This is a genomic window from Nonomuraea sp. NPDC049141 (assembly GCF_040648415.1).
Classification (GTDB): Bacteria; Actinomycetota; Actinomycetes; order Streptosporangiales; family Streptosporangiaceae; genus Nonomuraea.
This window is the reverse complement of sequence record NZ_JBEZDR010000004.1, coordinates 55,062-167,652: the sequence shown is the minus strand read 5'-3', so window position 1 is coordinate 167,652 and position 112,591 is coordinate 55,062. Positions and strand designations below refer to the sequence as shown.

Sequence of the window (112,591 nt, the reverse complement as noted above, 5' to 3'; positions counted from 1 at the left end):
GTCGACACGTCGCACCGCCAGGCCACCGAGTGCGCCGCCGACCAGCCGTGCGAGGTGCCGTAGCGGCCCCGGTTGTACAGGCCCAGCGTGTAGTCGTAGTGCGGGTCGATGTCGCGGTGACCGTCGTACAGCAGGCCCTGGGACCAGCGGCGGTGGCCTTCGCTGGAGTTGAGCGCGTACTCGGCCGTCCCGCGCAGGAACACCACGCCCGACACCGTGCTGTGCCCGTTGGAGACGAAGGCGTGCCGCGACTTGTAGGCGTAGCAGTCACGGAAGAGCACCTGCTGCGAGTACACGTAGGTGTTGAAGTTGTAGCGCCTGCTGCCGGTGACGATGCTGACCGGGTCGATGGCGCGGCAGTTCTCGACGGTGGCGCGCGTGGTCTCCTGCGTGGCCACCCCGGACTGGGTGAAGTGCAGCATCGTGCAGTCGCGCACCCACGAGTCCTCGGTACGCAGCAGCACGATCGCGTTGTAGGCGTGGTCCTCGTCCTGCTCGGGATCGCCGTGGTACTCGATGTCCACGCGCAACCGCTCCACGCCTGCCTGGGTGACGAGTCCGGCCCGGTCCCACTTGTAGACCGACGACTGGGACAGCGCCCGGTTCAGGTGGTTGTACACGGGCACGTCGATCTTCAGCCTGTTGCCGGAGATCTCGCGGATGTAGCGGTTGTAGATGATCGGGTGCTCGCCCACCTGCCACGCCGGGCCCACGTCGTGGCCGCCGTAGTCGATGGCCTTGAGCCACTCCTCCGAGCACGGGTGGTGGATCACGATGTTGTCGCCGGGCCGCAGCGACCCGGCGTTCGCCACCTCGAACTCGCGCGCGCCCACCTGCACGAAGTCCGTGGTGATGTCGGTACGGGTGCCCGGCACCTCCCCCTTCCAGCCGCCCGCCGCGGTGCCGCCGACCACGATGACGTCGCGGTCCTTGGGGTTGTTGCCGGTGGCCTTGATGATCGTGTTGCCCGCCGGGTCCTCGCCGTCACCGACGCCCCGCAGGACCATGCCGTCGGCGCGTACGTACAGGGTGCCGGCGACCGGGTAGAGGCCGGGCAGCAGGAGCAGCGCGCCGCGCCGCTCGCGGGGCAGCGCCGCGATCTCGTCGAGGGCGGCCTGGACGTGCGCGGTGTTGTCGCCCTCGACCGGCCGGATGGCCTTGACCACCCGCGCGTACGGGATCGGCCGCTCGCCGTTGCGGTATCCGGCATGGCTGAAGTCGGGGATGCGGTTGCCTTCGGCATCCTGCGCGTAGGCCAGCCGCCCGCGTCTGTCGTACGAGACGAGCTTGGACTGCCAGAGCGTGGTGGCGCTCGCGGGCGTGGCACCGGCGGCCGCGGCGATCGCCAGCGTGCCTCCGGCCACGAGTAATCCGCGTCTGCTGAGATCGTGTGCCATGGCCTCTCCTCAGGGGGTACGGCCCGCACCCGAGCAGGGCGCGGGCCGTTCGTACGGGCTCAGCTGATGACGATCTTGTCGAGCTCGGGACCCCTGGCCGTGAGGCTGAAGAACCGGATCGTGTTGACCCCGGCCACCAGGTCCACCGGAACGGTCGTGGTCGTCACCGTGTCCTTGGTCCCGGTCATCGGCACCTGGATCGAGTCGGCCCCGTTGACGCTGACCGCGAACGTCTGCGCGCCGTCCACCAGCGCGTGCACGGTCATCCGCCGGGTGCCGGTGGTCTCCGACAGCACGCCCTTGACCACGGCGTAGTCGTAGACGTTGCCGCCGATGAGGATCACCTTCCGGCCGCCCGAGCAGACCGCGCAGTAGGCGGGCTCGGCCGCGCCCTCCCAGACGTTGCCCACCCGCTCGGCCTCATAGGCACCCGGGCTCCGGTCCGGCGCCGGCAGCTTGACCGGCGGCGTCGCCGGGCCGAGCTGCCACGCCTTGAGGTCCTTGACCAGCAGGTACGTCTCCTGCAGCCCGGCGCTCTTGATGCTGCGGTAGATGCCCCACTTGGGGCGGTTGTACTGCTCCTGGGTCCACCACAGGTCGATGTGCTCGATCTTCTGGTCGGCGATCGTCCGGCTGCCGTCCGCCAGCGTCCAGCGCATGTAGCCGTCGTCGCTCGACTTGAACTCCAGCGTGGTGGTGACCCACTTGTTCTGGATCGGCTCCAGGTCGGCGGTGGCGAAGTCGTGCGAGGCGTTGTCCGGGAGCGTCCAGTAGCGGGCCGCGATCTTCTGGACTCCCCCGATGACCGGCAGCGAGATCTGCGCGATCGGGGTGCCGACGTCGGAGTTCTTCAACTGCCAGATATGGGTGAAGGAGGTGGTCGCGTCGAGGGTGTCCGGGATGTACATGCGGTAGCTGATCCGCCAGGTCTCGTCCTTGCGGATCTCCAGCGGGGCGCCGTCGTGGTCGCGCATGCCGCGTACCTCGTTGCGCATGCGGTCCGAGCCGTCGCGGTCCTCCAGGTGGGCGGTGAACTTCCAGGCGTCCCTGTCCGTGGAGACGTGCGGCTGGCCCTCGGGGTGGGAGCCGCGCCGGTCGTCCTCCAGCGCCTCGAACGCCTTGACACCGTCCTTCCTGACGCTCGGATCCCATCGGAGCTCCCAGCGCGGCCGACCCGACGGGGACGGGGTAGGCGCGGCGGTGGCGGGGGTGGCGGTCGCGATCAGCGCGAGTGTGGCGAGCGCGCCCGCCAGTCGAGTGAGCTTCACGGGCCCTCCGCCGCGTCGGTCTCGGCCGCGGCGGCCGTCTGCTGCTCGGCTCGCAGGTTCCTGATCAGCAGGTACGTGTTCTGCAGACCGGAGCTGTTGATGCTGCGGTAGATGCCCCACTTGGGCCGGAGGTAGTCGGTGTCGGCGCGCCAGAGATCGGTGTTGTCGAGGCGTTTGTCGACCAGCGTCGTCGAACCGTCCTTGAGCGTCCAGCGCAGGTAACCGGTGTCCGAGGCCTTGAACTCGAAGGTGGTGTCGAGCCACTTGCCCTGGATCGGGGTCAGGTTCGTGTTGCCGACCTCGTGCGTCTGCTCGTCCTCGTCCCAGTAGCGGACATTGATCTTCGGCGTGCCGCCCGAGATGGGCAGCGACATCGTGTAGAGGGGCGCGCCGGAGCCGGGCACCTTCATCTGCGCGATGTGGGTGAAGGAGCTGGTCGCGTCGAGCGAGGCCGGGATGTACAGCTGGTAGGAGATGCGCCAGACCTGGTTCTTGAGGATCTTGATGTACGCGCTGCCGCTCGTACGCATGCCCTTGACCTCGTTGCGCTGCCGGTCGTCGCCGTCGCGGTCCTGGGTGTGCATGTCGAAGCGGTAGGCGTCGCCGGAGACGTAGATGTGGGTGACGCCGGAGTGGGAGTCGGAGCGGTCGTCCTCGATGCCCTCGAAGGCCTGCGCGACCGTCTGATTGGCCGGGCTCGGGTTCCAGCGCTGTGTCCAGACGGCCGCCGTGGCCGAGGCGGGCGAGGTGGGTAACGCGATGAGGGTGAGGGCGGCGAGGGTGCCGCTCAGGCGCTTGATCATGAGGTCTGTCTCCTCAGATGGAGGGTGAACCCGCCGTTGGGGGATACGGCGAGGTCGAGCTTGCCCCCGGCGGAGATGGTCGCCGTCTCGGCGAGGATGCCGTCATCGGGGGCGTCCCGGTAGATCTCGGCCGCCCACTCCCCCGCGTCCAGGAAGTCGAGCGGCACGGTGAGCGTGCGGGCCTCGCCCGACACGCCCGCACCGACGTACCATTCGTCGCCGCTCCTCCTGGCCAGCAGGATGTGGTCGGCGGGGTCGCCGGAGAGCAGCCGCGTGTCGTCCCATGCGGTGGGGACGCCGGAGAGCAGCCGCAACGCCTCGGGCCTGGCCCGGTAGGACTCGATGCTGTCGGCGAAGTGCTGGACGCCCGATTCGAAGATCACCGACAGCGCGAGCTCGAATCCGGCGGAGATGGTGCGGACCGCGGTGAACGTGCACGGGGTGAAGTCCATCGGGCCCTGCACGTTGCGGGTGAACGCGAGCGACAGGTAGTGCGCGGGCGGATAGAGCGGCAGCTTGCCGGGCTTCGGCTTGATCCACTCGGCGCCCTTGACCGCCTCCGCGGTCATGAACTGCGGCCAGGTCCGCTCGGTGCCGCGCGGGATCGTGCCGCCGTGGAAGACGACCATGAGCTTCAGCCGGGCGGTGGCGGCCAGGATGGAGTCGAACCAGCGCATCCGGTCCTGGCCGTCGGACTCGGTGAAGTCGATCTTGACGCCGACGGCGCCCCATTCCTTCCAGAGCGCGAGCTTCTCGCGGTGTTCCAGCTCGGTGTCGACGTGCTGCCAGTGCGACCAGAGCCAGACGCCGACGTTCCTGGCCGCGGCGTAGGCGATCAGCTCGGGCATCCACTCCTTGTTCCATCCGGCGTCGGCCAGCACGTACGGCCAGCCGTGCTCGGCGGCGAAGTCGACCCAGCGCTTCTGCGCCTCCAGGTCACGTGTGGACGGCCCGTCGGACCACCACGACCAGGCCGCGGCGCCGGGCCGGATCCATGAGGTGTCGGCCACCGCCGAAGGCGCGGCCAGGCTGGTCACCAGGTCGCTGGCCACGATCGTGTCCAGCTCGCCGATGATCATCGTGCGCCACGGCGTGACGAGCGGGCTGGCCGCCGTCACGTACGGGTCGGGCAGGTCGAGCCGGAAGGCGTGGCCGTCGAAGCGGAGCCGGGTTCCGGCGTAGCCGCTGTCCAGGTTCGACTCGGTGACGAACAGCCAGGTCTCGCCGATCTGGAAGAGCGACGGGTAGCCGTACAGGATGGGCTCGGCGTCGGCGACCTGACCGTGCCGGTGGATCTCCTCGTAGTCGCAGCGCCCGTTCTCGTACGGCAGGAGCACCGCCCGAGCCTCCCCCGGCACCACATACTCCGAAATTTCGTCAATTACGGTCACTGGGCCGGTCCACGGAACCACGTACCGATATGCCACGCCGTGGCCGCCGATCCGCACCTCCAGGTCGAGCCGGTGCGCGCCCTTGGTGAACGACAGCGTCCACTCCCTGGCCGTGTACCGGTGCTCGCGCCGCTTGCCGGTCACCGTGTCATAGGTCTCCGTCACCTGCCTGGACGACAGCCCGTCGAAGGCCAGGCCCGTGCTCAGGTCCTCGTGCGCGGCCCGCAGGCCCAGCCTGGAGGGCCGCACCACCACGCGACCGCCGCGCCGCACCTCCAGGGTCGGCTCGCCGTCGGCCGAGAGCGCGACCGCGACTTCCAGGTCTTCATCACTGAGCGTCCACTTCGGCACAGGGCCCTCCAGAACAGAGATAGGAGGACTCATCGGCAACCCGCTCGGGTGCGCCGGCTCGGACGAGCGGCGCGCGCCGGCCCCGCTGAGCTCCTCACAACGTGCCTGAGCCTAGGTTGCAAGCGCTTGCAATTCAATTCTTGACGAAGTTAATTACCAGGTCTACGGTACGGCCATGCCTCACGCATCGGATGCCGACGGATCAACACATCGGATCTCTCCTGCCCGGCTGGCCGAGTTCAGGGAGCAACGCTTCGGCTTGTTCATCCACTGGGGCCTGTACGCGCTCGCCGCTCGCCACGAGTGGGTCAAGCAGCGCGAGGGGCTCACGGACGAGCAGTACCAGCCCTACTTCGAGCACTTCGATCCCGATCTGTTCGACCCGGACGCCTGGGCCGAGGCCGCCGCCGGAGCGGGGATGCGGTACATGGTGCTCACGACCAAGCACCACGACGGCTTCTGCCTGTGGGACTCCGCGCTCACCGACTACTCGGTGGCGGGCACGCCGCACGGCAAGGACCTGGTCGGCCCGATAGTCGAGGCCTTCCGCGGCCGAGGGCTCGGCGTGGGTTTCTACCACTCGCTGCTCGATTGGCATCACCCTGACTTTCCCATTGACGGACTGCATCCCGCATGGCGTGAAGGTCTGACCAATAATGACCGAGACATCACGAAATATCAGGCCTATCTGCATGGGCAGGTCGAGGAGCTGCTGACGCGCTACGGCCGCATCGACACCATGTGGTTTGACTTCTCCTACACCAACCGGCGGCGCAACGGGAAGCTCACACCGGGCGCGAAGGGCGCGGCCGACTGGCGCTCGGAAGAACTGGCCGCGCTGGTCAGGAGGCTCCAACCGGACATCATGATCAACAATCGGCTGGAGATCCCCGGCGACTTCACCACTCCGGAGCAGTTCCAGCCCGCCGCGGCCCCCGCCGAGGTGTGGGAGGCGTGCCAGACGCTCAACGGAAGCTGGGGCTACGACCGCGACAACCTGGACTACAAGTCGGTCGACCTGCTCGTGCGCATGCTGGTCGACAGCGTCTCCAAGAACGGCAACCTGCTGCTCAACGTCGGCCCCGACGGGCGCGGCGCGTTCGACCCCCGGGCACTGGAGACGCTGCGGGGCATCGGGGACTGGATGCGGCTGCACGGCCGCTCCATCTACGGCGCGGGCCCGAGCACCTTCGAGGCGCCGCCGGACTGCCGTTACACGCAGCGTGGCGACCGGCTCTACGTGCACCTGCTCGCCTGGCCGTACCGGCATCTGCACCTGCCGGGGCTGGCGGGCAAGGTCCGCTACGCGCAGCTGCTCAACGACGCCTCGGAGATCCGCAGGCTGGTCCCCGACCCGGCCGTCGACAGCGGCAACTCCCAACTGGGGACGCTGCCGCCTGAGACCCTCACCCTCCAACTCCCGGTCCAGCGCCCGGACGTGGCCGTGCCGGTGATCGAGCTCTTCCTGTGAAAGGCCCACCCCCATGGAGATGAACCGTCGGCAGATGCTGGCCCTCGCGGTGGCGGCGGCGACCGCGCCCATACTGTCCGCCTGCGGCGACAACCGTCAGGCGAAGCAGGCGGCGGCCCCGGTCAAGTCGGGCGCCCAAGTGATCGACCCGAACCGACCGGCCAGCGATGACTGGCCCTTCGAGGAGGCCGAGCAGCTCAACAACTCGCTGACCTGGCCGAAGACGGACGTGCCCGACCCGGCGTCCAAGGTCGTGATCACGCTGGCGTTCACCACGGACGCCGTCACCGAGGTACGCAACGCGCAGTTCGACTTCTTCTTCAAAAAGCGCCACCCGAACATCGAGATCAAGCGCGAGTCGGCGCCGTTCGACCAGTTCCTCACCAAGTACATGGCGCAGGCCGCCGGCGGCTCGCTGCCCGACGTGCTCTACAACCACTACTCCTGGACGCAGAACCTCATCGCCAACAAGGTCCTGCAACCGCTGGACGACTACATCGCCAAGACGCCCGAGTTCGACATGAAGGACATCCCGCAGCGCGGGCTCGGCTACTTCAAGCGGGACGGCGCGCTGTACGGGCTGCCCACCGACATGGCGCCCAAGCTGCTCTTCTACAACAAGGACCTGTTCGACAAGGCCGGGCTGGACTACCCGGACGAGAGCTGGACGTGGGACAAGCTCTTCGAGACGGCCAAGAAGCTGACCAGCGGGTCGGGGGCGGAGAAGATCTACGGCGTCTCGCCGATGCCCAAGCCGGCGCCGGACCTGAGCTCGGTGTACCTGATGCCGTTCGGCGGGCGCTTCCTGGACGCGGCCGAGTCCAAGGTGATGATCACCGATCCGAAGGCCAGGGACGTCATGGCTCGCTGGATGGACCTGCTGCTCAAGGACAAGGCGGTGCCCAGCCTGGCCGAGCTGCAGCTGCTGGAGAAGGTCGATCCGTTCAAGTCCGGGCACGCGGCCCTGTTCCTCAACGGCGCGTGGGTCATGCTGGAGCTGTCCAAGCAGAAGGCGTTCAAGTGGGGCGCCACGCAGATGCCCAAGGGGCCGGAGGGCCGCACCACGCCGGCCGTCGGCAGCGCGCTGGTGATGGCGGCCTCGGCGCAGAACAAGGACGCCGCCTGGATCTACATGCACGAGTACCTGTCGGCCTCCGGCTACAAGTTCCGCCGGATCGCCGCGCCGGCCCGCCAGTCCGCGTGGGAGGACAACGCCAAGGCGCTCGGCATCCCGGCGGAGGAGGCGGAGCTGGTCAAGAAGATCATGGCCGACTACGCCTCGGACGACGGCGTGCTGCGGCTGCCGGCCAACAAGAAGGTCGTGGACACCGCCATACCGATCTGGGAGCGGGCGCAGCTCGGCAAGATCGGCGTGGACGACGCGTTGAAGGAGATGGCCGGCAAGGTCACGCCGGTCCTCAGCGAGAACAAGATCGCATGACCGCGGTGAGCGCCCGCGGCACTCTGGCCCGCAGGGAGGCGCGGCGCTTCTACCTGTTCACCTCTCCGTGGACGATCGGGTTCGTGCTCTTCAGCGTGGGCCCGATCCTGGCCGCGATCGTGCTCAGCTTCATGAAGTGGAACCTGCTCCAGTCGCCGACCTGGGTGGGCCTGGCCAACTACGAGCGCATGGTCAACGACCCCGAGTTCTGGGAGTCGATCGGGAACACCGTGGAGTACGGCCTGGGCGCGGTGACGCTCGGTGTGACGTTCACTTTCCTGCTGGCGCTGCTGCTCAACCAGCCGCTGCGCTTCCAGGGCCTGTTCCGTACCGTGATGTACCTGCCCTCGGTGGTGTCGGGCCTGGCCACCGCGCTGCTGTGGCTGAACATCCTGCACCCCGACTACGGCCTGATCAACAAGGTGCTGGCCTCGATCGGCATCCAGGGCCCCGGGTGGCTGGCCTCGCAGGAGTGGGCCATCCCCGGGCTCGTGCTGATGAGCGTGTGGGGCGCGGGCAACACGATCGTCATCTACCTGGCCGGCCTGCAGGGCATCCCGAAGACGCTCTACGAGGCGGCCGAGATCGACGGCGCCGGGTGGTGGCGCCGGTTCTGGAGCGTCACGGTGCCGATGATGTCGCCGGTCATCTTCTTCAACGTGGTGACCGGGTTCATCGCCGCGCTGCAGAGCTACGTGCTCATCCTCGTCATGACCGAGGGCGGCCCCGGCAACGCCACGATGGTGCTGGGCCTCTACATCTACCGGCACGCCTTCGTCTACTTCGACATGGGGTACGCGGCGACGCTGTCGTGGGCGATGTTCGTGCTGGTCATCGCCGTGACCGCGATCCAGTTCAGCCTGGCCAGGCGCTGGGTGCACTACGAGTTCAAGTGAGGTACGCCGATGCTCGTCGAGACCGCGGCCAGGCCCGCGCGCACCAGGCCGGGGCCGCCCCTGACCGTGGAGCAGGCCGATCGGATCAGGCGGATCCGGCGCACCGGCGCCTATGTCCTGCTCGCCGTCAGCTCGGCGGTGTTCCTGCTGCCGTTCCTGTGGATGCTGACGACCTCGCTGAAGTCCGACGCGGACAACCTGGCCTTCCCGCCGCAGTGGCTGCCTGACTCCTTCCACTTCGAGAACTACGTCAAGGGCTGGTCGGGCTCGTTGCCGTTCACGAGGTTCCTGGTGAACACCATCGTGATCACCGGGCTGTCCATGGCCGGCAACCTCCTCTCGTGCGTGCTGCCCGCCTACGCCTTCGCCAGGATGCGGGCACCGGCGGCCACCATCATGTTCGGCGCGCTGATGGCGACCATGATGATCCCCCGTGAGATCACCCTGGTGCCGAAGTTCATCATGTTCTCCAAGCTCGGCTGGGTGGACACCTATCTGCCGCTGATCGTGCCGGAGTTCTTCGGCGTGGCGCTCTACATCTTCCTGCTGCGGCAGTTCTTCACCACGATCCCGCAGGAGCTCATCGACGCCGCCCGCATCGACGGCGCCTCGGAGCTGCGCATCCTGTGGAGCGTCATGCTGCCGCTGGCCAGACCGGCGATCGCGGCGATCTGCCTGTTCTCCTTCGTCGGGAACTGGAACCAGTATCTGGAGAACTCCATCTACCTCCGGTCGGTGGACAAGATCACCCTCGCGCAGGGGCTGGGCATGTTCAGCGGCCAGTACGTCACCCAGTACAACCAGATGATGGCCGTCTCGATCATCTCTATGATGCCCATACTCATCGTCTTTTTCCTGGCACAGAAAACGTTCATCCGGGGCGTCACGCTCACCGGAATCGCTGGAAGGTAAGTTTTGAATTACGAACGTCAGCCGTACAGAAGGTGTGGCCGCAGCGGCCTGCAGCTCCCCGCGGTCTCGCTGGGCCTGTGGCACAACTTCGGCGGCGGAAAACCGCTCGACAGCCAGCGCGCGATCCTGCACAAGGCGCTCGACCTCGGCATCACCCACTTCGACATCGCCGACAGGTACGGCCCGCCGCTCGGGGCCGCCGAGTCGACGTTCGGCACGATCTTCCGCCAGGACCTGCGCGGGCACCGTGACGAGATCGTCGTCACCACCAAGGGCAGCAACCCCATGTGGGACGGCCCCTACGGCAAGGGCAACTCGCGCAAGCACCTGCTCGCCACGCTCGACCGCTCGCTGGACCGGCTCGGCCTCGACTTCGTGGACATCTTCTACCTGCACCGCGACGACGACGCCACGCCGCTGGAAGAGCAGGTGAGCACCCTCGACCACATGGTGCGCACCGGCCGCGTCCTCTATGTCGGGGTCTCCAACTTCTCCCCCGAACGTACGGCGGAGGCCGCCCGGCTGCTGCGCGACCTCGGCACCCCGCTGGTGGTGCACCAGCCGGTGTATTCGATGATCAAGCGGGGCATCGAGGAGTCGCTGCTGGGCGTGCTGGAGCGCGAGGGCATGGGCTGCGTCGTGTACTCGCCGCTGGCCCAGGGCCTGCTGACCGACCGCTACCTGAACGGCATCCCGGCCGACTCGCGGGCGGCCGAGGGCCGTTTCCTCACCGCCGACCGGGTCACGCCCGAGGTGCTGACGTTCGTCCGCGCGCTGGGCGAGCTCGCCTCGGCCCGCGGGCAGTCGGTGGCCCAGCTGGCGCTGGCGTGGGCGCTGCGGGACCCGCGCATCACGTCGGTACTGGTGGGCGCGTCGAGCCCCGAGCAGCTCGCGGCGAACGTCGCGGCCGTCGACCGGCTCGACTTCACCACTGACGAACTGGCCCAGATCGACCGGGCCATCAAGGAGGCGGGTGTCGATGCGTAGCAGCACACGGTGACTCCCTCACTCGCCCTCCCCCGGGTGGGCCTGGGCGGCGGACCCCTGGGGAACTACCTCCAGCCCATCTCCGACGCCCAGGCCCAGGCCGTGATCGACACGGCCTGGGCGGCCGGCATCCGCTACTTCGACACCGCCCCCTTCTACGGCCTCGGCCTGGCGGAGCGGCGCCTGGGCCGGGCGCTGCGCTCCCGCCCCCGGTCCGAATACCTCCTGTCCACCAAGGTCGGCCGGCTGGTCAAGCCCGGCTCCAACGGGTCGCGTGAGGCGAGCATCTTCGCGGTCCCCGACGATCACCATGTCGAGTGGGACTTCACCCGCGACGGCGTCCTGCGCAGCGTCGCGGACTCCCTGGACCGCCTCGGCCTGGACCGGATCGACATCCTGCTCATCCACGACCCCGACCGCCACTGGCCGCAGGCGCTGGACGAGGCCTACCCCGCCCTGGCGGACCTGCGCGCCCAGGGCGTGGTGCGGGCGATCGGCGTCGGCATGAACCAGTCGCGGATGCTCGTCGACTTCGTCAAGCACGCCGACCCCGACCTCCTGCTCGCCGCCAACCAGTGCACGCTGCTGCGCCGGTCGGCGTTCGAGGAGCTGTTACCCCTGTGCCAGGAGCGGGCCATCCCCGTCGTCGCGGCCAGCCTCCTGCACCGCGGTCAACTGACCGGCCCGCCCCCGGACGACGCCGCACCGGAGGTCCAGCGGATCGCCGCGGCGTGCCAGGAGCACGACGTCCCGCTGACGGCCGCGGCCCTGCGGTTCCCCCTCCAGCACCCGGCGGTCCACTCCATCCTGGTGGGCGCCCACGAACCAGCCCAGATCACCACCAACCTCGCCGCCCTGGACCACCCCATCCCCGACGCCCTCTGGCCGGCCCTCAGCCTCGATACACGAGCAGGTAGCGCCAGAACAGGAGACGGCGGATCACGGCTCCGGGCAGCAGCGTCGCCGCCTCCGCCTTGATCTCCGGCAAGGTCATCACCGCCTTGGCGACCACCATCTCTTCCTCTTTCGCACCAGTCCTCGACAGCAGGCGCGCGACCGCGTTCACCGGCACCGCGCACAAGCTCGTCGCGTAGTCCGCCGGCGTGCTCTCCCGATAGCAGCCGAGGATCGCCAGCACCCCACCGGGGGCGAGCGATCCACGCAACAGGCTCACCGTCTCGAACGGCACGTGGTGGATGCTCGCCAGACACGAGACGAAGTCGTACCGGCCGCTCGGCAGTTCGGCCAACGCGATGTCGGCCTGCTCGTACCGTACGGAACCCGGGATCGAGCGGGCCACCTCGATGGCTTCCAGGGACGAATCGATCGCGTCGACCTCGAGCCCCCGCCCGGCCAGGCGCCGAGCGAACCGGCCGGACCCACAACCCACATCCAGGGCGGTGCCTGCCCCTTCCGGAATCTGCTTGAGCAGAAGCGGATGATAGTGATCATTGTGATTGAACGCCATGACACGCGAAGCTATCGCCCAGGTCCGCCCGGCCGCAGCGTGATCCTGATCGCGGCGTACCGTTCCACCTGGGCGCGGCTGTACAGGAGCGGGAAGTACTCGCCCGACCTCCAGCGTTCCGCCAGATCCCGGTAGTGCGGGCTCCGCGGATCGCCGGACTGGCCGGGAGCGTTGACCGCGCGGGAGTTGTCCCACTGGCCGACGTCGAGCACCATCTTGAACGACGCTCCGGACGACTGCCGGTACGTGGCCGGGTCGTAGGTGGAGGCGTCCACCGTGTACGCCGAGCCGCCCCGGGGGAAGGGTCCCACGTTCGCGCCGACAGGGCCGGCGAACTCGGTGTACTGCAGCGCGCCCCACTTCCACACCCGCGGGTCGGCACCGAGCCGCCCGGCGACTTCGCGGTAGGCGGCGGCCAGTGTCGTGGCCAGCAGTTCGTCCCGCGTGGCCGTCCCTCCGGACCCGAACCAGCGTTCCGGGTTCTCCAGCGCGTCGACCAGCAGGCGGGCATCGGTGACCGGGATGAAGTCCGCCACCGTCGGCGGCAGCACCGCTCGGCGGAAGGCCGGCACGAGATGGCGCGAGAACCACGGCTCGAACAGGGCCGCCGCCGGCGAGTCCGCCTCCGCCGCCCCGTCGTAGGACCGGAGCAGCTCCAGCGCCCGCGTGGTGTCCGGATCCGTGCTGGTCAGGCCGGCGAGCACGCGTACGATCCGCTGGGCGGGCTTGGACACCTTGTCGGACTGCAGGCGGATCGAGTCCGCGACCGAACTGCGCGGGGTTGACGCGAGCACCTCGTCGATCCGCTGTTTGCGGTAGGGAGGATCCCACTCGAACCCCACCTGCACGGGATGATTCGCGGGCAGGTCGAACTCGTTCGCCGAGGTGACGAGTCCCCGGCGCGGATTGTAGGAGCGGGGCAGGCGGGCGCCGTCGTAGAAGCCGTCCCATTCGTAGCGGCCGTCGCCCGGGACGGGCAACAGGCCGTCGTAGCCGGTGCGCTTGGGAGTGAGGCCGCCAGGCACCCAACCAACATTGCCCGATTTATCGGCATAAACCTGGTTCTCCGGCGGCCCGCCCCAGGTGCTCATAGCCGTGGCGAACTCCGTGAAGTCGCGGGCGCCCATGTACGTCAGGCTGCCGAAGTACGGCGACGTGCCGGGCTCCAGCCAGGTGGTGCGCAGGGCGTACGCGAGGTTGCGCTGCCGGTCGATCTTGAGCAAGGGCCCGTGCCTGGTGAAGGGCAGCTCCACCTCGACCGGCGCGCTGCCCGCGACCGGCACCTGCTCGGTGGTCGTCTTGAAGCGCTCCCAGCCGTCGCCGTACCGGTACCTGCCCGGGTCGTCGGGGTCGAGCTGGTAGACGTAGAGGTCTTCCTGGTCGGTGCCGAAGATGGTCAGGCCGAACGCGACGGTGCCGTTGTGCCCGATCGATATCCCCGGAAGCGCGGGTTCACCGGCCCCGATGACATCGAGTCCGGGCGCCGACAGATGGGCCAGGTAGCGCAGAGAGGGCGCGGTCAGCGACCGGTGCGGGTCGCTGGCCAGGATGGGCCGGCCCGTGGCGGACCGGCCCGGCGAGATGGCCCAGGCGTTGCTGCCTTCGGCGCCCGCGGGGTCGGCGGGGGCCAGGCGTAACGCGCCGTTCTCGACGACCACGCCCCGGGTGGCCAGGTCGTACGTCCGCAACACGTCTACGGGCACGTCGCAGGGGTCGAGTCCCTTGGGCAGGGCGACGGTCCGTTCGGGTTCCAGCTGCCACAGGGATCCGGCGGCCTTGATTCCTCCCGCGCAGACAAGGAGCGATCGGAGGACCTCGCTGAAGACGTTCTTGGAGATGCCGTGGCTTCTGATCCGCACCACATCCTCCGGCCGCCAGAGCGCGGGCGCGTACCCGAGCTGCCGGAACTCGGGCGGCATGCTCTCCGGATTCGCCGCGAGCAACCGCACGTAGGCGTTGATGCCGTCGGTGAACCGGGTCGCGGCCTGTTTCGCTCCGGGGCCGTAGCTCGACCATTCCCGGTCCATGTCTCCGCGATAGAGGAACATCCTCGTCGCTTTGTCCTGCTCCACGTAGGCGGGGCCGAATACCGCCGACAGTTCGCCCAGGCCGCGGCGCCGCCAGAGGTCGATCTGGAACAGCCGGTCCCTGGCGGCGTTGAATCCCTGGGCGAGGAAGAGGTCGTCGGTGTTCCGCGCGTAGATGTGCGGCACACCCCACTGGTCCACCAGCAGCTCAACCGGCTGCCTGAGCCCCGGGACGTACTGCTCCGTGGCCTGCCGTGACTGCGCCGAGACAGACGGCGCCGTCAGGCTCACCATCAGTCCGGCGACCAGCGCCACCCCGGCACGCAGGCGTCTCCGCATGGCACAGCACCTCTCGTTCCCCTCGTCGACTTCCATGACAGGACGCCTGCGGTGATTTCGGCCAGCGAATTCGGGATATTCAGGGGGCGCGGAGGGGTCGGTTAGGGGGCTAAGCGCACGTCTTCTGCTCGACGTCACACAGCTTGACCGCGGGGAAACGCGAAGACGGCCCATTGAGCAGCGGCTGCGGCTTCCCGCGCAGGTGCTGGTCGAAGAACGCCGCCACGTACGTGCGGGTGATCTCCATGGAACGGGCAGGGGGCAGGGTGGTGTTCCGGTAGATGCCGATCTGTTCGCCCAGCACGGCGATGTCGGTGAACGAGACGTGCTCCGCCCCCGCCACCACGAGCCAGCGCTTCCACCCCGTCAGGTTCGGCCAGGCCTTGTCCCACGTGACGTCTCCGCCCGGGCTGTGTTTCGCCTGCGTGCCGAGGAAGAGGAACGGCCGCGACAACCCGCTCTCCGGAACGGGGACGAACGCGGTGCCGTCGATGTCGATCCCGGCGCGTACCCTCGAGTCCTTGAGCATGGCCCCCACAGCGCTCGCGCCGCCCGCCGAGTGACCGGCCATCGCGATCCTGGCCGGGTCGATCAGCTCGGCGCTCTTCCATTTGGAGTGTGCACGCGTCAGTTCGTCCAGCACAAAGGAGACGTCTGCCGCTCTGGTCGCCCCCACCTTGTCCCAGAATGTCTGGTCCTTCTTCTTGACCTCGCATGCCACACAGGTGGTGATCCGTCCGCCGGGGAAACTCGTCTCGGTCTCGTACGTGTGGCCGATGGAGACCACCGCGTACCCTCTGCTCGCCAGGTCCTCGGCCAGTGCGGTGAGCGAGCTCCGGGGCTCGGTGAAGCCGGTGGAGAGCACCACCAGCGGCAGGCTGCGCCTTTGACCTGCGGGTTTCGCGTCGGTGATCGCGTTGGTCCGCGTCTTGCTGAGCAGGTCGAGCGGGAGATCGGTTATTTCCCCGTCTTTCATGAGAAGTTCTGATTCTTTGGCCGTCATGTACGGGGCCGTCTTCCCACCGCGGGACTTCGCCGGGTACCACAGGGAGACCATGAGCTCCCTCGCCTTCACGCTGGGAACCCAGGGGTCGGCGCGGGAGGTGTCCTTGAGGTACAGGGACGTGGTGCCGACCGGCTGGGAGCCGGTCGGTTTGGGGAGGTACGGCGCGCCGTTTCGGAGGGACGCCAGACCGGCGGCGGCGGGCCTGGCGGAGTCGGGCCTGGCGGAGGTGGACGACGGCGTGCGCGAGGGGCTGGCGGACCGGTCCGGCCCGGCTGCCGACGCGGGGGCGCAGGAGGTGGCGGCCACGAAGGCGAGCAGCGCCGCGACGGCGGTGGCGCCCCGGTGCGTTGTTCTCCGCGCGATCACATGACCCATGAACTGTCGTCCTTCCTGATCGGAGCGGCCGCCTCGATGGAGTCTCCACGGAGTCTCGACGGGCGGCCGATGGCAGCAAGCAAGCTATGCGCGCGGGAGATTCGCCCGCGTCGGCTGTCCTGTTGATATCGGCCCCTTCTTGAGGACGACCGCCGGCCGTGTCATCCCTGCGATGTACTCCTGGGGGACGCCGGGCCCGGTCACCGAGGCTGACGCGGGACGTACCGTGCAGTCGGGACAATGCATCAGTGACAGTGAGCGAACGACGTGGATGGTGGCAGGTTGGGCTGGATGCGCTGCGCCCTGAGCGGGAACCCGCCCGGCCCTCGCGCCGGTCCCTCCTCGCCGACCTGCTGCTCGCGATCGTCCTGACGGTGGTCGCGGTGGCCGCGACGGCGAGCACGACAGACGGTGGTCCCGGCCGCGTCGACGTGCGGCAACACCCCTTGATGGAGCCCTTGCGACTGCGGCCCGCTCCTCAGCCACGAAGCAGCGAGGTCCGGCCTGACAGGCTGGTACGGCCGGTCAATCCCTCCGCCGACGACTCGGAAGGTTCGGGCCCGTTTCCGCTCCTGGTGGTCCTGACCGCGTTGCCGCTGGCGGTACGGCGGCTGTATCCGCTGACCACCTTCTGGGTGGTGCTGGTCGCGGCGTTGGCCACCTCCGACGACGCGACCTGGATCACCGTGCTGACGTTCGCCATCGCCGCCTATGGCGCCGTGGCCCACAGCCGTCACCGGGCGCTGGCGATGGGCGGCCTCGTCCTCGCGACCGTCCTGGCCGGCGCGGCCTTCCAGGACTCCGTACCACCGTTGCCGAGCTGGCTGGGGCCGTTGGTGGTGGTGCTGAGCGCTGGAGTCGCCGCGAGTTCCGGCCGGTTCTGGAGGCAGCGGCTCGACGCCGGCCGTCACCGGTTCGCCGCACTCCAGCAGGCTCAGGAAGAGGCCATGCGCAAGGCCGTCGAGGTGGAGCGCGCCCGGATCGCCGCCGAACTCCACGACGTCGTCACCCACAATGTGAACGTGATGGTGATCCAGGCCGGAGCGGCGCGCAAGGTGATGGACACGGCCCCGGCCCAGTCGAAGCAGGCCATGCTGGCGGTCGAAGCCGGCGGCCGGGCCGCCATGGCCGAACTACGCCACGTCATGGGCCTGCTCGCCGGTCCGGAAAGCGCGCGGGCGGGCGCGGACGGACTCGAACCCCAACCAGGGCTCGACCAGCTTGACTCCTTGATCAAACGGGTTCGCGCAGCCGGAGTTCCGGTCAGCGTCGAGGTCGCTCCACCGCCCGGCCCGCTGCCGCCGGGGGTGGATTTGGCCGCGTACCGCGTCGTACAGGAGGCCTTGACCAACACGATCAAGCACGCGGCCGGCGCGACGGCGTCCGTCACGATCGGCCACAGCGGCGACTGGCTGGAGATCGAGGTCACCGACACCGGCGGCGGGCAGGCGATCGAACTCGCCGACACCGGCGGCCAGCAGACGATCGGGGTCACCGACAGCGGCGGTCGGCAGATGACGCGCGCCGGAGACGGCCAGGGCAGGGGCCTGATCGGGCTACGCGAGCGGCTCGCGCTCTACGGCGGCACCCTGCGGGCGGGACCGAGGAGCGGCGGCGGCTACCAGATCAAGGCGAGGGTTCCATGGACGTGAGCAGGCCACTGCGCGTGGTCATCGCCGACGACCAGGCGCTGGTACGCAGCGGCTTCGGGATGATCCTCGCCGCCGACGGCATCGAGGTGGCGGCCGAGGCGGCCAACGGCGCCGAAGCCGTCGCCGCCGTCCGGCGCACCCGGCCCGACGTCGTGCTCATGGACATCCGGATGCCGGAGATGGACGGCCTCGAAGCCACCCGGCAGATCATGGCAGGCGCCACGGACGAGACCCGCGTCCTCATCCTGACCACCTACGACCTCGATCACTACGTCTACGCCGCGCTCACCATGGGGGCCAGTGCGTTCCTGCTCAAGGACGTCACGCCCGAGCACCTGGTAGCCGCGGTACGCCTGGTCCGCGCGGGCGACGCCCTGCTCGCCCCGACGATCACCCGCCGCCTGGTCGAACGGTTCGCCCGCCGCGACGAGGCCAGGGCGGCCGTCCACCGCGACCTGTCGGAGCTGACGCCCCGGGAACTGGAGGTGCTGCGCCTGCTCGCCACCGGACTGAGCAACGCCGAACTCGCCGAACGACTGAGCCTCAGCCAGACGACGGTGAAGACCCACGTCGCTCGCATCCTGTCCAAGCTCGGCCTCAGGGACCGGGTTCAGGCGGTCGTGCTCGCGTACGAGACCGGGTTGATCACCCCGGGCTCGGAACGCCCCTCAACTCCTCAAGCATGACGGACGAATCGAACTGCCCACCCCGCACACCATCCAGGAAAGCGTCCCATTCCGGGATCGTGAACACCTGCGGCTCACGATCCCGATTCTTGGTGTCACGAACGAGAACGACGAACTCCTCGCCGGCCTTGTTGGTGACTCCTGCGTCGCGGCCACGCACGACGGCGACCTCTACGCAGTCGCCGCCGTTGTTACCGCTCCGAGTGCTCTTGCGCCAGATTGCGGCGTTTAGGTCCACGATGGGCTTTCCCTCACTGCAGTCCTCACGCTAACCCTGCCCGCACTGCGTGGAGCACGGCGATCGTCTCACCAGGACCGAGCGCGCGGACGCGAAGATCATCGAGCATTAGGCGATATCGCTCCACTTCGTGCGTCTTCTGCAGGTAGATACCCCCGATCTGCTGCTCTAGATACACTTTGTCGGGATCTTCGGGCGTCGGAAACTTCAAGAGGTTGAACGAGCCGTGCATGGCACTGTGCTCGCCACTCGTGAACGGAAGGACCTGCAGGGTCACGTTGCGGAGTTGCGCGACCTTGATCAGGTGCTCGACCTGTTCACGCATGACATTGGGCCCACCTACCGTGCGGCGGATAACAGCCTCATTCAGCACAAGCCAGACATTGAGCGGGTTCTTCTCGGTGAGTCGGGCTTGGCGGTTCACTCGAACCTGGACCTGGCTGTCGACCTCGACGTCGGAGTCGGGCTCGGGCGCAGTGGACATGATCGATCGCGCGTAGCCTTCGGTCTGCGGATTCCGGGAACGAGTTCCGACTGGTAGCCGAAGACATGCGAGGCAGATGCCTCCAGCACCACATAGACCTGGAACCACTCCGGGATGGCTCCCGAATATTGATGCCACCAGTCCGGCTCGCCCGCGAGGCGACCAAGCTCGGCGATCACCTCCGCCTGCTTCTCCTCAGTCTCATAAAGCTTGAGAAGGCGTTTGACGTCGCGCTGCAAGACGCGGCTTTTGTCGTTCTCGATCCGATATAGCTTGCTTTCCGCCCAGCCCATCTCCTCGGCGACGGCCTCTTGACTCATGCCCGCATTGTCACGCTGAGCCCGAAGCTCCCTGGCCAGATGCGTGCTGGCAACGGTGGGGATGTGAGCGGGCAGTTCCTGGGCGAGATCGTGTTGCCGGGGGTGGAGCGTTCGGTGTCGCTTGCCCTTCGGTGTGTCGCAGAGATCCTGACGGCCGCCGGGCACATGGACACCGACGATGTGCGGCTGGTGATCAGCGAGCTCGTCAGGTGCGAGAAGCCGAGGTCGGTGACTGCGGCGGGCGCGGGTTGTGGTTGGTCGAGGCGTTCGCGGCCCGGTGGGGCGTACGGGATGAGGGCTCGGGCCGGCAGGTGGTGTGGGTGGAGATACCCGCGAAGGACGGCGTCCAGGGAATTCGTCAATCGCGGGCGCCTCGCCGCACAGGCTGACCCCTCTGATCACGCCGTCGAGGTACGGCCCGCGTTCTCGCCGGGCAGATCCGCCAGCCGGTCGCGCAGCAGCGCGTGCCTGAACTGGTAAAACGGGCCGAACCGGCGCAGTACCCCGCGGTCGTGGGCGTCGTCGAGAAACTTCATGAGCCGTAGCGGCAGCCCGTGACGGTACAGCCACAGTCTGGTCTGAGCGAAGCGACCCGCCGCGCTGCCGAACCAGCCGGTGAGCCCGAGGGCGAGCCCCATAGTGGCCGCGCCCGCCGCGCCGCCGATCTCGGGAAACGACCGCATGATGGCCCAGCCCACCACCGCGCTCAACCCGCCGGCTTCCACGGCGTGGACAAAGGCGGCCCGCCGGTCGTCACGCAGCGCCCTGCGCGGCGTTACCACGTCGATCGCGGCGCCGCCGTTGAGGCTGAGTGTGTTGGTGACCGGACCGCCCAGGGCCACGCACACACCCAGGACCAGCGCGGTCCCTAGGTCGGCCAGCGCCCAGAACAGCAGCGTCACGGGCACGGCGAACACGATCGTGCTCATGCACTGCGCGACCGTGGGCCGCTGGAGCCCGAGGCGACGCGGCTCACCGTCGGCCAACGCCCGTTCAGTGCCGAATATCAGCCCACCCGCCACCAGCCCGACGGCGCCGCACGCCAGGCCGTACCAGAGGCTGCCGGTGATCGGCGTGACCGCCGCGGTGATCGAGGCGGCGATAACGAGCTTGTCGATGGCGGTCAAGCCCGGCACGATGCGGTAGAGCCGCCACCAGGCCAGGTCGTTGCTCTGGCGCCCGGCCAGGTAACCGGCCAGCCAGCGCAGTGTGCGCTCGGCGCTGACCGGATCCCAATGATGGCCGCGCCGCACCCCTGAAGCACGCCCGTGGCTGCGATAGGCGGCGGTGAGGTAACTGTCCAGAAGGTGGTTCTCGATCTCGGCTGGACTGGAGAAGCCAAGCAACCTGGCTGGGTCAGGTGGCGGAGCATCGCGGCTGGTCGTCCTGGGCGGGTTGTAGTACTCGCGGGCCAGAGACACCATGATCGGCGTACACAGTGCCTCAGTCAGCGGGGTGTGCCGACTGGACAGCAGCGTGTCTGTGACTCGGTCCCAGCGTGCCGGGTCGCCCGTGGTCTGGGTCAGGTATTCGGCCGCCACGGCTGGGTCCACGTCGGCCATCTCCACGACGGCGCAGCCGTGCAGGCGTACGGCGCCTGCCTGCGCCGAGGTCATGGCCCGGTAGTCGGCGCTCCGGCAGGTGACCACGTACGGCTGGCCGGGCCCGAGCCTGTTCACCCGGTCGACCGCCACACCTATGGCTGCGGCGGGGATCTCGTCGAGGCCGTCCAGCACGAGCACCAGCAGCCCCGCGTCGAGTAGCGCTTTGGCCCTGCTCGGCCCACCATCGGCGACGGGGGCGCGCAGGCCCGCGTAGGTGAGCTCAAGCCGGCGGACGGCCCAGTCGGCGCAGTCAAGGGCCTCAGGATCCCACGAGGCCACCGACAGCAGCACCGGCAGCGGCCCGCCCGGCCGCCTGCGGGTCAGCAGACTCTGCACGAGATGAACGGCCAGCACGGTCTTGCCCGACCCGCCCCTGCCTAAGATCACCAGCTTGCCGGTGGGCACCCGGGAGAAGACGCGCGCGATGTCACCCGCGTCGCCGGCCAGGTCGGCGAAGCCTCTGCCCCAGTGGCGCGAGGAGGCCTCAGCCGCCGCCTTCACCAGGCCGGTCCACGAGCCGCTCAGTTCGGCAACCGGGTGGTAGGACGGATGCAGCGGCTCGCCGACCGACCAGTGCTCGGCCTCCAGCCGCCACTGGGCGCGCACGATACCGGCCAGCGCGTCGGCCACCTGGGCGAGTGTGAGTGGGGAACCGGCCTTGGCCACGCGGTAGGAGCGCACGGTGTACAGAGCCGAGACCACGGCCGCCACGAAGGTGACGACGAATACCACGGCGTTCATGGGCTTGTCCCACGCGGTGCCGAGCACCCCGAGGACGACGGACGCGGCTACGAGAGCCGCTGTGACGAGGATCCCCAGAAGCCCGCGCCCTGACATGCGTCCATGGTGACAGCCCTGGTCGCACCGTGGGAGCGAGTCAAAGTAACAAGCGGAGTGGCAACCGAGTTCCGCGGGTCACGCCGAAAGGTCCGCGAACTCCGGGACGAGAATCTCCCGAAGCGCACGGACCCATCACCGGCGAGGCTAGCGTCGCACGTGCACCGGTACGCCCTTGCCGAGCAGGCCGGGCAGCTCGACCGCCACGTTCATCGGCATCCGCACGCACCCGTGAGACGCCGGGTACAGCGGCACCGACAGCGCGCCGTGGAACGCGATGCCGCCGTTGAAGAAGATCGGGTTGTACAGCTGGCCCAGGTACGACCGGTGCCAGCCCTTCGCGCGCCACGTGGTCTTGAAGTCGCCTGTGGGCGTGCTGGCCGAGCCGCAGAAGCGCTGCTTCTTGCCCTGCCACGTCGCCGTCTCGCAGTAGGGGACGCCGCTGCCGGAGGAGATGTGGGTGATCAGCTTCACCTGGCCGCCGACGTACAGGACCATGATCTGCTTGGTTAGGTTGACCTCGGCGCGGGTCGGCTGGCCGTTCTTTACCAGGATCTTGGGGGTCCTGGGGTTCTCCAGCGCGGTCCACGTGCGCTTGGCGATCGTGCTGGTCGGCCTGATGCCGTTGACCTTCTGGAACGCCCACACGGCCGTCAGCGTCGAACCGCCGTAGCGACCGTCGGCCTTGCCCGGGCGGTAACCGAGCCCCTTGAGCCGGTTCTGCAGCCACATGACCGCTTCGCCCTTGGCACCCAGCTTGAGCTGCTTCTTCGGCGCGGCGACGGCACTTGGTCCCGCCGTGGCGGCCGCCACTGGAGGCGTCGCACTGGGTGTTGCCGCAGCGGGCGTGGCCGCGGTGGGTGTTGTCGTGATGGACGTGATGGCGGGCGCGGCGGCCAGCCGCACCTGGGTCGCGGACGTGCCGCACCCCGTCAGGAGTACCGCACCAGTCGTCAAGAGAGCAGCCACGCCGGGCAGCCGTCGGTCCCCCACCCCGTACCACCTCTCATACCATGAACATTCGAATCAAAGGACCCTACACCACCACCATGTCCAGGTAATGCAATGGTCAATCTGTTTAGAGTGTGCCCATGTCTGAGAAGTTGCCGGCTAACGCCGTTCTGGTGGAAACCGCCCTCCGCGCGCTGGACGCCAAGGGAGAAATCATCGTCTTGCCGGAAAAGGCGCCCACTGCGGCCACCGCCGCCGCGCAGGTCGGCTGCGAGGTCGGCGCCATCGCCAACAGCCTCATCTTCGACGCCGACGGCGCGCCGCTCCTCGTGCTGACCAGCGGTGCGCACCGCGTCGACGTCGAGTTGATCGCCCGTACGGCGGGGGTCCAGAAGGTACGGCGGGCGACACCGGAGTTCGTCAGGGCCGCGACGGGCCAGCCGATCGGCGGCGTCGCGCCCGTGGGGCATCCTGCCCCGGTGCGGACCCTCGTGGACAACTGGCTGGACAAGCACGAGGTCGTGTGGGCGGCGGGCGGGCACCCGCTCACTGTCTTTCCCACCACATTCGATGAGCTGGTGCGTATCACCGGTGGTACCCCCGTCGACGTCGAGTAGTGTGCGACGCGTGATCGAGTTTCGCGGGGCGGGCCAGGCGGAGTTCACCGAACGTCTGGACACGGTGATCGACATCTATACCGCCGCCATGCGCCCGCCCACGGACCAGATCACCGGCCGCAAGGCCATCATGCGAAATCACGGCACATATCCCTACTTCCAGTGCTACTTCGCTGAATTGCGCGGGGGCCCGGAGACTCCGGACTTGGCCGAGGTTCCGACGCTGAGTGAGCGCAGGCGGTGGTTCACGGCCTCGATGCCGGGCGCCTCACCGAGCAGCCTGATCGCCACGGAGCCGAACACCACGCGGGGCGCCGCTGGAACGCGACACCCCGGCGGCGCGTCCAGCCCGAAGATCGTCGGCTTCGCCTACGGCTTCCGGGGCGCCCCGGGTCAGTGGTGGCACGACGTCGTGTTCCGCGCGCTGGAGAGCCGTGCGGGCAGGGAGGCCGCCGAAGCCTGGCTGGGCAACGCCTTCGAACTGGCCGAGATCCACATGCACCCCGACTACCAGGGCAAGGGCATCGGCCGGGCCATGATCACCACCCTGTGCGCGGGCCGCCCCGAGCGTTCGGCGGTCCTGTCCACGCACGACCGCCCCACCATGGCCCGCCACCTGTACGCCAGCATGGGCTTCACCGACCTGCTGAGCCCGTTCCTCTTCCCTGGCGGTTACGAGCAGTACGCGATCTTGGGCAGACGCCTCCCGCTGACCTGATCGGCCCGCGTGGCATGCGCGCCAGGCCGACCGTCCAAGAACAGCGGAACGTACCAGCGCGGCTCCCCTCCCGTCCGCGACACGATCGCCATAATTGAGCTGATCAGGCTGGTCAGGCGGGATACTCGTGGCCATCGTCCGGGTCATCCCGAGCACCTCCCCCTTCACCGACACCCGTGACACGCCACTCGGCGAGCATGCCGCCGCCCGGGCGTCCGGCAGGAGGAACACATGCGTCTCGTCGCACAGATCGGACTGGCCGCCACCCTCATGGTGAGCCCAGGCGCCCCGGCCGAGCAGGTCACCACGCTTGCCGCTACATCGGGAGATACGAAAGGCGGCAAGAACCACATTCCCAAGGCGCTGAAGAAGGTCCCGTGGCTCCGTATCCTCCCTTGGAACCCGCGCCAGGCCAGCCATGTCCGGATATTCGTGCACTGCCCCAAGAAGGCCAATCACGCGATCATCGGCTCCACCGCGTTCCAGTTGAAGGGGTCGAGACGTATCTACCGGGAGGTGGGGATGGGATTCTCCGACCGGGGCCTGGGGCACCGCGGCGTGTCCATCTCCTACTACGCCCTGCCGGGGTGGCACAAGGCGCTCCTGAAGTGCGTCAAGGTCACGATGAACAAGAAGACCCGCATCAGCCGGACCCGGGTGCTCGGCCGGGACGCCATCCCCCTCTACGTGCGCAGGTTCAGCATCTGGCAGTACTTCAACTAGGCCGGAGCGTTCACGTTCAGGCAACCGACAGCGGTCTGCATGCGGACGTAAGCCCGCTGTAAGCACGTTACAGGCGACCTGCGCATCAATGGTGACGCAAGCCTTCAACGGGCCCGCACGGTTCACGCCATCACATAGGAGATCCCGATGAACCGCACCATCCGCAGCCTGCTCGGAGTCACCGCCACCGCCGGCCTCCTCGCCCTGGGCGTCCCGGCCCTCAGCGCCGCCGCGAACGCGTCGACCACATCCACCGCGGGCATCACCAGCGCGACCTTCAAGGGTCTCCGGCAGGCCCAGCCCTTCCTGTTCACTTACACCTTCAACGGCCATCTCAAGGTCGCCGGCGGCAATTTCACCGTCAACCGCCGGGTCTACCTGGCCGTCAAGTTCACCACCGGCCGGGTGGCGTTCGCCAGGTGGGAGATCGCCCGGCCGCACCCCATCACCCCCGGCGGGGCCATCTATGTGGAGACGACGATCGCCGCTCCCTGCTCCGGGTTCAAGAACGGCTACGCCCGCGCGTACGACGAGGCCACCAAGACGTGGTCTCCTCAGCTTCCGGTGGAGATCTGCCAGCGGATCGACTGAGCCCTAGTACGACGGTTGGCGGGACGCCGTCGGCGGCCCGCCGCTGCCTGGCAGCTGAACCACCGCCGACCAGGCTTGCCCCTCCCCGAAACGCCATCCCGCGACCACCGGATAGGGAAGAGCGTCGGCATCGGACCCGAAATAGAACGCGCCGTCGGCACGGGCGGTGTCCTCGTCTCGGCACAGGTGCCGCAGATGCTCGCTCAGCCCAGGATGGGCGATGGAGGACAGCGGGCCGTCCCAGCGGGGATCCACCCCGTACGCCGGCTCCAGCGGGAAGAGGTGGCCGGGGCCGCGCAGGGTGCCGGTGGCGGCCCGCATCGCGTCCATCACTGAGCCGTCGGTGTGCGCGCGGAACATGACCGTCATGTAGGCCTGTTTCAGGTCCGCCGGTTTCATGCCGCGCTCGACGAGGATCCGCCCCAGCTCCGCACCCGGTAGCCCGTCCTCCAGGCCGTCGATGCCGTGCCCGGAGTCCTCGCCATAGAAGAGCGAGCGGCCCAGGTCGATGGTCCAGTGAGGCGCGATCAGGTCCCAACCCTCCAGCAGCTTGCCCAGAACCGGAATGGTGGGAAACGGCGCCCGGACGAGCTCTCCCCGGGCCAGCGGGCCGATGTCGAACCCCTTCTTGAACAGCTCGAACGATAGATCGTCGCAGCAGTAGTAGACGCCGTAGGAGGCGCTCGGGTCGTGCTCGTCCACCGGCTTGCCGAGCAGGACAGCGAAGGCGCGGGCCAGGATGTCGTCCCAGGCATCCCGGGGTGTGGCGGTCATCACGGCTCCGATCGACGCGTCAAGGTGGGCGCCACTCTAGACGCCGGCCCCGACATCCCCGCCGCGTCCGGCATGTACGTAGACGGCCAACGACACGCACGTCACGGCGGCAAGCCGGGGAACCCCGTAACCGTTCCCCTGGACAGGCCCCAGCCCCGGTCGGCGGTTGGGGCCCACCGGGCTCAGCCGTACAGAAAACTGCTTTTCATGTGAACGAGCATCACGCGGACAGCGCCTCCACCACGGACAGCCGCTCGAACACCTCGCGCGTCGCGCTCGACCGGTTGAAGGTGATGAAGTGGATGCCCGGCGCGCCCTCATTGAGCAGCCGCTGGCAGAGCTCCACCCCGTGGTCGATCCCCAGCCGCCGCACGGCCGCCGGGTCGTCGGCCACCTCCTCGAAGCGGGCCGCCAGCTCCGCCGGGAACGGCGCCCCCGACAGCTGCTCCGACCTGGCGATCGTGCTCATCTGCGTGACCGGCATGATGCAGGGGATGATCGGCGTGTCGCAGCCCTGCGCCGCCACCCGGTCGCGCAGCCGCAGATAGTCGTCCGCCTGGAAGAACATCTGGGTGATCGCGTAGTCGGCCCCCGCCCGGCACTTGCGGACGAAGAAGTCGGTGTCGGACTCGATCGACGGCGAGCGCGGGTGTTTGTACGGGAACGCCGCCACGCCCACGCAGAAGTCGCCCACCTGCCGGATCAGCCGCACGAGCTCCTCGGCGTAGAGGACGCCCTCGGGATGCTGGACCCACTCCCCCGTCGGGTCGCCCGGAGGGTCGCCCCGTACGGCGAGGATGTTGCGCACGCCCGCGTCCGCGAAGCGGCCGATCAGGTGGCGCAGCTCGCGGATCGAGTGGTTGACGGCGGTGAAATGCGCCACAGGAGTGAGTGTGGTGTCGTGGGCCAGCCGTTCGACGATGTCCACCGTGCGGTCACGGCTGGAGCCGCCCGCGCCGTACGTCACGGACACGAACGTCGGCCGCAGCGACTCCAGCTCCCTGATCGCCCGCCACAGCTGCCGCTCCCCCTCGTCGGTCTTCGGCGGGAAGAACTCGAAGGAGAACGACCGTGCACCGGAGGCGAGAAGCTCGCGGACGGTGGGGACACGATCGGGCAGGATGGAGGGTCGACCAAGCGCCATGTGGACCAGGCTACCGCCACATGCCCCGTCCCTGGAGATCCGCCGCCACTGCCTGGCCACTAGTCTCAGTGCTATGACCACTGACGCCGCGAGCCTGGACGCCCTGCGTACCGAGGTGGACGCCGCGCTGCGGAAGTTCGTCGAACGGCAGCTGCCCGCTCCCGGCGACACCGAACTCGAACCGCTCCGCGCGGCCGCCGACGACCTGTTGTCCGGCGGCAAGCGGCTGCGCCCGGCCTTCTGCTACTGGGGCTGGCGTGGCGCGGGCGGCACCGACGTGCCCGAGATCTTCACCGCCGCCGCGTCCCTGGAGCTCCTCCAGGCCAGCGCCCTGGTGCACGACGACGTGATGGACAAGAGCGACCTGCGCAGGGGCATGCCGTCCGCGCACCGCCGCTTCCAGGCCATCCACGAGAAGTCGGCCTGGCACGGCTCGGCGGAGCAGTTCGGCGAGGGCGCGGCGATCCTGCTGGGCAACCTGCTGCTGATCTGGTCCGGCGAGATGTGGCGCAGCAGCGGCCTGCCGCCCGAGTCACTCGCGGCGGCGCAGCCGGTGCACGACCACATGCGTACCGAGCTGATGTGCGGCCAATACCTCGACCTGCTGGAGCAGGCGCACGGCGAGAACACCTTCGAGTCCGCCCTGCGCGTCGCCCTCTACAAGAGCGGCAAATACTCCGTCGAACAACCGCTCCGCCTCGGCCTGGTGCTCGCCGCCGGCGGGCTGGCGCCGTGGATGGACGAGCTCTGCATGGAGTACGGCCGGCGCGTGGGCATCGCGTTCCAGCTGCGCGACGACATCCTGGGCGTGTTCGGAGATCCGGCGCAGACCGGCAAACCGGCGGGCGACGACCTGCGCGAGGGCAAGCGGACGATGCTGGTCGCCAGGACGCTGGCCGCGGCCTCGCCCGGCGACGCCGAGACCGTGCGAGCCCTGCTCGGCGACCCTGGGCTCGACGAGCACGGGGTGAGCGTGCTGCGGGGCATCATCGAGGGCACGGGGGCGCTGCGGGCGTGTGAGGACATGATCGGCGACTACCTCGCCGAGGCACTGACGTTCCTCGGCAAGGCGCCCATCACGCCGGAGGCCCGCGCGGCCCTGTCGAGCCTGGCGGTGGCCGCCACCTCACGCACCACCTGAACCCGGCGACCGCACGCACGACGCACCGTCCAACGCACCACACGGCACGCACGACGCACCGTACGCACGACGTATCGCAGGGGCCAGGCGCCGCGCCCGTCAGCCGGCCAGGCGCTTGGCGAACTCCGCTGCCGCGGCGCCCGGATCGTCGGCGTCCGTGATGGCGCGTACCACCACGACCCGTTCGACCCCGTACGACCTGACCTGGTCGAGATTGGCAAGGTCGATCCCGCCGATCCCGAACCACGGCCGCCCGCCACCCAGCGACGCCGCGTGCCGGAGCAGCGACGGCCCCGGCGCGTGGCGGCCCGGCTTGGTCGGCGTGGGCCAGACAGGACCGCAGCAGAAGTAGTCGACGCCCTCCTCCACGGCCGCGGCGGACGCCTCGGCGGTGGAGTGGGTGGACCGTCCGATGAAGACGTCGTCGCCGAGTATCTCTCGCGCGACCTTCACCGGAAGATCGTCCTGCCCCAGGTGGAGCACGTCGGGCCGGGCGGCGTAGGCGATGTCGGCCCGGTCGTTGACCGCCAGCAGCCTGCCGTGCCGGTCGCAGGCGTCGCGGAAGACCTCGAGGAGCGCGAGCTCTTCGCGCGCCTCAAGCCCCTTCTCCCGCAGCTGGACGATGTCCACGCCGGCGGCCAGCACCGCGTCGAGGAAGTCCGCCAGATCACCGCGTTCGCGGCGGCCGTCTGTGCAGAGGTAGAGGCGGGCGTCAGAAAGCGAGGGCTTGGGCACGCCGCTTGACCTCGGTATGACGACCGGCCCTGATGGCGTCGACAGGCGAGCCAGGTAGGGAGTCGTCGGGGGTGAAGAGCCACCGGAGCGACTCGACATCGTCGTAACCGGAGTCCCGCAGCACCGAGAGGGTGCCAGGCAGGCCCTTCATCACGTCCTTTCCGTCAAGGAACACCGCGGGCACTTGTGGCCCGCCACCACCCCGGCGTACACCCAGCAGCTTGCGGTCCTTGAGGAGTTGCTTGGCCCGCCCCAGTGAGAGGTCGAGGCGCGCGGCCACTTCGGGGAGAGTGAGCCACTCGGCGACGAGTTGGTCGGTCTCCCGGTCGATCTGCGCAACAGAAAGCGTCACGAAACCACAACTACCACATGCCGTGCTTGCTCAAACAACACAATCCCGTAGGGAGACGTCGGGATCTACCAGGCGTTCGGCGTCGACGCGGTGGCCGCCTTCGATGATTCTGCGGCCCTGTACGAGATCCCGTGGCCGATCCACGGCGAGTACCGCGGCCAGGGTGTCGTCCGAATTGAGCCAGCAGGCCGACCATTTGCCTTCGAGCTCGCCCCGATAGAGGAGGCGGTCTCCGGCCGGGTGGTGGCCCGCGTACTGGACCATGTGGCCGAATTGCTCGGACCAGAAATAGGGCACCGGGTCGTACACCGAATCCCCGCCCAGCAGCGAGACGGCGGCCACCTCGGGTGAGTTGAGCGCGGCGTCCCAGTGCTCGACCCTGAGCCGGGTCTCGAAACGGCGCGACCACCAGGCGGCGCAGTCGCCCACCGCCACGACGTTCGGCAGGGAGGTGCGCATGTGCTCGTCGGTGACGACGCCGTTGTCCAGGTCGATGCCGGAGCCCGCCAGCCAGCCGACGGTCGGGCGCACCCCGACGCCGGTGACGACGACGTGCGCCTCGATGAAGCGGCCGTCGGCCAGCGTGACGCCGCCCTCGTCCACGGAGCCGACCAGGGTGTCGAGCCGCAGGTCGATGTCCTCGTACCAGCCCTGGGTGCGGGCACCGATCTCGGGCCCGACCGCCTGGGCGAGCGGGGTGGGGCCGGCCTCGATCACGGTCACCGCGCAGCCGGCCCGGCGGGCGGCGGTGGCGACCTCGGCGCCGATCCAGCCGGCGCCGATGATCACCACGCGGGCGCCCTTGACGAGCCGGGCGCGCAGTTCCAGAGCGTCGTCCAGGGTGCGCAGCACGTGCTGCTGGCCGTCGCCGGGCAGCGTGATCGGCTCGGCTCCGGTGGCGATGACCAGACCGTCATAGCCGAGCTCGCCCTCGGAGGTCTCGACGACGCCAGGCCGCAGCGATTTGGCCGAGACGCCCGGCCAGAAGTCCACCTCCAGCACCGCGAGGTCGGCGTCGACGAAGCTGGAGTCACTGCTGCCGGACAGCACCGCCTTCGACAGGGGCGGGCGATCGTAGGGCCGGTGCCGTTCCTGCCCGATGAGGGTGATCCTGCCGTCGAACCCTCTCGCGCGGAGCGCCTCGACACTACGTACGCCCGCCAGTCCGGCGCCTGCCACCACGACATGATTCACGTTCAAGACCATAACGGGGGCCGTGCCGGATCGTCGCGCCGAGGCCGTAGGCTGGGGGCGTAAGACGCGCGGGAGTCCGGCCGTTTACCGGGCTGAGAGGAAGGCTGCACCGGGCCTTCGACCGCAAGACACCTGATCCGGATCATGCCGGCGAAGGGAGCGGATGTGGACATCGTCGTAGGCGGCGGGATCGTCGGGCTGTCCATCGCCTGGCGCCTGGCCCGCTCCGGACGGCCGGTCACCGTGGTCGACCCGGCTCCGGCCTCGGGGGCCTCGCACGCGGCGGCAGGCATGCTGGCCCCGGTGAGTGAGGTCACCTACACAGAGGAACCACTGCTCCGGCTGGGCCTCGCCAGCCTGCGCCGCTGGCCGTCCTTCGCCTCCGAACTCGCCGCCGACGCCGGCCTTGAGGCTGGTACGGGCTTTGGCGCTGGTACGGGGCTTGAGGCTGACGGAAGTGAGCCCAGCGGGCCTGGGGCGTCTGACGAGGCTATGAGGGGGCTCAGCGACGCGGCGCGGGCCGGGCTGGACTTCCGGGTCGATGGGACGCTCGCTGTGGCGTTCGGGACCGACGATCTGGCGGCGCTCGGGGAACTGGCCGCGTTCATGGAGAAGTTGGGGCTACCGGTCGAACGGCTGACCGGGCGCGAGTGCCGCCGGCTGGAGCCCATGCTGGCGCCCTCCGTCCGTGGCGGGCTGCTGGCCCGGGGTGACGCGTGGGTGGACCCGCGCCGCGTCACCACCGCGCTCCTGGCCGCCCTCGATCGCCTGGGCGTCCCGCTCGTACGGGCTCGCGTGAGCGAACTGCTCCGCGACGGCGACAAGGTCGTAGGTGTACGCCTCACACCCGCGGACCCGTCGCCCGCCCCGGACAGGCCGCTCACCCTGGACCGGTCGCCGGCCCCGGACGGGCCACCCGCTCAGGACCCGGCACGACGCACGCCTCATGCCCACCAGCTCTCGGGCGAGGACCCCGTGCGGCCTGCGCCTCCGGTCGGCGAGGACGCCATACCCGCGAGCGACCCCACCCAGGCGAACGTGCCCGACGAGATCCGGGGCGAGCGGGTCGTTCTGGCGGCCGGGGCGTGGAGTGCCGGGTTGGTCGATGTTCCGGTGCGACCGGTCAAGGGGCAGATCATGCGGCTGCGCTCCCCCCAGCCGCTGCTCGGCAGATGCGTGCGCGGGACGGTGCACGGGGCCTCCGTCTATCTGGTGCCGAGGGGTGATGGCGAGTTGGTGGTCGGGGCGACGCAGGAGGAGCTGGGGTTCGACACGAGAGTGACGGCGGGCGGGCTGTACGAGCTGCTGCGGGACGCCCGCGAGCTGGTGCCGGGCGTCACCGAGTTGGAGGTGGCCGACGTGGAGGCGGGGTTGCGGCCGGGCACGCCGGACAACGTTCCGCTCATCGGGCCCAGCGGCACACCGGGGCTGGTGCTGGCCACCGGGCATCACCGGGGCGGGGTGCTGCTGGCCCCGCTCACGGCGGCCATTGTGCTGGGCGAGGAGGGCGAGATGGCGGAGCTGTGCTCGCCATTGAGGTATCGGGATATTTCATGAATGTGACCATCAACGGGGCCGCGCATGAGGTGCCCGACGGCACCACTGTGGCGCAGGCCGTACTCACGCTGACGGCGGCCACGACCGGCGTGGCCGTGGCCGTGAACGACGAGGTGGTGACGCGGAGCGCCTGGGAGACGACGGCGCTCGGCGACCGCGACCGCGTGGAGGTTCTGACGGCGGTGCAAGGTGGATGATCTGCTGATCGCCGGGGAGAAGTTCTCCTCCCGGCTCATCATGGGCACCGGCGGCGCGCCGTCGCTGGAGGTGCTCGACCACGCGCTGGTCGCGTCCGGCACCGAGCTGACGACCGTCGCCATGCGGCGGCTCGACCCCGGTGCGCCCGGCTCGGTGCTCGACGTACTGCGCGAGCGCGGCATCAAGGTCCTCCCCAACACCGCCGGCTGCTTCACCGCCGGCGACGCCGTGCTGACCGCCCGGCTGGCCAGGGAGGCGCTCGGCACGAACTGGGTCAAGCTCGAAGTCATCGCCGACGAGCGGACGCTGCTGCCGGATCCGATCGAGACGTTCGACGCGGCGGAACGGCTGGTGGCCGACGGGTTCGTGGTGCTGCCGTACATCGGGGACGACCCGGCGCTGGCGCGCCGCCTGGAGCTGGCCGGGTGTGCGGCGGTGATGCCGCTCGGCGCGCCGATCGGCTCGGGCCTCGGCATCCGCAACCCGCACAACATCGAGCTCATCGTGGAGGCGGCCTCGGTGCCGGTGATCCTCGACGCGGGCATCGGTACGGCCAGCGACGCCGCCCTGGCCATGGAGCTGGGCTGCGACGCCGTACTCCTGGCCACGGCCGTCACCAGGGCACAGCGGCCGGAACTGATGGCGACGGCCATGAGAGCGGCGGTCCAGGCGGGCCGGCTCGCCCGCCAGGCGGGCCGCATCCCCCGCCGCCGCTACGCGGAGGCCTCCTCCCCGACGGGCCCGTAGCCCCGGTCCGCGCCCTTCCGCGCGGCCTGCACCCGCACCTTGGCGCGGCCGCCGACGGGCGCGGCACCAGACCGGCACTCGACGGTGTCCGGCCGGGCCACGGTCTTCCGTCCGGATGGGGTGGTGCTCGAGCGCCCAGCAGCGCCCGCGCACAGCACGCCTGCGGACCCCCGGCCAGCAGACCCCAGTCCAGCAGGCCCCGGGCCGGCAGACAGCAGGCCTGCAGATCCCCCAGACCCCAACCCCCCGCAGCCCGATACCCTCGTGGGAGTGGCGGGACGTCGGTGGCTTATGTCCGATTAAGCGGAAAATGGGGGCATTCCAACGAGCACGGCTCGGCATCGGTTTCGGATGGTCAGGCCTTGCCAGTGGCAAAACGCCCGTAAACTCAGCGGGGTGGACACGACGACTGCGGACCCCCTGGTCGGCCGGCTGCTCGATGGGCGCTATCGCATCGAGTCCCGGATCGCGCGGGGCGGTATGGCGACCGTCTACCTGGCGCTAGACGTCCGGCTTGACCGCACGGTCGCGCTGAAGGTCATGCATCGCTCGCTCGCCGAGGACCCGGCGTTCGTGCGGCGATTCATCGGCGAGGCCAAGTCTGTGGCCAGCCTCTCCCACCCCAACGTGGTGCACGTCTTCGACCAGGGCACCGACACCGACGTGGTCTATCTGTCGATGGAGTACGTCCCTGGCAAGACGCTCCGCGACACCCTGCGCGACCGGGGCAGGCTGCCCGCCCGCGAAGCGCTGGAGATCATGATACCGGTGCTCGCGGCATTGGGCGCGGCCCATCAGGCCGGGATGGTGCACCGCGACGTCAAGCCCGAGAACGTGCTGCTCACCGACGACGGCCGGGTCAAGGTGGTGGACTTCGGCCTGGCGCGGGCGATCGAGGCCACCAACCAGACCCGTACCGGCGTGATGATCGGCACGATCGGCTACATGTCGCCCGAGCAGGTCATGACGGGCGGCGCCGACGTGCGGAGCGACGTCTACGCGGCGGGCATCATGCTGTTCGAGCTGGTGACCGGCCAGCAGCCCTACGACGGCGAGACGCCGATGTCGGTGGCCTACCGGCACGTCCATGACACCGTGCCGCCGCCGTCGTCGGTGGTGCCGGAGGTGCCGCCGCTGATCGACACGCTGGTGACGCACGCCACGGCGCGCTCTCCCGACGACCGTCCCGCCGACGCGACCGCGATGCTGGTGGCGGCCGTGGACGCGCACCGCATGCTGCCCCGTATGACGACGCCGCCGGCGCACACGCGGACGTCCCAGGCGCACTCGATGCCGTACTCTGCGCCGGGTTCCAGACCCGGCACCGCGCCGCTCCAGATGCCGCAGGCGGCGCCGAACCACACGTTGATCCAGCCGCGCGAGGAGGTGCCCGCGCGGCGCGCCGGTTTCCGGCCCAACTGGTTCCTGGTCGTGCTCGCCGTCGTCATGGTGGTGGCGGTGGCGTTGACGGGCTGGTACTTCTCGCAGGCCACGTACGTACCGGTGCCCGACCTGGTCGGCACGGACCTGGCGGTCGCCCAGAAGGCCGCCACCACCAGTGGCTTCAAGGTGAAGACGGCCGCTGGCGAGAACGACGAGAAGATCGCCGAGGGCCTCGTCCTCCGCACCGACCCGGGACGGAACGTCGAGCTCAAGCGCGGCTCGGTCCTCACGCTAGTGCCCTCGCTGGGGCCGAAGCGGGTGCTGGTGCCCAACGTCGAGGGCATGTCCGAGCCCGAGGCCCGCACCGCGGTCGCCAAGGCCGGGCTCGACGTCAATCGCGTCAGCCGGCTGGCCAATCAGGGGGTCGAGCGCGGCAAGGTGATCCGCACCTCCCCCGAGGTGGGCGAGAAGGTCAAGGAAGGCTCGAAGGTCAACATCTACGTCAGCGCGGGGCTGGTGATGCCCGACGTCTCCGGCATGCCCAAGGACGAGGCGGCCAACTACCTCACCACCCAGGGCTTCGGGGTGCAGGTCAACGAGGTTGATGACGACGCCGAGCCGTGCACGGTGATCGCGCAGGCGCCGAAGGCCAAGTCCGAGGTCGACAAGGGCGCACAGGCCATGATCACGGTGGCCCGGTGCCAGACCGACTTCTGGGAATGGTTCAAGGGCGACAACGAGGCGCGTGACGACCAGGAGTTCCAGCTCGTCCCGTCGGTGGTGGGGAAGAACACCAACGACGCCCGCAACGAGTTACAGGGGCTCGGCTTCAAGGTGCAGGTCCGCAAGCTCACGAAGGATGGAGTCGTCCGGTTCCAGCGCCCGGCGGGCAACAGCGAGCGCCCGCCCGGCGCGACGGTCGTCCTCTGGCAGTGACCTCGGCGGCCGGTCAGGCGAGGTTGCCGTGGAGCCGGACCCTCGCCAGCCCGCCGTCGGGGTAGATGTCGACGCGCACCCGTGTGACCGGCTCGTCGCCCTCCAGCCGGAACCGGTGCGGGGTGTCGGGCTGCAACCGCGTCCTGGCCAGCAGCCCGACCTCACGGTCACCGTCGTACCCGGTCAGTGACACCCACCCGGGCGCGTTGAACAGCAGGTTCGTGGTGTCGATCTCGGCGAGCCGGATGACGCCCCGGGCGGCGAGCCGGATGACCAGCCACTCGTTCCCCTCCTCGCGCCGCCGCGCGGTCTCCCAGCCCTCCGCCTGGTGGCGGGCCAGCCCGGGGGCGAGGACGTTGTCGGGGGCCGAGTAGAACTCGTTGGAGCAGGCGATGACGCGGCCCCCGTTCGCCAGGGCGGCCAGGTCGAGGCTGAGCCCGTCGTACAGGGACAGATCCGGCCGGACCTCACCGTGCACGCGCAGCCGCGCGATGCCGCCGTCGGGGTACATGTTCAGCCGGACGTGCGTATAACGGGATTCGTCGGTCACCTCGAAAGGGTGCTCGGTGTCGCCTTTGAGGTCGTTTCTCGGCACGATCTCCACCCACGGGGCGTCGGCGAGCTCGGCGGGCGACGGGTAGCCGTCCACGGCCACGGCCTCGACCGACGCGTGGGGCGGGTAGTTGCCCTTGAACCAGGCCGTGTCGATCACCACGCCGCGCACGACACCCGGCAGGCCGAGCCGGACGATCGCCCAGTCGTGACCGGGCTCGCGACGGCGGCGGGTCTCCCAGCCGTCGTAGACCTGGCCCTTGTTGCCGAACGTCTCCGCCTGGAAGCCGGGCCGTCCCGGCCGGATCAGGCTCTCCTTCTCGGCGAACGACTCGTCGCTGGCGGCGACGACCGACCCGCCGAGGGTACGGAGCGCGAGGTCGGGCAGCGCGGTGAAGCGGGGCATCTACTGCTCTCCCAACAGGAAGGCTCCGTGCGGTACGCCGTCGGCGGGCCGGCCGCGGAGCCAGGTGGTGAGGACGGCGCCCTTGAGGAGGTGGCCGTGGTACGGGGTCACCGGGTTCTTGTGGTGCAGCCGGGCCGCGTCGACCGCGTTGACCCCGGTGGGATCAAAAGCCACCAGATCGGCATCATTGCCCACCTTTATCGCGCCTTTTCGGGAAATATGGGCCATTGCCGCTGGTTGGGTGGACATCCAGCGCACCACGTCCGCCAGCCCGTGCCCCCGACGCGACGCCTCCGTCCACACGGCCGGCAGGCCGAGCTGGAGCGAGGCGATGCCGCCCCAGGCCGCCGCGAACGAGGGCACCTTGAGATCCGCCGGAGAGGGCGAGTGGTCGGAGACCACGCAGCTCAGCACGCCGCTCGCCAGCCCGTCCCAGAGCCGGTCACGATTGGCGGCGGAGCGGATCGGCGGGCAGCACTTGTAGGCGGTGTCGCCCTCGGGCACCTGTTCGGCGGCCAGCGTCAGGTAGTGGGGACAGGTCTCGGCCGTGACGCGCACCCCTTCGGCCTGGGCGGCCGCCAGCGGCTCCAGGCAGTCGGCGCTGGAGACGTGCAGGATGTGCACCCTGGCGCCGGTCTCCCTGGCCAGCCGGATCACCTGCTCGACCGCGCTGCGCTCGGCAGCGCCCGGCCGGGAGTCCACGAACTCCCGGTAGGTCGGACCCGTCGGCTCGGCGAGCAGCGCCGGGTCTTCGGCGTGCACGACCATGAGGCCGTCGAACCCGGCGAGCTCCGTGAGCGCCGACCGTACCTCCGAGGGACTCAACGGCGGGAACTCCTCCACGCCCGACGGCGACAGGAAGCACTTGAAGCCGTGGACACCACGGTCGTGCAGCGGGCGCAGGTCCTTGAGGTTGCCCGGGATCGCCCCGCCCCAGAAGCCGACGTCCACGTGGCACTGCCCGGCGGCGGCGCGCAGCTTGGCGTCGAGCGCGTCCACCGTGACGGTGGGCGGGAGCGAGTTGAGCGGCATGTCCACGATCGTGGTGACCCCGCCCGCCGCGGCCGCCCTGGTCGCCGAGGCGAACCCCTCCCAGTGGGTGCGGCCCGGTTCGTTGACGTGCACGTGGGTGTCGACCAGGCCGGGCAGCAGCGCGAGATCGCGCAGGTCGATGTCCTCGGCCGCCCCGAGCGCGTCGCCGTACGCGCCGATCGCGACGATCCGGCCGTCGCGAACGGCCACCGAAGCGGCCCGCTCTCCGTCGGGGGTGACGGTCCTGCGCGATCGGACCACGAGGTCGTAGCCGGTCATGTTCGCCCCTTCCTGGTCAAAGCCCCTGGCCCACAGCGGTCACAGGCGGTCGGCGGCGAGCTTGGCGGCCAGGCGTTCGAGGAGCGCGCCGGCGTCGGCCATGCAGCGGACCGGGTCGGGTTCCAGGTCGGTGAGCGCGTAGGCGGCCTCGATGCCCGCCGCCTGGAGCTCGGCGTCGGACAGGGTACGGCGGCCACAGACGGCGACCACGGGCACCCCCGCCCGGGCGGCCGCCTGGGCGACGCCGATGGGGGCCTTGCCCCGCAGCGACTGCTCGTCCAGCGAGCCCTCACCGGTGACCACCAGACGGGCACCCTTGACGTGCTCCCCGAACCCGAGCAGGTCGAGGAGGTAGTCGATGCCCGGCTGAACCTCCGCGTGCAAGAACGCCAGCGCGGCGAACCCCACGCCGCCCGCGGCCCCCGCGCCGGGCGCCCCGGCGACGCCCATCGGGCGGGGCACGTCGTCGTGCTCGACGGCGCCCGCGAGCCCGTGCGTCCGCGTGGCAACGGCGGCGAGGCGGGAGAGCGCGCGCTCCAGGACCGGCACGTCCTCCAGCGTCGCCCCCTTCTGGGGACCGTAGACGGCCGCGGCGCCGTGCGGGCCGAGGAGCGGGTTGTCGACGTCGCTGGCCACCACCACCTCGACGCCCGACATATCCGTGAAACTGGTGATGTCGATGCGGTCGAGCCTGCTCAGGGCCGCTCCGCCGTACTCCAGCTCGTCGCCCTGAGCGTCGAGGAAGCGGGCACCGAGCGCCTGCGCCATGCCCGCGCCCCCGTCGGTGCAGGCGCTGCCGCCCAGGCCCAGGACGACGCGCTTGGCGCCCTGGCGGATCGCGTCGGCGACGAGTTCGCCGGTGCCGTAGCTCGTGGCGGTGAGCGGTTCGTGGCCGCCGGGGAGGCGGCGCAGCCCGGACGCCTCGGCGAGCTCGACGACGGCCGTGTCCCCACGCCGCGCGTACGAGGCCTGGACCGGCTCGCCGGTCGGCCCGGTGACCTGGCGGGAGACCCGGGTGAAGCCGCAGGCCACGACGGCGTCCACGGTGCCGTCGCCCCCGTCGGCGACGGGCAGCTCGACCGTCGGGACGCCGAGCCCCGCCGACACGTGGGCCGCCACCTCGGCGGCGGTCAGCGACCCCTTGAACTTGTCAGGGGCAACGAGCACATGCTCAACCACTACGAACTCCCAAACGGTGACGAACGGCGAACGGTCCCGCATCCGTGGAGACGGGACGATTCATCATCACATCCCGGTAGGCGGCGACTCGAACTGGCGTCCGGCGCGATCGTCCGAGGTCGTCACGAGTGGACCTCCTTGGCCGCGGTGATGCCGCGTTCCTCGGCCAGCCGGGTCAGGCGGCGGTGTGCCTCCGCGCCCGCGCGGCCGGTGGCGTCGTGGGCGACGGTCCGGAGCTCGTCGTCCTCGACGACCGTCTCGCCGCCGACCAGCAGGCGGGCCAGCGGCGGTTGGCGGGTGGCGAAGACCAGGCGGCAGACCGGGTCGGTCACGGCCGCGGCGAACGGTTCGTCCACCCGCCACAGCGCGATGTCGGCGAGTTTGCCTGCTTCGAGCGTGCCCAGTTCGTCCTGGCGGCCGAGGTTGCGCGCCCCGCCGAGTGTGGCCAGTTCGAGCGCCTGCCTGGCCGTCAGCGCGCCGGGGCCGTGCACGGCCCGCTGGAACAGCAGGGCCTGCCGCATTTCGCCGGACAGCGTGGTCAGCTCGGAGGAGGCGCTGCCGTCGACGCCGAGGCCGACGTTCGCGCCGCGGCGCAGCATCTCCGACACCCTGGCGATTCCGGCGCCGAGCCGCCCGTTGGACGAGGGGCAGTGCGCGGAGCCGGTGCCGGTGGCGGCGAACTTGCCGATGTCCGCGTCACTGAGGTGCACCGCGTGCGCGAACCACACGTCGGGGCCGAGCCAGCCGAGCTTCTCCATGTACTCGACGGGCCGCATGCCGAACTGCTCGCGGCAGTGTTCCTCCTCGTCCAGGGTCTCGGCCAGGTGGGTGTGCAGGCGCACTCCCCGGTCCCTGGCGAGGGCGGCGGCCTCGGTCATCAGCTCGCCGCTGACCGAGAACGGCGAGCAGGGCGCCACCGCGATCCGCAGCTTCGAGGAGAACGACGGGTCGTGGTAGGCGTCGACGGCCTCGGCGGTGGCGGCGAGGATCTCGTCGAGCCGCTCGACGACGACGTCCGGGGGCAGGCCGCCCTGCGACTCGCCCCGGTCCATGGAGCCGCGTGCCGGGTGGAAGCGGATGCCCAGCTCGCGCGCCGCCTCGATCTCGGCGGCGAACAGGTCGCCGCGGCCCTTCGGGAAGACGTAGTGGTGATCGCTTGAGGTGGTGCAGCCGGACAGGGCCAGGTGGCCGAGTCCCGCGCTCGCGGCGCCCCTGACGACCTCGGCGTCCATGGCGGCCCACACCGGGTAGAGGGCCGTCAGCCACTCGAACAGCGTCGCGTCCTGGGCCAGGCCCTGCGAGGCCCACTGGTAGAGGTGGTGGTGGGTGTTCACCAGGCCGGGGGTGGCCAGGCAGCCGGTGCCGTCGATCCGGGTGGCCGCCGGGGTGGCGGGCGCCTCGGCCATCGGGCCGAGGCCGGCGATCCGATCACCCTCAATCCGGATATATCCGGATTGGATCTCGGGCCCTGCGACGGGCGCGATGTAGACGTTGTCGATCTGCACCGACCTGGTCTGCGCGGGACCGGTCTGCCCGGGGGTGGGCTGCGTCGGCGGCGTCACCTGGTCGCCGCCTTTCGCTCGGCCGCGAGCCGTACCGCGTCCAAGATCTTCTCGTAGCCGGTGCAGCGGCACAGGTTGCCCGCGAGGGCCTCGCGGATCTCCGCGTCGGACGGCCGGTCGACGCGTTCCAGCAGGTCGTGGGTCTGCACGATCAGGCCGGGCGTGCAGAAGCCGCACTGCACGGCGCCGCTCTCGACGAACGCCTCCTGCACCGGGTCGAGCCGGTCGCCGTCGGCCAGGCCCTCGACGGTACGCACCTGGCGGCCCTCGGCCTGACCGGCGGCGACCAGGCAGGCGCAGACCGGCGTGCCGTCGAGGTAGACCGTGCATGATCCGCATTCGCCCTGCTCGCAGGCGTTCTTGGAGCCGGGCAGGCCGACCCGCTCGCGCAGCACGTACAGGAGGCTCTCGCCCTCCCACACGTCGTCGGCGCACTCCTCGCGGCCGTTGACGGTGAAGGTGACGCGCATCAGGCGGCCCTCTTTCCTCGGTAGTCGTTCCAGGCCCAGGTCAGCGTGCGGCGGGCCATCACGGCGATCGCGTGCCTGCGGTAGTCGGCGGTGCCGCGCACGTCGTCGATCGGCGAGGCGGCCTGGGCGCACAGCTCGCCGAACCGCGCCAGCACGGCGGGGTCGAGCCTGGCGCTCCAGTCGAGTTCGCGGCGCAGGAACTCCTCGGCCGCGAGCGCCCGGCGCGGCGTGGGCGCGGCCGAACCGAGGCCGGTGCCGACCCGGCCCTCGCCGGGATGCAGCGCGACCGCGAACGAGCACACCGCGATGACCATGGCGTTGCGGGTGCCGACCTTGGAGAAGTACTGGGGGCCAGCGGCGGGTTCGAGGTGGACGGCTCTGATCAGCTCGTCCGGCTCCAGCGCGGACCGCTTGACGCCCAGATAGAACTCGTGCGCGGGGATCATCCTGACCCCGCGGTCGCGCGACTCCACCTCGATCACCGCTCCGGCGGCGAGCAGCGGCGGGTGGCTGTCGCCCGCCGGCGAGGCCGCGCCGAGGTTCCCGCCGACCGAGCCGCGGTTGCGGATCTGCGGCGAGCCGACCGTCCGCGACGCCTGCGCCAGGCCCGGCAGCGGGCCGCCAAGCTCCTCGATGATCGTGGTGTACGGCACGGCGGCCCCCACCCGGTAGCGGCCGTCCTCCAGGGACCAGGTCCGCAGCTCGGCCACCCGGGTCAGGTCCAGCAACGCCACCGGCCGGCGCACGTCGAAGTTGATCTCCACCATCACGTCGGTGCCGCCCTGGATGGGCACCGCCTCGGGCTGGTCCGCCTTGGCGGCCAGCGCCTCGTCCCATGTCGTGGGGCGCAAGAAATCCATCGCTCTACTCCCAGGCGAATGCGGCGTCGGGGGCGTCCTCGCGGAGTACGCCGCCCTCGATCAGGCCATAGGGGCGGTCGGCCGCGAAGTAGACCTCGTTGTCGTTGTCCAGGCCGAACGGCGACAGGTCCACCAGGAAGTGGTGCTTGTTCGGCATCGCGAACCTGATCTCGCAGACCTCGCCACGGGTGTCCAGTACCCGTTTTCCCATCGCGTACAGCGTCTGCTGCAGCGACAGGCTGTGCGTGTCGGCGAACGCTTCGAGCAGGCAGCGCCGTACCTCCTCGTAGGACTTGCCGTACGCGGACCCTTCGGCGCCGTGGCGCCAGCGGGCGGCGACGGCGGTGGCGAGGACGCGGTCGGTGGTCGGCGGGAGCGTGGTGTACTCGTCCTGGATGTAGCCGTGGAACTCCGAGCCCGTCGAGTTGAGCACGACCAGGTCCTTCAGGCCGGAGACCACGGTGGTGCGGCCGTCCCGGTCGTGGTGGACGACGCAGGTGCGCACCTCGCCGCCTTTGCGGGCGAAGGAGTGCGGCCGGTCGCCGGAGATCCGCTCCCAGGCGTACTCCTCGATCTCCACCCTGGCGTGGTGGATCGGCGGCTGCGACGCGACGAAGTGCCGGGCCAGCAGCAGCGCGAAGTCCTCGATCTGGTCGACGCCGTGCTTCTTGGCGAAGGCGTAGACGGTGTTCTTCTGCGAGTCGGTCGGCAGGACGGTGGCGTTGTCGCCGGTCAGGTGGACGGCCTCCATGTCGCCGGAGAGCGAGGAGCTGACGTTGACGTCCTTGAGGTGGTGAACGCCGCCCTCCCGGACGACGCGGACGAGCCTGGTCTCCGCCTTGCCGTAGCGGTTGGGACCCAGGATGACGTCGGGCACGTTTAGCTCCCTCGGTAGGTGGAGTACGCGAACGGGCTGAGCAGCAGCGGCACGTGATAGTGCGCGGCCGGGTCCGTCACGGTGAAGGTGATGACGACCTCGGGGTAGAAGGTGTCGGCCAGGTAGGCGCCGGTGTCGAAGACCACTCGGTTGACGCCGGGTGGGGGGTTCCAGCCCTTGATCCGGCCGTCGGCGTCGGTACGGCCGTCGGCCACGACCTCGCCCTCGTGCTCCAGCCGTACGGCGACTCCTTCGGCGGGGCGGCCGGTGACGGCGTTCAGGACATGCGTCGAGAAGCTCATCAGGACCCCTCCAGCAGCTTGACCAGCCGCAACTTGGTGATCTTGGCCAGTTCGTCGCGGACGGTCTCGCGTTCGGTCTCCTCGTCGTGGAGGAGGCGTTCGCGCAGCCTGGCGAGCATCTCGACGCCCGTCAGGCCGGTGGCGCAGATCAGGTAGACGTGGCCGAAACGGTCCTCGTACGCCCGGTTGCCCTCGGCCAGCTCGGCGCGCGTGTCGTCCGCCACCCCCGACTGCTCCTGCCTGGACCAGGCACTGGCGGCGCGCTCCCCGATCCTGGGGTGCGCGCTGAGTGCTTCGAGGACGTCGGGCCAGGCCAGGCCGCGCACGGCCGCGTCGGCGGCGGCGGCGAGCTGATCCGGGTCGCGGTAGGGGCGCTGGGCCGCGACGGACCCGGCGAAGGCGCGGGAGGCGCAGCAGGCGAGCAGCTCCGCCGCGACGTCGTCCCGGGCGTTGAACTCGGCCAGGCCGGTGAGCGTCTTGGGCATATCAGCAGTACACACATCCGCGTGCTGCCCGGTCCATCCGCAAGAACTCTGAACCGGTCCAGCGATTGGCTATGACTTTTCGTGTCATGCTCCAACTCCGGCCCGGCCCGGCCTGCTGCGCACCCCGCCTAAACTGATAGGCATCATGACCCCAACCTCTCTCATCGGCGGACACGTCTCCGTCACCGGCGGCCTGGCGACGGGCGGTCTGGCGTACATGGCCGAGATCGGCGCCGAGATGATCCAGGTGTTCGTCACCAACCCGCGCGCCTGGGCGCTCGCGGCGGGCAAGCCCGACCAGGACGCCGCGCTGGCGGAGTCGGGTGTCGACACCTTCGTTCACGTCCCTTACCTGGCCAACTTCGGCTCGCCCAACCCCGAGACGCTGGCCGGTTCCGTGGCGCTGGTCCGCTACACGCTGCGACGCGGCGTCGAGATCGGCGCCAAGGGGGTCGTGGTGCACACGGGCTCGGCGGTGACGCAGCCGCGCGACGACGCGCTGCGCCAGTTGCGCGAGCACCTGCTGCCGCTGCTCGACGAGATCCCCGACGGCGGCCCCGACCTGCTGCTGGAGCCGATGGCGGGCCAGGGGGCCATGCTCTGCGCCACGGTGCAGGATCTGGAGCCCTACCTGGAGACACTCGACTGGCACCCGCGGGCCGGCATCTGCCTCGACACGTGCCACGCGTTCTCGGCCGGGCACGACCTGGTCGCGGAGGGCGGGGTGAAGGAGACGTTCGACGCGCTGCACGAGATCGCGCCGGGGCGGCTGAAGCTGATCCACGCCAACGACTCCAAGGACGCGTGCGGCTCGAAGAAGGACCGCCACGAGAACATCGGCGCCGGGCAGATCGGCGCCCAGCCGTTCGCCGACCTCATGCGCCACCCGGCCGTGGCGGGCGTCCCGATCTGCATCGAGACCCCGGGCAAAGCTGACAAGCACCGCGAGGACATCGCAACCCTCAAAAAACTCCGCGACGGTTGACAACCGCCCTCTGCGGCTTTCCTGCACGTGTCGGGACGCCCGCTCTCGCGATCCGGCCGCCCCCGTTAGCCGGATCGCGGTCCTTCCGCGGCCACAGCGGGCGTCCCACACGTGCTCGGCAGGCGGGCCCTGCCCCCCGGTAGAGGGCCCGACAGCCGTGGTGACCAGAGAGGTCACCGTGGATCCGGCGCATCAGTCCAAAGCAGTGAGCCTTGCGGCTCGTCCCCCCGATGCGCCGGGTGGCTTCCGATGCGCAAACACTACGGTCGCGATCTTGCGGGCGAACCCCAGTTTACGGACAGCTCGTCGAACGGTATGTAGTCATCGCCATACGGAGCGTGGCGCTACGATGAACGGCCGATCCGACACGACGAGCGGTCGATTCCGGAGCCCCCGCGAACTCGGGCACGCGGGCAGTCCGGACCGCCACAGAGACATTCAACCCGGTTGACCAGGGAACTCGCGCCCAGCACGAAGAAACACCCCGCGCCGCGAACGGCGCGGGGGGCCGTTCACACTCCCCGCGTTCACGCCCACCCCCGTCCGTCTGCCCGCCCGGAAAGACGGGCGGGAAGACGGACGGCGGGACGGTCAGGAGATGGCGCCGCGGTGCTGGCGGACCAGCTGCTCGCGCACCTGGCGGCTGTGCCGCCGGCTCACCTGGAGCGTCTCGGTGCCGACGGTCAGCATCACCCTGCCGCCCTCGAATCTGAGCTCGCTCACGTGCCGCGCGGAGACGAGAGTGCTCCTGTGCACCCTGATGAACCCGGCGTCCGCCCAGCGACGTTCCAGCGCCGCCAGGGACATGCGTACGAGGTAGCTGCCGTCCACCGTATGGAGGCGCACGTAGTCGCCCTTGGCCTCGGCGAACCAGACCGCCTGCTGCGGTATGAACCGGGTGATCCCGCTCAGCTCAACCGGGATCACATCGTCGAGGCCCGGCTCGGGGGGCGGCGAAACGGCCACCTCCAGCCGGCGCACCGCCTCGGCCAGCCGTTCGGCCCGGACCGGTTTCAGCAGATAGTCGACGGCCTCCAGCTCGAACGCCCGCACCGCGCACTCCTCGTGCGCCGTGACGAACACCAGCCTGGGCGGGCTGGGGAAGCCGCCGACGAGCCTGGCCAGGTCGAGCCCGTCCATGCCCGGCATCCTGATGTCGAGGAACACCCCGTCGAGCCGCTCGCCGGTCCCGATCATCTGCACCATCCCCTGCAAGGCGGCGACACCGTCGCTCGCGGTCGTGACCCGCTCCACCCTGGAGTCCTTGCGGAGCAGGTAGGCCAGCTCTTCCAGGGCGGGCACCTCATCGTCGACGGCCAGCACACGCAGCATGACCTCAACGCTGCCTTAATAACGCTGAGGTCACAAGCGACTTGCGAACGCAGCGCGAATAATTGACTACAGAGGGCTAAGGCGCGTCTTGGGCACGCGGAGCCGCACCGTGGTGCCCGAGCCCAGCGCCGTCTCCACCACCAGCCCGTAGCCGTCGCCGTAGATCTGGCGCATCCGCACGTCCACGTTGGCCAGGCCGATGCCGTTGCCCTCGCGCCTCGGGTCGTCGTCGAGCACCCTTCTGGCGTGCTCGGGATCCATGCCGGTGCCGTCGTCCTCGACCGTGATGTGCGCCTCCGGCCCGGCGTCGCGGGCCACGACGCGTACCTCGCCGGTGCCGCCGCGGCTGCCCATGCCGTGCTTGATCGCGTTCTCCACCAGCGGTTGCAGGCACAGGAACGGCACGGGCACCGGCAGCACCTCGGGCGCCACCTGCACGCTGAAGCGCAGCCGGTCGCCGAAGCGCGCCCGCTCCAGCAGCAGGTAGCGGTCGACGCAGGTCAGCTCGTCGGCCAGGGTGGTGAAGTCGTGCGCTCTGCGCAGCGCGTATCGGGCGAAGTCCGCGAAGTCCAGCAGCAGTTCGCGGGCGCGCGCCGGATCGGTGCGGACGAACGAGGCGATCGTGGTCAGCGCGTTGTAGATGAAGTGCGGCGAGATCTGCGCGCGCAGGGCCCGCATCTCCGCCTCCAGCGCGCGCCGCCGCGAGGTGTCGAGCTCGGCCAGCTCAAGCTGACCCGACACCCACCGGCCGACCTCGGCGACGGTCCGCACCAGCGCCGCGCTCACCTCCTGGTCGAAGGCCGCCAGCGTGCCGACGAGCTTGCCCTCGACGAGCAGCGGCACGACGACCGCGCCGTACGGCTCGCCGGCGAACACCTGTGCCCGCCCGGACGCCAGCACGGTCCTGGCGTAGGTGAGCACCTCGTCGGTGCACGGCCCGTCCCAGGCCAGCGCCGCCTCGGTCGAGGTGATCGCGACGGCGTACGTGCCGAGCAGGGCGTGCAGATGGCGTACGGCCTTGCGGGCCGAGTCGCGGTTCAGCCCGGCGCGCAGCGAGGGGGCCGCCAGCGCGGCGATGTGCAGCGCGGTGAACGTCGCCTCGTCCTTCCAGTCGCCCGCGGGAGGCTCAGCCGGCTCGGGCGGCTCCGGGCGGCTGCGCGACAGCCGGGCGACCGCATAGCCGAGGAAGAAGGTCAGGGAGGAGAGCACCACGCACGCGGTGGTCGACATGCGGGCAACCGTAGCCAACAACGGACCGTGTTCGGGGGAAAACCCTACGGAGGGCCTTCACCGGGTTCTTCCTGGTAGGAGTAGCGTTGCTCGCACCAGGGATCGGCCACGTTGTGGTAGCCGCGTTCCTCCCAGAAGCCCCGGCGATCTTCGAGGAGATACTCGACGGCCCGCACCCATTTGACACTCTTCCAGGCGTACAGGTGGGGCACGACGGCCCGCACGGGGAAGCCGCGCTCGGCGCTGATCGGCTTGTCGTCCAGTTCCATGGCGAACAGCGTGCCCGGGGCGGTGAAGTCGGACATCCGGATGTTGGCGCTGTAGCCGTACTCGGCCCAGATCATCACATGCCGCACACCCGGGTCGGGCGGCGCCGCCGCGACGATGGTCGCCGGGCTCACGCCCCGCCATTCGTTGCCCATGATCGAGAACTTGGTCACGCAGTGGAAATCCGCGATGACGCCGGTGCGCGGCAGGCTCTCGAACTCCGGCCAGGTGAAACGGTGCTCCTCACCCGAGGCGGTGGCTCCGAGGACGCGGAAGTCCCAGCTGTCGGGCCGGAACTGAGGCACCCTGCCGTAGTGGATCACCGGCCGGCCGCGCGGGACGTACTGGCCCGGAGGCAGGCGCGATTCCTCCACGTACACTCCCCTCGCCGGTTTCCGTGGTCTTGGGCCATCCTGCCACCGGCCCGTGCGTGCCTCGCGCGCGGGTGCGGTGCGGTAGCATCGGGTCCATGCGTAACGCGTTCCTGTTTTGGTATGGCGACGGACCCGAGTCCGTTCGCCAGCTGATGCTGCGTTAGCACACAGGCGAACGAAAGGCCCCGGGTCCACAAGGACCCGGGGCCTTTTGGCGTTTCAGGGCTATGTCGTTCTATCAAAGGAGCAGCAGATGGTGATCGTGATGGGCCAGGAGGCCACCGGGGATGATCTCGCGTCGATCGTCGCGGTCGTCCAGGCGGCCGGGGTCGAGGCGTTCGTGAGCAGGGGTGTGCGGCGCACGATCGTCGGGCTGGTGGGCGATGTGGCCCAGCTCGACGAGGCGAGCCTGCGCGGCATGCCGGGGGTGCGCGACGTGATGCGGGTGAGCACCCCGTACAAGCTGGTGAGCAGGGAGAACCACCCCGAACGGTCCACGGTCCACGTGGGCGGCGTGCCGATCGGCCCCGGCACCGTGACACTGATCGCGGGGCCGTGCGCGGTGGAGACGCCCCAGCAGACGCTGGAGGCGGCCAGGATGGCCATGGCGGCGGGCGCGACGCTGCTGCGCGGCGGCGCCTTCAAGCCGCGCACCTCGCCGTACGCCTTCCAGGGGCTGGGCGAGCAGGGCCTGCGCATCCTCGCCGACGTGCGGGAGGAGACGGGGTTGCCGATCGTCACCGAGGTGGTCGACGCGCAGGACGTCGAACTGGTCGCCTCGTACGCGGACATGCTGCAGGTCGGCACCCGCAACGCGCAGAACTTCGCGCTGCTGCAGGCGGTCGGCGCGGCGGGCCGGCCGGTCATGCTCAAGCGCGGCATGAGCGCCACGATCGAGGAGTGGCTGATGTCCGCCGAGTACATCGCGCAGCGCGGCAACCTCGACATCGTGCTGTGCGAGCGCGGCGTCAGGACGTTCGAGACGGGCACGCGCAACACGCTCGACATCTCGGCCGTGCCGGTGGCGCAGCGGCTGTCGCACCTGCCGGTCATCGTCGACCCGTCGCACTCGGGCGGCCGGCGCGATCTGGTGCTGCCGCTGACCCGCGCGGCGATCGGCGTGGGCGCCGACGGCGTCATCATCGACGTGCACCCGCATCCCGAGCAGGCGCTCGTCGACGGGCCGCAGGCGCTGGTCGACACGGATCTGGGCGAGCTGGCCCAGGTCATGCGGGACTTCCCACCGCTGCTCGGCAAGACCGCCGCCGCCGCGATGGTGGTCTGACCCGCTCCTGACGGGTACGGCCGGCACGGCGCCAGGTCGGCCGTACTCATCAGTAACTTGAGTATGTGACCCCATGCGCCGACCTCGCGCCCGGCGTGACGATGGTCGGCATGACGAAGCCCATCCAACCCACCCAGACCACCGCCTATTACGTCCAGGCGATCCTGTCGTTCGCCGTCTCCGTGTCGTCAGTGGTGATCGCTCTGGTCTATCTCCCGGCCTCCGGGTGGATCAGGGCCTTCCTCGCACTGGGCGTCCTTTACGTCATCACCTCGACCATCACGCTCAGCAAGGTCATACGCGACCGCCAGGAGCTGTCGGGGGTCAGCACCCGCGTCGACCAGGCCCGCCTGGACAAGCTGCTGGCCGAGCACGACCCGTTCAGGGTGGACTCGGCCTGATAGAAGCCTGAGGCCGGGCCCGCCCGGCTGGATGGCCCCCTACGGGCGGCCCGGCCTCAGCTCAGAGTTTGTACTCCTGGATCGAGTCGGCGAGCTGGACGGCGAGCTCTTCGGCGTCCAGCCGCTTCTCGATCTGCTTGAGGTCCTCGATCTTCGCGCGCGTCTCGGCCCGCTTGGGCGCCAGCAGCGAGCAGCAGTCCTCGTCGGGCAGCTCGGAGATCTCCAGCGTGCCGATGCGCCGGGCCTCGGCCATGATCTCCGTCTTGTCCCAGCCCACCAGCGGGCGCAGGATCGGCAGCTCGACCGCGTGGTCCTGGGCGGTGATGTTGGTCAGCGTCTGGGAGGACACCTGGCCGAGGGCGTCACCGGTGATCAGCGCGGCGGCGTGGATGCGGTGCGCGACCTCCTCGGCCGTCTTGAGCATGAGCCGCCGCTGGGCGATCACCGCGAGCCGGTCCTGCCCCGAGGTGCGGATCGACTGCTGGGCCTTGCCGAACGGCACCACCCACAACCGCGACCGGCCCTGGAACCGGTCGAGCTTCCTGACCAGCGCGTACGCCTTGTAGATCGACTCGGACGTGGTGAACGGGATGCCCGAGAAGTGCAGGAAGTCGACGTGCAGCCCGCGACGCATCATCCGGTAGGCCGCCACCGGCGAGTCGATGCCGCCCGACATGAGCACCAGCGCCCGGCCGCTGCTGCCGACCGGCAGACCGCCCTGGCCGGGGATGCCGTCGGTGAAGACGAACACCTCGTCCCTGTCGACCTCGATGTGCACGGTCAGCTCGGGGTCCTTCAGCCTGACCGGCAGGCCGTAGGCGTCGTTGATGGCGCCGCCGACGAGCCGGTCGAGCTCGTTGGAGCGCAGCGGGAAGCGCTTGTCACGGCGGCGCGAGCGCACCGCGAACGTCGCCCCGCGCTTGACCTCCTCGCGCTCGGACACGAGCTCCAGGCTCGCCTTGAGCACGGCGTCGGGGTCCTTGGCGACCCGCCAGGCCGAGTGGATCCAGACCAGTCCGGGCACGTCGGCGACCCGCCGGGCCACGGTCTCCGCCTGCTCGGCCGTGGCGCCCTCGGGCAGGAAGATCGCGATGACGCCGTGCCGCTTGCGTACGTCGAGCTTGAGGCCGAGCTCTTTGACGGCTTCGCGGATGTTGTCGACCAGCCGGCGTTCGAAGAGATCACGGTTCTTGCCCTTGAGGACGATCTCGCCCAGCTTGAGCAGAACGCAGGGCTCGCCCAGGGCGGACATCGACATGGCAGAACCTCCGGGAGTAATGGGGACGCGCCGAAGCCAACGCCTCGACCCACCGATTTTAGTCCGCGTCGAGCCCTTGCTCGATCGCATATCGCACCAGTTCCACCCGGTTGTGCAGCTGGAGCTTCTGGAGCGTGTTCTGGACGTGGTTCTGCACGGTCCGGTGCGAGAGCACGAGCCGGTCGGCGATCTGCCGGTAGGACAGGCCCTTGGCGACCAGCCGCAGCACCTCGGTCTCCCGGTCGGTCAGCCGCGGCCCCTCGGCCGGCGCGGGCTGGGCGGCGAGTCGCCGGTACTCCCCCAGCACGAGCCCGGCCAGGCCGGGCGTGAACACCGCGTCGCCGTCCGCGGTCCGCCGGACGGCGTCGAGGAACTCCTCCCGGCTCGCCGACTTCACCAGATATCCGGAAGCTCCGGCCTTGACCGCGTCGAGCACGTCGTCCGGCTCGGCACTCGCCGACAGCACCAGCACCCTCGGCGACGGCGACATCCCGGCCAGCCCCTTGGCCACCTCCGCCCCCGACATGTCGGGCAACCGCAGGTCGAGCACGACCACCTCGGGCAGCACGGCTCCGGCCACGCGGAGCGCCTGCCGTCCCTCGCCGACGACGGCGACCACCTCGTAGCCCGCCTCGGCCAGATCCCTGGCGACCCCGTCGCGCCACATCGGATGGTCGTCCACCACCATCACCCGCACCATGGCCGCCACTCTAGGGTCACGAAGCGTCAGGCAGGGACCGTGAGCTCGATCTCGGTACCCTCTCCCGGGACGCCGGTGATCAGGACGTGGCCGCCGAGGCCCTCGATGCGGCCGCGGATGGACTGGGAGACGCCCAGGCGGCCGTCCGCGGCGGCCTCCGCCAGACGGCCGGCCGCGATCCCCGGGCCTTCGTCGCGGACGCTGACCGTCACCGTGCCGTCCCCCGACTCGGCGAACACCCACGCCCGCGCCGCGGGCCCGCAGTGCGCGCGGACGTTGTCGAGCGCCGCCCCGACGGCCGCCGCCACCTCCTCGGCCACCGGTCCTGGCAGCGCCAAGGGCGTCGCCGGGGCCGAGATCGTCACCTGCTCGGAGCCGTACCGCATGAGCAGCGGACGCAGATCCATCACCCCCGTCGGCGGGGGCGCGGGCCGGATGAAGAGCGCGCGCAGGGCCGATTCCTGCTGACCGGCGAGACGGCCCAGCTCCGCGGCCTCGCCGCCGAGTTCCTGGCCGCGGCGCTGGACCAGCGCCAGGACCTGCAGGACCGAGTCGTGGACGTCGCGCGCCAGCCGGTCGCGTTCGCGCTGCGCCGCCTCCATCTCGACGGCCCGCTGCATGCGTTCCTCCGCCTGTTTGGCCAGCCGCGCCACGTGACCCACCACCACGCCCGTCATGAACAGCAGCACCGCGCCGTTGATCAGGACGGGCGCGTCGGGCCCGCGGACCCGCAGCCACAGGTCCGCCGCCGCGACGACGGCCGCGGCCACCGTGCCGAGCCGCCGCCCGCCGTGCACCGCCCAGGCCAGCACCGGGCCGGCGATCCAGGTGGCCGGGACCGGCATGGTGCCCTCCCCGGGCGGCCGGGCGCCTTCCACGTACGGCGAGGCGAGCAGGCAGGCCACGGCCACCAGGAGGTCGAGCACGAGCAGCGGCCATCGGCGCAGCGCCTCGACGGAGTAGGCGAAGATCGCCGCGGCGGTCCACAACCCCATGACGCCGATCACCAGCCACCCGGTGAGCGGCTCGGCGTACCCCCGGTGCTGCGCCAGCAACACGGCGGCGTACAGCAGCGAGGCGACGCGGAACACCGCTATCGCTCGCCAGAACGGCCTTTCGATGCCCATGAGCCCTTCTCATGTTCCGACATGACAAGTTGACAGATAGTCGAGATATCCATGTGAATGGGACAGGTCAACTGGCAGAATCCGGTGCACCCTAATGCAAGGAAACTGACTAAATGTCCGCTGTTAACCATTTCGTCCACGGCCCGCTCACGCCAGTCCTCGCCTACGTGATGTCGTGCATGGGGTCGATGCTCGGACTGCGGCTGACCGCCCAGGCGCACGCCTCCCGAGGCGCCTCGCGGATGCGCTGGCTGCTCGGAGCGGCCATCTCCATCGGTGGCACCGGCATCTGGGTCATGCACTTCGTCGCCATGATGGGTTTCGAGGTCGAGGGCACCCAGATCAAGTACGACGTGCCGCTCACCGTCGCCTCCGCCGTGGTGGCCATCGTGGTCGTCGGCACCGGCCTGTTCCTGGTCTCGTACGGCGGGGGCCGCGTGCTCGCCCTGCTCGGCGGCGGCCTGCTGACCGGCCTGGGCGTGGCCAGCATGCACTATCTCGGCATGTACGCGATGAACATGTCCGCGCACGTCTCCTATGACCGCAAGATCGTGGCCGCCTCCGTCCTCATCGCCGTGGTCGCCGCGACCGTGGCCCTGTGGTTCACGCTGCGGGTCAAGCGCGCCGTCTGGATCACCGGCGCGGCGCTGGTCATGGGCGTGGCCGTCTCGGGCATGCACTACACCGGCATGTACGCGATGCTGGTCACGGTCGACGCCGAACCCTCCCCCGTGCCCGGCGCCGACGCCCTCGACTTCCTCGTGCCGCTCATGACCGTGATCAGCCTGATCACGCTGACCATGCTGCTCATGGTCATCCTGTCGCCGTCGGAGGAGGAGCTGCACGAGGACGCCGAGCTCGTGGCCCGGCTGGAGCTGCGCAGGCGCGCCACCCACCAGCAACAGACCCTCCCCGCTCCCCCGCGGCCCGTCCAGCAGCGGCCCGTTCGCCCGCAGCCCGTCCGGACGCAGCCGATCTTCGGCGCACCCGTTCCGGAGCCGCAGCCGATCTTCGAAACGCCTGGATCCCCGACGCAGCAGGGGTTCCCGCAACAGCCGACTCGTCCCCAGACACGCCGGAGATAGTTGCAAATCCACTTGAGCCCTGCTCATACTCCCTTATTCACATTTAAGGGACGTGTGGGCTTATGTCACCGATTGACCACTTCTCTCATGGGCCGCTGACCCTCCTCCTGGCCTATGCCATGTCCAGTGTGGGCTCCATGCTCGGCCTGCTGCTGACCTCGCGGGCCCGGCTGGCCGGCGGCAGGGATGCCCGGTTCTGGCTGGCCGGCGCGGCGGTCGCCATCGGTGGCACCGGCATCTGGACCATGCACTTCATCGCCATGATGGGCTTCTCGGTGCAGGGCACGATGATCCGCTACGACATGCCGCTCACCGCGGCCTCCGCGGTGCTCGCGGTCGTGGTGGTGGGCGCCGGGCTGTTCGTGGTGTGGCGGGGCGGCGAGCGCGCCCCGTACCTGCTCAGCGGCGGCGTCCTGACCGGTGTCGGCGTGGCCGGCATGCACTACCTGGGCATGTACGCGATGAACATGGCGGGGGACGTGAGCTACGACCCGCTGCTCGTCGCGCTGTCGGTGCTCATCGCGATCGCCGCGGCCACCGTCGCGCTCTGGTTCACCCTGCGGGTCCGCGGCGCGGTCAAGATCGGTGGCGCGGCCCTGGTCATGGGTGTCGCGGTGACGGGCATGCACTACACGGGCATGTACGGGATGTCGGTGCGCGCGCACAGCCCGTCGGCGCCGATCCCCGGCGCGCCGGCCATCGACTTCCTGCTGCCGTTGATCGTCGGGATCAGCGTGATCACCATGGGGCTGCTGCTCGCCGTCATGCTCTCGCCCTCGGAGAAGGAGATGCGCGGGGAGGCGGAGTTCCTCGCCCGGCTGGAGGGCCGCGGCGGGCCGGAGACAGCCGCCGGGCCGAAGGAACGCGGCGGGGGCGCGCCGGATGTGGATCTCTTCGGCACGCCCCGCTCTTGATCTATGTCCTAGGTACGGCCTGCGGCGCGTAGGTGGGCCGCCGACTCGTCGCGGCGCAAGCCGTACCTCGAGGGGGTTGTAGCGGAAACCCCGCTGATTCAGAAGGTACGGCCGCCCGCTTGCAGGCCGCTTTCAATCAGCCGAAGAACACCTCGGCCTCCGCGTACCGGGACACCGGCACCGTCTTGAGCTCGGCCGTCGCCACGTCGAGCCCGACGCGGACCATGTCGGTGCCGCGCAGCGCCACCATCTTGCCGTAGTCGCCCTCGTGCACCGCGTCGATCGCCTGCAGCCCGAACCTGGTCGCCAGGACCCGGTCGTAGGCGGTCGGGGTGCCGCCGCGCTGGATGTGGCCGAGCACGGTGGTGCGGGCCTCCTTGCCGGTGCGCTTCTCGATCTCCTTGGCCAGCACCTCGCCGATGCCGCCGAGCCGCACGTGGCCGAACGAGTCGAGCTCGCCGGCCTGCAGCGCCATCTGGCCCTCGACCGGGTGCGCGCCCTCGGCGACCACGAGGATCGGCGAGTAGCGGGTGCGGAAGCGCGACTCGACGTATTCGCAGACGCGGTCGATGTCGAACGGCCGCTCGGGGATGAGGATGACGTTGGCGCCACCCGCCATGCCCGCGTGCAGCGCGATCCAGCCCGCGTGCCGGCCCATGACCTCGCAGATGAGCGCCCGGTGGTGGGACTCGGCGGTGGTGTGCAGGCGGTCGATGGCCTCCGTCGCGATGTTGACCGCGGTGTCGAAGCCGAAGGTGTAGTCGGTGCCCGACAGGTCGTTGTCGATCGTCTTGGGCACGCCGACGACCTTGACGTCGCGGTCGTAGAGCTGCTTGGCGACGCCGAGGGTGTCCTCGCCGCCGATGGCGATCAGCGCGTCGACGCCGGTGGCCGCCAGGTTCTCCTTGATGCGGTCGACGCCCCCCTCGATCTTGATGGGGTTGGTCCGCGAGGAGCCGAGAATGGTGCCGCCGCGCGGGAGGATGCCCCGGACGGCCTGAATGTCCAGCGGCATCGTGTCGCCTTCGAGCGGGCCGCGCCAGCCGTCACGGAACCCGACGAACTCGTGACCGTAGACGCTCACCCCCTTGCGCACGACCGCCCTGATCACCGCGTTGAGACCGGGACAGTCGCCGCCTCCGGTGAGCACTCCGATTCGCATGACGGGTTCCTCCTATGGGTTTCTTGCCATTAGTGAAAACATCAGTCCTTCTCAGCTTTGTCTGAGATGGTCGATACGTGAAGCTCTCGGAGTGGGCGCGGCGGAACGGGGTGCATTACCAGACCGCCTGGCAGTGGGCGCGGGACGGGAAGATGCCGGTCCCGGTGGTCAAGACCGCGACCGGTAGGTACATGGTCCTGGATCGGACGGCGGAGGTCACGGGACGGACGGTGGCGTACTGCCGTGTCTCCGGCACCGACCAGCTGGCCGAGCTCGACCGGCAGGCGGGACGGGTGGTCGCCGCGGCTACCGGGATGGGCCTGACGGTCACCGAGGTCGTCGGCGAGGTCGGCTCGGGCATGGACGGCGACCGGCCGAAGCTCGCCCGGCTGCTGCGCGACGCGTCGGTGGGCGTGATCGTGGTCGAGCGCCGCGACCGGCTCGCCCGGTTCGGGCTGGAGCAGCTGTCGGCCGCGCTGGAGGCCACCGGCCGTCGCATCGTGGTCATCGACGACACCGAAGGCGGCGAGGGCGCCATCCCCGGCGCCCGGGTCGATGACGAGCTGCTGCGGGACATGGCCGAGGTCCTCACCTCGCTCTGCGCCCGCCTGTACGGCCGGCGCTCGGCCGCCCGCAGGGCCAGAGCCGCCCTCCGGGCCGCCTTCGAGGCAGCGTGAGGCGGCGCATGTCCCCGGACGACCGGGGCGCATGCCGATGGGGCCGGCACGAGGATCAACAAGATTCTCCGAACGCTTTCACAACCAGCATCGCATTCTGCCCGCCCGCGCGGGCAGTGGTCTAGACCAAATCGCGAGCGTAGCGAGCGAAACCCCTTCCGGGAGGCGATTTCGTGAGTGTGTTGGCCATCGACGCCGGGACGACAGGGGTGACGGCGCTCGTCGTGACCGAGGACGGCCGGATCGAGTCCAAGGGCTACGAGGAGTTCGCCCAGCACTTCCCCGAACCCGGCTGGGTCGAACACAACCCCGAGGACATCTGGCAGGCCACACTGAGCGCCTGCGCGGCGGCTCTGCGCGCGGCCACGTCCAGGCCGGCCTGCCTCGGCATCACCAACCAGCGGGAGACCGCGGTCCTGTGGGACCGGCGCACGCTGGCCGCGCCACGCCGCGCGATCGTCTGGCAGGACCGGCGCACCGCGGGCATCTGCGAGCGGCTGCGCTCGGCCGGCCACGAGCCGCGCGTCTCGGAGCTGACCGGCCTGCGGCTCGACCCCTACTTCACCGCCTCGAAGCTGTCCTGGCTGGCCGAGCACGACCAGGGCTCCTGGGAGGGCGTGCTGTCGGGCGACGTGGTGGTGGGCACCGTCGACTCCTACCTGATCGCCCGGCTCACCGCGGGCGCGCGCCACGTGACCGACTCCTCCAACGCCTCGCGCACCCTGCTGTACGGCCTGGCGTCCGGATCGTGGGAGCCCGAGCTGTGCGAACTGTTCGGGGTGCCCGAGTCCGCCCTGCCGGAGATCGTGCCCAGTTACGGCCCGATCGGCCGTACCGACCCCGGCGTGTTCCTCGGGCTCGACCTGCCGATCAGCGGCGTGGCGGGCGATCAGCAGGCGGCGCTGTTCGGGCAGACGTGCTTCCGGGTGGGCGAGGTGAAGTGCACCTATGGCACCGGCTCGTTCATCCTGACCAACACCGGCGAGGAGATCGTCCGCTCCGACGCGGGTCTGCTCACCACCGTCGCCTGGCAGACGCCGTCGGGAGACATCACGTACGCGCTGGAGGGCTCGGTCTTCGTGACCGGCGCGGCCGTGCAGTGGCTGCGCGACGGGCTGGGGCTGATCGGCACCGCGCCGGAGTCGGAGGCGGTGGCCCGCACGGTGCCCGACAGCGGCGGCGTGGTGTTCGTGCCCGCCCTGACCGGGCTCGGCGCGCCGTACTGGGACCCGGAGGCGCGCGGCCTGATCACCGGCATCACCCGCGGTACCACCAGGGCCCACCTGGTCAGGGCGACACTGGAGGCGATCGCCTTCGAGGTGCGCGACGTGGTCGAGGTGATGACGAGCGGGTCCGCACTGACGTCCCATGGCGCCGGCGCGCCGGTGCTCAAGGCCGACGGCGGGGCCAGCGGCAACGACCTGCTCATGCAGGTGCAGGCGGACCAGCTCGGCACGGTCGTGGAGCGGCCGGTGGTCCAGGAGACGACCGGGCTGGGAGCGGCGTTCCTGGCGGGTCTCGGCTCGGGCGTCTGGGGGTCGGCGGACGAACTGCGCGAGACGTGGCGGCTGGACCGCCGTTTCGAGCCGGGAACCCGCGACGACGCCGCGTACGAGCGATGGCGGGCGGCCGTCGCACTGGCATCTGACTCCCGGCGATGCTCACGAACCGGGTCGGGATAGGCCTGTCCCCTGCCGGCCACTACGTCGTGACCAGACGTAACGAACTCCACCAGGTGCTGAACTCCGTCACCGCGCAGGCGCACACCCTGCCCGCGGGGCAGTACCCGATGAGCTTCAGCCCGGACAACGAATATCTCCTCGTCCGGCAGCAGGATGGCACGTCCGCCGTCTATTCGACCGAAACCTGGGGCGTGGTCCGGACGGGGCCACGAGCCGCGTACTTCCCCGCGCTCCACGCGAATGGGACGACGATCGCCTACCTCGCCTCGGACCCTTTCGGCAAGGAACCTGACTACATCCGCTTCCTGGACCTGGCCGGCGGACCGGTCAGCTCCCCCATCAAGCTTCCCGCCGGCGAAGACGGCAACGGGCTGCTCTGGGACCGGGCGAACCACCTCGACATTCTGACCAGGGCCCATTCCGGACACGACCTCGTTTGGCGCTGGCGCAGGGTGAACGACGGCATGCGGCTGCTCGACACCTTCGCGCAGCCGCCGAGCGAGACAAGCGTCGATGACGAACTCGATGTCTTCACCGGGGTGCTCGACTACTGAGATTCCTGGCGTGTGACCGCTCGCGTCAGTTGTCACCGACTGGTCAGCGTGAGCTTGGCAGGAAGGGTGTTCAACCCTCGGCAGTTGTCACTCCTTGCTCGAGCTATCTGTCACCAGGTGCAGTTCACGAATGCCGCACCAAGCCCGCTCGCCCTCCTGACCGTGCATCCCGAAGGTGACAACAAGCGGCCCGGTCTGCCCGGCAAAGCGGCACGACTCCAGCTGCTGACAGCGATCTGCCGCATGACCATAGAATCTTGATCGTTCGGCTCGGAGGACGCCGACAAGGCGGAGAAACGAGGCGGGATGAGGCCACAAGCCGAGGCGATGCGTGACATCGAGCGGCAGCGCCTGCGTTCACTGGTCACAGGAGACATGGAAGCCGCGGACGTCCTGCACGCGGATGACTATCAGCTGATCACTCCGCGCGGCATCGCTCTGTCGAAGGCGGAGTACCTCGGCGAGATCGCTTCGGGACAACTTCGCTACCAGGTGTTCGAGGCTGTCTCCGACATCGTCGTACGCAGCAGCGACCAGCTGGCCATCCTGCGGTACCGCGCGCGGATCGACGTTTCCGCAGATCACGGAGACCTGCTGTCCCTTACCTGCTGGCATACCGATTGCTACGAGCTGCGCGAGGGACGCTGGCAGGCCGTGTGGTCTCAGGCGACCGCAGCGGACTGATCTCTTCCGGCTTCACCAAGCGGAGCGCCCGCTGAGTTGACCTTGGTGACAAGTATCGCGAGTGGCCACCTAGCGTCAACCTAGGGTTGACGGTCTAAAATCGTCAACCTATGGTTGACCCATGGATCAGACCGTACGTCTCGACGACCTCATCAACGCGATCAAGAGCCGTCACCCCGACGATGACCCCCTGGGCCAGCTCTCCGACGCCGTGACGCTGGGCGAGCACCTCGGCGAGGTGGCCGACCACCTCATCGGCCACTTCGTCGACAGGGCCCGGCACTCCGGCGCCTCCTGGACCGAGATCGGCCGCAGCATGGGCGTGACCAAGCAGGCCGCTCAGAAGCGGTTCGTGGCCAAGGAGGGCGGCTTGGCCGAAGACATCATCGCCCGCGCCTACGGCCGCTACACCAACAAGGCCCGCAACGTCATCGTGGAGTCCGAGAAGGCGGCCCAGAGCTCGGGCAGCGACCACATCGAGCCCGAGCACCTCGTCCTCGGGCTGCTGCGCGAGCCGGATGCGCTGGCGGCCAAGACCATGGTGACGCTCGGCGCGCCGCTGGAGCGGGTCGAGGAGGTCATGAAGGCCTTGCTCCCCCCGGCGAGCGAGAACGCGCCCGGCAAGCCGCCCTTCGCCCCGCAGACCAAGAAGGCCCTGGAGCTGACGCTGCGCGAGGCGCTGCGGCTCGGCCACAACTTCATCGGCACCGAGCACATGCTGCTCGGCGTGCTGTCGCTCGGCGAGGGGACGGCCGCGATCGCGCTCGACGGGCTCGGCGTGACCAAGGAGGCCGCCGAGTCCGAGATCAAGCGACTGCTCGCCGAACTCCTCCTCGGGCGCGACAAGAAGTCCTAGGGTGCCCCCGCCGGGCCCTGGGCGAACCTGGTCAGGATGTTGCGCGTCGCGTGGCGGGTGAAGGGGGCGGCGGCCTTGGTCACTCCATGGCCGCACCGCCTTCCCCGCATCCCGCACACCCAGCGCATCGTGCCCGAGGCGAACACCCCGGCTCCTCCCGGGGCCGTGTAGTAGGTGCTGTCGGAGGTCGTCGCCCGGCCGCCGCAGTCGACCGGCGAATGGGCGAGCACCTTGACCTTCCGCGGCGAATCGGTGGACACCTTGTCCGTCTCGACGCCCGCCAGGCCGGGGAAGCTCCTGCCCCGGGTCCCCTCGAAGATCCAGTGGCCGGGCCTGCGCACCACGTAGGTCGCTTCGGCGGGGAAGCAGTCGTACTGCTGCCCCACCAACGTGCTCTCCGGCGCGGACGCGCGCCAGAGCGGGCACTGGGTCTCCTTGTCGCACATGATCATCCGGCCGTACAGCCCGATCCGCCAGTAGACGGCGTTGGCACCGAGGAAGGCCAGGTTCGTGCCGGCGTCGCGGGCGCGGGTGACGGCGGCACGCATGCCGGGCGACCAGTACTCGTCATGCCCCAGAGACACCACGGCCCTGGCCCCGTCCAGCACGCCGGGCCGCAGGTCCAGGCTGGTCAGGTAGGCCAGCGGCACCCCGCTCCGCTCGGCCACCGCGATCGCGGACCGCTCGAAGTCGAGGAAGAGCCGCGCGCCGGAGGTGTCGTAGGGCCGGTCGAAGGTCACCTTGCGCGAGCGTGTGTCGAACCCGCCCGGGCCCTGGTAGAGGCTGCGACCGCCCCACAGGTTGTACGCCTGCCAGGTGGTCACCGCGTTGACCAGCACCACCCGCCCCCGCGTCGAGGCCGAGCGCACGGTGATCGGGACGTAGCGCTGGCCGCCGGTGGAGGCGTCGAGGCGTACCAGGTAGGCGCCCTCCCGCCAGCCGGTGGTGTCGACGGTGAGCGAGGGCTTCCAGTGGGCGGCCGTGACCATGCCCTCCACCGTCTGGGGCGGCGCCTGGCGTACCCCTGGGAGCCGGCCGGAGCGCCACACCTCGGCCGGGCGGGCGCCCATGCGGAAGGCGTACGCGGTGAAGTGCGGCGCGGTCGTGGAGACGCGCATCCGGAACCGCTCGCCGGGCAGCACGCTGACGCGGTCGGCGTATCCCTCGATCTCGTGCTCCGCGCCGCGCTCGGTGATGCGCCAGCGCGCCGGCCGGGCGGCGGGCGGGTCGGCGGGCGGGCTGACTTGCGGAGCCGTGACCGGAGGTGACGGGTGAGCCGGGGCGGCGGGGACTCCGCCGCACGCGGTCACCAGCAGGATCAGGACGATGAGGGACTTTCGCACAGCGCACCATGATCACGACCGGCCGCCCTCCGGGCCGGCGACTTGGCGAAGTCCTTACGCGGGCAGCACGCAAGAAGGGCTGTCGACCTCCAGCACCTGCCCGGTCGGCTCTGGCACGCCGTCCTTCAGCGCGAACTCGGTGACCACTCCCGAATGCTGGTTGGCCACGTACAGGCGGTCGCCGTCGATGGCGAAGTGCCGGGGCCACTCGCCGCCCGACGGCACCTCGGCCACCAGCGACAGGTCGTCGGCCCGCAGCACGGTGATCGTGTCGGGGCCGCGGTTGGCCACGTACAGGAAGTCCCCGTCGAGATCGAGGTGGGAGGGATGGTTGACGCCCTCGGCCCGTGAGGCGAGGGTGCCCGCCGACTTCTCGCCGTCGATGAGCGTGACGATGCCGTCGAGCTCGCCCACGACGTACAGGCGCGAGCCGGAGAAGACCATGTGGCGCGGCCCGGTGCCCGGGGTCAGGCGCAGCGGCTCCAGCGCCTCGCCGTCGGGCCGGTAGCGGCGGATCTGGTCGGTGCCCAGGTCGGAGACGTACAGCAGGCCGTCGTGGAAGACCGTCTGGTGGGCGTGCGGGCCCTGCTGGCGCTCGGGGTGCGGTCCGGAGCCCTCGTGGCTCAGCACGATCGGGCGGCCCTCGAACGCGCCGCGGGAGTCGAGGTGATGCAGGCTCACCACACCGTCGCCGTAGTTGGCGACGGCGAGCAGCGTGCCCTCCGGATCGACCGCCACGTGGCAGGGGCTGTCGCCCATGCTGGGCCGCTCGTCCAGCGGGAGGAGCGCTCCCTCTTCGACGCTGAACGCGGTCAGCCAGCCCTGGGCCAGCTCGCCCACCGCGTACAGCACCGGCAGCTTCGGGTGCGCTGCCAGGAACGAGGACGAGGTGAGTCGGGTCAGCTCTCCGCCGGGGGTGACGATGCCAGGCCCATATCCGCCTATATACAGGTGCTTCACAGAAGGCATCTTCTCATGGTTGACTGCGGCAATGAGTTCGTTGACAAAGGCAAGGGTTTCCGAGATCAGGGCCTTCAACCGGTTCTATACGAAGGTCATCGGCGTTCTGCAAGCCGGAATGCTCGACTCTCCGTACTCGCTGACCGAGTGCAGGGTGCTGTTCGAGCTCGGGCACGCGGGCCGGCTGGAGACGGGCGAGCTGCGCGCCCTCCTCGGCCTCGACGCGGGCTACCTGAGCAGGATCCTGACCCGTCTCGAGGGCGACGGGCTGATCTCCAGGGAGCGCTCGGCCGCGGACGCCCGCAAGCAGCTGGTCCGGCTCAGCGCGGCGGGCGCCGAGTCGTACGGCCAACTGGACGTGCGGTCGGACGAGGAGGCCGAGCGGCTGCTGACCTCGCTGCCGGAGCAGGGACAGGAGCGCCTGATCGCCGGCATGGCCACGATCAGGGCGCTGCTGGAGGGCACCGGCGAGCGCGAGCCGTACGTGATCAGGCCCCTGCGGACCGGCGACCTGAGCTGGGTCGTCTACCGGCACGGCGTCCTCTACAGCCAGGAGCAAGGCTGGGGCATGGACTTCGAGCGGCTGGTCGCCAGGATCATCGGCGCGTACGACCCGGCGCGCGACATGGGCTGGATCGCCGAGGTGGGCGGGGAGCCCGCCGGGTGCGTGTTCTGCGTCCGCGAGGACGACACCACCGCGCGGCTCCGGCTGCTGCTCGTCGAGCCGTCGGCCCGCGGGCTGGGCCTGGGTGGACGGCTCGTCGGCGAGTGCCTGCGCCACGCCAAGGCCGAGGGCTACAAGCGGATCACGCTGATGACCCGCGACTGCCTGGTCAGCGCGCGGCGCATCTACCAGGCCGCCGGGTTCGAGCTGGAGTCGGAGCACAAGGGGACCGAGAACGGGATCGAGTTCACCGAGCAGGAGTGGAGCCGCGACCTCTAGGCCACCAGTTGAGCGGTCCGGCCAGGCGCATCAGGCTGGGCACCAGCACGGCCCTGATCACGGTGGCGTCGACGAGCACGGCGGCGGCCATGCCGACCCCGAGCATCTGCACGAACGCGACCTGGGCGGTTGCGTAGGCGGCGAACGACAGCGCCAGGATGCCGCCCGCCGCCGTGATCAGCGGCGCCCCGCGCTGGAGCCCGGCGGCCACCGCCTCGTTCGTGTCACCTGTCCGGTCGTACTCCTCCTTGATCCGCGACAGCAGGAACACCTCGTAGTCCATCGACAGCCCGTAGGCGACGCAGAGCATGAGGACGGGGATGCTCGCGTCGAGCGTGCCCGTCGGGGTGAAGCCGAGCAGGCCCGACAGGTGGCCCTGCTGGAAGACCCAGACGATCGCCCCGAACATGACGCCCAGGCTGAGCACGTTGAGGACGGTCGCCTTGAGCGGCAGGATCAGGCTGCGCGTCATGAACAGCAGCAGCACGAACGTCACACCCAGCATCAGCGCGATCACCAGCGGCAGCCGGTCGACCACCGAGGCGCGGTAGTCGGCCAGCTCGGCCGGATAGCCGCCGACCAGCACCTCGAACGGCGCGTCGACCGCCCGTACGGCCTCCACCAACTCCACCGGGTCGCCGGACAGCGACGCGGCCGACGGCACCACCGACAGCCAGGTGCCCGCGCTCCCGGCGAACCGGACCGGATCGCCGTCGCCCGCCCGCGCCCCGCCCGTGAAGGACCCGGCGGCGGAGTCGACCTGGGCGACGCCGGGCAGCCTCGACAGCCGCACCGCGTAGCCCGCCACGTCCGTGGCGGCTCCCCGGGACACGATCTGGATCGCGTCGGTCTCCTCGGCGGGGAAGCCCTGGCGGATCACCTCCTGCACCTGCCGCGCGGGCGCCTCGGCCGGCAGGATCCGGTCGTCGGCGGCGCCGAAGCGCAGGCTCAGGAACGGCGAGGCCAGCACGAGCAGCAGCACCGTGGCCGCGCCCCCGAAGATCAACGGCCTACGCATCACCCGTGTGGCGAGCCCGTGCCAGAACCCGTCCGGCCGCTCGGCCCGTTCCCGCCGCGGCAGCATCCCGCCGCCCGCCGAGGCGAGGACGGCCGGCAGCACCAGCACCGCCACGACCAGGCCACCGGCGACCACGGCGATGCCCGCATAGGCGAACGAGCGCAGGAAGCCGAAGGGCAGCGCGAACAGTACGGCCAGAGAGGCCGCCACAGTGAGACCGCTGAAGATCACCGTACGGCCGGCGTGCTCGACGGCTCCGGCCACGGCTTCGGCCCGGCCCGCGCCGCGCCGTACCTCTTCACGGAAGCGCGAGATCACGAACAGGCAGTAGTCGATCCCCAGCCCCAGGCCCATCGCCAAGGTGAGGTTCAGAGCAAACGTCGATATATCCGCAAATATCAGGACGCCGCGCAGCAGCGCGAGCCCGATCACCATCGCGAACACCCCGGCCAGGATCGGCACCAGCGCGGCCAGCGCCCGGCGCAGGTAGAGCCAGAGCAGCACGAACGCCAGCGGGAAGATGACCAGCTCGGCCCGGACGAAGTCCTGCCTGGCCAGCGGCACGGTCTGCCGGAACACCTCCTCCCCGCCCCCGGCCCGCACCTGGAACGGCCCATTCCCGCCCCCCACCTCGAACGGCTCGCCATCGCCGGTGATGCGTGGCACGAGCTCAGGAAGCACCCGTGTCCGCACGTGGTCGGCGTCGCCGGGCACGCGGACCAAGATCAGCGCCTGCCTTCCGTCCGCGCTGCGCAGCGTCGCGGGCCTGCCCCGCGACCAGTAGGACGCGGCCTCCGCCACGCCGCCGGAGCGGGCGACGCGCGCGGTCAGCTCCTGCCCGGCGGCCGCGTTGGCCGGGTCGTCGACGGTGCCGGTCTTCGCGGTCAGCAGGAAGACCAGGTCCGGGCTGCCGGTGCGGAAACGCTCGGCCAGCTCGGCCTGGGCCCGGTCGGACTCCGAGCCGGGCGCGTCGAACCTGGACAGCGACAGCCGCGGCACCGCCCCCGCGGCCAAGGCTCCGGCGATCACGAACGCGACGAGGGCCAGCGACAGCACCAGCCGGCGCCGCCGTACCAGGAGGAACCCGAGCCTGCGGAGCGGCGGCCCGGTCGAGCGCGGCCCTGCCTGTGCCATGGTTTCGGTCTTCATAGGTTCTCCCCGACGAAATTCGGTAAACTACTCGTGTTTTTTCCGCCTCATCAGAAATACAAGTAGATGCTCGCATTTGTCAAAGTGGTGTGCCATGACTGAGCGCACGGTGCGCCGGCAGGCGCGCGGGCTCAAGCGCATGGCGGAGATCCTCGACGCGGCCGAGGTGGTGATCGCCGATGCCGGCTACCCCGCCATGACGACGAACCAGGTCGCCGCCCAGGCCGGGCTGTCACCCGGGTCGCTCTATCAGTTCTTCCGCAACAAGGAGGAGATCCTCGACGGGCTGGTGTCCCGCTACACCGACGAACGGGCGGAGTTCTGGGCCGAGCGGCTGTCGGCCGTCACGCCGGACCTGCCGCTGGAGACGCTGGTCGGGCAGGTCGTGGACCAGAGCGTGGCGTTCAAGGCGCACTCGCCCGCCTACTGGGCCGTGATGCACGGCTCGGCGACGGGCGACAATCTGGCCGAGGCGGCCAACCGCCTGCATGAGGCGGTCGGCGAACAGGTGGCCGCCATGCTGCTGCGGCGCGCCCCGGACCTGGATCCCGCGCGGGCGCGCCTCATGGCCGCGATGGCGGTGGCGATGGTCTCGACCGTCATGGCGCTGATCTCCACGGCCGAGCCCACACGGGCGGCGCAGCTGATCGAGGAGCTGAAGGTCGCGCTGGTGCGGTACCTGAGGTAGTTGTTCTGTCTTGTGCAGTTGGTGACGCGGCCAGCGGGTGGTCGGCCGCTCAGCGCGGCGTATCGGCCAGTGCGGAGCCTCCCGGTCAGCCGGGGTGGAGAGGCTCAGGCCGGCGATCGGGCCGTCGAGGCCCAGGACCGCGGCGATGTCAGCCCGGCTGCCAGGTTCGTGATCGCGGGTGTACCCGGCGGTGGACTTGTCCCCGCGACACGTTTCCAGCCCCGGAAGCCGTCCGGGGGTCACGCGCTGAGGTCCCTCAGGCGCGGAAGGGGCCGGCCACTTCGAAGGTGTGGCCGTTGTCGCGGCCCTGTCTGGCCGAGAAGTAGAGTCGGCCGCCGCCGGGAGCGAACGCCAGTCCCGTGAGCTCGGCCCCGCTCGGGCCGCCGAGCTTGAGGAACGGCGTGACCTCCCGGTCGGGCGTGATGAGGTCGATCTGCGTCGACTGCCTGGCGACGTACAGGTCGCCCGACGGTGCCGCGGTGATGGCGCGTACGCCGTCGCAGATCCGGTCGAGTGTGGAGGTCTCGGCGTCGTAGGCCCACAGGCCGCTGTCGCCCTCGGTGGTGAAGTAGCAGACGCCGCCCGCGTAGTGGCAGCCCTCGCCGCCGTCGAAGTGGCGGGCGTCCTCTATCTGGTGGCGCGTGGCCTTGAGCAGGGCGGCGGGCGAGGGCACCGGCTTCCAGTCGCCGCCGTCGCAGAGCACCTCCAGGGTGCCCTCGGTGAGATCGCCCCAATCGCCCGGCCTGAACCGGTAGAAGCACCCGTCGGGCTCTCCCTCCGTCAGGTAGACGACCTGCCGGTCGGGGTCGCAGGCGGCGGCCTCATGCTTGAAGCGGCCCATGGCCAGGCGGGGGCGCCCGGCGCGGGTGCCGTACGGGTCGCATTCGAAGACCCGGCCGCGGTGGCCGAGCTCGCACGAGAGCCAGCTGTCCCACGGCGTCGCGCCGCCCGCGCGGTTGAGGTCGGTGCCGGACAGGATGCGGTACGCGTCCGCGATCGAACCGTCGGCACGGAAGCGGAGCGCGGACGCGCCGCCGAGCAGCGGCAGCTCGGAGTTGGACACATAGATCCAGCCGGTGTCATCGGGGAAGCACGCGCCACCGTCGGGCGCCGCGTGCCAGGTCAGCCCGGCCACCTTCTGGCCCGAGCGGGCCACGATCCGGCCGCTGAACCCCCCGGGCAAGGCCAGATCGTCGCCGCCGGGCGGCTCCAGGGGGCCATATGGGCTCATCCCGCCCTGCCGAAGCGGACCCGTGCGGAGGAGCGTCTTGCTGGACATCGTGGAGCCTCCCTCTAAGTGCCACGCTAGTCGACCTCACCGACATGAATGCCAGGGATGTGCGAGATCAAACTCTGCGCGAACCTCAGGCGTGATCCAGCGACATCGGCACGGTTGCCACCAGTACCGCCCACTTCAGCACCGCTCACTTCAGCACGGCGAACCAGCGGTCGGCCTCACTGTGGCAGCCGGGACCTCCGCAGTGTCCGCCGCGCAGAAACCTCTGCCCCGCATCGGCCACCGTCTCCGCGATCCCCGCGCACGCGGGTGGGGATCGCGGAGGGCAGGGGGTTGTCGAGCGCGACGGCGGCCCGTCCGGCCGTCGCGGTGAGGCTGAAGGCCGGGTCAGAGCGGGCGGGCTCCCGGGCCGGTGCATGGTGCCGAGGTCAGCTCTGGGCCTGGAACATCCAGTGCTGTTTGTCGATGTCCTGAGCCACGGCGATGAGCCGGTCCTGGGAGACGGGGTCCGGCTCGTCGGTCGCGGCGATGCGCTCGCGCATCCGGTTGCCGATGCTCTCCAGGATGTCCGTCATCGTCGCCACGACCTTGCCGTCCTCGATCCAGCCGTTCTCCGGCTGCGAGAGCTTGGTGGACTTGGCGACGGTGGCCGCGCGGCCGTCCGGGCTGAGTCCCAGGGCGACGGCGCGTTCGGCGATGGTGTCGGCGTGCTCGCGGGCCAGGGCGGTGAGCTCGTCGAGCTGGAGGTGGATCTGCCGGAAGTGCGGGCCGGTCAGGTTCCAGTGCATCTGCTTGGCGAGCAGTGAGAGATCGATGAGATCGACCAGTGCTCCCTGGAGGGCCGTCGCGACCGTGTTCTTCGCGTCGCCCGAGAGCGGACCGGTGATCGTAGCCATGATGTGTTCCTCCCCGTGGTTCGACATCAGGGTCTTTTGCGTAGAACACCCCACTTACCCGCAGCCTTCCGATTGACACTGCAATAATGACAGTGTAATTGTGAAGGTATGAGCGACACCTGGACCATCCGCGAGCTGGCGGAGCGCGCCGCCGACGCGTTGCGCGCCCATGCGCAGCCGCTCAACGGCCGGGTCCGCGACGTGCCCGGGGAGCGCTTGATCAGGTGGTACACCACGATCGGCCTCGTCGACCCGCCGCTGACCAGGCGCGGCAGGATCGCCCAGTACGGCAGGCGGCACCTGCTGCAGCTCGTGGCGATCAAGCGGCTCCAGGCCGCCGGGCGGTCGATCGCGGAGATCCAGACCGCCCTGACCGGCGCGACGGACACCACCTTGGAGCGGACGGCCCACCCCGAAGGGCCGACCTCGGACGAGGACATTGCCGCAGTGGGGGCCGGCCTGATCCTCAGCGAGGAGGCTCGGGGTGCGGCGGGTCACCCGAACGGTGAGGCGTCCGAGACGGAGATGCCCCAGACGGAGACGCCCGAGGCGGCGGACCTCCTCGACGACTCGGCGGCCGGGTCCAGGAGCCCGCGTGGCCGCTTCTGGGCCGAACGTCCCACCGACGGCACCGGCACCGCCCTTCCGCATCCGCGCCCCGCCGACGCTCCCCATCCCTCCAGCGCCGCCCTGCCCCCTGGCGCCACCGCTCCCGCCGATACTCTCCCGTCCCCCAATGCGGCCATGCCCGCCGGCGTTGTCTGGTCTGCCGGCCCTCCCCCGCCCAGCGGTGCCGGCCGACCCGCGCGTGCCACCCAGCCCAGTGGGGCGCTGGTGCGTGGGGTCAGGCTCGCCGACGGGGTCACGCTCGTGCTCGACGGCGCCGGCCGTACCCCGGCTGAAGACGACATCCAGGCGGTACTCGCCGCGGCGGCGCCGCTGCTGGCGCTGCTCGAAGAGAGGAAGCTGATATGAAGATCACTTCGCTGGAGCCCACCCGGTGCCTGCCGGTGCCGGACGCCGGGTTCGGCGCGCTGCGGACCGCGCGCGGGAACCTGCCCCTGGAGAGCGTGGACGTGTCCGCCGACATTTCCGGATTGGTGGCCGGGGTCGAGGTGACGCAGGGCTTCCGCAATCCGTACGACGTCACGCTGGAGGCCACGTACGTCTTCCCGCTGCCTGACCGCGCGGCGGTGACGGGGTTCAGGATGGAGGCCGACGACCGGGTGATCGAGGGCGTGCTCAAGGAGCGCGGCCAGGCCAGGGCCGACTACGACCAGGCGCTGCGCGAGGGGAAGCGGGCCGCGATCGCCGAGGAGGACCGGCCCGACGTGTTCACGATCAGGGTGGGCAACCTGCTGCCCGGCGAGCGGGTGACGGTCAGGCTCACGCTGAGCCAGCCGCTGCCGTACGAGGACGGCGCGGCCACGTTCCGCTTCCCGCTGGTCGTCGCCCCCCGCTACATTCCGGGCACCCCGCTCGACGGCCCCGGCTCCGGTGACGGCACCGCGCCCGACACCGACGCGGTGCCCGACGCCTCACGGATCACGCCGCCGGTGCTGCTGCCCGGCTTCCCCGACCCCGTACGCCTGTCGCTGACCGCGACGATCGACGCCGCCGGGCTGGACCTGCGCGAAATGGCCTCCAGCCTGCACGTGGTCGAGGAAGAGGTCCGCGAAAAAGAGGTCCACGAAAAAGAGGTCCACGAAAAAGAGGGCCGCACGGTACGGCTGCGGCCCGGCGAGCGGCTGGACCGCGACTTCATCCTGCGGCTGTCGTTCGACGCCTCGACGGCGCTGCAACTGGACGGCGAGGGCGCGTTCTCGCTGACCGTGCTGCCCCCGGCGCTGGAGTCCCCGCGCGCGCCGCGTGACCTCGTACTGCTGCTGGACCGCTCGGGCAGCATGGGCGGCTGGAAGATGGTCGCCGCGCGCCGGGCCGCCGCGCGGATCGTCGACACGCTGACCGAGCAGGACCGGTTCGCGGTGCTGACGTTCGACTCGGTGGTGGAGCAGGCGTTCGAGGGGCTCGTGACGGCCTCGGACCGCAACCGCTACCGCGCTGTCGAACACCTCTCGCGAGTGGACGCCCGCGGCGGCACCGAGCTGCTGGAGCCGCTCCGCCAGGCCATCTCCCTGCTCCACGACCAGGCCGGGCGGGAACGCGTCCTCGTGCTGGTCACCGACGGGCAGGTGGGCCACGAGGACCAGATTCTGGAGCAGACCGGCGGCGCGCTGTCGTCGATGCGGGTGCACACCGTCGGCATCGACCGGGCGGTGAACGCCGGGTTCCTGGGCCGGCTGGCCGGCCTGGGCGCGGGCCGCTGCGAGCTGGTCGAGTCGGAGGACCGCCTGGACGCCGCTATGGAACAGATCCACCGGCGTATCGGTGCGCCCCTGGTGACCGACCTGTCGCTCAAGGACCTCGACGTGGAGCCCGGCACGGTCACCCACCTGGGCTCCATCTTCCCCGGCGTCCCGCTGCGGGTATACGGCCGCTACCGGAACGGCTCGTCGGTGACCGTACGCGGGCTGGCCTCGGGCACCCCGTGGGAGCAGCAGGTGACGGGCACCGTGGTCGACAACCCGGCGATCCGCGCCGTCTGGGCCCGCGCGTACCTGCGCGAGCTGGAGGACCGCTACGCCATGGGCGAGCACGAGCTGGAGGCGCAGATTGTCCGGGTCTCGCTGGAGAACGGCGTCCTGTGCCGCTTCACCGCCTATGTGGCGGTCGACACCAGGAAGGTGGCGGAAGGCGAGCCGGAGCACCGCGTCATCCAGCCTGTGGAGCCCCCGAGCGGCTGGGAGCTGCCGCAGAACCCGCCGATGATGCCCTTCATGGCCCAGGCCGCGGTGATGGCCGCGCCGTCGTTCCGCGCCATGTCGGTCCCCGACCCGGGCTTCGCCCCCGGCCAGGGCCACGGCTTCGCGGGCGGCGCCCAGGAGACGGGCGCTTCAGACATAGCCGCTCCGGGCGCTCCGGGCGCTCCGGGCGGTGGCGCGGGCCGCGGCTTTGGTGGCGGCTCGGCCGGTGGGCGGATGAGCCCGCCGCCGCCGTTCGCCCCGCCTCCGGCTCCGCGTCCGGGCGCATCCGGGCTGGAGTCGGTCAGGACGCAGCTGGTCGTCGAGCTCGACCGGCTCAAGGCGCTGGTCGGCGGTCCCGACCCGCTCTACCTGGCGGACCTGGGCTCCCGGCTCTCGGCGCTGGCCGCCTTCCTGGGCGGGCACTCGGAGCTGTCCGCCCTGGCCCAGGAGCTGCAGGCGGCGGAGCTGCCGGGCACCGACGCCGAAGCTCTGAGAACGCGCGCCATCGAGGTGCTCACCACACTCACCAGCGGATCGCCCTCTCCGAGCCCGTCCTCACCAAGTACGCCCCGCCGCCCGTTCTGGAAGCGCACCTGACAGGACCGGCGATCGACCCGTGGCGGTGTCCGGAAATTTCCGGACACCGCCACTACCGAGCATCGGACCGGACGCGGCTACAAGATCGGCGTCCACTCCTTGAGCAGCACCACCTCATACCCGTTCACCGCCGTATACGGATCGCGCCGGAGGATCTCCCCCAGCTCCCCCTCATCGCCCACCTCGTACACGTGCAACGCTCCACTGTCATCCGCCCACGGCCCCGCCGTCACCAACCGCCCCTCATCGCGAAGCACCCGCAGATGCTCCCGATGCGCGGGCCGGGCCGCCAGCCGCCTGGGGTCGCCGTCGAACGCCAGCTGCACCACGTATCTCGCCATACCCGCACGTTAGGCCCGCCATCGAGACGGCCGCCGCATCACCGGGCACAGCCGTGGTGTATCACCTGATACATGACGCACACGCTGGCCGCCCTCCCGATGTTCCGCGAGCTGGGCCAGGAGGGGCTGCGCAGGCTGGAGGCCGTGGCACGGCTGCGGCGCTATCCGGCGGGGCAGGTGCTCTGCACCGAGGGCGACCCGGCTGACCAGCTGATCGTCCTGCTCGACGGCCGGGTCAAGGCGGGGCGGGTGAGCGTGGACGGCCGGGAGGTGGTGCTGGCCGTGGACGCCGCGCCCGTGGCGTTCGACAAGACGACGCTCCTGGTGGAGGGCACGCACCGGGCCACGCTGACAGCCGTCACGCCGGTGGAGGTGGCCTACCTGCCGCGCGTGGCCGTACTGGAGGCGATCGCCACCGAGCCGTCGGTGGCGGCCCGGCTGATGCGTACGCTGGCCGAGACCGTGCGCGACCTCGACGAGCGGCTCACCGACGCGGTGGTGCTGGACGTCTCCGCGCGGGTGGCCAAGTGGCTGGTACGGCACAGCGAGGGCGGCCGGGTGCGGCTGCATGCCGGGCAGGCGGGGCTGGGTGCCGAGATCGGCGCGACCAGGGTGAGCGTCAACCGGGCCCTGCGCTCCTTCGAGCGCCGCGAGCTCGTCGAGATCGGCGACGGCGAGGTGACGGTGAAGGACGCAGAAGCGCTCGCCCGCATCGCGAAGACCACCCCGGCCGACACCGGCGGTAAAGTTCGCCGGAAATACGAATAGGCGTCTTTCGGAGTCCGGCGGCCTGTTCTATCGTCACCGTACATGGCGACCTCTCGCGCACCGCTGCGCTTCGCCGAGGCGGTCTCCGCCACTGTTTCCGCGGCCCGGGAATCGGGTTTCTTCTTCGATTTCGACGGCACTGTCGCCCCCATCATGAACGACCCGGACGCGGTACTCCCCGTTCCCGGGCGGTGGAACGGCTGGGCGCGCTGTCGGAGCTGTTCGCGCGCGTCGCCGTCGTCTCCGCGCGCCCCGCCGCGTTCCTGCGCGAACGCTTCTCGGCCGCCCCCGGCGTGCGGCTCTTCGGCCTGTACGGCCTGCAGACGGTGGTCGGCGGCGAGATCAGGAACGCCGGGGAGGCCGAGCCGTGGGCGCCGGTGATCCGCCACCTGATCGCCGACGCCGCCCGTGAACTGCCGGGCAAGGTGCTGGTGGAGGACAAGGCGCTGATGGTGGCGCTGCACTACAGAGCGGATCCGGCGCTGCGTGGCGTGGTGGAGAGGTGGTCGTCGGCGAAGGCCGCCGAGCTGGGCCTGGCCGAGCAGCTGGGCCGGATGGTGGTCGAGCTGAAGCCACCCGTGCCCGGCGACAAGGGCACGGTCGTCGCGACGGAGACCGCCGACCTGACCAGGGCCTGGTACTTCGGCGACGACCTGTCCGACATCCGCGCCTTCGAGGCACTGCGTACGCGCGAGGAAGGCGATCCTGAGTTCATCGGGGTCAGAGTGGCGGTGGCCAACACGGAAACAGGAGACGACCTGGCGCGGCAGGCGGATTTCACTGTCTCCGGCCCGGCGGACGTGCCGGCCATGCTCGACGAGATAATCCGCGCTTTCCATGACAAGCGGGATTCCCCATAAAAGTTATGTGATTAATTCGAGCCGTTCACCGGGCGGCCACCAACCGGGAAAGTCCTGCCCGGTGCGCGGGGCACCATACTCTGGACGGGTGAGCACCCTTGTCCTGGACGGCGGCCTGGCCACCCGTCTCGAAATGCTCGGCGCCGACCTGAGCGACGAGCTGTGGTCCGCGCGGCTGCTGCTGGAGGATCCGGCGCTGATCCGGCGCGCGCACGCCGACTACTACGCCGCGGGCGCCGACGTGGCCACGACCGCGAGCTATCAGGCGTCGTTCCCGGGGTTCGTCCGGCGCGGGCTCGACGTGGCGCAGGCCGAGCGGCTGATGAGGCTCTCGGTCGAGCTGGCGGCCCAGGCCCGCGACGAAGCCGGGGGCGGGCTGGTGGCCGCCTCGATCGGCCCTTACGGGGCCTACCTGGCCAACGGCGCCGAATACACCGGCGACTACGACCTCGACGAGCTGGGTCTGCTCTCCTGGCACCGGCCGCGCTGGGAGATCCTCGCCTCGGTCGGCCCCGACCTGCTCGCCTGCGAGACCATCCCGTCCTACCCGGAGGCGCGGGCGCTGGCCAGGCTGCTCGCCGAGACGCCGTCGGTCAAGGCGTGGGTGAGCTTCTCCTGCCGCGACGCCGCGCACCTCAACGACGGCACTCCGATCGGCGAGGCCGCCGCTCTGTTCGCCGGCAGCTCGCAGGTGGTGGCCGTCGGGGTCAACTGCACCGCGCCGCGCCACATCTCCGGCCTCATCGGCGTGCTCTCCGGCGGCCTGCCGGTGGTCGTCTACCCCAACTCCGGCGAACGCTGGGACTCCGGGCAGGGCCGGTGGCTCGGCACCGCCGACCCCGTCGAGTACGGCCAGGCGGCCGAGGAGTGGCAACGGGCCGGCGCCTCGCTCATCGGCGGCTGCTGCCGTACCACTCCCGAGCACATCAAGCAGATCCGCGCCCACGTCTCCTGAGCGTCCCGCCGCAGCGAGCGCCGGCGCGGCAGAACGGGGACCGCAGCACGCCGCGCCGGTCACGCCGCGCCGGTCACGCCGCGCCGGTCACGCCGCGCCGGTCACGCTGCGCCGGTCAGGCCGCGCTGGTCAGGCCGCGACGCTCTCAGGCGTGCGGCGGCGGGACAGCAGGCGGTCGAGGGCGAGCGCGCCGCCGCCGCTGAAGCCGATGGCCAGCGCGCCCGCCGCCAGCGACAGGACGAACTCGTAGCCGCCCTTGTCGGCCCCGAACCCGTTGGCCCCGTGCACGAACACGATCGCGCCCACCATGTCGAGCGCCAGCAGGGCCCCCACCACGGGCAGCGCCACGCCGAGGATCAGCGCCAGGCCGCCCGCGACCTCCAGCACCGCCACCGCCGGAGCGGCGGCCGCGGCCAGCGGGATCCCGGCCGACTCGAAGAACTTGGTGGTCCCGGCGATCCCCATCGTGGCGAACTTCTGGTAGCCGTGCACCAGGAAGATCCCCCCGACGGCCACCCGGGCGATCAGGAGCGCTACGGAACGTGACTGGTCAAGCATGCGAACTCCAATGACAGTTGTTCAGATTTGAACCAGCACTCTAGCGTGAAGTTCAAATCTGAACAACAAGTACACTGGACGGTGTGACCGACCCCCGCTGGCTCGACGAGACGGAGATGGCCGCCTGGCGTGCCTTCCTGTCCACCTCCCACCTGCTTGAGCGACGCATCGAAGAGCAGCTCAAGGCCACGGCCGGGTTGACGCACCCGCAGTACGAGATCCTGGTACGCCTGGCAGACGCCCCCGGCCGCCAGATGCGCATGACGGAGCTGGCCAGGGGCGTCGTGGTGTCGAAGTCCGCGCTGACGTACCAGATCGGGCAGCTGGAGCGGGCGGGCCTGGTCGAGCGCACCACCTGCCCGTCCGACGAGCGGGGTGTGCTGGCCGTGCTGACCGAGGCGGGTGTCAGCTGCCTGGAACGCGTCGCGCCCGGCCATCTGGAGGTCGTGCGGGCCTACCTCATCGACCGGCTGACCCGCGGTGAGCTGGAGACGATGACCACCGCCATGTGCAAGACGGAGCAGGCGCTGCGGCAGTGACCGCTCAGCCCTTGGCGGCCCGGGCCGCGCGCTCCATCTCGACCTTGGCGCTGGCGGCGTACTTGTCGACGTACTCCTGCTCCGACAGCTCCATGAGCGCGTACATGATCTCGTCGGTCACGGCGCGCAGCACGAGCCGGTCCTCCTCCATCCCGTAGTAGCGGGAGAAGTCGAGCGGCTTGCCGAACCGCACCCCGGGCCGGATCCCGAGCTTGGGCAGCGGGTGGCCGGGCGGCATCATCTCGAAAGTGTTGACCATGGCCCACGGGATCACCGGCACCCGCGACATGAGAGCCAGCCGGGCGACGCCCGTCTTGCCCTTGTACAGGCGGCCGTCAGGTGAGCGGGTGCCCTCCGGGTAGATGCCGAGGATGCTGCCCTCGCTCAGCACCCGCATGCCGGTGCGCAGCGCGGCCTCGCTGGCCTTGCCGCCCGAACGGTCGATGGGCACAGTGCCGACGCCGCTGAAGAACAGCCGGCTGAAGAAGCCCTTGATGCCGCGCCCGGTGAAGTAGTCGGATTTGCCGAGCGAGATGACCTTGCGGCGCAGGTGCAGCGGCCCGAAGAAATGGTCGGCGAACGACAGGTGGTTTCCGGCCAGGATGGCCGGCCCCTGCCTGGGTACGTTCTCCACACCTTCTGCCCACGGCCGGAAGACGACGCGGAGGAACGGCCCCAAGATGGCCTTGACCACCCAGTAGAACACCCGGCCACCTCTTCTCGAGAGCGCTGTCAGCAAGCAAAGTCATCTTCGCATCTCACGACGGATGCTCCTACCTCACCTCTCGCACAATCCCCCTCGATCGTGCGACGATCGGGCAATTCCGGGATGAAATCCCTTCGAGGAGCTGTTATGCCGCTCATGCCAGGCGCGGAGCCCTATCACCATGAAGCAGGTCAGGTCGGTGTACTGCTGTGCCACGGCTTCACCGGCACGCCGCAGTCACTGCGGCCCTGGGGCGAGTATCTGGCCGGGCACGGGGTGAGCGTCTCCCTCCCCCGCCTGCCCGGACATGGCACCACCTGGCAGGAGATGAACCGTACCCGCTGGGAGGACTGGTACGCCGAGGTGGAGAAGGCGTTCGAGGACCTCCAGGGTCGCTGCGCGGAGGTGTTCGTGGCGGGCCTGTCGCTGGGCGGCTGCCTGGCGCTGCGGCTGGCCGAGGTGCACGGCGAGGCGATCAGGGGCGTCGTGGTGGTCAACCCGTCGATCACCAGGGACGCACCGCTGCTGATGCTGGCGCCGGTGCTCAAGTGGTTCCTGCCGTCGGTGCCGGGGGTGGGGAACGACGTCAAGAAGCCGGGCGTGACCGAGCTGGCCTACGCGCGCACGCCCGTGAAGGCGGCCGCCTCGCTGCCCGGCCTGTGGTCGCTCGTCCAGGGCGACCTGGTGAAGGTGACCCAGCCGCTGCTGGTCTTCCACAGCACGGAGGACCATGTAGTGAAACCGACAAGTGTGGCGATCATTCGCCAGAACGTACCGCAGGCCACGATCGAGGAGCTTACCGATAGCTACCATGTTGCGACGCTGGACAACGATGCCCACAGGATCTTTGCCGGTAGCCTCGACTTCATCCGGACACATGCCTCGGTACCCTTGCAGAGGGACTGATCGCACCCAGGGGGAAGTCGCGATCGCTGCGGAGAGGCCGATCTAGGTGACGCCCCAGAGTGACGAGGACGAGGTCTGGCGGCAGATCGTCGCGTCCTTCAACGACACAGCCGAGCCCGACTCGGCCCACCAGCCATGGCCGGACAGCGAGAACGTCCCGGTCGAGCCCGCCCACCGGGTGGTGAAACCAGCGGCCGACGAGGACGCCGACCTGGAGGCGGAGCAGGGCGACGAGGACGATGACCTCGACGAGGACGGTGAGGGGCGCTTCGAGCCACCGGTGCCGCCGCCCCTGCCCAAGCTCGACCTGCCGACCAAGCTGGCCTGGGTGGCGCTGTTCGGCGGCCCGGCCTATCTCCTGGTCGCCGCGATGGCCAACTGGCAGATGGAGGGCTGGGCGCTCTTCACCGCCGTGGCCGCGTTCATCGGCGGCTTCGTGGCGCTGGTGGTGCGGATGGGCGACGGCCCGCCCAACGACTCCGGGTGGGACGACGGCGCCGTGCTTTAGGGCCGGCCTCCAGGAGGCCGGCTAGGAGTTCAGCGACGGGTCCCTGGGCCCGAACGACTCCACCACGTCGGTGTAGCGCTCACGGGCGTCCACGGCATGGCCGACCGCCCAGACCGTGCCCTTGCCCGCGAGGTAGGTGGCGGCCTGCAACCGCACACTGTCCTTGCCCTTCGCGGCGTCGCCCCGGATGATCTCGCACTCACTCTTCTCGCAGCGCATCATGAACGGCTCGGCGGCCCGTGACGGGTCGAAACCGGAGATCCAGAAGCGGCCCTTGCCGTCGCCGGTGACGCCGTAGAGACGCGACTCGGTCACGGGCAGCTGCTCCCGCTGCCAGCGCTTGCCGTTCCACGACAGGACGAGCGGGTCCACCTCGCCGTCGCTGCGGTAGACGCCACCCACGGCCAGCGCCCGTTTGGGGCCGTCGACCTGGATGTCGCGCAGGTAGCCGCCGGGGAGGTCGGGCACGCGCATGGGCTTCCAGGTGTTGCCCGACAGGTGCATGATCAGCGGTGCCCGGCCGGTGTCGCCGACGGCGAACCCGTTGGACACACCGTAGAGCGCGCCCGGCTCCAGGACCTTTCCGTCGTCGTCCCTGGGGGATTCCTGGGTGGTCCACTCGCCGCCCTGGCCGGTGAGGATGAGCCAGGAGTTGTCGCGGCTGCCGACGGCCACGACCCGCCCCGGCCGGGCGTCGATGCCGCCGAGCCAGTCGCCCCCGCGCATCCCCTGCGCCCTGACCCGGTCGAAGCCGCCCGCGTCGCCGTGGGCGAGGTAGGGCAGGCCGTCGTGGCCGTCGCCCACGGCCCACACGTCGGACGGCGAGGTGGCGGCCACGCCGCGCAGGTTGCCGGCGCCGGTGGCGTCGCGCAGGGTCACCTCGGACCAGCTGGTGCCGTTCCAGTGGCGGACCGTGCCGCGGTTCTTCCACACATCCCAGATCTCCTGCTGTCCGACGGCCCAGACATCACCCGAAGAGAGCGCGGTCACGTCGGAGAGCGAGCCGTCGGCGTCCAGGCGGACGCTCGTCGACTGCTGCCACGCCTCAAGCGTGGCGGGGTGAGGATCGGCATGCGCGGCGGGCGTGACCTGCGACAAGGCCACGGACGTCGCCAAGATCAGGGTGAGCGCACGCCGCTGAAAGCGACGGGTCATGAGCAAATGCTACGGGTTCGCGACCCACCCCTGCTCCGTTAGGGTCCTACTCGCAGCTCGGCGAGCACCGGCAGGTGGTCGGTGGCGGCCCCGAGGTCGGTCTCGGAGGCGTCCGCGCCGCCGCATGAGACGACCGTCAGAGAGCGCGCGGCGAACACCGCGTCGATGCGCTCGCGCGGCTGCCGGGCCGGGAAGGTCAGCCCGTCGCCGCGGGGCGCGGCCGGATGGCAGTCGGCCAGTTGCCCGGCCAGATAACGCCAGGTGGGCTCGGTCTCCTGCTCGTTGAGGTCGCCGCCGATCACGATGGCGGCGCCGTACGCGCCCGCCGCCCGCCGCATCAGCGTCATCGCCTCGTACGCGTGCCGCAGCCTGGCCGCGCGGTGGAGGTCGAGGTGGATCGAGCCGACGGCCAGCGGCACCCCCGCGACGCGCAGGATCGCGACGGCCAGCCCGCGGATCTCCAGGCCGAGGAACACCTTCAGCGCGTGGTGCTCGGCCGCCAGCACCTCGATTCCGGGGCGGACGAGCACGGCCACGCCGCCGAGCCTGCCTCCGGCCGCCACCCGCAGGCCGCACGTCTGGGCCAGCTCGCGCCGCCGGCCGCGCCAGTTGAGGAAGCGCGGCGCCTCCTGGAGGCACAGGACGTCGGCGCGCATCGACTCGATCACGCGGATCAGCGCGGGCACGCTGTCACGCAGCCCGCGGACGTTGTACGTGGCCACGCGGAGCATCGCGCGGGAACCGGTCAGCGCAGCCTGGCGAGGTCGGCCGCGCCGACGAGTCCCGCTGAGGCGCCCAGCTCGGCCAGCCTGATCTCGGCGAGCGGCCGGTGCCCCCTGCCCGTGAGCCGGCGGGCGAACGTCTCGCGGGTCCGGTCGAGGAAGAACTCGGCCGCGCGCGAGACCCCGCCGCCCACGATGAAGCAGCCCGGGTCGAGGACCGCGGCCAGGTCGGCCATGCCCTGGCCGAGCCAGTCGGCGATGCTGTCGAACGCGAGCAGGGACGCCTCGTCACCCAGCTTGGCCGCCTCGGTGACCTCCTCGCCCTCGATCGTGCCGCCCGCCAGGCCGAGCAGGATCTCGGCCCGCCGCGGCTGCACGGCGGCGATGTGCCTGGCCTCGGCGACCAGGGCGTTGCCGCTGGCGTACTGCTCCCAGCAGCCGATCTGACCGCACCCGCACAGTCGCCCGTGGGGCACCACCTGCATGTGGCCGAGCTCGGCTCCCATGCCCCAGTGGCCCCTGAACAGCTTGCCGTCGAAGACGAAGCCGCCTCCGATGCCGGTGCCGACCGTGATGCAGACGATGTGCGACTGGCCGCGTCCCGCGCCGAACTTCGCCTCGCCCCAGGCCATGGCGTTGGCGTCGTTCTCGATGACGACCGGCAGCCCGATCAGCCCGCTGATCTTCTTCTGCAGCGGCTCCTCGCGCCAGGCGAGGTTGGGGGCGAACCGTACGATCGATCGGGTCTCGTCGACGAATCCGGCCGCGCCCACGCCGACGGCCTCGATCTCCCTGTCCTGGGCGAGCTCGCGCACGACCTCGGCCACCGTCGCGGCGACCTGGTCGGGCCGGTCGGCCGGAGTGGGCTTGAGCGCCTGGGCGACGATCGTGCCGTCGTCATCGACCACGCCCGCGGCGACCTTCGTGCCGCCGATGTCCACACCGATCGTGAGCATGCCCCTGTATCCCCTCTATCCCAAATCAATGTGTTCTACGTTGTCGCGGCGCTGATCGCCGCTCTGATCGTCGCGCGGCCTGCGAGGGGCCGGCCTGCTCAGCGCGTCGATCGTCTGGCGGAAGGCGGCGAACAGCTCGCCACCGGCCGCCACCAGGTGCCCGGCGACGTCGTTGCCGGACTCCCGCTGTGCCGCTATCGCCCGGCAGACCGGGCAGGCGCGGCAGATGTACTCCTCGTGGGGCTCGGACACCGCCTCGCTCCACACGTCCTTTTCCCTGCTGCCGCCACCGCTTCCGCCTCCGGTGAACGAGTTGAGGACGGTCCTGCCGACCTGGCGGGTGGCCCGCCCCTGGATGGTGTCGAACAGCTTGCGTGCCTCGTCCGTGACGGTGCCGATCGGGTCTCTGTCGTTGCGCTCAGTCATCTGGCCCTCCTGCTGTGAACCGTACCCGGAGGACGCCGTCGCGGAGCGCCGCGCCGCTGATCCTCCTGCGTGCCAGCGCTGCCGGCAGGGCCAGGATCCGCCGGTACGGTCCGGCGGTGATGATCAGCTCGTCACCCTTGCGGGCCAGGTCCACGTCGGCCCGGTCGGCGCCCGGCAGAGCCAGGGCCAGCTCGTCGGCGGACAGCCGCAGCGGCGGCTCGACGCCGGGGTCGGCGAACGGATCCGCCTCGCCGTACATCGCCGCGCCCATCTCGGCCAGCGCGTCCTTGCCGACCGGCTCGGCCGGTAGGTACGGCACGACGTGGATGGGCAGCGGCGCGAACGACTCCTCGGCCTCGGCGAGCAGTCTCGACTGGGCCGCCACCCACTGGGCGCGCCACTGGTCGGCGCCCTCCGCGGGGAAGACCCGGTTGGCGATCACCGCGTCGACGCGGTAGCCGTACAGGTTGAGCGAGGTGAGGGTGCGCCTGGCCTCGGCGAGCACCACCGACTCCGGTGTCAGCACGAGGCGCACCGAGGCGTGCTCGCCGGTGAGCAGCTCGCGTACCTCCAGCAGGCCGCGGTGGAGTCGCTCCCCCGCGCTCATGACCTCCTCGCCGGGCGCGCTGACGTGGGCGACGCTGCGCACGAACGGCGAGACGATCTTCATGATCTTGCGGCCGACCGGCATCAGCCTGGTCATGTGCCAGTCGAGCGCCTCGGGCAGGGCCAGCAGGCGCAGGGTCTCGGCGGTGGGCGCGCAGTCGACGACGATGACGTCCCAGCGTCCTTCGCGGGCGTGCTCACGCAGCTCCAGGAGCGCGATGATCTCCTCGGCGCCGGGCAGGATGGTGATCTCCTCGGAGGTGATCTCGTCCAGGCCCAGCTCGGTGAGCACCCCTCTGGCGTACTCCTGCAGCTCGCCCCAGTGGCGCTCCAGCGTCTTCTGGGTGTCGACCTGGTGCAGGTGCAGCCCCGGCGCGATCTCGCCCGGCTCGACGTCGAGCGCGTCGGCCAGCGAGTGGGCGGTGTCGGTGGACACGATCAGCGTCTTCAGCCCGCGCTTGGCGGCGAGCGTGGCGGTCGCCGCGGCGGCCGTGGTCTTGCCCACGCCGCCCTTCCCGGTGAAGAGCAGAACCCGCGGGCTCACTTCAGCGCCCTTCGACGCGCTTCTTGAGGCCCTTGAGCGCGGTCTCCACGATGACCTTCTCCGCCTTGCGCTTGATCATGCCGAGCATGGGGACCTTGAGGTCGGCGGCGAGCTCGTACGTCACTTCTGTACCATTGCCCGTGTCGGCCAGCAGATAACTCCCCGCCAGCTCGGAGACCATCTTGCCCGGCTCGACGATCTTCCAGCGGACGCTCTCGTCGTCCTGCCAGGTGTAGCCGAGGGTGTAGGTGTCGCTGATCACTCCGGCGTCCAGGACGAACCGCACCGTCTCCGGCCGGCCGTCGGCCCCGGTGCTCAGTATCTCGGCGTTCTTCACCTGCCCGGCCCATTCGGGGTAGGCCGTGAAGTCGGCGATGACGGCCATCACAGCGGCGCGGTCCGCGCCGATGGTGATGCTCGAAGTGGTGCGATCAGCCATGCGACCACCGTACCGGTCTGGTCACCATTCGAGGATGAACGGAACCCCCTTTCCCCGGAAATGACCCACGTTCACACACTCGGTGCGCCCGATCCGGGTGCGCTGGTGAAGTGGCTGGTGCACGTGCCCGAAGAGGGCGTAGCGCGGTTGCGTCCGCTTGATCGCCGCCAGCGTCGCCTCGCTGCCGCGCTCGAAGCGCCTGGCCACCACGTCGTAGAGCAGCTCGGGCACCGCGGGCGGGATGTGGCAGCACAGCACGTCGACCTCGCCGACCGCCTCGACCTTGGCGGCGAACTCCTCGTCGCTGATCTCGTACGGCGTGCGGTAGGCGGTCTTGAGCCCGCCGCCGACGAAGCCGAACCGCCAGCCGCCGATCTCCACGCTCTGACCGTCGAGCACCTGGTGGCCGTCCTGGAGGTAGTCGGGCCACAGGCGCGGGATGTCGACGTTGCCGTAGGTGAGGTAGGCGGGCTCGGGCATGGCCGCGAAGAGCTGCTCGTACTGGGCGCGTACGTTGCGTTCGATGTGCTCGCGCGGGTCGCCGTCGAGGGTGGACCACAGCCGCGCCGACATGGCTCTGGCCTCGTCGAACCGCTTGGCCGTACGGAGCCGGATGAACTCCGCGGCCCGTTCGGCGCCGAACAGGTCGGGGAAGATGCCCTGCGCGTGGTCGTCGTAGTCGATGAAGAGGATCAGGTCCCCCAGGCAGATCAGCGCGTCGGCGCCCGCGCCCGCGCGGGCCAGGGCGTCGGCCCTGCCGTGCACGTCGCTGATGACATGGACCCTCATGCGGGAAATCCTATGAGAGCGGCTGCTAGCGTGAGAATCACCCCTACCCGTGGGTAATTCCACGCGATAGCGGCCATGGCGGTCCACGAAGAGGAGTTGATCCGTGCGCGAGTACAGCGTCCCGGTGCTGGTCGACGTACCTGCCTCCGCGAGCCTGCCCGACACGGTGTTCAGGCGGGCCGAGCAGGAGCCCGGCGCGGTCGTCATGCGGCGCAAGTCCGGCGGCGGCTGGCCGGCCGTCACCGCGGCCGAGTTCCGCGACCAGGTGGTCGAGCTGGCCAAGGGGCTGATCGCGGCGGGCGTCGAGCACGGCGACCGGGTCGCGCTGATGTCGCGGACCCGCTACGAGTGGACGCTGATCGACTACGCGATCTGGTCCGTCGGCGCGGTCACCGTGCCGATCTACGAGACGTCGGCGGTCGAGCAGGTCAGGTGGATCCTGTCCGACAGCGAGCCCAAGGCGGTGTTCGTCGAGCTCGACACGCACGAGGAGACGGTACGCGAGGCCGCGCCCGGCCTGAAGCCCGTCTGGCGCGTGGATGAGACGCTCGACGGTTCCGGGGTGGACGACACCGCCTTCGAGGAGCGGCGCGCCCGGGTCGGCTCGGCCGACCTGGCCACGGTCGTCTACACCTCGGGCACCACCGGCCGGCCCAAGGGCTGCCAGATCACGCACGACAACCTGCTGTTCACCGCCCGCAACGTGGTGGCCGGCCCCCTGGAGCAGCTCTTCACCGGACAGGGGACGGCAGCCGCCCTGCTGTTCCTGCCGCTCGCGCACATCTTCGCCCGCATGATCCAGGTCGCCATCATCGAGGCGGGCGCGATCCTGGCCCACACCCCGAACATGAAGAACGTGGCCCCGGACCTGGCCGAGTTCCAGCCGACGTTCCTGCTCGGCGTGCCCCGCGTGTTCGAGAAGGTCTACAACGGCGCCGAGCAGAAGGCCATCGCGGGCGGCAAGGGCGCGATCTTCGCCCGCGCCGTCGACACGGCCGTCGCGTGGAGCAAGGCCGAGAGCTCCGGCGGCGCGGGCCTGGGCCTGCGCCTGCGGCACGCCCTGTTCGACCGGCTCGTGTACGGCAAGCTCCGCACGGCCACGGGCGGCCGCCTGTCGGCGGCGGTGTGCGGCGGCTCGGCGCTCGGCGACCGGCTCGGCCACTTCTTCAGGGGCGTCGGCATCGAGGTGTTCGAGGGCTACGGCCTGACCGAGACCTCGGCCCCCTGCTCGGTCAACATGCCGGGGGCCAACAAGATCGGCACGGTCGGCAAGCCGCTGCCCGGCGTGTCGATCCGCATCGCCGACGACGGCGAGATCCTGGCCAAGGGCCGCCACGTCTTCCACGGCTACTGGCACAACGACCAGGCGACGGCCGACGCGATCGACGCCGATGGCTGGTACCACACGGGCGACGTGGGCGAACTCGACGCCGACGGCTACCTGCGCATCACCGGCCGCAAGAAGGAGATCCTGGTGACGGCGGCGGGCAAGAACGTCGCCCCCGGCCCGCTGGAGGACGCGCTCCGGGCGCACCCGCTGATCTCCCAGGCCATGATCGTCGGCGACGGGCAGCCGTTCGTGGCGACTCTGATCACCTTGGACCCGGAGGCGCTGGACCAGTGGAAGACAGCCAACGGTCTGCCGTCGGCCACGCTGAGTGAGCTGCGGGCGGATCCGCGCGTCCTGGCGGAGGTCCAGAAGGCCGTAGACACAGCCAATCGGGCGGTGTCGAAGGCGGAGCAGATCAAGAAGTTCGCGGTGCTGGGGGTGGACATCACCGAGGACAGCGGCCATCTGACGCCGACCCTGAAGATCAAGCGCAGCGTGGTGATGCGGGACTTCGCCGAGGATGTGGACGCTCTGTATAAATGACTACGCTGGGTATAGAAATCGCCACACGCTGTGCCACATTCACTGGCCACTCTTGACTTCCCTGGGCTAGCCTGAGAAGGCAATCGGGACCGGAGATCCTTTACATCCCCGGTCCCTACCTTCGAAGGTAGGGGAGATGACAGTGAGCATCAAGGACTCCGCGCTTCAGTTCGGCCTCGACATCGAGAACGAGCTGATCAAGATCCGCGCCGACCAGGTCGAGGTGGCGCAGGATCTGACGGAGCGCATCAACGGCGTCGCAGACCGGGTCAAGCGGCTGGACGACAAGGTCACCACTAAGTTCGCCCAGATCGACGCCAAGTTCGACCAGATGGACGCCAGGTTCGACCAGATGGGTGCCAAGGTCGACCAGATGGGCGCCAAGGTCGACAAAATGGGCGCCACGGTCGACCAGATGGTCGGGAGGGTCGACCAGATGGGCACCACGGTCGACCAGATGCAGTCGACTCAGACGGAGATGACCCACATCCTGCTCGCCATCCAGCGCAAGCTCGACGTCAACTAAGCACCACCCGAACGGCCCCCGGCAGCGCAGACCGGGGGCTGTTCGCTGTGCGGCGTCAGCCCTTCGTCGCGCCCCCCGTGAGCCCCTTGACGAACTGTTTCTGCAGCAGCAGGTAGAACACCAGGATCGGCAGCGTGGCCAGGAACATCAGCGCGAACATGCCGCCGAAGTCCGCCGCGTACTGCCCGAGCGACTTGTAGATCCCCGTCATGATCGTGGTGCCCTCGCGCGGCCCGTAGATGATCAGCGGGTTGAGGAAGTCGTTCCAGATCCACACGCCGAGGAAGATCAGCACGCTGGCCGTCGCCGGCCGCAGCAGCGGGAAGACGATCTTCCAGAACGTCTGCCACCGCGTGGCCCCGTCGATGGCCGCGGCCTCCTCCAGCTCCCGGGGCACACCCTTCATGAAGCCGGAGAAGACGAAGACCCCGAACGGCACGTAATACCCGACGTTGAAGAGCACGAGGCCCTGCAGCGTCGACATCAGCCCGAGCGCCTTGAGCACCTGCGTGATGGGGATCAGGATCACCTGCGGCGGGATCATCAGCCCGCACAGCAGCAGCACCATGATGACCCGGGACCACCAGGTGTTCTGCCGGGCCAGGTAGTGGCCGAGCATGGCCGACAGCAGCGTCAGGATGATGATCGACAGCGAGGTGACCAGGACGCTCGTACGCAGCGACGACCAGAAGAGGCTGTCCGGGCTGGTCAGCACCCGGATCAGGTTGTCGAAGGTGGGCGGGATCGGCAGCGACATCGCCCCGCTGGCGACCTGCCTGCTCTCCTTGAAGACGTTGATCAGCGCGATGTACAGAGGGATGAAGAACACCCCGCCGACGACCAGCGCGACCAGCGGGCGCAGCCATGGCACGGTGGAGCGCATCAGAGCTGCACCTCCCTGCGCTGCAGCACGCGCAGCGTGATCACGCACAGCAGCGCGATGACGATCAGCATGACGACCGCCTCCGCCGAGGCGTAACCGGTGCGGTTCTCCACGAACCCCTCATTCAGGATGACGAGCGCCACGCTCGCGGTGGTCCCCGTCCCAGGGCCGCCGTTGGTGATCACCTTCACGTGGTCGAAGATCTTGAACGCGGAGATCAGCAGGACCACGGTGTTGATGGTGAGCGCGGGGGCGAGCAGCGGCCAGGTGACGCTCCAGAATCTGCGCACCGGCCCCGCGCCGTCGATCGCCGCCGCCTCGGCCAGCTCCTGGGGTACGCCCTGGAGCCCGGCGAGATAGACGACCACGCAGAACCCGAGCATCTGCCAGCAGACGATCGACGACAGCGAGTAGAGCGCGATGTCCGGGTCGGACAGCCAGCCCGGCGGCTCACTGACGCCCAGCGCCCTGAGCGCCTGGTTGATCGGCCCGTCGTCGGCGAGGATGCGCGTCCAGATGACGCTGATGACCACGGAGCTGATCACCATCGGGGTGAAGAACACGCTGCGCAGCGCGTTGTAGAGCCAGCCGCGGCGGTCGAGGAGCACCGCGATGGCGACACCCAGGACGTTCGGCACGATGACGACGATCAGCGTGAGGATCGTGGTCACCCGCAGCGACTGCAGGAACGTGTCGTCCCGCAGGAGCAGCTCGTAGTTGCGCAGGCCGACGAAGTGCGTCTTGGGCCGCAGCAGCGCCTGGTCGGTCAGGCTGTAGCCGAAGCTGAGCGTGATCGGCAGCACGACGAGGCAGAAGTAGATGAGCGTGCCCGGCGCCGCGAAGGACAGGAAATGCCATAACCCCGCCCGTTTGCCGCCCGATCGTCGCCGGCGCGCTCGGGCCTGCGCATGGCCGGACTTGTGATGGTGGATGGTGGTGCCAGCGGCCATCAGGCCAGACCCCTCCTAGTCAGGGTGAAGGGGCGGGCGCGCTCGGCGGCCCGCCCCGCCGGATCAGCCGGACTTCTCCCACTCGGTGTCGAGGAAGGACAATGCCTGGTCGACCGTCTTCTTGCCGCTGACCAGGTCCTGGGCCGTGGACCAGAACTTGCCCTGCATGCCGGGCAGCATGGCCGTGTCCCCGGCCTCCCAGCTGAACGCCGGGACGGTCGCCTTCTCGTTCTGCGCCTTCTGCCACAGGTCGTAGACGGCCTTGAACACCGGGCCCGTGTCCGACGGAGGCGTGTAGCCCTTGATCGCCGGGAAGAGCGCGTCGGCCTTGACCGAGGCGTCCAGGTTGGCCTTGGTGAGCTGGAAGGCCAGCGCGAACTTCTTGGCGGCGGCCATGTTCTTGGCGGTCGCGCTGACGGACAGCCCGCCGCCGGTGAACGTCGGCATGTGCAGGCTGCCGTCGTCGCCGGGCCAGGCGAAGACCCCGATGTCGTCCTTCATGTCCGAGGCGTCGGCCGCGGCGGCGAACCAGCTGCCCATCGGGTACATCGCGCCCTTGCCGCCGAGGAACGCCTCCTGCGTCTTGGGATAGTCCTGTCCGATCTGCCGCTTGTCGAGGTAGCCCTTGGCGGCCAGGTCGGCGAACTTCTGCGTGGCGGCCTTCATGGCCGGGTCGGTCGCGAACTTCACCTCGCCGTTGCGCCGCTTGGTCATCCAGTCGGGCGTCTTGGCGTACAGGTCCGTGGCCAGGATGGCGGTCCACGGCTGGGAGGTGACGAACACGCCGCCGGACACGAACGGGGTGATGCCCTTGGCCTTCAGCTTCTCGGCGTCGGCCAGCAGGTCGGCGTAGGTCTTCGGCGGCTCGGCGATGCCGGCCTTCTGGAACAGCTTCTTGCTGTAGTAGACGTTCGGGATCGTCTGCGTGTTGGTCGGCAACTGGAGGACCTTGCCGTTGACCGCGCCGCAGGTCGGGCAGAGGAAGTCCTTGAGCTCATCCGGCGTCCACGTCGCCAGGCTCGGCTCCAGGGCGATCAGGTCCTGCATGCCGATCTGTACGTCGGGCAGCTGCCCCGAGGCGGCCAGCTGCTTGGCGTAGTCGTTGCGCTCGGACTCCGAGGGCGCGGCGACCAGCTCGACCTCCAGGTCGGGGTTGGCCTTGGTCACCAGATCGACCTGGGCCTTCCAGTACGACTCCGGCAGGTTCGGCGAAGGAAATACCAGGAAGGAGACCTTCTGCTTGCCGCCGGACGCCGGCGCCGAGAATTGGCCTCCACTGGGCGTACTGCTTGAGCAGGCACTCAGTGCGAGAGCGACGGCGAGTGTCATCGCCCCAGCCGCGAACAGCTTGTTCACTGTGCCACCCTTCTCACTCATCCGATCATTCGGTGGGGCGCGAAAACTGATGCGTGCGATAGGTAGGACCACTACTACGGGTAACAGCCAAGCCCTGTCAAGATAAGGCCTGATGCCGCAGAAAGGTAGGATCACTCAAGCCCAACGCATGCCATGTGATCGGATTGGTATCTCACTGGGCGAGATCAAACGATGACCAGCTCGCCCGCCTGCTCGGCCAGCGCAGCCCTGGCCGTCTCGGGCAGGCCGCCGTCGGAGATCACCATGTCGGCCTCGCTGAGCCGGGCGATCGTGCTGATGCCCACGGTCCCCCACTTGGTGTGATCGGCCAGCACGACCAGGCTGCTCGCGGCCTCGACCAGGGCGCGGTCGGTCTCGGCCTCCATCATGTTCGGGGTGGTGAAGCCGGCCCGGGTGGTCATCCCGTGCACGCCCAGGAACAGCACGTCCACGTTGAGCAGCCGGATCGCGGCCACCGCCACGGGGCCGACGAGCGCGTCCGAGGGCGTGCGTACGCCACCCGTCAGCACCACCGTCTGGTCCGGCCGGCCCCCGTGCTGGAAGACGTCGGCGATCCGCACCGAGTTGGTCACCACGGTCAGGCCGGGCAGGTTCACCAACTGCTGGGCGAGCGTCCAGGTCGTGGTCCCGGCCGAGAGCGCCACGGCGGTGCCCGGCAGCACCATCCCGGCCGCGCGGCGGGCGATGACCAGCTTCTCGTTCTCCTGCCGGACCGACTTGACGGCGAAGCCCGGCTCATCGGTCGAGCCCGCGCCGATGACGGTCGCGCCTCCGTGCACCTTGGCCAGCAGCCCCCGCTCGGCCAGCAGCTCCAGGTCGCGGCGGATCGTGATGTCCGAGACCCCGAACTCGCGCACCAGGTCGACCACCTTGACGGCGCCGTTCAGGCGTACGAGCTCCAGAATTGTCTGCTGTCGCTGGACGGCGAGCATCGCATCACCCAGTTCTCAACAGTTTCCGACATGGCATTCGGACGCATCATGACACGCCACCTGCGGAGTTCAAGGGCCCGTGCTCGGTTGTGATGGTTCAGGAGGACGCCGACATCAAATCGTGCGTTGACAGCTGGATAAGTGTGCTCTTCTCTGAAGGAAATCGAGCGAATTCGGGGGAATGTGAGGGTCCGGGCAAGGAGGAACCACCATGGTCCAACGTCTGCCGATCTCCCGTCGCCATCTACTTCTCGGCGCGGCAGCCACCTTCGGCGTCCCCGCCGTGCTGGCGGGTTGCGGCTCCAGCGAGCCCACCGTCGCGCCGCCGGGTGGTAAGTCCGCCGGAAACCTGGGCACGGTCACGCTCGGCTCCAACTACTCCGACGAGGTCCCGAAGAAATCTCTCGCCTCGGTGATCAAGGGCTTCACCCAGGGTCAGGTGAAGATCAACACCGTGGACCACAACACGTTCCAGGAGAACATCAACCGCTATCTCAAGGGCACGCCGGACGACGTGTTCACCTGGTTCGCCGGCTATCGCATGCAGTTCTTCGCCGAGCAGGGGCTCGCGACGGACATCTCGGACGTGTGGCGGGAGATCGGAGGCGACTACACGCCCGCCATGAAGGCCGCCTCGACGGGGTCCGACGGCAAGCAGTACTTCGTGCCGTTCACCTACTACCCATGGGCCGTCTTCTACCGCAAGAGCGTCTGGCAGGAGAAGGGCTACGAGGTGCCCAAGACGCTGGACGAGTTCACCGCGCTGGCCAAGAAGATGAAGACCGACGGGCTGATCCCGATCGCGTTCGCCGACAAGGACGGCTGGCCCGCGATGGGCACGTTCGACATCCTCAACATGCGGATGAACGGCTACGACTTCCACATCTCGCTCATGGCCGGCAAGGAGTCGTGGACCGACCCCAAGGTCAAGCAGGTCTTCGACACCTGGCGGGGCCTGATGGAGTATCACCAGCCCGCGGCGCTGGGGCGTACCTGGGAGGAGGCCGGGCAGTCACTGCAGCAGAAGAAGAGCGGCATGTACCTGCTCGGCATGTTCGTCGCCCAGCAGTTCCCGGAGAACGAACGTGACGACATCGACTTCTTCACCTTCCCCGAGATCAATCCGACCTACGGCACCGACTCCATCGACGCGCCCATCGACGGCTACATGATCTCGGCCAAGGCCAAGAACGTCGACGGCGCCAAGGCGCTGCTGAAGCACTTCGCCCAGGGCTCGTCGCAGAACATCGCCACCAAGCTGGACCCCGGCACGCTGGCCTCCAGCTCCAAGGCCGACACCAGCGGCTACAGCGCGCTGCAGAAGCGTGGCGCCGAGCTGGTGTCCAAGGCGACGCACATCGCCCAGTTCCTCGACCGGGACACCCGGCCCGACTTCGCCTCCACCGTGATGATCCCGTCGCTGCAGACGTTCGTCGGCAAGCCGAACGAGATCGACCCCTTATTGGCCGGCATCGAGAAGCAGAAGGCCAACATCTTCCGCTGATGGCCGCCAAGACCCGTCGCTACTCCGCCCGCGACGTGACCATCCTGGTCATCGGGCTGGGGGTGGCCATCATCGTCAACGTGGGCCTCATCTGGGGGCCCACGCTGGCCTCCATCGGGCTGTCGGGCACCAGCTGGAACGGCATCGGGCCGATGGAGTGGGTGGGCGGCCGCAACTACGCCGACCTGGTCAACGACTATCCGCCGTTCTGGTCGGCCATCCGCAACAACGTGCTCTGGCTCGGCTTCCTCGGCCTGGTCGCGACGCCGTTCGGGCTGTTCTGCGCGGTGCTGCTCGACCGGCGGCTGAAGCTGTCGCGGGTCTACCAGAGCGCCCTGTACACGCCGGTCGTGCTGTCGCTGGCCGTGGTGGGGTTCATCGCGCAGCTCGTGTACTCCTCCGACTACGGCGTGCTGAACGCGGTGACCGGGCTGAAGGTGGACTGGCTGGGCGACCGGTCGATCAACATCTGGGTGGTCATGGTGGCGGCGGCGTGGCGGCACGTCGGGTACGTCATGATCATCTATCTGGCGGGGCTCAAGGCGGTCGATCCCGCGCTGAAGGAGGCGGCCGCGATCGACGGGGCCAACGAGGCGCAGGCGTTCTTCCGGGTGGTGTTCCCGACGCTGCGCCCGGTCAACGTGATCGTGCTGGTGATCACGGTGATCGAGGCGTTGCGCGCGTTCGACATCGTCTATGCCATCAACAAGGGCAGGAACGGACTCGAACTGCTGTCGGTGCTGGTGACCGAGAACATCGTGGGCGAGGCGAGCCGGATCGGGTTCGGCTCGGCCATCGCGGTGATCCTGCTGGTGATCACGCTTGGGTTCATCGTGGTCTACCTCTCGCAGCTGTTCAAGGAGGACCGATGACGCTCACCGCGCCCGTCACGACGCGCGAGCTCCAGGACGGGCGCCCTCCGGTGCGCCGCCCGGTGCGGCCCCTGCGGATCCTGCTGTACGCGTTCCTGAGCCTGGTGGCGCTGGGCTGGGTGCTGCCGCTCGCCCTGGCCGTCTACGCCTCGCTGCGGCCGTACGACGAGACGTCGCGGCTGGGCTACTTCTCGCTGCCCGAACACCTGACGCTCGACTACTACGGGGAGGCGTGGAGCCAGGCCGACCTGCCGCGCTACTACCTCAACACGTTCATCGTGGTGATCCCCGGCGTGCTCATCACGCTGTTCATGGCGTCGTTCACGGCGTTCGCGATCGCGCGGCTGCGCATCCCTGGGCGCAAGGTGCTGCTGATCACCTTCACGGCGGGCAACCTGCTGCCGCCGCAGGTGCTGATCACCCCGCTCTACACCCTCTACACGCTGGTGCCGCTGCCGTCGTGGCTGTCGGACTCCCAGTCGCTGTACGACTCCTACCTCGGGCTGATCCTGGTGCATGTGGGGTTCCAGTTCGGCTTCTGCGTGTTCGTCATGTCGAACTTCATGCGCACGATCCCGGAGGAGATCACCGAGGCGGCGCTGGTCGACGGGGCCAGTGTGTGGCGCCGCTACTGGCAGCTCACCCTGCCGCTGTGCCGCCCGGTGCTGGCGGCGCTGGCCACGCTGGAGTTCACCTTCATGTACAACGACTTCCTGTGGGCGCTGGTGCTGATGTCGTCGGGCGACAAACTGCCCGTCACCTCGGCCCTGAACAACCTGCGCGGCCAGTTCTTCACCGACTACAACCTGCTGGCCGCCGGGTCGATGCTGGTGGCGCTGCCGACGCTGATCGTCTTCCAGATGCTGCACAAGCAGTTCGTCGCCGGGCTCACGCTGGGGGCCACCAAGGGTTAGAGGAGCGCGCTGAAGCGGGCGGCCACCAGGTCCCAGGCCCACTCGCCGACGATCCAGTCACGGCCGCGGGCGCCCATCTTGCGGGCCCGTTCCGGGTCGCCGAGCAGCTCGATGAGGGCTCCGGCCACCTCGTTCACGTCGGTGCCGTCGACGACGAGGCCGGTCTCGCCGTTTCGTACCGCGTCCGGGGCGCCACCGGACGCGCCCGCGACGACCGGCAGGCCGCTCGCCGACGCCTCCAGGAACACGATGCCCAGCCCCTCGACGTCGACGCCGCCCAGCCTGGTCCGGCACGGCATCGCGAACACGTCCGCGGCTGCGTAGTAACCGGCCAGGCTCCCCGCCGGGACCGTGCCGGTGAACCGGACGGACTCGTGTCCCCGCGCCAGCTTCTGCAGCCTCTCGCGGTACGGCCCACCGCCCACGAGCAGCAGCACCGCCTCCGGCACCGCCCGCAGCACCAGAGGCCAGGCCCTGATGAGCTGGTCCTGGCCCTTGCGCGGCACCAGCCTGGACACGCAAACCACCACCGGCCGGCCGTCCAGCCCGAGCTCGGCCCTGACCGCGTCCGGATGGAACTGGCCGGCGTCCACGCCCGGCGCCAGCCGTACCAGCTTGGCCGCCGGGATCGCGGCGGCCAGCCGGGCGCGCGTGTACTCGCCGAGGTAGGTCACCACGTCGGCGTGCGCCCCGATCCTGCGCAGCACCGTCCGGAACACCGGCGCGCTCGCCCACGACGCCTCATGGCCGTGGGTGAGCATCACCACGCGCCGCGCGCCCGCCTTCCTCAACCCCGGCGCGAGCAGGCCCAGCGGGGCCGCCGCGCCGAACACCACGGTGTCCGCCCCCTCCTCGGCCAGCAGCCGGGCCGCCCGGCGGGCGACCGCCCGGGTCGGCAGCATCAGCGAGGTGGGATGACGGACGATCCGGTACGGCTGGCGGCGGTCGAACTCCGCGCACCCCGGCCAGGCCGGAGCGTAGACGGTCACGCCGGGGGTGCGCAGGGCCAGCCCGTGCACGAACGACTGGATGCCACCGGGCCTGGGCGGAAAGTCGTTCGTGACGATGAGCACACCGGTCACGGCTGCGGCTGACCGTTCAGCGCGGCCCACTCCCGGGCCATGGCGATGCGCTCGGGAGCGGAGGGGTGCGAGACATAGAGCACATATTCCACCGGATCCGGCGACAAGTCGGAAATATTGGTGATTGCCAGGCGTTTCTGCATCGAGAGGAACGTGCCCGGATCTTTCGTGAGGTTCAGGGCGTGGAGGTCGGCGCGGGCCTCGATGTGGCGGCTGATCACGTTCTGGGCCGGGCCCGCGATGACCGTGGCCAGGCTCAGCAGGCCCATGATCACGCCCACCGCCCGCGGGTCGGCCGCCGAGACGATGCCCGTGCGCCGCCGTACCACTCCCAGGAGCAGGTACAGCAGGATCACGCCGAACGCGGCGCCCAGCCCGCCCACCAGCGTGCCGGCGAGCACGTCGCCGTACTTGGCGTGGCCCAGCTCGTGTGCCACGACCAGCTCGACCTCGGACTGCGGGGCCCGGAGCAGCGTGTCGTACACGACGATCCGGCGCGTGGCGCCGAAGCCGGAGACGTAGGCGTTGAGCGCGTTCGTCCGGCGGGAGGCGTCGGCGATCAGCACGTCCTCGACCGGGACGTGGGCGCGCTCGGCCAGCGTCATCAGGTTCACCCTGAGCGCGCCCTGCGGCATCGGGCGGAAATCGTTGAACAGCGGCTCGAACACGACCGGATACACGAACGACCCCAGCAGGGTCAGCGCGAACGCCCCCACGGCGGCCGGAATCCACCAGCGCCGCACCTTCCTGGCCAGCGCCACCACGACCAGCACCATGATCGACTGCAGCACCACGCCCACGGCCAGCCCCTTGAGCCGGTCCATGGTCCAGCCGGCCCAGTCCTGCGTGGACAGGCCGTAGTCACGCAGCACCATCTCGTACCAGACGCCCAGCGGCCACCTGACCGCCTCCACGATCGCGCTCAGCACCACGACTCCGAGCACCACCCGCACCCACCACGGCCCGCGCAGCCCGCCCAGCACCTTGGCCCCGAACGGCGTGAGCACCAGCAGCCCCGCGAACAGCACGGTCAGCCCGAGCGACAGGTACCCGGGGACGCTGGTGGCGGCGTCGAACGCGGCGGCCCTGGCGATCTCACCGGCGCTGAAGTCACGCGCCGCGTCCGGCGGCACGGTGGGAGTGCCGGGTGGCATCACCCGCCACGGCGTGCTGAACCCCACCACGACCAGGATCACCACCCCGAGCAGCACCAAGGCCCAACCGGCACCACCCCGCCCAGACATATCGGGGCCACCTGGCCCGACGTTCCCGCCAGGCGTTGCCTGCCCTCCTGGTGTGGCCTGCCCTCCTGGTGTGGCCTGCCCTCCTGGCGCGGCGTTCCCGCCGGATGTGGGCTGCCCGACTGAGGCGGAGCGCTCATCTGACGCGGCCTGCCCGCTTGGTGCGGAGTTCCCGTCCGGCGCAGCCCAACCACCCAGTGCGGCCTGCCCAGTGCCCGGGGCGGTATCTGACCCCGCCGACCCGGCATCCACCCCGAACGGCGGGTCTCCATCGGGCCGCCCAGTCGATGCGGCGCCCTCACCAGGCCGTCCAGACGGTGCGGCGTCATCACCGGGCCGTGAGCCTGGGTGTCGGGCAGCGGGGTCCGCGTCGTCGTCAGGCGGCATGTCGTTGGTGCTCTGCAGATCGTCCATCCGCGTTCCCCTTACGCAAGCTGGTCCCGCACGTAGTCGCGCCATCGTGCCGTCAACGTCCCCGCCGAGAGCCCGAGCCTGGCGAGCCCCCGGTCGACGCCACCCGTCTGGGCATCACGGTAGAGCCTCACCAGAGTCCCCTCACCGAACCGCTCGGCGATGAAGCGACACGCCAACCACGCCTCCTGGTACGCCCGTGCCAGCCGTACAGGGTCCCGAGATGAGGGCGCGAATGCCTCAGGCCCGGGCAACCCACTCGGCAAGCGCCCGGCCCGCACCTCGGCGGCCAGTTCGGCGGCGGCGACCCGAACCGGCAGCCCCGCGTCGCGATAGCCCACGTAGTCGGCGAACCCCTCATAGAGCCACACAGGCAGCCGCTCCGTCCCGGCGGCGACATGGGTGAGCTCGTGGGTGAGCACAACGTCCCGCCCGGTCGGGGTCAGTCGCCCGAAGTATTCGGGCACCACGACGACCCGCCCCCCATCGGCCACCGCCGCCAGCCCGGCGACACTCCCCACCCCGGCCACCCGGGCGGCCTCGGCCGTCGAACCAGGCACGAGCACCACGGGCCGCACCGGCCGTCCGAGAACGGCGGAGACGCGCGTCCCGGCGGCGTCGGCCCGGCGCGCCAGGTCTCGGAGCAGTTCGGTGTCCGCGTGGTGCCCGACCACGACCGACCGCGCACCCCGTACGACATCCACCCCGTCACCCCAGAGGCCCCGCGCCTCCGCCGGAACCTCGCGATCACCGGGCGTCGCTACCGGCTGCTCACGACTACCGGACGGCAGGTCACGAACCTCCACAGATTGATCGCGATCAGCGGACGGAGGGTTGCCATCCGTCGCACGTTGATCGCGACTGCCAGACAACAGGTCGCCAAGGGTCGCACGTTGATCGCCACCACCGGACAATGGGCCGCCAAGCGTCGCACGTTGATGGCCACCACCAAGCGGCAGGTCACGAACCGTCGCCGAGAGGTCAGCCGGCCCGGCGGCCTGGTGCGGGACGGCACTGGCCGAGGCGAGGGCCAGGAGCAGCACCCCCGCCACCACGACTCGGCGGCTCACCTGCACGGACACGTTCCCCGATCGTAGTCGCCCACCACAGGAGCCCGGCCGTCACGGGCAGTCCCGGCACGCATGAGGGACACCCCAGCGAGACGGACCCGCACACATGAGAGGACGTTCCGGCGAACAGGACGCGCACGCATAAGGGGACACCTCGGCAAGACGGACCCGCACGCCTGAGGGGACCCCGGCAAGACGGACCGGCACTTGCCACAGGTCCATCCGGTGAAGTGGGCCGAGACGCGCGAAGGTCCCGTCCCCAGCGGGACGGGACCTTCGTGACGGTCTTACAGGCAGATACGCACCGCCTTACAGGCCGGGACGCACCGCACCCGCGAACGACGCCTTGCGCCATCCACTGAGCTTCTCGATGCGCACCGTCTGACCCGTTCTCGGCGAATGAATCATCTTGCCGTTGCCGACGAACATGCCAACGTGCCCGAGCCCATGGAAGAACAGCAGATCGCCTGGCTTCAGATTCTTCCAGGAGACCTTCTTCTTGATACGCGCGAACTGGCTGTTCGTCACGCGTGGGATCTTGACGCCGGCCTTCTTCCAGGCGTACTGGACGAGACCGGAGCAGTCGAAGGAGCCAGGTCCTGTGGCCCCGTAACGGTACGGGTCACCGAGCTGGTCCTTGGCCACGGATACGGCCGTGCGGGCCCTAGCCTGTTGCCGAGCGACCGCCGTCTGGCGCGCGGCCTTCTTCACGGACTTGACGGTCTTACCCGCCGTGGTGGTCGTCCGGGAAATACCGGCCGGTTCGCGCGCTGTCGTCGCCTGCGCCGTCGGGGCGTGGAGGACCACACCTCCGGCCGTCACGGTCATCGTGAGTGCTGCGCCACTCAGGGCAAGGCGGGACAGACGGGGGTTATGCGGGGAGGTAGACAGGATTTCTCCTTGGATCTTCCACGAACGCCTACCGGGTTAGCTGACGGATTCGGGCCTGGAAGTCGCCCTACGGCGCGATAAGCGCCGATTCACCCCTGATCCCTGGGACGGGATCGCTGGGTCCCCGGCTCCGTGCCTCCTGACTGCACGGACTCGGCAGATCACCGCCCAAATCGATGACATGGGGAACGGCGGTGACCAAACGGTTTTTTTATCTGTCCACATCGGAGACCCGATGAGAGCCGCGACGCCATGGCTTGTTCGCCGCGAGGCCAGAAGCTACGCCCTCAGTAACGAACTGGCAAAGGCGTCATGGGGTTGTCAGGATCAGGCAGGACCCTCAGTCAGGACCGCAATCCCAGATGGAACAGCGGTTTATGTTACGCAAATGTGACCCTTCTCACACTTGACGAAACTCCGATCTGTCAGGTCCCATTCGTCACTTCTGCACCACTAATCCCGTTAGCAACAGGCCCTCGACGATCTCCAGGCGCCTGAGGGATCTTGCCGCCGAGACCCCAGGACAGGTACGACTCCCGTCGAACGTCGCGGATCAGCAAGTATGCGGAAATCACGCCGAGCACGGCCCTGCCGCCGGTATGGTCGATACGAGCCGCCCGCCGAAACTCCGCCTCCCGCACGTGGAGCTCGCGCTGACGGCCCAGGCGACGCCGACCCAACTACGGGCGTTGTCGTCGGCCGAGGTCACTCGCACGCCGAAAAGGCCAGGCAAGCCACACCGGGAACACAGACACCGAGGTGGCATTTCTCACTTCTAGGCATGACACCGGCCGCCGAAATCCACGGACCGGGGCCAAGAATGCGCACGTCACGGCGCCCAGCCGGCTCCACCGGAGAAGCGTGCCCCTGGACAGGTCCCAGCCACGTAGGGCGGGTGGGGCTCACCGGGCTGGCCGTACAAGAGCAAAAAAGAAACGCCCAGCCCTCCACCGGAGAAGCGCGCCCCGTACAAAAAATAACGCTCATAAAAAGAGAGCTACGGACGGATAGCCCCAACCAGCGTGCCGCCATATGAGGAGAGGGTGACGACTTTGACCACGTCGCCGGTCTGGGGCGCATGGACGATCTGCCCGTTGCCCGCATAAATGCTCACATGCCCCAGCCCCGAGCTGAAGATGAGATCGCCCGGCTGCAGATCCTTCAGATCCACCTTGCGAGAGGACCCCCAGGCCCACTGCTGCCAGGTGGTGCGGGGCAGAGAGACGCCTCCCGCGCGCCACGACGCCTGTGTGAGCCCCGAGCAGTCCCAGCCGCGCGGCCCCGTACCGCCGAACACGTACGGCTTGCCCACCTGCGCGTACGCGAACCTGAGCACCGCGGCGGCGTTACCGGAGGCCGCGCCCGTGTACTTGATGCCGGTGCTGTTCGGGTCGCCGGTCTTGTAGGCGCCGAGCTTCTCGAGCAGCTTCTTCTGCTGCGCGATGAGCTTGCGGACCTCCGAGCGCTCCTTCTCGACCCCGTCGCGCTCCTTGTCGGCCGCCTGCAGCGCCGTCTCGGCCTTGTCGCGCTCGTCCTTGAGCCCGCGGTTCTCCCGGTCGAAGGCGGCCAGCCGCGCTACCTTCTCCTGCGACAACTGGTCCGCGAGCGCCAGGCCGCCCAGCATGCCCGTGGGGTCCGGCTGGCCGACCATCGTGGGCCAGGAGCCGGCGTCGGGGCCGAGCTTGTAGGTGTCGACGGCCATCGCGACCACCTGGGCGCGCAGCGTGGCGACCGTCTCCAGCTTGCGCTTGTAGCTCGCGTTCAGCTTGCCGTACTCGCCCTGGGCCGCCTTGTACTTCTCGGTCGCCGTGTTGTAGCGGTCGACGACCTTGTCGGCCTTGTCGTTCAGCTTTCTGAGCTTGGCTTTCGCCTGCTTGATCGTGGGCTTCGGCGCGGCCAGTGCCTCGCTCGTTGGGGACAGCAGCAGCCCGATCGCGAGACCCGCAGCCAGTGGCACCCGGCCAAACCTCACAGTGTCGCCTCCCAGGGAATACATCTGGGGCGAAATGGTACAGAAGTGGCGGGTGCGCTTTGAACTGAACGGCAGATTCGTAATCTAGGCGCGGCCCAGCCGGCGCAGCAGCAGACCTGACGGAACCGGTCTGGCTCCCATGCGGCGGACGGACTCGGCCACCTCGCGATCGGAGGAGACCACCGCCATGGCCCGGCCGGGCGGCTCGGCCCGTACGAGCTGGCGGATCAGGTCGTCGGCGATCTCGCCGGGCGCGCTGAACAGCACCCGCACGCCGCGCGGCGCCACCACCTGGACGGGCGCGTTGAGCTCGGCGCCGTCGAAGACCACGGTCACCTCGACCCTGGTCTGCGCGACCAGCCCGCCGAGGCCGGTCATCAGCCGGGTGCGCTGATCGGCCAGGGTCAGCGTGCCGTAGCCGGTCTTGGTCACGTTGTAGCCGTCGATGATCAGGTGCACCTGCGGCAGCGCGAGCAGTTGGTCGAGCAGCTGCGGATCGTCGTCGGCCAGGGCGCGCGCGGGCACGCCTCTGACGCCGGGGCGCTCGCCCGTGAGCGCGGCGACCGAGTCGGCGGGCCTGCTGATCATGGTGGGCAGGGCCAGCTCCCTGCGCAGCCCGGCGGAGGCGTCCTGCAGCGCGTCGAGCAGCACTCTGACGCGGGCGTCCTCGATGCTCCTGCCCTCGCGCGCGGCCCGGCGCGAGGCTTCGAGCTGTTTCTCCACGTCGGCCAGCCGCTCGCGGAGCCTGCGCAGCTCCGACTCGCCCGCGCTGCCCGCCGCCGAGGCGGCGGACTTGGCGTCGTCGGCCGCGTGCTCCATCTCCTCCGCGCGGCGCACGGCGGCCTTGCTCCGCTCGCGGGCGTCGTGGAGCTTGCGACGCAGGTCGGAGTTCTCGGCGCGGGCCAGCCTGAGCTGCTCGCGCAGCCGGTCGGACTCCTCCTTGGCGGCGCTCTTCTGGGTGGCGAGCTGCTCCCGCAGCCGGTTGACCGCCTCTTCACGCTCGGAGCCCTCGGCCGCGACCGCCGACTGCTCCAGGTCGGCCCGGGCGGCCTCGACCATCTCCGCCCAGCCGACCGGGCGCGTCAGGTAGGCCGCGGCGGCCACCAGCACGGGGTCGGCGGCGGGCGGCACGTTGCCCTCGACCAGCGAGGCGACGAGCTCGGGCCATCCGGCGGCCACCGACTCGGCGACCACCTCGCGGAACTCCTTGTCGTTCTCCAACTGGGCGGCGATGGGCGCGCTGCCGAGTTTGGCGCGCTTGCGCGGGTCGAATTTGGCGATCCCGCGCAGCGGCGGCGGAATCGTGGCAGCGGGCATGGACCCGAGGACCGTCGCCGCCAGATCGACGACATTCAGTCTCACCTGCTCGGGAAGCGGGCGAGACAGGCCTTCACCCGCTGAACTCATCCCACGGTCCCTTCGTGACATGCCCTTTCAGACAAGGGTACGGCTGCCGTGTACCTGACCGTAACGGCCGGTCGCGTATGGACAAGCGCTTGCTAGGGGTATACGACTGTGCCGAGGCCCGCGTTCACCCGGTGTTCACCCTGGAGGCCGACCGTGACGGACCAGATGCGTACCTCCACCCGTGACCTGGATGAACTGCGTGATCGAGTGGGAACGTGGCTCAGCGGACGCGTCGACCGGCCGGTGACGGTCTCCGAACTGTCGCGGCCTACGGGAAACGGCATGTCGAGCGAGACCCTCTTCTTCACCGCGTCCTGGTCCGGCGAGCGTACCCGGTGCGTGGCCAGGATGGCGCCCGCCCAGGAGGCCGTGCCGGTTTTCCCTTCGTACGATTTGCGGGCACAGTTCGAGATCATGCGTTCTGCCAGGGAAAAAGCTGGAATCCCAGCACCGAGGGCCCTCTGGTTCGAGCCCGACCCCGCCCCACTGGGCAGCCCGTTTTTCGTGATGGAACGGGAGGATGGGGACGTACCACCCGACGTCCTGCCGTACACCTTCGAGGGCTGGCTGCTCGACGCGGCGCCGCACGATCGGCGCCGGCTGCAGGACGCGACGGTGGCGATCCTGGGCGCGCTGCACGACGCGCCGTTCACCGCGCATGACCTGGCTGTGCTTCCCGAGGGCGGGCTGCGCCGCCACGTGGACGAGCAGTACGCCTATTACGAGTGGGCGCACGGCGCCACGCGCATCCCGCTGCTGGAGCGGGGCTTCGACTGGCTGGAGGCGCACTGGCCGGCCGACCCGGGGCCCGACGTCCTCTGCTGGGGTGACGCCCGCATCGGGAACGTGATGTATCGCGACTTCACGCCGGTGGCGGTGTTCGACTGGGAGATGGCGGCGGTGGGGCCGCGCGAGCTCGATCTGGGGTGGATGATCTTCCTGCACCGTTTCTTCCAGGACCTCACGGAGTCCGTGGGTATGCCCGGGATTCCGGACTTCATGCGACGCGCCGACGTTTGCGGGAAATATCGGGAGCTGACCGGTTATCGGGCGCGGGACATGGAGTTCTACGAGATGTACGCGGCGCTGCGGCACGGCGTCATCATGGCCAGGGTGTGGCAGCGCCGGATCCACTTCGGCGAGCAGCCCAGACCGGACGACCCCGACGACCTGGTGCTGCACCGGGCCACGATCGAGCGGATGCTCAAAGGCTGGCGTCGTACACCATGAGCGCGATCTGCACCCGGTTGTTGAGGTCCAGTTTGGTGAGGATCCGCGAGACGTGCGCCTTGACCGTGGCCACGCTCATGTAGAGCTCGCCGCCGATGGCGGCGTTCGACTTGCCTTGGCCGACAGCCAGCGCCACCTCCCGCTCGCGCTCGCTGAGCCGGTCGAGCAGCCCGCGGGCCCGGTCCGTACGCCGGTCCGCGCCGCCGTCGGAGACGTGCGCGATGAGCTGGCGGGTCACGGCGGGCGACAGGATCGGCTCACCCGCCGCCACCTTCCTGATCGCCTCGACCAGCTCGCGCGGCGGGATGTCCTTGAGCAGGAAACCCGCCGCCCCCGCCCGCAGCGCCCGCACCACCTGGGCGTCGGCGTGGAAGGTGGTCAGCACCACCACCTCGGGCGGCGACTTGGCCGTACGCAGGGTCTCGGTCGCGGTGAGCCCGTCGACGTCGGGCATCCGGATGTCCATCAGCACCACGTCGGGCCGGTGCTCGGCGACCAGCGGCGGCACCTCGGAGCCGTCACCCGCCTCGGCCACGATCCGGATGTCGCCGGTCCCGCCCAGAATCATCGACAGCCCGGCCCGCACCAGGGCGTCGTCGTCGACGATCAGTACGCGGATCGGCGCGGTCATGTGTCCTCCCGGGAAGTCTCCACCGGCCACGGTAACCAGGCGCGCACCAGGAAGTCGCCTTCCCGGGTCGCGCCGTGCTCGAGTCGCCCGCCCGCGAGCTGGGCCCGCTCGGTCAGGCCGATGAGCCCGGCGCCGGCTCCGGGGATGCGGGTGATCTGCCGTACTCGGAGCGGGTTGCGCACCTCAGCCGTCAGGCCCGTGCCCGGACCGCCGGCGACGGTGACCGTCACGGGAGCGCCGCTCGCGTGCTTGCGCGCGTTCGTGAGCGCCTCCTGGACGATGCGGTAGACGTTGCGGCCCAGCCCCTCGGGCGCGTCACCGGCGTCCAGGGCGAGGTCCACCTCCATGCCCGCCTCGTGGCACTCCTCGATCAGCGGGTGCAGGTCGGCCAGCGTGGGCTGCGGCCGGTCGGGGACGGGGTCGCCGGCCGAGGGCGCCGAGTGGCGCAGCACGCCGATCACCTCGCGCAGGTCCTGCAGCGCGTGGTGGGCGCTGTTCCTGATCGCCCCGGCGGCCCTGGCGATCTCCTCGGCGGGCGCGTCGGACCGGAACTCCAGCGCGCCCGCGTGCAGGCTGAGCATGGAGATGCGGTGCGCGAGCACGTCGTGCATCTCCCTGGCGATCCGCTCGCGTTCGAGCCGCTTGGCCTCCTCCGCCGCGATGTCGGCGCGCTGCCTGAGCGACCAGACGAGCTGCCGCCTGGCCCGGATCACGATGCCCCAGGCGAACACCGTCAGCGCGATGGCCGTCCCGATGATGGCCGGCCCCAGCACGCCCAGCTCCGCGTCGGGCCTGAGGAAGGAGAACGGGATCAGCGTCAGGAGGCTGAGCAGCACGAGCGGGCCGGAGATCTTGAACGGCCGGTGCACCGCCACGGTGAACAGGGCGACGACCGCGGCCCCGCCCACCAGCGCCAGGTACACCGACAGCACCGACGTCACCAGCGCCAGCGCGACCGGCCACCTGCGGCGCAGCCACACCGCCGCGCACGCCAGCGCGCCGACCACCTGCTCGATCGCCATCACGGGCGTCGGCTGACCCTCCAGGTCCGGCAGGCTCAGCAGGGCCAGCCCGCAGGCGGCCAGGAACATCAGGACGTCGACGATCCAGTCCCGGGTCGAGCGCCGCACCGGACGCCGCTCGTCGCCGTCCCCCAGCAGGACCGAGGGCAGCAGCCAGCGGTATTCCGTCACGTTCCCCGAGGTTAGGCCCTTCCCCCGGCCGAGGAACAGCGACCAAAGTCGATACCCGCCGAGACCTACGGCGGACGCGCCGGAGCTGCCGCGCACGGAAGCCTGGGTGACATGAAGGCGATACTCGACGTGTTCGGCTGGCTGCTGGTGCTGCAAGGCGTCGGCGGCGTGGTCAACACCCTGCTGGGCTGGTGGCGCTGGGCCCACGACCTGCTGCTGGTCAACCGCCTGCCGTTCCTCCAAGGCCGCGAGATCTTCGCCGCCATCGTCATCGGCGTGCTCGGGCTGGTGCTGCTGTCGGCCTCGGCGTCGATGAGCGGGAAGGCGGACCGGACGTGAGCACGACACTGCGTCCGCCGCGCAACCAGGCGGACCGGCGGGCGATCTCCTGGTGGACGGCCCAGGCGATGATCCTGGCCGTGCCGGTAGCCGTCGCCGCGATGGCGGCCTACTGGCTGTTCACCGACCGGTCGGTGTGGCTGGGGATCCTGACGGCCGCGTTCGCGACGAGCTGCCTGGTGCTGGCGGTGGCCGCGCCGCGCGCGTACTACCGGGTGGAGCGCTGGGAGGTCACCGGCGAGGCCGTCTACACGCGGAAGGGCTGGCTGACCCACACCTGGCGGGTCGCGCCGATGTCGCGCATCCAGACGGTCGACACCGCGCGGGGGCCGGTGCAGCGACTGTTCGGGCTGGCCGACGTCACGGTGACGACGGCCTCGGCCGCGGGCGCGATCAAGATCGAGGCGCTGGACCATGAGCTCGCCGCCGAGCTGGCGCGGCGGCTCACCGCCATCACTCAGGCGACGCCGGGTGATGCGACGTGAGCTGGCGCAAGCTCTCCTCACGGAGTCTGGGCGCGTCGTCGGTCCTGTCCCTGGCGATCGTGGCGCCCGTGGTGACCGTCCTGGCGCGTACGCTGATCGGGCTCGACTGGCCGGCCGGCGCGACGGTCGCGGCGGGCGCGGGCGCCGCGGCGCTGATCGTGGCCGGTGTGCTGGCCTACGACGTCGCGCGGCTCCGCTCGACGCGGTGGCGGCTCACCGCGGAGCGGCTGGAGCTGCGCTCGGGCATCGCCGTACGGCAGCACCGCTCGATCCCGCGCGACCGCGTGCGCAGCGTCGACCTCAGGGCGGATCCGGTACGACGGGTGTTCGGGCTGACCGTCGTCAAGGTCGGCACCGGAGAGCACGCGGGCGAGGGGACCGAGCTCACCCTGGACCCGCTGCCCAGGCAGGAGGCCGAGGCGCTGCGCCGTACCCTGCTGCGAGCCGGCGCGGTCCCGCTCGGGGACGAGGGCGGCGCGGTGGCGGAGCTGCGGTGGGCCTGGATCAGGTACGCGCCGCTGACGGTGTGGTCGTTCGCGGGCGGCGCGCTGGTGCTGGGAGCGTTGTACAAGCTGCTCAACGCGTTCGGCGTGAACCTGTTCACCACGGGGACGGCCTCGGGCGCCTGGGGCTGGGTCATGGAGCGGCCGTGGTCGGCGGTGCCGCTGCTCGTGGCGGTCAACGTGGTGGTCGGGGTGGCGGGCGCGATGCTGCTGTTCGCCGAGTCGTGGGGGCGTTACCGGCTGGAGCGCGAGCCTGGCCGGCTCCGGCTGCGCAGGGGGCTGCTGACCAGCCGGTCGCTGACGCTGGAGGAGCGGCGGCTGCGCGGGGTGGAGCTCAGCGAGCCGCTGCTGTTGCGGCTGGGCGGCGGAGCGCGGGTCAAGGCCGTCGCCACCGGGCTGGGCAAGGCCGCGGAGAACGAGACGGAGGACGTGGCCGCGCTCACCCCACCGCTCCCCCGCGCGCTGGCCGAGCAGATCGCCGAACGCGTCGCGAACCTGGGCCGGTCCGATGCGGCGACGCCCGCCACGGACCCATGGCAGGCCGGAGCGGCTGGTCCATGGCGGGCCGGGCTGGTGGCGCATCCGGCGGCGGCCGGGCGCCGGCGCGTTGTGCGCGCGCTCGTCACCGTCGCGGCGCTGGCGTCTCTGGCCGGGCTGCCACCGCTCCTCTGGGCGTGGCCGGGCGGCTGGATCTGGCCCGCGACCGTGCTCGCGATCGGGTTCCCGGCCGGCCTGTGGCTGGCCGGCGACGCCTACCGGGGACTCGGCCACGCGCTCGGTCCGCGCCATCTGGTGACCAGGAGGGGCTCGGCCGTGCGGCGTACGGTCGCGCTCGACAGGAGCGGCATCGTCGGCTGGACGATCGAGCAGTCGTTCTTCCAGCGCCGCGCCGGTCTGCTCACGCTCTCGGCGACGACCGCGGCGGGAGACGGGCACTATGACGTGGTCGACGTCGGCACGGGCGACGGGCTCGACCTCGCGGCGCGAGCCGTGCCCGGTCTGCTGGAGCCCTTCCTCGCCGGGGAAGAACAGTGAGCCGCGGATCTCCCCTGGCTTGCCCATGCCCCTGTCTTGGACAAGCGAGACCACGCGGCTCATTTGCTGTTCGGGGACAACGTTATGTGCCGCACTTGCAAGCCACTTGCAGCCTTGTTAACCGTTGTCGTCAACATCGTGCCTGGTGAACGACGTACCGGCCACAGGGAGCTGAGCGGCCCCCAGACGTCCGGCACGACGCCGTCCATCCCAGTGACCGCGACCGGCCTCGCCGTCCGCCACAGAGGCCACTGGACGCCCGGACGGGCGGTCAGCTGCCGATCGGCTTCCTGGCCAGCTCGGCCAGATACGTCTTGGCCAGGGAGAGCGCGCCGTCGCGGGCTTCCTTGTCGGCCATCAGCTTGACCTTGGGCGAGTTGGCGGGCTCGTCCTTGGGCCGTTCGGCGCCCGAGTAGTCGACCACGATCACCGTCGCCCCCTGCCGCAGCAGCACCGTGCCCGTGGCGGCGTACGTGTCGCCGTGCATGAGCTGCGCGTACTGGCTGAAGGCGGCCTCACCCAGGCCCTTGACCTCGGACAGCTTGCTCCACGTGATGCCGCCCATGGAAGAGCCCGCGGTGGTGCCGCGGCTGCCGCGCTGGCCCGTGTAGAAGGCGCGGGCGGCGGGCGCGTCCTCGACGCCGGCGCGGTTGGTGAAGCGGTGCGTGGTGATCAGCGCGCTGCGGATCCGCTTGACGTCGTCGCCCACGGGGATGTCCACGTTCAGCCACCGGCACTCGGTCTGCGCGTCGCCGCCCGCCTCGGTGCCGCGAGCCCGTGGCGTGGGCGAGGGGACCAGACGGGTGGCCAGTTCGGTCACGCCCTGGCAGGCGGCCGGGAAGACGGCCAGGACGGTGGGCGAGGGCGTCGCCTCGGGCTTGGGCGTGGTGGTGACCGCGGTCTTGTCCGGCTGGGCCAGCACGTTCGGGTGCTGCGCCTTCCACGCGGCGATGCCCTTGGCGATGTGCCCGAGCACGCCGCTGGCCTCGCGGATCGCGTTGTCCTCCGTGACCGACTGGGTGGTCGCGTTGCTGAGGATCTGCGCGTCCTTGCGCTGCTGGTCGGCCTGGTACTTGACCTTGATCGTCATGTCGTCGACGCGGGCGTGGGCCTCGCCGAAGGAGTACCAGAGCAGCTTGCCGGAACGGCGCCAGGTGTACTGGGCGTACGCGGCGTCACCGATGCCTGGCACGTCCTTGATCGGGGAGATGTACTCCTTCTCCCCCTTCTTCGGTGTGGGCTTGGCCGTCTCGGCGTACTTGCCGCTGCCGTAGTCGATGTCGTAGGAGTTCTGGGCCATGGTCCGGCCGGTCTTGGCGCCGTCGCCGCGGTGCTGTTCGACGCGTACGTCGACCTCCCGGCTGCGCCAGTATTCGCCGAACGAGATGCGGCGGTTGACCCAGTTGCAGGTGAAGTTGAGCGTGTAGTCGGAGTCCCGGGAGCCCTTGGCCACCGTCGCCTCCGGCACGAGGCGCTCGGCCTCGCTCTTGGGCAGCATCGAGCACACGTCGAGCGCCGCGGCCGTCGCGGACGCGGGCGGCTTGACCGGCTTGGTCCCCGTCGAGGGCGTGGAGCGGGAGACCTTCCCGTACACGAGGTAGGCACCCGCGCCGCCCGCGATCAGCACGACCACGGCGACGGCCACCACCGGCAGGATCCACGACCTGCGCGGCGGGCGCGGCGGCGGCCCGGACGGGCCCGGTGGCATGGTCGGCTGCTCGAACTGCCTGCCCGGGATCCGATAGGGGTTGGTCGGCGGCTCGAACGCGCTACCGGGTTGCACGAGGGACTCCTGGGGTTGCCCTGACTTAGGGGGAAACATGCTAGTCACACCACTTGCAAGACACTTGCAAGGGCTCAGTTGTTCAGCGCCGCGGAGACCACACGCGCGGACTCGATCGCCGTCTTCCTGTCGGCCGGAGTGTTCGGCGGAACGTCCTCGCGGTGCAGGATGACCTCGCCCACGAGATTACTCGTGCGGAAGAGCAGGGTGCTGTCCGTTCGGCCGGATTCGGTGCTGCTCAAGTAGAACTCGAAGGTGTCCTGGACGAACGCCGCCTCACCCACGCCGGACACGTCGGCCAGGGGACCGGTGGTCTTGCGGAACACCGTGCCCTTCGCCGCGGCGCGGCTGCCGTGCTCGCTGTCGAACCGCAGCCGGGCCACGGCGGGGCCGCTGTAGTCACGGTCGGGCTGCTCGGCCCTGGTCCGCACGATGATCGAGCGGGTGATCTGGGAGCCGTCGCGCACCTGCCACACGCACTCGCCGGCCCTGGTGCGCAGTCGCTGCACCGTGCCCTTCAGCAACTGCCCGGCCCGCGCGTCACCGATCAGCCCGCACGGGTCCGGGGCGGAGGCGAACCTGCCCGTCTCCTTCGGCCCGTTCAGTACGGTCAGGCCGTACCAGCCGCCCGCGCCCACCACGGCGACGGCGGCCAGCGCCGCGGGCACGAGCCACCATCGGCGCCGGCGGGCGGGCGCACCGCTCAACCGTTCGCCGACCTGCTCGGCCGTCGGCCGGGCCGCGGGGTCCTTGGCCAGCATGGCCATCAGCAGCCCGCCGAGCTCACGCCCCGCCCTGGCCGGGAACGGCGGCTCGTGCAGCAGCACCGCGGCGGCCACGGCGGCGGGCAGGGCGCGCTCGAACGGCGGCCGGCCCTCCACCGCGGTGTAGAGGCTCGCGCCGAGTGACCACAGGTCGGAGGCGGGGCCGGCGGCATGCTCGTTCAGTCGTTCGGGCGCCATGTAACCGGGTGAGCCCGCGGTGCCCTGCCCGTCGGCCCGGCCGCCCATCGGAGTGGCGATGCCGAAGTCGGTGAGCATGGCCGAGCCGTCGGCGTCGAGCATGATGTTGGCCGGCTTGACGTCCTGGTGCAGCATGCCGTGCGCGTGCGCCACCCGCAGCGCCGACAGCACCTGGAGCCCGATCCGGGCCACGGCCTCCGGCGGCAGCGGGCCCCGTTCCTTGATGACCTTGTCGAGTGAGCGGCCGGCGACCAGGTCCATGACGATCCACGGCTGGTCGCCGTCGAGCACCACGTCGTGGACGAGCACGATGGCGGGGTCGCGCAGCCGTCCCGCGGACCTGGCCTCGTGAATCGCCCGGTCGGCGAACTCGGCCCGCTGGCGCGGCGTCAGCTCGGCCGGCAGCCGCATCTGCTTGACCGCGACCTGCCGGTCGAGCGTCTGGTCGAGCGCCCGCCACACGGTGCCCGCGCCGCCTTCGCCGAGCCGCTCCACCAGGCGGTAGCGGCCGGCCAGCAGGTAGAAGTCAGCCTGCACTGCGCAACGCCCGCTCGCTGGCCCGCGCGGCCTTCAGCGCGGACTGCTTGATGTCCTCGTCGGTGGGCTTGGTGGCGAGGGTGGTGTATTCGACGCTCACCACCAGGTTCGCCAGGCGATAGTAGATGTGAGCGGAGTGCACCCGGCCCGAGGGCCCGGTCAGCTCGAAGGTGAACGCCTCCTCACCGACGCCGGTGAGCGTGCGGACCGGAGTGCGCTTGGCCTTGAGCGAGCCCTTCACCCCGATCTCCGGCCAGGTCCAGTCGACCTCGTTGTACTTGGCCCAGTAGCGCTGCTGGTTGCCCAGCAGCGTGTGGGCCGTCACCGGGGTCATCGACCAGGGGTCGGCGGTGTCGGAGTCCTTCTGGAGCTGCAGTCCGACGCCGGTGCCCTGGACCGGCCAGCCGCACTTGGGGCCGATGTCGTCGGAGCCGGGCTGCGGCTTGGGCGGCTGCTGGGTGTGCAGCAGCTCGCCGATCTCCGCCTGGGCGATCAGCGAGCACACGTTCATGGGGACGGTGAAGGCCTCCGGCACCTCATCCTGATTTTTCAGGACATTCAGCACCGCGTACGTACCGCCCGCACCGACCACGAGCACCGCGGCCGCCGCGGCGGCGATCCAGACGATCGCCCTGCCGCGGCGCTTCACCCGGGCGGGCGCGGTGATGTCGTGCTGCGCCGCGAGCCGGGCCGTCCGGCCCGCCGCGACCTCCTCCAGCGCGTGGATCGCGGCCCGCGCGTCAGGACGGGCCGCGGGGTGGCGCGCCATCATGGCGGCGAGCAGCGGCCCGATCGGGCCGCGCGCGAGCGGGGGCGGCTGCGTCAGCGTGGCCTTGATCCGCTCGGCCGGCGAGCCGTCGTAGGCCGGCCTGCCCTCGGCGGCCGCGAACAGCGTGGCCCCCAGCGACCAGATGTCGCTGGCCGGCCCGCCCGGCTCGCCCTCCAGCCGCTCGGGCGCGATGAACCCCGGCGAGCCGATCATCAGCCCCTGCTCCGTCAGCGTCGCCTGCCCCTCCTGCCGGGCGATGCCGAAGTCGGTGAGCACCACCCGGCCGCTGTCGGTGAGGAACACGTTGCCCGGCTTGACGTCGCGATGCTGCAACCCCTGCGCGTGCGCGGTGGCCAGGGCGTCCAGGACCGCCGCGCCGATCCGGGCGGCCTGCTCCTGCGGCATCGCCCCGCGCTCCCGGACCGCGTCGGCGAGCGTACGGCCCCGCAGCAGCTCCATGACCAGCCACGGCCGCTCGTGCTCGACGATGACGTCGTGCAGCGCGACGATGCCCGGATGCCGCAGCCGGGCGGTGGCCTGGGCCTCACGGACGGCCCTGGTGACGAGGTCGCCGCGCTCCTTGGCGGGCAGTCCGTCGGGCAGCGTGAGCTCCTTGACCGCCACCTCGCGGTCAAGCATCTCGTCCCTGGCCAGCCACACCCTGCCCATGCCGCCGCTGCCGAGCGGCCGCAGCAGTGAATAGCGGCTGGCGAGTCTTCCCCCGGACATAAACGGAAGGGTAACTAAGGATCAAGCCGAACAGTTATTCGTCCGCAACAGCTAACTGTCGGTCTTCCTCTCTATGGTCTTGGTTCGTGGATCCGGTTCAAGGCACTCTCGACGAGCTCGGCACGCCGCTGAGCGACGTCACGTTCGTCGTGTTCGACCTCGAGACGACCGGGGGCTCCCCGGCCGATCACATGATCACCGAGATCGGCGCGGTCAAGGTGCGGGCAGGCGAGGTCCTCGGCGAGTTCTCCACGCTGGTCGATCCCGGTGGGCCGATCCCGCCGTTCATCTCCGTGCTGACCGGCATCACCGACGCCATGGTGGTGGCCGCGCCGCGCATCGAGTCGGTGCTGCCGGCCTTCCTCGAGTTCATCCGCGGCACGACCCTGGTCGCCCACAACGCGAGCTTCGACACCCGCTTCGTCAAGGCGGCCTGCGCCGCCCACGGCTATCCCCCGCCGGCCAACCCGGTCGTCGACACCGTCGACCTGGCCCGCCGCGTGCTGACCCGTGACGAGACGCCCAACGCCAAGCTCGCCACGCTGGCCAGGTTCTTCCGCAGCCCGACCGATCCCTGCCACCGCGCCCTGCAGGACGCCCGGGCCACCGTCCACGTGCTCCACGGCCTGATCGAGCGGGCCGGCTCCTTCCAGGTCCACACGCTCGAAGAGCTCAAGTCCTTCGTCCGCGCCCCCACCCCCGAGCAGCAGGCCAAGCGCCACCTGGCCGAGTCGGTGCCGCACTCCCCCGGCGTCTACCTCTTCGAGGACGAACGCGGCGAGGTCC

The 112,591-nt window shown here is 70.1% G+C and carries 111 protein-coding genes and 2 riboswitches (2 of these 113 only partly in view); of the genes, 48 read left to right on the top strand and 63 right to left on the bottom strand.

All coding sequences use genetic code 11. The annotated features are described in order from the left end of the window. The 4 genes in view from AB0B91_RS13060 to AB0B91_RS13045 are tightly spaced (at most 59 nt apart) and all read right to left on the bottom strand, a layout consistent with a single transcriptional unit that may run on beyond the window. Window positions 1–1,397, bottom strand: the 5' portion of a protein-coding gene (locus tag AB0B91_RS13060) for a hypothetical protein (protein ID WP_358318496.1). The gene continues 187 nt to the left of window position 1, outside the view; 1,397 of the gene's 1,584 nt are visible here — the first part of the coding sequence; it begins with the start codon at window positions 1,395–1,397; its stop codon lies beyond the left edge, outside the window. Window positions 1,398–1,456: 59 nt separating this feature from the next. Continuing rightward, on the bottom strand, window positions 1,457–2,665 hold the full coding sequence (locus AB0B91_RS13055; protein WP_358318495.1) for a hypothetical protein: 1,209 nt from the start codon (window positions 2,663–2,665) through the stop codon (window positions 1,457–1,459). After that, complete coding sequence (locus tag AB0B91_RS13050; RefSeq protein WP_358318494.1) at window positions 2,662–3,468, bottom strand: hypothetical protein; 807 nt, start codon at window positions 3,466–3,468, stop codon at window positions 2,662–2,664. Before AB0B91_RS13050 ends, AB0B91_RS13055 begins: the two co-directional genes overlap by 4 nt. Beyond that, complete coding sequence (locus AB0B91_RS13045) at window positions 3,465–5,210, bottom strand: glycoside hydrolase family 97 catalytic domain-containing protein (protein ID WP_358318493.1); 1,746 nt, start codon at window positions 5,208–5,210, stop codon at window positions 3,465–3,467. Before AB0B91_RS13045 ends, AB0B91_RS13050 begins: the two co-directional genes overlap by 4 nt. A 175-nt stretch (window positions 5,211–5,385) precedes the next feature. Between AB0B91_RS13045 and AB0B91_RS13040 the strand changes: the two genes are divergently transcribed. The 6 genes from AB0B91_RS13040 to AB0B91_RS13015 are packed head-to-tail and all read left to right on the top strand — an operon-like array spanning window position 5,386 to window position 11,895. Then, complete coding sequence (locus tag AB0B91_RS13040) at window positions 5,386–6,681, top strand: alpha-L-fucosidase (RefSeq protein WP_358318492.1); 1,296 nt, start codon at window positions 5,386–5,388, stop codon at window positions 6,679–6,681. Between the two features lie 19 nt (window positions 6,682–6,700). Beyond that, on the top strand, window positions 6,701–8,122 hold the full coding sequence (locus AB0B91_RS13035) for a sugar ABC transporter substrate-binding protein (protein WP_358318491.1): 1,422 nt from the start codon (window positions 6,701–6,703) through the stop codon (window positions 8,120–8,122). Continuing rightward, window positions 8,119–9,018 (top strand): sugar ABC transporter permease, encoded by a 900-nt coding sequence (locus AB0B91_RS13030; RefSeq protein WP_358318490.1) that lies wholly within the window; start codon window positions 8,119–8,121, stop codon window positions 9,016–9,018. The genes AB0B91_RS13035 and AB0B91_RS13030 overlap by 4 nt, the downstream gene beginning before the upstream one ends. 9 nt (window positions 9,019–9,027) lie before the next feature. Continuing rightward, window positions 9,028–9,930 carry a carbohydrate ABC transporter permease gene (locus AB0B91_RS13025; RefSeq protein WP_358318489.1) on the top strand — a complete coding sequence of 301 codons (903 nt, stop codon included), beginning with the start codon at window positions 9,028–9,030 and terminating at the stop codon, window positions 9,928–9,930. A 3-nt stretch (window positions 9,931–9,933) separates the two neighbouring features. Beyond that, window positions 9,934–10,917, top strand: a complete 984-nt coding sequence (locus tag AB0B91_RS13020) for an aldo/keto reductase (RefSeq protein WP_358318488.1) — start codon at window positions 9,934–9,936, stop codon at window positions 10,915–10,917. Window positions 10,918–10,926: 9 nt separating this feature from the next. Further along, window positions 10,927–11,895, top strand: coding sequence for an aldo/keto reductase (locus AB0B91_RS13015; RefSeq protein ID WP_358318487.1), 969 nt, complete (start codon window positions 10,927–10,929; stop codon window positions 11,893–11,895). Here AB0B91_RS13015 and AB0B91_RS13010 read toward each other — a convergent pair. The 3 genes from AB0B91_RS13010 to AB0B91_RS13000 all read right to left on the bottom strand — a co-directional run bounded on the left by AB0B91_RS13010 (window position 11,810) and on the right by AB0B91_RS13000 (window position 16,132). Beyond that, on the bottom strand, window positions 11,810–12,385 hold the full coding sequence (locus tag AB0B91_RS13010; protein ID WP_358318486.1) for a class I SAM-dependent methyltransferase: 576 nt from the start codon (window positions 12,383–12,385) through the stop codon (window positions 11,810–11,812). The two genes, AB0B91_RS13015 and AB0B91_RS13010, sit on opposite strands and share 86 nt — an antisense overlap. 11 nt (window positions 12,386–12,396) lie before the next feature. Further along, window positions 12,397–14,751, bottom strand: a complete 2,355-nt coding sequence (locus tag AB0B91_RS13005) for a penicillin acylase family protein (RefSeq protein WP_358318485.1) — start codon at window positions 14,749–14,751, stop codon at window positions 12,397–12,399. A gap of 109 nt (window positions 14,752–14,860) precedes the next feature. After that, complete coding sequence (locus AB0B91_RS13000; RefSeq protein ID WP_358318484.1) at window positions 14,861–16,132, bottom strand: alpha/beta hydrolase; 1,272 nt, start codon at window positions 16,130–16,132, stop codon at window positions 14,861–14,863. Between the two features lie 254 nt (window positions 16,133–16,386). Here AB0B91_RS13000 and AB0B91_RS12995 point away from each other — a divergent pair, with 254 nt between their 5' ends. After that, window positions 16,387–17,784: a histidine kinase gene (locus AB0B91_RS12995; RefSeq protein WP_358318483.1), complete on the top strand. Its 1,398-nt coding sequence runs from the start codon at window positions 16,387–16,389 to the stop codon at window positions 17,782–17,784. Then, complete coding sequence (locus AB0B91_RS12990; RefSeq protein WP_358318482.1) at window positions 17,781–18,470, top strand: response regulator transcription factor; 690 nt, start codon at window positions 17,781–17,783, stop codon at window positions 18,468–18,470. Before AB0B91_RS12995 ends, AB0B91_RS12990 begins: the two co-directional genes overlap by 4 nt. Here the strand turns inward: AB0B91_RS12990 and AB0B91_RS12985 are convergent. From AB0B91_RS12985 to AB0B91_RS12965, 5 genes are all read right to left on the bottom strand, one after another. Next, window positions 18,430–18,708 carry a DUF397 domain-containing protein gene (locus AB0B91_RS12985; protein ID WP_358318481.1) on the bottom strand — a complete coding sequence of 93 codons (279 nt, stop codon included), beginning with the start codon at window positions 18,706–18,708 and terminating at the stop codon, window positions 18,430–18,432. The two genes, AB0B91_RS12990 and AB0B91_RS12985, sit on opposite strands and share 41 nt — an antisense overlap. A gap of 25 nt (window positions 18,709–18,733) precedes the next feature. Continuing rightward, window positions 18,734–19,192 (bottom strand): DUF5753 domain-containing protein, encoded by a 459-nt coding sequence (locus tag AB0B91_RS12980; protein ID WP_358318480.1) that lies wholly within the window; start codon window positions 19,190–19,192, stop codon window positions 18,734–18,736. Then, window positions 19,129–19,677 carry a helix-turn-helix transcriptional regulator gene (locus AB0B91_RS12975; RefSeq protein ID WP_358318479.1) on the bottom strand — a complete coding sequence of 183 codons (549 nt, stop codon included), beginning with the start codon at window positions 19,675–19,677 and terminating at the stop codon, window positions 19,129–19,131. Before AB0B91_RS12975 ends, AB0B91_RS12980 begins: the two co-directional genes overlap by 64 nt. Window positions 19,678–19,910: 233 nt before the next feature. Further along, window positions 19,911–21,953 (bottom strand): hypothetical protein, encoded by a 2,043-nt coding sequence (locus AB0B91_RS12970; protein WP_358318478.1) that lies wholly within the window; start codon window positions 21,951–21,953, stop codon window positions 19,911–19,913. 147 nt (window positions 21,954–22,100) lie between these two features. Next, a complete protein-coding gene (locus AB0B91_RS12965; RefSeq protein WP_358318477.1) occupies window positions 22,101–22,946 on the bottom strand; it encodes a L,D-transpeptidase family protein in 846 nt (281 codons plus the stop codon). Between the two features lie 98 nt (window positions 22,947–23,044). Between AB0B91_RS12965 and AB0B91_RS12960 the strand changes: the two genes are divergently transcribed. The 4 genes from AB0B91_RS12960 to AB0B91_RS12945 all read left to right on the top strand — a co-directional run bounded on the left by AB0B91_RS12960 (window position 23,045) and on the right by AB0B91_RS12945 (window position 25,553). Then, complete coding sequence (locus AB0B91_RS12960; RefSeq protein ID WP_358318476.1) at window positions 23,045–23,521, top strand: YbaK/EbsC family protein; 477 nt, start codon at window positions 23,045–23,047, stop codon at window positions 23,519–23,521. 10 nt (window positions 23,522–23,531) lie between these two features. Further along, window positions 23,532–24,239 (top strand): GNAT family N-acetyltransferase, encoded by a 708-nt coding sequence (locus tag AB0B91_RS12955; protein ID WP_358318475.1) that lies wholly within the window; start codon window positions 23,532–23,534, stop codon window positions 24,237–24,239. Between the two features lie 231 nt (window positions 24,240–24,470). Further along, window positions 24,471–24,962 carry a hypothetical protein gene (locus tag AB0B91_RS12950; RefSeq protein ID WP_358318474.1) on the top strand — a complete coding sequence of 164 codons (492 nt, stop codon included), beginning with the start codon at window positions 24,471–24,473 and terminating at the stop codon, window positions 24,960–24,962. Window positions 24,963–25,109: 147 nt separating this feature from the next. Next, complete coding sequence (locus AB0B91_RS12945) at window positions 25,110–25,553, top strand: hypothetical protein (RefSeq protein ID WP_358318473.1); 444 nt, start codon at window positions 25,110–25,112, stop codon at window positions 25,551–25,553. Window positions 25,554–25,556: 3 nt separating this feature from the next. Here AB0B91_RS12945 and AB0B91_RS12940 read toward each other — a convergent pair whose 3' ends face one another. Together AB0B91_RS12940 and metF are read right to left on the bottom strand one after the other, a co-directional pair. Further along, a complete protein-coding gene (locus tag AB0B91_RS12940; protein WP_358318472.1) occupies window positions 25,557–26,327 on the bottom strand; it encodes a hypothetical protein in 771 nt (256 codons plus the stop codon). A 220-nt stretch (window positions 26,328–26,547) separates the two neighbouring features. Next, on the bottom strand, window positions 26,548–27,471 hold the full coding sequence (gene metF, locus AB0B91_RS12935; RefSeq protein ID WP_358318471.1) for a methylenetetrahydrofolate reductase [NAD(P)H]: 924 nt from the start codon (window positions 27,469–27,471) through the stop codon (window positions 26,548–26,550). Between the two features lie 73 nt (window positions 27,472–27,544). Between metF and AB0B91_RS12930 the strand changes: the two genes are divergently transcribed. Next, on the top strand, window positions 27,545–28,612 hold the full coding sequence (locus AB0B91_RS12930; protein WP_358318470.1) for a polyprenyl synthetase family protein: 1,068 nt from the start codon (window positions 27,545–27,547) through the stop codon (window positions 28,610–28,612). Window positions 28,613–28,711: 99 nt separating this feature from the next. On the opposite strand, the gene thiE is transcribed toward AB0B91_RS12930, so the two are convergent. Genes thiE through AB0B91_RS12915 form a run of 3 tightly spaced genes read right to left on the bottom strand, consistent with a single transcriptional unit; the run spans window position 28,712 to window position 30,893 of the window. Further along, window positions 28,712–29,347: a thiamine phosphate synthase gene (gene thiE, locus AB0B91_RS12925; RefSeq protein WP_358318469.1), complete on the bottom strand. Its 636-nt coding sequence runs from the start codon at window positions 29,345–29,347 to the stop codon at window positions 28,712–28,714. Then, window positions 29,325–29,699, bottom strand: a complete 375-nt coding sequence (locus tag AB0B91_RS12920) for an Rv2175c family DNA-binding protein (protein WP_214637754.1) — start codon at window positions 29,697–29,699, stop codon at window positions 29,325–29,327. The genes thiE and AB0B91_RS12920 overlap by 23 nt, the downstream gene beginning before the upstream one ends. Before the next feature lie 30 nt (window positions 29,700–29,729). Then, entirely contained in the window at window positions 29,730–30,893 is a 1,164-nt protein-coding gene (locus AB0B91_RS12915) for an FAD-dependent oxidoreductase (protein WP_358318468.1), read from the bottom strand. Between the two features lie 58 nt (window positions 30,894–30,951). Then, window positions 30,952–31,069: riboswitch (TPP riboswitch) on the top strand. On the opposite strand from AB0B91_RS12915, the gene AB0B91_RS12910 reads away from it, so the two are divergent. The 4 genes from AB0B91_RS12910 to pknB all read left to right on the top strand — a co-directional run bounded on the left by AB0B91_RS12910 (window position 31,059) and on the right by pknB (window position 35,714). Then, window positions 31,059–32,450, top strand: coding sequence for an FAD-dependent oxidoreductase (locus AB0B91_RS12910; RefSeq protein WP_358318467.1), 1,392 nt, complete (start codon window positions 31,059–31,061; stop codon window positions 32,448–32,450). Its footprint overlaps the riboswitch before it by 11 nt. Next, window positions 32,447–32,647 carry a sulfur carrier protein ThiS gene (gene thiS / locus AB0B91_RS12905; protein WP_358318466.1) on the top strand — a complete coding sequence of 67 codons (201 nt, stop codon included), beginning with the start codon at window positions 32,447–32,449 and terminating at the stop codon, window positions 32,645–32,647. Before AB0B91_RS12910 ends, thiS begins: the two co-directional genes overlap by 4 nt. A 40-nt stretch (window positions 32,648–32,687) precedes the next feature. Beyond that, window positions 32,688–33,395, top strand: a complete 708-nt coding sequence (locus tag AB0B91_RS12900) for a thiazole synthase (RefSeq protein ID WP_358319169.1) — start codon at window positions 32,688–32,690, stop codon at window positions 33,393–33,395. Between the two features lie 396 nt (window positions 33,396–33,791). Then, window positions 33,792–35,714: a Stk1 family PASTA domain-containing Ser/Thr kinase gene (gene pknB / locus AB0B91_RS12895; protein ID WP_358318465.1), complete on the top strand. Its 1,923-nt coding sequence runs from the start codon at window positions 33,792–33,794 to the stop codon at window positions 35,712–35,714. A 13-nt stretch (window positions 35,715–35,727) separates the two neighbouring features. On the opposite strand, the gene alc is transcribed toward pknB, so the two are convergent. The 9 genes from alc to uraD all read right to left on the bottom strand — a co-directional run bounded on the left by alc (window position 35,728) and on the right by uraD (window position 43,718). Beyond that, a complete protein-coding gene (gene alc / locus AB0B91_RS12890; protein WP_358318464.1) occupies window positions 35,728–36,672 on the bottom strand; it encodes an allantoicase in 945 nt (314 codons plus the stop codon). Next, window positions 36,673–37,983, bottom strand: a complete 1,311-nt coding sequence (gene allB / locus AB0B91_RS12885) for an allantoinase AllB (protein ID WP_358318463.1) — start codon at window positions 37,981–37,983, stop codon at window positions 36,673–36,675. Window positions 37,984–38,022: 39 nt separating this feature from the next. Next, window positions 38,023–39,204, bottom strand: a complete 1,182-nt coding sequence (locus AB0B91_RS12880; protein ID WP_358318462.1) for a glycerate kinase — start codon at window positions 39,202–39,204, stop codon at window positions 38,023–38,025. Window positions 39,205–39,284: 80 nt separating this feature from the next. Next, complete coding sequence (locus AB0B91_RS12875; RefSeq protein WP_358319167.1) at window positions 39,285–40,661, bottom strand: 8-oxoguanine deaminase; 1,377 nt, start codon at window positions 40,659–40,661, stop codon at window positions 39,285–39,287. Between the two features lie 59 nt (window positions 40,662–40,720). After that, window positions 40,721–41,194 carry a (2Fe-2S)-binding protein gene (locus AB0B91_RS12870; protein WP_358318461.1) on the bottom strand — a complete coding sequence of 158 codons (474 nt, stop codon included), beginning with the start codon at window positions 41,192–41,194 and terminating at the stop codon, window positions 40,721–40,723. Further along, window positions 41,194–42,054 carry an FAD binding domain-containing protein gene (locus AB0B91_RS12865; protein WP_358318460.1) on the bottom strand — a complete coding sequence of 287 codons (861 nt, stop codon included), beginning with the start codon at window positions 42,052–42,054 and terminating at the stop codon, window positions 41,194–41,196. The genes AB0B91_RS12870 and AB0B91_RS12865 overlap by 1 nt, the downstream gene beginning before the upstream one ends. Window positions 42,055–42,058: 4 nt before the next feature. Further along, the gene (gene pucL / locus AB0B91_RS12860) at window positions 42,059–42,931 is read right to left on the bottom strand and encodes a factor-independent urate hydroxylase (protein ID WP_358318459.1); all 873 of its coding nucleotides are present in this window, start codon (window positions 42,929–42,931) and stop codon (window positions 42,059–42,061) included. Between the two features lie 2 nt (window positions 42,932–42,933). Then, window positions 42,934–43,236: a hydroxyisourate hydrolase gene (gene uraH / locus AB0B91_RS12855; RefSeq protein WP_358319164.1), complete on the bottom strand. Its 303-nt coding sequence runs from the start codon at window positions 43,234–43,236 to the stop codon at window positions 42,934–42,936. Beyond that, entirely contained in the window at window positions 43,233–43,718 is a 486-nt protein-coding gene (gene uraD / locus AB0B91_RS12850) for a 2-oxo-4-hydroxy-4-carboxy-5-ureidoimidazoline decarboxylase (RefSeq protein WP_358318458.1), read from the bottom strand. Before uraD ends, uraH begins: the two co-directional genes overlap by 4 nt. 145 nt (window positions 43,719–43,863) lie before the next feature. Here uraD and AB0B91_RS12845 point away from each other — a divergent pair, with 145 nt between their 5' ends. Continuing rightward, entirely contained in the window at window positions 43,864–44,703 is an 840-nt protein-coding gene (locus AB0B91_RS12845; RefSeq protein ID WP_358318457.1) for a deoxyribonuclease IV, read from the top strand. Window positions 44,704–45,294: 591 nt separating this feature from the next. Here the strand turns inward: AB0B91_RS12845 and AB0B91_RS12840 are convergent. The 3 genes from AB0B91_RS12840 to AB0B91_RS12830 form a co-directional block, all read right to left on the bottom strand. Beyond that, window positions 45,295–46,035 carry a LytTR family DNA-binding domain-containing protein gene (locus AB0B91_RS12840; protein ID WP_358318456.1) on the bottom strand — a complete coding sequence of 247 codons (741 nt, stop codon included), beginning with the start codon at window positions 46,033–46,035 and terminating at the stop codon, window positions 45,295–45,297. A gap of 66 nt (window positions 46,036–46,101) precedes the next feature. Further along, on the bottom strand, window positions 46,102–47,265 hold the full coding sequence (locus tag AB0B91_RS12835) for a histidine kinase (protein ID WP_358318455.1): 1,164 nt from the start codon (window positions 47,263–47,265) through the stop codon (window positions 46,102–46,104). A 44-nt stretch (window positions 47,266–47,309) separates the two neighbouring features. Beyond that, window positions 47,310–47,906 carry a molybdopterin-dependent oxidoreductase gene (locus tag AB0B91_RS12830; RefSeq protein ID WP_358318454.1) on the bottom strand — a complete coding sequence of 199 codons (597 nt, stop codon included), beginning with the start codon at window positions 47,904–47,906 and terminating at the stop codon, window positions 47,310–47,312. A 253-nt stretch (window positions 47,907–48,159) separates the two neighbouring features. Here AB0B91_RS12830 and aroF point away from each other — a divergent pair, with 253 nt between their 5' ends. Both aroF and AB0B91_RS12820 read left to right on the top strand, forming a co-directional pair. Next, window positions 48,160–49,191 (top strand): 3-deoxy-7-phosphoheptulonate synthase, encoded by a 1,032-nt coding sequence (gene aroF / locus AB0B91_RS12825; protein ID WP_358318453.1) that lies wholly within the window; start codon window positions 48,160–48,162, stop codon window positions 49,189–49,191. A 110-nt stretch (window positions 49,192–49,301) separates the two neighbouring features. Continuing rightward, window positions 49,302–49,592, top strand: a complete 291-nt coding sequence (locus AB0B91_RS12820) for a YiaA/YiaB family inner membrane protein (RefSeq protein ID WP_358318452.1) — start codon at window positions 49,302–49,304, stop codon at window positions 49,590–49,592. A 61-nt stretch (window positions 49,593–49,653) separates the two neighbouring features. Here AB0B91_RS12820 and thiI read toward each other — a convergent pair whose 3' ends face one another. Genes thiI through AB0B91_RS12805 form a run of 3 tightly spaced genes read right to left on the bottom strand, consistent with a single transcriptional unit; the run spans window position 49,654 to window position 52,677 of the window. Further along, a complete protein-coding gene (gene thiI / locus AB0B91_RS12815; RefSeq protein ID WP_358318451.1) occupies window positions 49,654–50,850 on the bottom strand; it encodes a tRNA uracil 4-sulfurtransferase ThiI in 1,197 nt (398 codons plus the stop codon). A 58-nt stretch (window positions 50,851–50,908) separates the two neighbouring features. Then, entirely contained in the window at window positions 50,909–51,550 is a 642-nt protein-coding gene (locus tag AB0B91_RS12810; protein ID WP_358318450.1) for a response regulator transcription factor, read from the bottom strand. A gap of 26 nt (window positions 51,551–51,576) precedes the next feature. Continuing rightward, window positions 51,577–52,677, bottom strand: a complete 1,101-nt coding sequence (locus tag AB0B91_RS12805) for a DUF5931 domain-containing protein (protein WP_358318449.1) — start codon at window positions 52,675–52,677, stop codon at window positions 51,577–51,579. A gap of 113 nt (window positions 52,678–52,790) precedes the next feature. Here AB0B91_RS12805 and AB0B91_RS12800 point away from each other — a divergent pair, with 113 nt between their 5' ends. After that, on the top strand, window positions 52,791–53,762 hold the full coding sequence (locus AB0B91_RS12800; RefSeq protein WP_358318448.1) for an MHYT domain-containing protein: 972 nt from the start codon (window positions 52,791–52,793) through the stop codon (window positions 53,760–53,762). Between the two features lie 62 nt (window positions 53,763–53,824). Then, the gene (locus AB0B91_RS12795) at window positions 53,825–54,676 is read left to right on the top strand and encodes an MHYT domain-containing protein (protein ID WP_358318447.1); all 852 of its coding nucleotides are present in this window, start codon (window positions 53,825–53,827) and stop codon (window positions 54,674–54,676) included. Window positions 54,677–54,812: 136 nt separating this feature from the next. On the opposite strand, the gene AB0B91_RS12790 is transcribed toward AB0B91_RS12795, so the two are convergent. Beyond that, entirely contained in the window at window positions 54,813–55,838 is a 1,026-nt protein-coding gene (locus AB0B91_RS12790; protein WP_358318446.1) for a 6-phosphofructokinase, read from the bottom strand. 77 nt (window positions 55,839–55,915) lie between these two features. On the opposite strand from AB0B91_RS12790, the gene AB0B91_RS12785 reads away from it, so the two are divergent. The 5 genes from AB0B91_RS12785 (at window position 55,916) to AB0B91_RS12765 (ending at window position 60,291) form a co-directional block, all read left to right on the top strand. Further along, window positions 55,916–56,515 (top strand): IS607 family transposase, encoded by a 600-nt coding sequence (locus tag AB0B91_RS12785; protein ID WP_358318445.1) that lies wholly within the window; start codon window positions 55,916–55,918, stop codon window positions 56,513–56,515. Between the two features lie 173 nt (window positions 56,516–56,688). Beyond that, window positions 56,689–58,197: a glycerol kinase GlpK gene (gene glpK, locus AB0B91_RS12780; RefSeq protein WP_358318444.1), complete on the top strand. Its 1,509-nt coding sequence runs from the start codon at window positions 56,689–56,691 to the stop codon at window positions 58,195–58,197. After that, entirely contained in the window at window positions 58,173–58,751 is a 579-nt protein-coding gene (locus AB0B91_RS12775) for a hypothetical protein (RefSeq protein WP_358319226.1), read from the top strand. Before glpK ends, AB0B91_RS12775 begins: the two co-directional genes overlap by 25 nt. A gap of 327 nt (window positions 58,752–59,078) precedes the next feature. Next, window positions 59,079–59,435, top strand: coding sequence for a nuclear transport factor 2 family protein (locus tag AB0B91_RS12770; protein WP_358318443.1), 357 nt, complete (start codon window positions 59,079–59,081; stop codon window positions 59,433–59,435). A 121-nt stretch (window positions 59,436–59,556) separates the two neighbouring features. Continuing rightward, window positions 59,557–60,291, top strand: a complete 735-nt coding sequence (locus tag AB0B91_RS12765) for a Clp protease N-terminal domain-containing protein (RefSeq protein WP_358318442.1) — start codon at window positions 59,557–59,559, stop codon at window positions 60,289–60,291. Here AB0B91_RS12765 and AB0B91_RS12760 read toward each other — a convergent pair. Both AB0B91_RS12760 and AB0B91_RS12755 read right to left on the bottom strand, forming a co-directional pair. Continuing rightward, window positions 60,288–61,634, bottom strand: coding sequence for a N,N-dimethylformamidase beta subunit family domain-containing protein (locus AB0B91_RS12760; RefSeq protein WP_358318441.1), 1,347 nt, complete (start codon window positions 61,632–61,634; stop codon window positions 60,288–60,290). The two genes, AB0B91_RS12765 and AB0B91_RS12760, sit on opposite strands and share 4 nt — an antisense overlap. Window positions 61,635–61,688: 54 nt before the next feature. Then, complete coding sequence (locus AB0B91_RS12755; RefSeq protein ID WP_358318440.1) at window positions 61,689–62,603, bottom strand: lactonase family protein; 915 nt, start codon at window positions 62,601–62,603, stop codon at window positions 61,689–61,691. 22 nt (window positions 62,604–62,625) lie between these two features. On the opposite strand from AB0B91_RS12755, the gene AB0B91_RS12750 reads away from it, so the two are divergent. Then, on the top strand, window positions 62,626–63,537 hold the full coding sequence (locus AB0B91_RS12750; RefSeq protein WP_358318439.1) for a bifunctional helix-turn-helix transcriptional regulator/GNAT family N-acetyltransferase: 912 nt from the start codon (window positions 62,626–62,628) through the stop codon (window positions 63,535–63,537). Here AB0B91_RS12750 and AB0B91_RS12745 read toward each other — a convergent pair. Then, window positions 63,506–65,704, bottom strand: a complete 2,199-nt coding sequence (locus AB0B91_RS12745) for an MMPL family transporter (RefSeq protein WP_358318438.1) — start codon at window positions 65,702–65,704, stop codon at window positions 63,506–63,508. The genes AB0B91_RS12750 and AB0B91_RS12745 overlap by 32 nt on opposite strands. Window positions 65,705–65,798: 94 nt before the next feature. Between AB0B91_RS12745 and AB0B91_RS12740 the strand changes: the two genes are divergently transcribed. After that, window positions 65,799–66,392: a TetR/AcrR family transcriptional regulator gene (locus AB0B91_RS12740; RefSeq protein WP_358318437.1), complete on the top strand. Its 594-nt coding sequence runs from the start codon at window positions 65,799–65,801 to the stop codon at window positions 66,390–66,392. 256 nt (window positions 66,393–66,648) lie between these two features. On the opposite strand, the gene AB0B91_RS12735 is transcribed toward AB0B91_RS12740, so the two are convergent. Beyond that, entirely contained in the window at window positions 66,649–67,671 is a 1,023-nt protein-coding gene (locus AB0B91_RS12735) for an alkaline phosphatase PhoX (protein WP_358318436.1), read from the bottom strand. Window positions 67,672–68,057: 386 nt separating this feature from the next. Next, entirely contained in the window at window positions 68,058–68,525 is a 468-nt protein-coding gene (locus AB0B91_RS12730) for a DNA starvation/stationary phase protection protein (RefSeq protein ID WP_358318435.1), read from the bottom strand. 108 nt (window positions 68,526–68,633) lie between these two features. On the opposite strand from AB0B91_RS12730, the gene AB0B91_RS12725 reads away from it, so the two are divergent. Both AB0B91_RS12725 and AB0B91_RS12720 read left to right on the top strand, forming a co-directional pair. Beyond that, window positions 68,634–69,500: a MerR family transcriptional regulator gene (locus AB0B91_RS12725; protein WP_358318434.1), complete on the top strand. Its 867-nt coding sequence runs from the start codon at window positions 68,634–68,636 to the stop codon at window positions 69,498–69,500. Next, complete coding sequence (locus AB0B91_RS12720; RefSeq protein WP_358318433.1) at window positions 69,497–71,926, top strand: VIT domain-containing protein; 2,430 nt, start codon at window positions 69,497–69,499, stop codon at window positions 71,924–71,926. The genes AB0B91_RS12725 and AB0B91_RS12720 overlap by 4 nt, the downstream gene beginning before the upstream one ends. A gap of 77 nt (window positions 71,927–72,003) precedes the next feature. Here AB0B91_RS12720 and AB0B91_RS12715 read toward each other — a convergent pair whose 3' ends face one another. Further along, window positions 72,004–72,267, bottom strand: a complete 264-nt coding sequence (locus AB0B91_RS12715) for a YciI family protein (RefSeq protein WP_358318432.1) — start codon at window positions 72,265–72,267, stop codon at window positions 72,004–72,006. A 72-nt stretch (window positions 72,268–72,339) separates the two neighbouring features. On the opposite strand from AB0B91_RS12715, the gene AB0B91_RS12710 reads away from it, so the two are divergent. The 3 genes from AB0B91_RS12710 to mmuM all read left to right on the top strand — a co-directional run bounded on the left by AB0B91_RS12710 (window position 72,340) and on the right by mmuM (window position 74,850). Continuing rightward, complete coding sequence (locus tag AB0B91_RS12710) at window positions 72,340–73,035, top strand: Crp/Fnr family transcriptional regulator (protein WP_358318431.1); 696 nt, start codon at window positions 72,340–72,342, stop codon at window positions 73,033–73,035. Then, window positions 73,026–73,895: a trehalose-phosphatase gene (locus AB0B91_RS12705; protein ID WP_358319161.1), complete on the top strand. Its 870-nt coding sequence runs from the start codon at window positions 73,026–73,028 to the stop codon at window positions 73,893–73,895. Before AB0B91_RS12710 ends, AB0B91_RS12705 begins: the two co-directional genes overlap by 10 nt. Window positions 73,896–73,983: 88 nt before the next feature. After that, window positions 73,984–74,850: a homocysteine S-methyltransferase gene (mmuM, locus tag AB0B91_RS12700; protein ID WP_358318430.1), complete on the top strand. Its 867-nt coding sequence runs from the start codon at window positions 73,984–73,986 to the stop codon at window positions 74,848–74,850. A gap of 129 nt (window positions 74,851–74,979) precedes the next feature. On the opposite strand, the gene AB0B91_RS12695 is transcribed toward mmuM, so the two are convergent. After that, window positions 74,980–75,408: a DoxX family protein gene (locus AB0B91_RS12695; protein ID WP_358318429.1), complete on the bottom strand. Its 429-nt coding sequence runs from the start codon at window positions 75,406–75,408 to the stop codon at window positions 74,980–74,982. A gap of 83 nt (window positions 75,409–75,491) precedes the next feature. Between AB0B91_RS12695 and AB0B91_RS12690 the strand changes: the two genes are divergently transcribed. Continuing rightward, a complete protein-coding gene (locus tag AB0B91_RS12690) occupies window positions 75,492–75,947 on the top strand; it encodes a MarR family transcriptional regulator (RefSeq protein ID WP_358036442.1) in 456 nt (151 codons plus the stop codon). Window positions 75,948–75,951: 4 nt separating this feature from the next. Here AB0B91_RS12690 and AB0B91_RS12685 read toward each other — a convergent pair whose 3' ends face one another. Further along, complete coding sequence (locus AB0B91_RS12685) at window positions 75,952–76,653, bottom strand: lysophospholipid acyltransferase family protein (protein WP_358318428.1); 702 nt, start codon at window positions 76,651–76,653, stop codon at window positions 75,952–75,954. Window positions 76,654–76,800: 147 nt separating this feature from the next. Here AB0B91_RS12685 and AB0B91_RS12680 point away from each other — a divergent pair, with 147 nt between their 5' ends. Both AB0B91_RS12680 and AB0B91_RS12675 read left to right on the top strand, forming a co-directional pair. Next, complete coding sequence (locus tag AB0B91_RS12680) at window positions 76,801–77,559, top strand: alpha/beta fold hydrolase (protein WP_358318427.1); 759 nt, start codon at window positions 76,801–76,803, stop codon at window positions 77,557–77,559. A gap of 46 nt (window positions 77,560–77,605) precedes the next feature. After that, window positions 77,606–78,067 (top strand): hypothetical protein, encoded by a 462-nt coding sequence (locus AB0B91_RS12675; RefSeq protein WP_358318426.1) that lies wholly within the window; start codon window positions 77,606–77,608, stop codon window positions 78,065–78,067. Window positions 78,068–78,088: 21 nt separating this feature from the next. Here AB0B91_RS12675 and AB0B91_RS12670 read toward each other — a convergent pair whose 3' ends face one another. From AB0B91_RS12670 to AB0B91_RS12640, 7 genes are read right to left on the bottom strand one after another with little or no spacing between them, the layout of a single operon-like run. Next, complete coding sequence (locus tag AB0B91_RS12670; RefSeq protein ID WP_358318425.1) at window positions 78,089–79,222, bottom strand: hypothetical protein; 1,134 nt, start codon at window positions 79,220–79,222, stop codon at window positions 78,089–78,091. Between the two features lie 38 nt (window positions 79,223–79,260). Next, window positions 79,261–79,953, bottom strand: a complete 693-nt coding sequence (locus AB0B91_RS12665; protein WP_358318424.1) for an endonuclease/exonuclease/phosphatase family protein — start codon at window positions 79,951–79,953, stop codon at window positions 79,261–79,263. 14 nt (window positions 79,954–79,967) lie between these two features. Further along, the gene (locus AB0B91_RS12660; protein WP_358318423.1) at window positions 79,968–80,900 is read right to left on the bottom strand and encodes an ROK family glucokinase; all 933 of its coding nucleotides are present in this window, start codon (window positions 80,898–80,900) and stop codon (window positions 79,968–79,970) included. Between the two features lie 15 nt (window positions 80,901–80,915). Continuing rightward, a complete protein-coding gene (locus tag AB0B91_RS12655) occupies window positions 80,916–81,326 on the bottom strand; it encodes a DUF5304 family protein (protein ID WP_358318422.1) in 411 nt (136 codons plus the stop codon). Beyond that, the gene (locus AB0B91_RS12650) at window positions 81,319–82,476 is read right to left on the bottom strand and encodes an ArsA family ATPase (protein WP_358318421.1); all 1,158 of its coding nucleotides are present in this window, start codon (window positions 82,474–82,476) and stop codon (window positions 81,319–81,321) included. The genes AB0B91_RS12655 and AB0B91_RS12650 overlap by 8 nt, the downstream gene beginning before the upstream one ends. 1 nt (window position 82,477) lies before the next feature. Next, a complete protein-coding gene (locus tag AB0B91_RS12645; RefSeq protein ID WP_358318420.1) occupies window positions 82,478–82,915 on the bottom strand; it encodes an SRPBCC family protein in 438 nt (145 codons plus the stop codon). 21 nt (window positions 82,916–82,936) lie between these two features. Beyond that, on the bottom strand, window positions 82,937–83,704 hold the full coding sequence (locus AB0B91_RS12640; protein WP_358318419.1) for a metallophosphoesterase: 768 nt from the start codon (window positions 83,702–83,704) through the stop codon (window positions 82,937–82,939). A 103-nt stretch (window positions 83,705–83,807) separates the two neighbouring features. Here AB0B91_RS12640 and AB0B91_RS12635 point away from each other — a divergent pair, with 103 nt between their 5' ends. Continuing rightward, complete coding sequence (locus tag AB0B91_RS12635; protein ID WP_358318418.1) at window positions 83,808–85,577, top strand: AMP-dependent synthetase/ligase; 1,770 nt, start codon at window positions 83,808–83,810, stop codon at window positions 85,575–85,577. Between the two features lie 136 nt (window positions 85,578–85,713). Beyond that, window positions 85,714–86,103: a hypothetical protein gene (locus AB0B91_RS12630; RefSeq protein ID WP_358318417.1), complete on the top strand. Its 390-nt coding sequence runs from the start codon at window positions 85,714–85,716 to the stop codon at window positions 86,101–86,103. Between the two features lie 55 nt (window positions 86,104–86,158). Here the strand turns inward: AB0B91_RS12630 and AB0B91_RS12625 are convergent, their stop codons facing one another. The 4 genes from AB0B91_RS12625 to AB0B91_RS12610 form a co-directional block, all read right to left on the bottom strand. Then, window positions 86,159–86,986 carry a carbohydrate ABC transporter permease gene (locus AB0B91_RS12625; RefSeq protein WP_358036416.1) on the bottom strand — a complete coding sequence of 276 codons (828 nt, stop codon included), beginning with the start codon at window positions 86,984–86,986 and terminating at the stop codon, window positions 86,159–86,161. After that, the gene (locus AB0B91_RS12620; RefSeq protein ID WP_214637806.1) at window positions 86,986–87,936 is read right to left on the bottom strand and encodes a sugar ABC transporter permease; all 951 of its coding nucleotides are present in this window, start codon (window positions 87,934–87,936) and stop codon (window positions 86,986–86,988) included. The genes AB0B91_RS12625 and AB0B91_RS12620 overlap by 1 nt, the downstream gene beginning before the upstream one ends. A gap of 63 nt (window positions 87,937–87,999) precedes the next feature. Beyond that, the gene (locus AB0B91_RS12615; RefSeq protein ID WP_358318416.1) at window positions 88,000–89,292 is read right to left on the bottom strand and encodes an extracellular solute-binding protein; all 1,293 of its coding nucleotides are present in this window, start codon (window positions 89,290–89,292) and stop codon (window positions 88,000–88,002) included. Between the two features lie 185 nt (window positions 89,293–89,477). Continuing rightward, the gene (locus tag AB0B91_RS12610; protein ID WP_358318415.1) at window positions 89,478–90,245 is read right to left on the bottom strand and encodes a DeoR/GlpR family DNA-binding transcription regulator; all 768 of its coding nucleotides are present in this window, start codon (window positions 90,243–90,245) and stop codon (window positions 89,478–89,480) included. 211 nt (window positions 90,246–90,456) lie between these two features. Between AB0B91_RS12610 and AB0B91_RS12605 the strand changes: the two genes are divergently transcribed. The 3 genes from AB0B91_RS12605 to AB0B91_RS12595 are packed head-to-tail and all read left to right on the top strand — an operon-like array spanning window position 90,457 to window position 93,535. Next, window positions 90,457–91,749: an ABC transporter substrate-binding protein gene (locus tag AB0B91_RS12605; RefSeq protein WP_358318414.1), complete on the top strand. Its 1,293-nt coding sequence runs from the start codon at window positions 90,457–90,459 to the stop codon at window positions 91,747–91,749. Then, entirely contained in the window at window positions 91,749–92,621 is an 873-nt protein-coding gene (locus AB0B91_RS12600) for a sugar ABC transporter permease (RefSeq protein WP_358318413.1), read from the top strand. Before AB0B91_RS12605 ends, AB0B91_RS12600 begins: the two co-directional genes overlap by 1 nt. After that, the gene (locus AB0B91_RS12595; RefSeq protein WP_358318412.1) at window positions 92,618–93,535 is read left to right on the top strand and encodes a carbohydrate ABC transporter permease; all 918 of its coding nucleotides are present in this window, start codon (window positions 92,618–92,620) and stop codon (window positions 93,533–93,535) included. The genes AB0B91_RS12600 and AB0B91_RS12595 overlap by 4 nt, the downstream gene beginning before the upstream one ends. Here AB0B91_RS12595 and AB0B91_RS12590 read toward each other — a convergent pair. The 3 genes from AB0B91_RS12590 to AB0B91_RS12580 all read right to left on the bottom strand — a co-directional run bounded on the left by AB0B91_RS12590 (window position 93,532) and on the right by AB0B91_RS12580 (window position 97,075). Beyond that, window positions 93,532–94,617: a glycosyltransferase family 4 protein gene (locus tag AB0B91_RS12590; protein ID WP_358318411.1), complete on the bottom strand. Its 1,086-nt coding sequence runs from the start codon at window positions 94,615–94,617 to the stop codon at window positions 93,532–93,534. The two genes, AB0B91_RS12595 and AB0B91_RS12590, sit on opposite strands and share 4 nt — an antisense overlap. Further along, the gene (locus AB0B91_RS12585) at window positions 94,614–95,861 is read right to left on the bottom strand and encodes a M48 family metallopeptidase (protein WP_358318410.1); all 1,248 of its coding nucleotides are present in this window, start codon (window positions 95,859–95,861) and stop codon (window positions 94,614–94,616) included. Before AB0B91_RS12585 ends, AB0B91_RS12590 begins: the two co-directional genes overlap by 4 nt. Window positions 95,862–96,283: 422 nt before the next feature. Continuing rightward, window positions 96,284–97,075: a hypothetical protein gene (locus tag AB0B91_RS12580; RefSeq protein WP_358318409.1), complete on the bottom strand. Its 792-nt coding sequence runs from the start codon at window positions 97,073–97,075 to the stop codon at window positions 96,284–96,286. An 87-nt stretch (window positions 97,076–97,162) separates the two neighbouring features. On the opposite strand from AB0B91_RS12580, the gene AB0B91_RS12575 reads away from it, so the two are divergent. After that, window positions 97,163–97,366, top strand: a complete 204-nt coding sequence (locus AB0B91_RS12575) for a hypothetical protein (RefSeq protein WP_358318408.1) — start codon at window positions 97,163–97,165, stop codon at window positions 97,364–97,366. 282 nt (window positions 97,367–97,648) lie between these two features. Here AB0B91_RS12575 and AB0B91_RS12570 read toward each other — a convergent pair whose 3' ends face one another. From AB0B91_RS12570 to AB0B91_RS12560, 3 genes are all read right to left on the bottom strand, one after another. Continuing rightward, on the bottom strand, window positions 97,649–98,050 hold the full coding sequence (locus AB0B91_RS12570) for a C40 family peptidase (protein ID WP_358318407.1): 402 nt from the start codon (window positions 98,048–98,050) through the stop codon (window positions 97,649–97,651). A 190-nt stretch (window positions 98,051–98,240) separates the two neighbouring features. Then, window positions 98,241–98,399, bottom strand: a riboswitch (cyclic di-AMP (ydaO/yuaA leader). Between the two features lie 828 nt (window positions 98,400–99,227). Then, a complete protein-coding gene (locus AB0B91_RS12565) occupies window positions 99,228–100,187 on the bottom strand; it encodes an NlpC/P60 family protein (protein ID WP_358318406.1) in 960 nt (319 codons plus the stop codon). 99 nt (window positions 100,188–100,286) lie between these two features. Beyond that, the gene (locus tag AB0B91_RS12560; protein ID WP_358318405.1) at window positions 100,287–101,564 is read right to left on the bottom strand and encodes an NYN domain-containing protein; all 1,278 of its coding nucleotides are present in this window, start codon (window positions 101,562–101,564) and stop codon (window positions 100,287–100,289) included. 198 nt (window positions 101,565–101,762) lie between these two features. On the opposite strand from AB0B91_RS12560, the gene AB0B91_RS12555 reads away from it, so the two are divergent. Next, window positions 101,763–102,839 carry a phosphotransferase family protein gene (locus tag AB0B91_RS12555; protein ID WP_358318404.1) on the top strand — a complete coding sequence of 359 codons (1,077 nt, stop codon included), beginning with the start codon at window positions 101,763–101,765 and terminating at the stop codon, window positions 102,837–102,839. Here the strand turns inward: AB0B91_RS12555 and AB0B91_RS12550 are convergent. Both AB0B91_RS12550 and AB0B91_RS12545 read right to left on the bottom strand, forming a co-directional pair. Next, window positions 102,814–103,470, bottom strand: a complete 657-nt coding sequence (locus AB0B91_RS12550; RefSeq protein ID WP_219532781.1) for a response regulator transcription factor — start codon at window positions 103,468–103,470, stop codon at window positions 102,814–102,816. The genes AB0B91_RS12555 and AB0B91_RS12550 overlap by 26 nt on opposite strands. Next, window positions 103,467–104,663 carry a histidine kinase gene (locus AB0B91_RS12545; protein WP_358318403.1) on the bottom strand — a complete coding sequence of 399 codons (1,197 nt, stop codon included), beginning with the start codon at window positions 104,661–104,663 and terminating at the stop codon, window positions 103,467–103,469. The genes AB0B91_RS12550 and AB0B91_RS12545 overlap by 4 nt, the downstream gene beginning before the upstream one ends. A 111-nt stretch (window positions 104,664–104,774) precedes the next feature. On the opposite strand from AB0B91_RS12545, the gene AB0B91_RS12540 reads away from it, so the two are divergent. From AB0B91_RS12540 to AB0B91_RS12530, 3 genes are read left to right on the top strand one after another with little or no spacing between them, the layout of a single operon-like run. Continuing rightward, window positions 104,775–105,002 (top strand): hypothetical protein, encoded by a 228-nt coding sequence (locus tag AB0B91_RS12540; protein WP_358318402.1) that lies wholly within the window; start codon window positions 104,775–104,777, stop codon window positions 105,000–105,002. Next, window positions 104,999–105,487: a PH domain-containing protein gene (locus AB0B91_RS12535; RefSeq protein ID WP_358318401.1), complete on the top strand. Its 489-nt coding sequence runs from the start codon at window positions 104,999–105,001 to the stop codon at window positions 105,485–105,487. The genes AB0B91_RS12540 and AB0B91_RS12535 overlap by 4 nt, the downstream gene beginning before the upstream one ends. After that, a complete protein-coding gene (locus AB0B91_RS12530; RefSeq protein ID WP_358318400.1) occupies window positions 105,484–107,025 on the top strand; it encodes a PH domain-containing protein in 1,542 nt (513 codons plus the stop codon). Before AB0B91_RS12535 ends, AB0B91_RS12530 begins: the two co-directional genes overlap by 4 nt. A gap of 271 nt (window positions 107,026–107,296) precedes the next feature. Here AB0B91_RS12530 and AB0B91_RS12525 read toward each other — a convergent pair whose 3' ends face one another. From AB0B91_RS12525 to AB0B91_RS12515, 3 genes are all read right to left on the bottom strand, one after another. After that, entirely contained in the window at window positions 107,297–108,808 is a 1,512-nt protein-coding gene (locus AB0B91_RS12525; protein ID WP_358318399.1) for a hypothetical protein, read from the bottom strand. A gap of 74 nt (window positions 108,809–108,882) precedes the next feature. Then, window positions 108,883–110,307: a serine/threonine-protein kinase gene (locus AB0B91_RS12520; protein ID WP_358318398.1), complete on the bottom strand. Its 1,425-nt coding sequence runs from the start codon at window positions 110,305–110,307 to the stop codon at window positions 108,883–108,885. Further along, entirely contained in the window at window positions 110,297–111,805 is a 1,509-nt protein-coding gene (locus AB0B91_RS12515) for a serine/threonine-protein kinase (protein ID WP_358318397.1), read from the bottom strand. Before AB0B91_RS12515 ends, AB0B91_RS12520 begins: the two co-directional genes overlap by 11 nt. Before the next feature lie 86 nt (window positions 111,806–111,891). Here AB0B91_RS12515 and AB0B91_RS12510 point away from each other — a divergent pair, with 86 nt between their 5' ends. Continuing rightward, window positions 111,892–112,591: the start of a DEDD exonuclease domain-containing protein gene (locus tag AB0B91_RS12510; RefSeq protein WP_358318396.1), read on the top strand. 1,001 nt of this gene lie beyond the right edge of the window; only the first 700 of its 1,701 coding nucleotides appear in the window; its start codon is at window positions 111,892–111,894; its stop codon lies beyond the right edge, outside the window.

Coding starts and splice junctions, on each gene's coding strand:
- AB0B91_RS13050 (WP_358318494.1), bottom strand. CDS start 3,468: ATGATCAAGCGCCTGAGCGGCACCCTCGCCGCCCTCACCCTCATCGCG.
- AB0B91_RS13040 (WP_358318492.1), top strand. CDS start 5,386: ATGCCTCACGCATCGGATGCCGACGGATCAACACATCGGATCTCTCCT.
- AB0B91_RS13035 (WP_358318491.1), top strand. CDS start 6,701: ATGAACCGTCGGCAGATGCTGGCCCTCGCGGTGGCGGCGGCGACCGCG.
- AB0B91_RS13030 (WP_358318490.1), top strand. CDS start 8,119: ATGACCGCGGTGAGCGCCCGCGGCACTCTGGCCCGCAGGGAGGCGCGG.
- AB0B91_RS13025 (WP_358318489.1), top strand. CDS start 9,028: ATGCTCGTCGAGACCGCGGCCAGGCCCGCGCGCACCAGGCCGGGGCCG.
- AB0B91_RS13010 (WP_358318486.1), bottom strand. CDS start 12,385: ATGGCGTTCAATCACAATGATCACTATCATCCGCTTCTGCTCAAGCAG.
- AB0B91_RS13005 (WP_358318485.1), bottom strand. CDS start 14,751: ATGCGGAGACGCCTGCGTGCCGGGGTGGCGCTGGTCGCCGGACTGATG.
- AB0B91_RS13000 (WP_358318484.1), bottom strand. CDS start 16,132: ATGGGTCATGTGATCGCGCGGAGAACAACGCACCGGGGCGCCACCGCC.
- AB0B91_RS12980 (WP_358318480.1), bottom strand. CDS start 19,192: ATGTCCACTGCGCCCGAGCCCGACTCCGACGTCGAGGTCGACAGCCAG.
- AB0B91_RS12970 (WP_358318478.1), bottom strand. CDS start 21,953: ATGTCAGGGCGCGGGCTTCTGGGGATCCTCGTCACAGCGGCTCTCGTA.
- AB0B91_RS12960 (WP_358318476.1), top strand. CDS start 23,045: ATGTCTGAGAAGTTGCCGGCTAACGCCGTTCTGGTGGAAACCGCCCTC.
- AB0B91_RS12950 (WP_358318474.1), top strand. CDS start 24,471: ATGCGTCTCGTCGCACAGATCGGACTGGCCGCCACCCTCATGGTGAGC.
- AB0B91_RS12945 (WP_358318473.1), top strand. CDS start 25,110: ATGAACCGCACCATCCGCAGCCTGCTCGGAGTCACCGCCACCGCCGGC.
- AB0B91_RS12940 (WP_358318472.1), bottom strand. CDS start 26,327: ATGACCGCCACACCCCGGGATGCCTGGGACGACATCCTGGCCCGCGCC.
- metF (WP_358318471.1), bottom strand. CDS start 27,471: ATGGCGCTTGGTCGACCCTCCATCCTGCCCGATCGTGTCCCCACCGTC.
- AB0B91_RS12930 (WP_358318470.1), top strand. CDS start 27,545: ATGACCACTGACGCCGCGAGCCTGGACGCCCTGCGTACCGAGGTGGAC.
- thiS (WP_358318466.1), top strand. CDS start 32,447: ATGAATGTGACCATCAACGGGGCCGCGCATGAGGTGCCCGACGGCACC.
- AB0B91_RS12900 (WP_358319169.1), top strand. CDS start 32,688: ATGGGCACCGGCGGCGCGCCGTCGCTGGAGGTGCTCGACCACGCGCTG.
- alc (WP_358318464.1), bottom strand. CDS start 36,672: ATGCCCCGCTTCACCGCGCTGCCCGACCTCGCGCTCCGTACCCTCGGC.
- allB (WP_358318463.1), bottom strand. CDS start 37,983: ATGACCGGCTACGACCTCGTGGTCCGATCGCGCAGGACCGTCACCCCC.
- AB0B91_RS12880 (WP_358318462.1), bottom strand. CDS start 39,204: ATGCGGGACCGTTCGCCGTTCGTCACCGTTTGGGAGTTCGTAGTGGTT.
- AB0B91_RS12870 (WP_358318461.1), bottom strand. CDS start 41,194: ATGCGCGTCACCTTCACCGTCAACGGCCGCGAGGAGTGCGCCGACGAC.
- AB0B91_RS12865 (WP_358318460.1), bottom strand. CDS start 42,054: ATGGATTTCTTGCGCCCCACGACATGGGACGAGGCGCTGGCCGCCAAG.
- uraD (WP_358318458.1), bottom strand. CDS start 43,718: ATGCCCAAGACGCTCACCGGCCTGGCCGAGTTCAACGCCCGGGACGAC.
- AB0B91_RS12845 (WP_358318457.1), top strand. CDS start 43,864: ATGACCCCAACCTCTCTCATCGGCGGACACGTCTCCGTCACCGGCGGC.
- AB0B91_RS12840 (WP_358318456.1), bottom strand. CDS start 46,035: ATGCTGCGTGTGCTGGCCGTCGACGATGAGGTGCCCGCCCTGGAAGAG.
- AB0B91_RS12835 (WP_358318455.1), bottom strand. CDS start 47,265: ATGTCGACCACCGCGTGCGTGGTGCTCTCCTCCCTGACCTTCTTCCTC.
- aroF (WP_358318453.1), top strand. CDS start 48,160: ATGGTGATCGTGATGGGCCAGGAGGCCACCGGGGATGATCTCGCGTCG.
- AB0B91_RS12820 (WP_358318452.1), top strand. CDS start 49,302: ATGACGAAGCCCATCCAACCCACCCAGACCACCGCCTATTACGTCCAG.
- thiI (WP_358318451.1), bottom strand. CDS start 50,850: ATGTCGATGTCCGCCCTGGGCGAGCCCTGCGTTCTGCTCAAGCTGGGC.
- AB0B91_RS12810 (WP_358318450.1), bottom strand. CDS start 51,550: ATGGTGCGGGTGATGGTGGTGGACGACCATCCGATGTGGCGCGACGGG.
- AB0B91_RS12805 (WP_358318449.1), bottom strand. CDS start 52,677: ATGGGCATCGAAAGGCCGTTCTGGCGAGCGATAGCGGTGTTCCGCGTC.
- AB0B91_RS12800 (WP_358318448.1), top strand. CDS start 52,791: ATGTCCGCTGTTAACCATTTCGTCCACGGCCCGCTCACGCCAGTCCTC.
- AB0B91_RS12795 (WP_358318447.1), top strand. CDS start 53,825: ATGTCACCGATTGACCACTTCTCTCATGGGCCGCTGACCCTCCTCCTG.
- AB0B91_RS12790 (WP_358318446.1), bottom strand. CDS start 55,838: ATGCGAATCGGAGTGCTCACCGGAGGCGGCGACTGTCCCGGTCTCAAC.
- AB0B91_RS12775 (WP_358319226.1), top strand. CDS start 58,173: ATGCTCACGAACCGGGTCGGGATAGGCCTGTCCCCTGCCGGCCACTAC.
- AB0B91_RS12770 (WP_358318443.1), top strand. CDS start 59,079: ATGCGTGACATCGAGCGGCAGCGCCTGCGTTCACTGGTCACAGGAGAC.
- AB0B91_RS12765 (WP_358318442.1), top strand. CDS start 59,557: ATGGATCAGACCGTACGTCTCGACGACCTCATCAACGCGATCAAGAGC.
- AB0B91_RS12755 (WP_358318440.1), bottom strand. CDS start 62,603: ATGCCTTCTGTGAAGCACCTGTATATAGGCGGATATGGGCCTGGCATC.
- AB0B91_RS12750 (WP_358318439.1), top strand. CDS start 62,626: ATGAGTTCGTTGACAAAGGCAAGGGTTTCCGAGATCAGGGCCTTCAAC.
- AB0B91_RS12745 (WP_358318438.1), bottom strand. CDS start 65,704: ATGAAGACCGAAACCATGGCACAGGCAGGGCCGCGCTCGACCGGGCCG.
- AB0B91_RS12740 (WP_358318437.1), top strand. CDS start 65,799: ATGACTGAGCGCACGGTGCGCCGGCAGGCGCGCGGGCTCAAGCGCATG.
- AB0B91_RS12735 (WP_358318436.1), bottom strand. CDS start 67,671: ATGTCCAGCAAGACGCTCCTCCGCACGGGTCCGCTTCGGCAGGGCGGG.
- AB0B91_RS12730 (WP_358318435.1), bottom strand. CDS start 68,525: ATGGCTACGATCACCGGTCCGCTCTCGGGCGACGCGAAGAACACGGTC.
- AB0B91_RS12725 (WP_358318434.1), top strand. CDS start 68,634: ATGAGCGACACCTGGACCATCCGCGAGCTGGCGGAGCGCGCCGCCGAC.
- AB0B91_RS12720 (WP_358318433.1), top strand. CDS start 69,497: ATGAAGATCACTTCGCTGGAGCCCACCCGGTGCCTGCCGGTGCCGGAC.
- AB0B91_RS12715 (WP_358318432.1), bottom strand. CDS start 72,267: ATGGCGAGATACGTGGTGCAGCTGGCGTTCGACGGCGACCCCAGGCGG.
- AB0B91_RS12710 (WP_358318431.1), top strand. CDS start 72,340: ATGACGCACACGCTGGCCGCCCTCCCGATGTTCCGCGAGCTGGGCCAG.
- AB0B91_RS12695 (WP_358318429.1), bottom strand. CDS start 75,408: ATGCTTGACCAGTCACGTTCCGTAGCGCTCCTGATCGCCCGGGTGGCC.
- AB0B91_RS12680 (WP_358318427.1), top strand. CDS start 76,801: ATGCCGCTCATGCCAGGCGCGGAGCCCTATCACCATGAAGCAGGTCAG.
- AB0B91_RS12670 (WP_358318425.1), bottom strand. CDS start 79,222: ATGACCCGTCGCTTTCAGCGGCGTGCGCTCACCCTGATCTTGGCGACG.
- AB0B91_RS12665 (WP_358318424.1), bottom strand. CDS start 79,953: ATGCTCCGCGTGGCCACGTACAACGTCCGCGGGCTGCGTGACAGCGTG.
- AB0B91_RS12660 (WP_358318423.1), bottom strand. CDS start 80,900: ATGCTCACGATCGGTGTGGACATCGGCGGCACGAAGGTCGCCGCGGGC.
- AB0B91_RS12655 (WP_358318422.1), bottom strand. CDS start 81,326: ATGACTGAGCGCAACGACAGAGACCCGATCGGCACCGTCACGGACGAG.
- AB0B91_RS12645 (WP_358318420.1), bottom strand. CDS start 82,915: ATGGCTGATCGCACCACTTCGAGCATCACCATCGGCGCGGACCGCGCC.
- AB0B91_RS12640 (WP_358318419.1), bottom strand. CDS start 83,704: ATGAGGGTCCATGTCATCAGCGACGTGCACGGCAGGGCCGACGCCCTG.
- AB0B91_RS12630 (WP_358318417.1), top strand. CDS start 85,714: ATGACAGTGAGCATCAAGGACTCCGCGCTTCAGTTCGGCCTCGACATC.
- AB0B91_RS12625 (WP_358036416.1), bottom strand. CDS start 86,986: ATGCGCTCCACCGTGCCATGGCTGCGCCCGCTGGTCGCGCTGGTCGTC.
- AB0B91_RS12620 (WP_214637806.1), bottom strand. CDS start 87,936: ATGGCCGCTGGCACCACCATCCACCATCACAAGTCCGGCCATGCGCAG.
- AB0B91_RS12610 (WP_358318415.1), bottom strand. CDS start 90,245: ATGCTCGCCGTCCAGCGACAGCAGACAATTCTGGAGCTCGTACGCCTG.
- AB0B91_RS12605 (WP_358318414.1), top strand. CDS start 90,457: ATGGTCCAACGTCTGCCGATCTCCCGTCGCCATCTACTTCTCGGCGCG.
- AB0B91_RS12600 (WP_358318413.1), top strand. CDS start 91,749: ATGGCCGCCAAGACCCGTCGCTACTCCGCCCGCGACGTGACCATCCTG.
- AB0B91_RS12595 (WP_358318412.1), top strand. CDS start 92,618: ATGACGCTCACCGCGCCCGTCACGACGCGCGAGCTCCAGGACGGGCGC.
- AB0B91_RS12585 (WP_358318410.1), bottom strand. CDS start 95,861: ATGTCTGGGCGGGGTGGTGCCGGTTGGGCCTTGGTGCTGCTCGGGGTG.
- AB0B91_RS12550 (WP_219532781.1), bottom strand. CDS start 103,470: ATGACCGCGCCGATCCGCGTACTGATCGTCGACGACGACGCCCTGGTG.
- AB0B91_RS12540 (WP_358318402.1), top strand. CDS start 104,775: ATGAAGGCGATACTCGACGTGTTCGGCTGGCTGCTGGTGCTGCAAGGC.
- AB0B91_RS12515 (WP_358318397.1), bottom strand. CDS start 111,805: ATGTCCGGGGGAAGACTCGCCAGCCGCTATTCACTGCTGCGGCCGCTC.